Origin of the sequence: Geobacillus sp. 47C-IIb (genome assembly GCF_014679705.1) — a bacterium.
GTDB lineage: Bacteria > Bacillota > Bacilli > Bacillales > Anoxybacillaceae > Geobacillus > Geobacillus thermodenitrificans.
Window position 1 is genome coordinate 1,742,305 of sequence record NZ_CP061473.1, and the last position, 114,385, is coordinate 1,856,689.

Below are 114,385 nucleotides of genomic sequence, written 5' to 3' on the forward strand. Positions count from 1 at the left end.
TTCTGCCCAATCGCTATGGTCAGCGCCATCGATCACATCCACGATTCCGACCGCCAACGTTCCTACAGCTACCGTTTTGGCAATATTGGTCAATCCGTTTTTGATCTTTTTCTCATCGTCATCGCGCAGCCCTTCATAGACCTCTTTTCCGTTTTGGTATGTATGTTTGGCCGTCTGGTATACTCCTTTGGCCGTGCGCGAAATCGATTCACCGATGTTTCCAAGGCCCTTTTCGATCTTCGCTTCATCTTTTTGAATGATGCCAGACGCCGTATTCCATACGCCGTCTACCGCTTGGCCAAACGTATCGCCGGCAAACTCAGACGCTTTTTTCACGCCATCGCCTACCTCTTTGATCCATTGGCTGCCTGTTATTTCACCGACAACATTCACCGCGCCACCTATCACCGCTCCCGTTGCTTTCCCTGCCAATCTGCCTAGTTCCCGAAAAAAACTCAATTTGATCTCCTCCATATTCTTGATATTGACACCTATCTTTTTATTTCGACACTTTTCCTCTTAATCCTTTTCCTTCCAGAAAATTTTTATGAAAATATACCCACGATTTATGTACTACTCCCCCCTTGACAGCTATGCATAGTTTGACTAATCTGTTACATACAGAATATTCAGTCATATATGGTCATAAATAAATAAGCCGCCCTTAACAAGGCCGGCTTAATCATTTGGATCCTTTCCGCTGATGCCATTTCCACACACTTTCTATGATTTGTTCCAACGAATATTCCGCTTTTCAGCCAAGTTATTCGTAAATGCGGGGATGCAACAAGACGCGCCGGGGCGCCCGGACGGCGTTCGGTGTATTCAATGAAGGATTTGTGGCCGGTCACGAGTGTTGATTATCCAAAATTAGACATACGCCTTCCATAAATTTGGGCATACTCAAACAAAGCAGCGGCCATCCCGGATTTCCAATCGAGAGGAAGCTGCCCAGAGAAAAAACGGCGAACGAACGAAATGAAGGAAAGAGAGACGTTCGTCTGTTTTTTGGTTTGATCATACAGCCATCGCAGCAACACATACGCGATGAACGCCGCAAACAGTTGGTTGTATACCGCATTTTCCGTCGTGCCAAACAAGGTCGGGACATTCAGATATTGCTTCACCCAACGGAAAAAGACCTCAACAGTCCAACGTTGTTGGTACATGTCGGCAATGGTTTCCGCAGACGCATGGAAGAGGTTCGTCACGACCCGAATGTCGCGGCCATTCGCATCTCGAAAGATCACCACCCGGTGACGCTTGGTGGAGCGGCATTGTTTCGTCCCCAACTGGCACGTGAAGTCGGCTTGAACCGATGAGGATGTGCTGGAAAGGCGTTTCAAGCTTTTTTTCTGATGAAGTTCGATGTTGTCCTTCATCCGAATGACAAAGAGCTGATGCTGCTCCACAAATCGATCGAGGCGTTCGATTTTGAAATACGCCCGGTCTTCCACCAGCACTTGTTGAGCGTTCGTCAACTGTTCTCCCACCGGGCCATCATGACGCAGTCCGATGGTTTCCACCACGTCTGCCGGCAACGAGGATTCCGGCGAATACGCGACGTGCAGCTTCACTCCGGCGCGTTCGCCGTGATACGGCGCCCATGGCAGGCGGTTTTTCCCGACCGTGACGGTCGTCGAATCCACCACCCGAAGCGGTTTGGGAAACCGAAGCGAGCGGCGGGTTTGGCGGTTGCACTTGGAAATGATCAACGCCAACAAGCGTTTCATGATGTCATAGGGAACTTCTTTCGCTTTCTTGGATACAGTTGAATAATGGAATCGCGGCAATCCATACAGAGGCCCCACATCGGCTCCGTGGCGAAAGCTTTTCCATTGATGCATGGCGGCCAGCAGGAAGAAGTGAATCAACTCGCGCAACGTAAAGGTTCGAGACGAATCACGATACCCAACCGCTTCGGCAATCAGTTGAATCTCTTCATCCGAAACAAGTTTTTGCATCAAATTCGGGAGTGTGGTATGCTTGTTCATAGAGAGCACCTCCTGGGTTTGTTTGTGTCGCTACTCACATTCTACAGGAAAGGTGCTCTTTTTTCTATACCCTTTGGATTTTATTGGATAATCAACACGCCTGACATCATTTAATATTTTCTCCATAAATTGAATAAGGTCTTCTCTTAATTCATCGTGCTGCAACGCAAACTCAATCGTCGTTTTGATAAATCCGAGCTTCTCACCGACGTCGTAGCGCTTGCCCTCAAATTCGTAAGCAAACACACGCTGGATTTCGTTCAATTTTTGAATCGCGTCGGTGAGCTGGATTTCGCCTCCGGCGCCGGCTTCTTGTTTTTCAAGGAATAAGAAGATTTCCGGTGTAAGTATGTATCTTCCCATAATTGCTAAGTTGGATGGCGCGGTGCCTGGTGCTGGTTTTTCGACGAATTGGCGGACTTGGTAACGGCGTCCGTGTTGTTCAATTGGATCGATGATGCCGTAACGGTGCGTTTCGTTATCAGGCACTCTTTTGACACCAATAACGGAACTGAGAGTTTGTTCATATTGGTCAATTAATTGTTTTAAGCATGGTGTTTCCGCTTGGACGATGTCGTCACCAAGCAGAACGGCAAATGGTTCGTCGCCGATAAAGTTGCGTGCACACCAGACGGCGTGGCCGAGCCCTTTCGGTTCTTTTTGACGAATGTAGTGAATGTCGACTTTCGATGGCTCTTTTACTTTTTCGAGTAAGTCATATTTGCCTTTTTCAATTAAGTTTTGTTCAAGTTCAAAAGCGTTGTCGAAATGGTCTTCGATTGCACGTTTTCCTTTTCCTGTGACGATGATAATATCTTCAATCCCTGATGCGATTGCTTCTTCAACGATGTATTGAATCGTTGGCTTGTCAACAATCGGCAGCATTTCTTTCGGCATCGCTTTCGTTGCCGGCAAAAAGCGCGTGCCGAGCCCCGCTGCTGGAATGATCGCTTTGCGCACTTTTTTCATGTGGTACGTAACCCCCTATGTATAGTTGGCCCCTATGCCCCCGCGCATCGGTGCAACCGTAGCTGCACCGATGCGCCGATGCATATGGGCATAAAAAACAGCCCCTTTTCGGGACTTAGTTTGGCATTTTTGATTTCAGATTCAAGATTTCTTTTTCATGATCGATCAGTTTGTCAAACATCACATCGGATCGGCGCTGCAAGTGCGAGACGGTGACATCGACGGATTTCCTTATATTCGTTACATCGTTCAAAATGAGGGCTTGATTGTGTTTGGAAATGCGCAGCTCTTCGAGGATTCGCTCTTGCATCTGCTTCATGCCGGCCATCTCGTGTTCTACTATTTGTTGGCCTTCTTGCAACTGGATAATGTCTTTTTGAATTTGGGAAACCGTCGTTTCCAATGTCCGTTGGCCTTCTTGCAGTTGGGCGACATCACGCTGCAACGCATTCTGGCCTTCTTGGAGCTGGGCAACGTCCTTTTGAATTTGGGAAACCGTGGTTTCTAATGTCCGTTGACCTTCTTGCAGTTGGGTGACTTCCTTCTGAAGCTGGGATACATCTTGCTGCAGCTGCGATACGTCTTGACGAATGTGCCCGACTGCGCCTTCCAACCGTTCGAGCCTGTCGTGGACTGGTTTCAGTTCTTCTTGCAAGACGGAACGAAGCAATTCTTTCAGCTCTTGGCTCATGGCTTCACCTCCTTGACGCCATTATAGCATGGCGCGGCAGGGAAACGTTACAACGTGTATTCTCCTTGTCCGGAGTCATTCAGTGGAATGCGTTGATGAGGAACTTCATGCCCCAAAATGACAAGGCTTGGATCATCCCAGTCCGCATACGGCGGCTTCTTCACAGGTTTGCCCACCGGCTGCCGAAACAAAGCTGGATCTGGCGAGTTTTTCGATAAATGGTCATCCTGGTAGGCCGTGTATACACATATTTTTGAAAAAGGCGGAAGATCCAAAAGCCCTCGTAACATATAGGCATGAAGCATGCCTCCTTCAAACTGCTGTTTCGCCTTTTCCCAACTCTTCACTCTTACTGTTTTTTTACATTCAAAAATGTGCAGTTCCCAACATTGCTTCTCTCTTCTGACAAAGACGATGCCATCGGGTGTGTTTTTGGTTCGAAGATAAGGGAATCCGTTGTTAGGCTTGATCGAAAACACTACGGCTTCGTTGGAACAGTGGAGCGTTACTTGTGCTTCTCCCGATTTTTCCTGCTCGATCACATATAACGTTCCGCCTGTTTCCCCCGTTTTCTCATAAAAGCTTCGCTCAAGGTATTCGAGGTTATTCATCCTCTCCATCCTCTTCCCCGATCTGGAATGCATACGTCTCTTCATTCAACTGCCAAATGACTTCATTGAACGTTTCCGCCGGAAAGCCGTTTTCGGTCGGAATGAGCGGCGTGATGATCGTGTCTTGGCCTTGCATGCGGAACTGGTACGCCCTCACCTTTTTCGGATCAATCGCGTCCTCATCGACATAGCCATACGTTTTCATCAACTGTTCTCTCTTTGGATGCTGGTGAAGTTTGATCAAATTGTTCACCTGTTGGAACAAAATATCGCTATGGGTGGTCAACCACACCGGCATGCCTCGGTTGGCCAACTTGACAAGCGCTGTCGCTAATATGCGCTGGACGCGTGGATGCAGATGCGCTTCTGCCTCTTCAAAAAAGAGTGAACGGTACGTTGCTTTTGATTTTAAAAACAAAATGAGCGGCGACAGTTCAGTTACAAGCGACGATGTGACGTATAACGGCAAGCGCTCTTGTTTGCCTTGTGGGCAATAGTAGAACGATGGAATCGGTCCTTTTTCTTGGTCCATGGTTCCGTTGGCAATCTCGGTTTCAATAAATCGTCCGATGTCCGCATATTTCGACTGTCCGCTTTCCTCCAAACGCAACAACGCTTGCAAGAATCGATAGACAGGCAACGTGAAGTCAAGGGATGGTTCCTCATGTTCTTCGTTGATCATCCGTTCCATCATCTCTTGCACCAGCGCCTTGTAAGACAACATGAACCCTGTTCTCGAAGCGGGCAAATACAGCGCTTCGCCAATGGCCCGCCCTTGGATGCCGCCTTGTCTGGATGGTGGGTAAAACGGCGATGTAAGTCCATCCATCAGCAAATTCCACGTAATGTATTGAGCCATGCGATACCGCTCTGTCGCTTGTCCCTTGCTTCGATCCGTATACGGGATGCGAATATAGTGTTTCCCCGTCGAAAAACGAGCGCCTTGGAGCGAATCTTTCTTTTCAAAGATGATTCGCAGCGGTTCAGAACGGCGGTACCGCTCGATGCTTAACGAACCGATCGGGATTTTGCGCCGAAAAATCGTTCTAACCAACTCGCTTTTTTTGTTTCTGAGAACATCATTAAACCATTGGACAAACAGTTGCGCTTCACGGTCTTGGATGAGGCAGTCATCGCCGATAGACGATTCAAGAAAGCGATCGATTTCCTTGTACGTGGACGTGTTCGGAGGGTCTTTTGGAAACAGCTTGCGCCCCTCGGACAACACCCCCCAAAGAAGCGACATCAGATAGCTTTTCCCACTGTTGTTGTCGCCGACAAACAACATCAACGGGGCAATATCGATTTCCCCCTGTTTGATCTTTCCAAATCGCTCAACCTTTAACGCCCAAGTTTGTTCCATGCGCGTATCGCCTCTTTTCACAGATTACGGATCCTCTATCTTTCTATTATAAACGATACGCCTGACTCATAATCACTGAATTAGATAAAAACGAGTGAAAAATCGGGCATCTAACCCGCCCTCACGCCACACCCTCGACGACGGGCGTCTAAGGTGATAGGACCGTCATCGTCCCCACCCACGGCATGGCCGAGTGCCTCCATTGATAATGGTAAGGAGACATCACCGAAAAGCAAAAGAAGGCCGTTTCCATTTTGCCGATCAAAATGGAAAACAGACCAACAAAGGAATAAAATGATTGACCTAAGCTTTCAACTCAGGTATATTTTTCTAAAAAAGACCTAGAAACTTTTTCTTTTTGATTCGCACCGGCTCGTCACAGTATACGGTTTGTCCGTTAACGAGCAGTTCGGCGTTTTCTTGGAAGAAATAGACGGCATCGAGACCAAATTCTCGATTGATAACATCGTAGGCCGCTCGCATTTGGAAAGAGCGGCTCGTGAGATTATGAGCATCGGAGGCAATGAAGTGCACCCAGTTCGCTTCGATCAACTGCATTGAAAACTTCTGGATATTTTTTCCGAAGAAACCTGCCACGCTGGCGGCAGTCACTTGGGTAAGGACGCCTTTTTGGACGAGCTCGTACAGCCGATCCGGCTTTTCGATAATTTCGGCGTTCCGTTCCGGATGGGCAATGACCGGGGTAAGCCCTTTTAGCTGCAACTCAAACAGCAACTGGTTCGCGTAGCGAGGAACGTGGTCGGACGGAAACTCGATTAAAATGTAAGGCGTTTCCCCACCAAGCGGCAGTATGTCACCCCGTTCCCAGTTTTCTAGAAAATCGCCATGAATACGGATTTCTTGACCTGTGAGTACAGTTAGCGGAATGTGGTGGTGTTCGAGTTGTTCGTTCAGTTGGCGGACAGCAGCGGTGACGGTTGTTGATGGATTGTTGTATTTTCCGTTATGGTGATGGGGAGTGGCGATGATCGTTGTAATGCCTTCATCCACCGCCGCTTTCGCCATAGCGATGGCCTCATCCATCGTTTGCGCACCATCATCAATACCTGGTAAAATATGACTATGGATATCAATCATCGCCATCTCCTCCTTTTCCTTTGTTCTTCCAAATCTTTTAAGCACCAATAATCATAGCATAGTAGATTTGTCATATCAATCGTATTTTTTGCCGAATTGTGTCGAGAAGACCCTTTTATTGACGATATTTGTTTGTACTTGTGGGTTAAAATGGACATCATTCGCTAAAAATTGACAAGTTCACACATTATGCTAGTTGTTTCACCAAGGAAAACAAACTATAATCATAATGATGGATTTTACAATTGAAAGAAGGTTGAATATGAGAGCAAAACGACGTAAAAAACGAAAATGGCTGCGCTGGGTTGGGATCATCGTCGCATTGCTTATCATCGGCTCCGGAGTGTTCGCGTATTCTGTCTACCATAACCTCAAACAAACGGCGAACGAAATGCATGAAAAAGTGAACTGGAAGTCGGAAAAGCGCCAAGAAGAAGTATCGTTTGAGCGGAAAACACCGATTTCGATTTTGTTAATGGGTGTCGATGAGCGGAAAGGGGATAAAGGACGCGCCGATACGCTTATCGTCTTAACAGTCAATCCGAACAAGCAATCGATTGAGATGGTAAGCGTGCCGCGCGATACGAGAACGGAGATTATCGGTAAAGGGATGCAAGATAAAATCAACCACTCGTACGCTTTTGGTGGGGTTGAGATGACGATGGCGACAGTCGAGCACTTCTTGGACATCCCGATCGATTATTACATTAAAGTCAATATGGAAAGCTTCCGCGATATCGTTGATGCCGTCGGTGGGGTGACCGTGAACAATCCGTTTGCCTTTACGTATGGTGGAACGCACTTCCCGAAAGGGGAAATTACGCTAAACGGGGAAGAGGCGTTGAAATATTCGCGCATGCGTTATGATGACCCGCGTGGCGATTTCGGGCGTCAAGACCGCCAAAAACAAATCATTCAAGCCATTATTGAGAAAGGCGCTAGCTTCTCGTCGCTTACGAACTATAGTGATGTACTCGCCGCGGTCGGGAAGAACATCAAGACGAACTTGACGTTTGAGGACATGAAAGAGATTCAGGCAAATTACAAAGACGCCCGCAAACAAATTAAGCAGCTGCACATTAACGGCCAAGGGACGAAAATTAACGGTATCTATTATTTACTCGTACCAGATAGCGAGCGGACGGCGATTTCGAATGAGTTAAAAGAACATTTAGAGCTATCAGCGACAGCATCACGATAAACAAGACGCGCACCCGATAATTGGGGTGCGCGTCTTTTATTGGGCAATGAAGTATTCAGCCAGCGCCTCCGCCCATCGTTTAGCGCCTTCCGTAGTCGGGAGGTCGCTTTCTGGATCGACGTATTGATCGATTTCCTTGCTTTTGTAGTCGGGCCACGCCGACCAATGGTCGAAGTAAGCATAACGGTTTTCTTTAGCGAATGCTTTGAGCTCTTCGACTTGTTTTGGATAGTATGTAGCGTTGTAAATCGGGTTGGGCGGCTGCAAGATCACGACCGCATCGGGGACGTCGGATTTGAGTTGACTGATGATTGACTCAATATGATCGAGCGTATCATCGATGACAATGACGCCGTTATCATTTAACAAAAACGGTTCAAACAAGACGAGATCGGGTTTGTCATTCGCCCAGTCAGCGGCGATGCGCTGCTTGTCGGCGTCGGCGGTTGTCAACCCTTCATATTCATGGACGGTAATTTGGAACGTCCCTTCCCCGTATGCTTTGTCGAGCGTCTGTTTCAATAAATCGGGCCAGCCGCCTTTCTCCGGCGTCGATTCCGAACCGGCAATGACGAGGCGGATCGGGCGATTTTCTGCGACAGCTCGTTTGATGGCGTTCTGTGCCGCGGCAGGCAACTGTTTGGTGCGGGCGAGGATTGCTTTTGTTTGATCGGCTTTTTCTTCTTGTTGGCCGGATGTTTCCATTTTCGCCCGTGCCGCTTGTACTGTAGCGTCGATCGTTTGTTTCCAGTACAAGTGTCCAACAATGGTAAAGGATAGGCAAGCGGCAGTGATCAAAAGGATAAAGACGAAGTTTCTCAACGGTCTCTCCCCTCTTTCTCTCTCACATGAACGGCTTCCCGCCATTGGGGAAGCCGTTTGTTGTTACTTATATTGATAGTAGTAGTAATAGCCGCCGTCACGGTGTTTCCGTTTGTTCAATACAACGCCAAGCAACTTGGCGTTCGCTGCTTCGAGCAGTTCTTTTGCCTTGATGGCCGCTTCGATTTCCGTGCCACCGCTTTCGATGACCAGCACCGTTCCATCACATTGGTTGGCTAAAATTTGCGCGTCTGTCACGGCCAAGACAGGCGGGGTATCGAAGATGACGAGGTCAAACGTCTCGTACAACTGTTCGAGACTCTGAGCCATCGCTTTCGAGCTGAGCAGCTCGGCTGGGTTGGGCGGGATCGGACCAGATGATAAGACGAATAAGTTGTCGATATGCGTCTCTTGACACGTCGGCAAGAGCGGCGCCGAACCCGTTAAAACGTTGGTGAGCCCCGTGTAGTTGTTGAGGCGGAACGTGTAATGAGCCGTTGGCTTACGCAAGTCGGCGTCAATGAGCAACGTCTTTTTCCCTTGTTGGGCGAAGACGACCGCCAAGTTGGCCGCAGTCGTTGACTTTCCCTCACCAGGACCGGTCGATGTCACAATCAAGGAGCGGAGTGGTGTATCAATGACCGAAAACTGAATATTTGTTCGGATCGTCCGATATTGTTCAGAGATCGACGATTTGGGGTTGTCAGCAGCGATCAGTCTCCGCTCCGCTTTGCGGATCTGTTTTTTACGAGCCAATGGTTTCACCTCTTGTTTGCGGAAGAGCCGATTCATGTTTCTTCTTTTGATCGCCCTCAGCAGTGATCAAACTGACGGCGCCGAGTACCGGCAGGCCGAGATGGCGTTCGACGTCCTCTTCCGTTTTGATCGTGTTGTCCAAATATTCAAGCAAGAAAGCAAGTCCCACGCCTGCCATAAGACCGACGACAAAGGCGATGGCCATATTGAGAAGCGGCTTCGGTTTCACTGGGGTTTGATGCTCTTTCACTTCTGCTTTGGAGAGAATGGTGACGTTGTCGATGTTCATAATGTTGACGATTTCATTTTTGAACACTTCGGCCGTTTTATTGGCGATTTTAGCCGCCATAGCAGGATCCGGATCTTGAACGGTAACAGCAAACACTTGCGAGTCTTTTTCGCTCGAGACTTGAATTTGTCCGTTCAGCTCGTCCAACGTCTGGTCAAGCTGCAACTCACCTTTCACTTTCTCCAAAATCGTCGGGCTTTTAATGATGACACTGTATGTGTTAATGAGCTGCACGTTCGTTTGGATTTCGCCAACGTTGTACATCTGCTGCTCAGATTTGGCTTGGTTGACGAGAATTTGGGTTGACGCTTGGTAAATTGGCGTCAATAGAAAATAACTGACCACACCGCTTACCACCGTCGCAAGCGCCGTGATCAAGACGATTAGCCAAAGCCGTTTGCGTAATGTCTCAAACAATTCGCGCAGGCTAATAGTTTCCTCCATTGTTTACCCCCTAATTCCCTTCTAAGTTGTGATCCATTTACACACATAAACCATTATATCGAAGATAGGCAAACATATCTAGAAGTAATTAGGTAATTTACACTAGAAAAAAAGGCCGCCTTATCGGCAGCCTTTTTGTGTTATTGATCTTTGTTATTGCGGTCGTTGACGTCTTGCGGGTCTTCAATTGGGTCTTCGCGGTCCGGAACGGCGTCGCGTTCGTCATCGCCCGGTCCGTTATTTGTGTCAACGCCTGGAGGCAATTGGTCATTTTGATTGTCGTTCAAATCGGCATCGCGGTTGTCCGGGATACCGTCATTGTCTCTGTCGTTGTCGACATTATCGTTTTGGTTGATGTCATCGGCTGGGTTCATGTCCATGTCATTGCGATCACCGTTATTGATATCATTCTGTTCGTTGTTTGGCGGTGGCGGATTGTCGTTGTCACGGTCCACATTGCATCCCGCCGCTAAAAAGAGGGCGACGACAGCGCTGAACAGTTTGAACAGCACCACTTTGTTTTTCATTGCACCTTCCCCTTTCTGCGTGTTGTTGTGACCTTATGTAAGACCGATCCTTGTTTATCTTTCCCAGAAAGGCACATTTCATGCATGCTGGCAATTGGGAGGGATTTTTCAGAGGGAGAAACGAAGAACACGCGCCCTTTACGGGGCGCGTGCAGCTTGTCGACAAAGTCGACAAGCTGTTTTATTATGAAGGTAAGACGAGGGAGAAATGGAGGAAAGGAACGATGCTTCGGCCACACCAAGAAGATGGGCGCTATACCGAAACCACGGTGAAACTGGATGATCTGGTTCCAGAGGATCACTTGGTAAGAAAGCTGGATGCGGCCATTGATTTTTCTTTTATCTATGATGTGGTGAAAGATCTCTACTCTCCTGATCATGGACGTCCGAGCATTGATCCAGTGATGTTGTTTAAAATGTATTTGATTCAGTATGTATTTGGGATTCGCTCCATGCGTGAAACCGTCGAACAAATCCGAACCAACGTCGCCTACCGTTGGTTTTTAGGACTTAGTCTTCATGATCCCGTTCCTCATCACTCGACGCCAAGTAAAAACTATGCGCGTCGTTTCGCTGGAACGGATGTATTCCATCAAATTTTTTCACGGATTTTAAAAGAAGCCTTTGAACACGGATTGGTAGATTCGAGTGTCTTGTACGTAGACTCCACTCATGTCAAAGCAAGCGCCAATAAAAAGAAGTTTACAACGGAAATGGCAGAAGTCGAAGCCAAAGCCTACCAACAGGAACTCGAAAAAGAAATCGAACGGGATCGGATCGCTCATGGAAAATCGCCGTTGCCATCTGAGAAAAAAAAAACGGGAAGTAAAAGTAAGCAAAACGGATCCGGAGAGCGGACTGTTGGTGAAAAATGAACGGGAGCGAGTGTTTGCCTATTCGTATCATACAGCTTGTGATCGCAACGGATGGATTCTACAGACCTACGTGACGGCAGCCAACGTCCATGACAGTCAAGCGTTTTTTGTGCTGTTCGAACGAGTGAAACGGGAAATCCAATCATGTCCGGAAGCCGTGTGTGTAGACGCAGGATATAAAACTCCTGCCATTGCCAAGTATTTACTCGAACAAGGGGTAAAGCCGATTTGGCCGTACACTCGCCCGAAAACAAAAGATGGATTCTTTCGGAAATCAGATTTTGTGTATGACGAATATTTTGATTGTTATCTATGCCCCAATGATCAAGTTCTATCTTACTCTACTACGAATCGGGAAGGGTACCGGGAATACAAATCGGACCCGGCGGTGTGCCGAAGCTGTCCGTATCTTCATCAGTGCACGCAAAGCAAGAGCTACACCAAAGTAGTCACTCGCCACGTATGGCAGGACTACTATGAAGAAGCAGAGCATTTGCGGTATGTTCCGGAATACCGGGAACTCTATGCCCTCCGAAAAGAGACGATTGAACGGGATTTCGCCGATATGAAAGAGAAGCATGGTCTGCGCTGGACGCATTACCGGGGATTGGAAAAAAATGAGGCGCAGGCGATGCTTGTTTGTGCTGCCATGAATTTAAAAAAACTGGCGAATTACCTATGGAAGGCGAAGCACCGCCCTTTCTTTTCCTTTGCATGGCTTCCCATCCTACCCACTTTTTTTGAAAACATAGTCTATTTATGGAACAAAATGGGTTTCAGACATTCGTCTGAAACCCATTTTGTCAACAGTCTGCACGCGCCCTTTACGGGGCGCGTGTTGGTTAGTTGGCTGGTTTATCGCCTAGGGCGAACATGAGCTCCGTTTCGCAGACAAGTTCGCCGTTGACGGTGGCGACGCCTTTGCCTTTACCGATGGAGCCACGAGCGCGGAGAATTTCGACTTCGAGGCGGAGTTGGTCGCCTGGTTGGACTTGCTTTTTAAAGCGGCAGTTGTCGATGCCGGCGAAAAAGGCGAGGCGGCCGCGGTTTTCTTCACTTTGCAGGAGGACGACGGCGCCAACTTGGGCGAGCGCCTCGACGATGAGAACACCGGGCATCACTGGGTATTCCGGGAAATGGCCGGCGAAAAACGATTCGTTGGCGCTCACGTTTTTGATGCCGACCGCACGTTTGCCTTCTTCGATTTCAAGAATACGGTCGACAAGCAAAAACGGATAGCGGTGCGGGATGATCGCTTGAATTTGTTGGATGTCGAGCATAGCGACACTCCTTTCCATTAGAGTCAAGAATGTTGATGTTCTGCGGCAAGCCGCTCAGTTTCTATGTTCCTTTTTCCACAACGTCAAGGATGTGTTGCCACGTTGACAGGCGGAACACGTCGAGCCATTCTCCATCGCCAAGGGCGCTGTAGCCGACGACCGCTCCCGTCGCGAGGCAAATGGCCATGAGAACGATGACGATCACGAGCCGAAGCCAGATCGAAATGAGCCGTGCGCGCACGAAGCGGCGTTTTCCCTCTGTCGGTTCGGCTTCGGATGGCGGTTCGTTCACTTCCGTTGGCTGTTCTTCATGCAAGGAAGCGGCTGCGTCGTCGAGTGCGCTTTTGGCGGAACGTTGTTGTTCTCGCTCCTTTCGCCGCGCGACGCGGGAGAGCGGTTCGTTTTTCGTTTCATTGCTCATGTCGATCTCTCCTTATGAGGAGCGCAAGTTGTTAATGAGCCCGAGCATTTGTTCAGAAATGGAAATGGCGCGGGCGTTCAGCTGATAGGCGCGGGTTGTCGCCATCAAACCGATCAGTTCTTCACCAAGGTCCACATTGGACTGTTCGAGCGCCCCTTGTTTCATCGCGATTTGGCTGCGCAAGTTGCCGTTCAGCTCCTGTGTGGCACCTGGGGCAGTGGGAAGCGTGAAGACATTGTCCCCCAATGCTTCAAGGAGCTGCGGGCGGCGGATGACAGTGACGCCTAGGTTGACGCGGGCGACAACCGCGCCGTTGGCATCGGTGGCCGTCAACGTCCCGGTCGGGGACAGTTGAAAGTCGGTCGCATGAGCCGGCAGCTCGATGGGCGCGTTCGTTTCATCAAGCACTGGGCGACCATCGCTTGTCACGAGAGCGAGCCGACCGCCTATGGGCGTCAATGAAAAGTTGCCAGCGCGAGTGTAACCGATCGTTGCGACGCCTTTGGCATCGGTGACTCGAACGCGAAACCATTGGTTGGCAGCGGTGAAAGCGAAATCGAGCGCACGACCGGTCTCGGTGAGCGGCCCTTGAGCGGTGACAAGCATCGTCGAAGCAAGGCCCGCCCCGTTGCCATAGCGCACGCCAGCTGGTGTTTGGCGGGGCGCTTCGTCATCCGGCAGGCGGTCGACTTGCTGGGTCAACAGCTCAGCAAAACTCGCTTCGCGCCGTTTAAATCCGGTGGTGTTGCTGTTGGCGATGTTATGGCTTAGTGTATCGAGCCGCTGTTGCAGCGCGTTCATCGTGTTGGCGGCGGTGTGCATCGAGCGGAGCATGAGCTTGTCCCCCTTTTATCATTTCAAGCGGCCGACTTCATTGACGGCCTTGTCTAAGCTGCGGTCGTACGCTTGGATGATTTTTTGGTTCGCTTCAAAGGCGCGGTAGGCGGCGAGCAAGTCGGTCATCGTCCGTTCGATGTCGACGTTGGATCGCTCGATGAAGCGCTGTTTGACCATATACGTCACATTGCCTGGCGCCTGCGGCAACGGACCTTCAGTGCTGCGGAATAAGCCGTTTCCTTCCTTCACTACCGTTTTCGGGTTGGCGGCGAATACGACGCCTAAGCGGGCGATCGTTCTGTTTTCCGCCGTAATCGTCCCGTCATCGCGAACGGTGAACGATTCGCTCGGGATAGCGATGCGTTCGCCGTCGTCATCTAGCACATACCAGCCGTCTTGCGTCGTTAAGTAGCCGTCCGGGCTCAGTGTGAAATGGCCGTTTCTCGTGTAGCGAGTCTCCCCTTGGTCGTTTTCGACAGCAAAAAAGAGCGTACCGCGCTCCCCAGTTGTCGGGTCGACCGGGACTTGTCCATCCACTAAGGCGACATCGGTGGAGAGCCCTGTTTCTTTGATATCCCCTTGTCGAAAGTTCGGGATGAGCTCTTGTGTATATACGCCTGTGTTGAGCAGCCCGATCGCGGTTTGCGTGGGGACGGCGCGCGGTGGAGCGGATGGAATCGACTCGTCCTCGAGCCGGTTCATCAACAGTTCCGGAAATGCTCTCATCGCTCCTGCGTCGGCTTTATACCCTGGCGTTTCGGCGTTTGCCAGATTGTTTGTGAGCCAATCGACCCGCCGTTGTTGCGCCAGCATGCCGCTCGCAGCTGTATACAGTCCCCTCAACATGACGATCACCTCGCTTGTCCCATCGTTGGCCATTGCCATAGAATCATGACCTGTCATGATGAACGATCCACCTTCATTCAGGCGATCGCATTTCCATTCCTCTCCGTGCTTAAAGGCACGATTTTTTCCAAAAACCGCTGCTGGCTCGAGGCAGCGGCGGTTTCTGTCTCTTCCTACATTATAGGCGGGCAGAAGCGGCCACCGCATCCCCCGCCTTTCCTTTTTTCACATAGACTTTTCGGTCGCCGCTGGCGGCAAACGGTCAAACGAACTGTGTTTTCGGCGCGCGGTCGATGTTCTCAAGCATCAGTCCGGTGCCAATGGCGACGCAGTCCATCGGATTTTCAGCGATAAACACCGGCAGCTTCAGCTCTTCGGCCAACAGCAGATCGATGCCATGAAGCAGCGCGCCGCCGCCCGTTAAAATGACACCACGGTCGATGATATCCGCCGACAGTTCTGGCGGTGTGCGCTCAAGCACGCTCTTAGCGGCTTGTACAATTAAAGACACCGGCTCGCGAAGCGCCCGTTCGATTTCTTCTGAACGAACGGTGATCGTGCGCGGCAACCCGGTGACGAGATCGCGGCCGCGGACGTCGATTTCTTCGGTCCGTGCGCCTGGGAATACCGTTGCGACTTTGATTTTAATTTCCTCGGCCGTTCGTTCCCCGATGAGCAGCTTATATTCGCGCTTAATGTAATTTAAAATCTCCATGTCGAACTTGTCCCCGGCCATCTTAATGGAAGAGGCGGTGACAATGTCCCCCATCGAGAGAACCGCGACATCGGTGGTGCCACCGCCAATATCGACGACCATGTTTCCGCACGGCTGGAAAATGTCCATTCCGGCGCCAATGGCTGCGACTTTTGGCTCTTCCTCTAAGTACACTTTTTTGCCGCCGCTTTTTTCCGCTGCCTCTTTGATCGCTTTTCGTTCCACAGATGTCGTGTTCGTCGGGCAACAAATTAAAATGCGCGGCTTGGCGAAAAAGCCTTTTAGGTCGAGCTTGCTTAAAAAGTGCTTCAGCATCGCTTCTGTAATATCAAAATCGGCAATGACGCCGTCTTTGAGCGGCCGAATGGCAACAATATTCCCAGGGGTACGTCCGACCATTCGTCGTGCTTCTTCGCCGACTGCCAGCACTTTGTTCGTGTTTTTATCGATCGCCACGACGGACGGCTCATTGAGCACAATGCCTTTGCCTTTGACGAAAATAAGGACGTTCGCCGTGCCTAGGTCAATGCCTATATCTCGTGAAAACATTACATTGCTCCTCCTTGCCTCTGCCCTGAAATCATTCCTAATTGGTTATTTTACCATATTTCATCGCCGGAATGATACTGTCAATGGCAGATGGCAAGGAAAATGTTAATTGTTTTTTACCGCTTGCTTTTTGTACTTTTTCTTCGTCGCTTCGCCGCCGCGCAAATGGCGGATCGATTTATGGTAATCGAGAATTTGTTTTACTTCTTGGGCCAGCTCCGGATTGATTTCCGGCAGCCGCTCAGTCAAGTCTTTATGCACAGTGCTTTTCGACACGCCAAACTCTTTCGCGATCACGCGAACGGTTTTCCTCGTCTCCACGATATACTTGCCAATCTTGATCGTACGCTCTTTGATGTAATCGTGCACACCACTCGCCCTCCCTAAGTTGGATGTGAGAAGTGAGAAGTGTGAAATGAGACTCGTCTTGCCAAAGATGAGCGCCGCTTTCGTTGGATGTCTCGGAAGCGTCTTCGTCGCGTCGCTTGCCAGTTGTGAACGATCCCCACCTCAACCACTCTCATTGCTGTTCAATTTGTAACATTTTATTAGACAAATCGGGCATATATACCAGAAATATCAAGGCGGACAACGGTTTTTTCACAATTTTTTGCGGTTTGTAACGAGAGAGAAACGGGAAACGACTATAATATAAAGAGACAAAAGGAGGGGCAATATGGGCAAAGGAAAAGTGATCGGCATTGCCGCAGTGCTAGCCGGGGTGGCAGCGACAAGCGCGTTGTTTATGTATACAAACGGCGAAGAGCACTCGCAGGCTAAGGATGATCTGCTTGGCCCTGCGCCGGCGGGCAAACCGGCTCAAGCAGGCGGAAAAGGGATCAGCGCCGGAACGTTGGCGCCGTCATTGACGTATCAAAAAGAAAACGGCGCCTACGTGTTTACATTTACGGTCCAAAACCAAACCGAACGCACGCAGACGGTAACGTTCACCAGCTCGAAAAAGTATGACTACATTTTGTATCGTGATGGGGAAAAGGTGAAGCAGTTTAGCGAAGGGAAGATGTTTGCGCAAATTTACGAAGAGCGGACGGTCAAGCAAGGCGAAGAGCTGTCCTTTCAGGAGACGTTCCGTGACTTAGCGCCGGGGACGTACACGCTTGAATGGTGGCTCGCCGACAAAAACTGGCCGAACGCTCGGGCGAAAGTGACGTTTACCGTGGAATAGACAACGTGCCATGGATGAATCGGCACGTTTTTTCTTTGCGTCGACACACAGCAGCCGTCCGATGGCACACGCTCAGTCGTTTTTCGTCTTTTTGAAAACAAGTGATTGAATCTCCATCATATAAGCAACAGGACAACCTTCTTTGTATGCATGCTCAATGATGTCGTTAGACGCTATGTTGTATCCTTCTTGAGGTCATCCTTGTCATCATACGGCTTCTCAAACTGAAAAACCATGTGAACGCGATGTCTCTCTTGATTCAAGGGCGATCGATGGAAGGAAATATGGCTGTTTTTCAGAGACGTCCCTGCTAAACAACAAAGAGGCTTCGCACACATGAAGCCTCTTTTCGTTATGGCGGTTCATGCTCTAGGACAAGAAGACAGCTCCGTACACAAGCGCCAAGGCGATGACGTACGCCGGGTGGACGCGCCATTTACCAAACAGCAAAAAGGCGCTGGCAGCGGCGAGAAACACCGTTTGGCCGAGTCCGGCCTCTTCGTACGATTCCCGGAAAAAGTCGATCGCCATGATCCCAAGCATGACGGCAATCGCCGGACGGATATAGGCGGTAAGCCGCTTCACTTGCGGAGCGTCTTTCCATTTGTACAACAGCCGCAAGAGTGCCAGCAACAAAATGAGCGACGGGGCGACGCTCGCAAACACGGCGACGGCGGCGCCAAGGATACCGGCTTGTTCGTAGCCGATATAGCCGGCCATTTTTGTCGCGATCGGACCGGGCAGGGAGTTGCCAATCGCCAGCACTTCACTGAATTCATTGACCGTCATCCATTGGTAGCGGTCGACCACTTCGTGCTCAACAAGCGGAATCGAGGCTGGGCCGCCGCCATAGCCGAGAATGCCGGGCCAAAAAAAGGCGAGAAACAAATGCCAGTAAATCATGGCGACACCTTCCTTTCACCGCGGTCGTTTCCGTTCGCCGCTTCCGTTTTTCCCCGCCTGACAAACGCTGCTACAAGCAAAATGGCGACCACCAGCGCCGGATGAAGCCCGAGCCGCCACAAGGCGAGAAAGCAAGCGACAAGAAGCAAGGCCGCCGGCCAGATGCCGAGGGCGGCGCACGCTTGCTTGGCGAACTGCCATGTCATCTCGGCAAGCATGACAGCGACAACGGGGACAACCGCTTTGGTCATCCCGGCGACCCATGGCGTGTCTTTCAACGATGACAGCACTGCTAGCAGCACGATCATCAGCCCAATCGTCGGGGCGGTCGTCGCGACGACGGCGTTGATGAGTCCAAGCGCACCGCCAACTCGATAGCCGATATAGCCGGCAAGCTTCGTCGCGATCGGACCAGGCAAGGCGTTAGCGATGGCTAAAATCTCGGCGAATTCTTCATCTGTCATCCAGCGGTATTTTGTCACCACTTCGGCGCGCACGAGTGGGATCGAGGACGGACCGCCTCCGTACCCGAGCATGCCGACGCGAAAAAACGCGAGAAACAAATGCCATTGATTCATCGTTGTCATTCCTTTATCGCTAGTTTCACCAAGCGGCGACCGCTCCATCCGTGCGCGGCTCCGTCCCAGCGGCAAGCACGCCGGTATCAGGATCGCGCCAAATGATTTGTCCGCGGCCGAACGGGCCGCCGTCCAACGCCACGCGGATGTCGTGTCCTTTGCGGGCGAGCGCTTCAGCGATATGACGTGGGAAGTGCGGCTCAACGAGCACTGTTTTCCCTTCCATCCACTGCCAACGAGGCGCATCGAGCGCTGCTTGTGGATTCAAAGCAAAATCGACCGTGTTCATGATCACTTGCATATGTCCTTGTGGCTGCATAAACCCGCCCATGACACCAAACGGGCCGATCGGTTTGCCTCCCTTTGTTAAAAATCCGGGGATGATCGTATGGTACGGCTTTTTCCGCGGTGCGAGCCCATTTGGATGGTTCTCATCAAAGACAAAGTTATGACCGCGGTTGTGCAAGGCAATCCCCGTGCCCGGCACAACGAGGCCAGAACCGAAGCCCATATAGTTGCTTTGGATGAACGATACCATATTGCCCTCGCCGTCAGCGGCAGCCAAATAGACCGTCCCGCCTTTTGGCGGCGTCCCCGGCTCCGGCGTAAGCGCTTCGGTGCCGATTTGCGCCCGGCGCATCGCAGCAAACGATTCAGATAACAGCTCGTCTACGCGATAGTTCATATAGCGACGGTCGGCGATATACGCTTTCCCGTCGGCAAAAGCGAGCTTCATCGCCTCAATTTGTCGGTGGTATGTCTCTACATCCGGAACATTCGGTACGTCAAACCCGTTCATGGTGTTTAACGCCATTAAGGCGACAAGTCCCTGGCCGTTCGGCGGGATTTCCCATACGTCGTAGCCGCGGTAAGAAATGGAAATCGGTTCGACCCATTCCGGTTCATACTCGGCAAGATCTTCAAGCGTCAAAAAGCCGTTGTATTGCTTCGAGAAGGCGACGATTTTTTCCGCCAACTCGCCGCGATAGAAGCTTTCCGCTTCGGTCTCCGCAATCGAACGAAGCGTCGCCGCATGATCGGGTGAAGCCCACACTTCACCGATGTTCGGGGCGCGACCGTCCGGCGCAAACGTCTCAAACCACGAGCCGAACTCCGGCCCATGGAGCGCTTCTTTGTACACCCGGTAGGCGTTCGCCCAGTACTTTCCGAGCACAGGCGATACCGGATAGCCGTTTTCGGCATAGGCGATGGCCGGTGCAAGCGTTTCGGCAAGCGACAGACGTCCAAAGCGCTTCGACAGCGCCGCCCACGCCGCCGGCGCTCCCGGGACCGTCACCGGGGCGAACCCGTATTTCGGCATTTCCGTATAGCCGCGCTCTTTTAACACGTCGAGCGAAATGGCAGCTGGCGCATAGCCGCTGGCGTTTAACCCGTACAACTTCCCGTTCGTCCAGACGAGCGCGAACGCATCGCCGCCGATGCCGTTAGACGTCGGCTCAACGACCGTCAGGCAAGCCGCGGTGGCAATCGCCGCATCGATGGCATTGCCGCCTTTTTTCAGCACTTCAAGCCCGGCCTGAGCAGCGAGCGGTTGCGATGTGGCAACAATACCGTTTTTGGCGAACACTGTCATCCGCTGTGATGTATATGGGTGGTATAAGTAGTCCATAGAAACTCCTCCTCACTTCACTTCATGACAAGCAACAAAATGACCTGGAGCTGCTTCTTTCCACTTCGGCCGTTCTTGTTTGCATCGTTCGGTCGCCACCGGGCAACGCGTATGAAACGGGCAGCCTTTCGGCGGATTGGCCGGATTCGGCAAGTCGCCTTCAAGGCGAATACGCTCCCGCTTGACGCCCGGCTTCAGCCTTGGAATGGCGGACAATAACGCTTTTGTATACGGATGCAGTGGATTGGTGTACAATTCCTGCGACAGCGCGAGTTCGACAGCATGACCTAAATACATGACGAGCACCCGGTTACAAAAATGGCGAACAACCCCTAAATCGTGGGAGATGAATAAATACGTCAACTCATGTTTTTCTTGAATGTCCTTTAATAGTTTAATGATTTGCGCTTGGACGGATACGTCCAGCGCGGAAACGGCCTCATCGCAAATGACAAGCGATGGATTGAGAGCAATCGCCCGGGCGATGCCAATCCGTTGCCGTTGCCCGCCGCTGAATTCGTGCGGATAGCGGTCGTAATGTTCCGGACGAAGCCCGACTTCTTGAAGTAACTGCAGCACGCGCTCCTCGCGCTCGGCCTTTGTCATGTTCGTATGAATGACAAACACCTCCTCAAGCGCGTGGCCAATGCGTTGACGAGGGTTCAGCGAGGCGTACGGGTCTTGGAATACCATCTGCATCTCTTTTTTCCATCGTTTGCGCTGCCGTTCCGGCAAACGGCTAATTTCCTCGCCTCGAAAAAAAATCGATCCGTCCGTTGCTTCTTCTAAACCAAGAATCGTCCGACCAAGGGTCGATTTTCCACAGCCCGACTCGCCGACAATGCCGATACTCTCCCCGGCAAACACGTCAAGGGAAACATTCTCCACTGCTTTTACATAGCCTTGGACGCGCTGCAACAATCCTCCCTTGATCGGGTAATACTTTTTCACGTTTTCCAACTTAAGAAGTGGCTGCTTTGACTCGCTCATCGTTGTGAACCCCCTCTTCTAACCAACAGCGGACGGAATGACTGACGCTGATCGTTTTCTCCGGCGGCGATGCAGTCCGGCATTGATCGGTCGCAAACGGACAGCGTGGGTGAAACCGACAACCGTCAATTTGTTCGTTTAGACTCGGTAGCGTGCCTGGAATCGGTTCAAGCGAATACTCTTCGTCATCCACGCTTGGCACGGATTGCAGCAGCCCTTTTGTATACGGGTGGCGTGGATTGGAAAAAATGCTTTCGACATCGCCTTCTTCCACTTTCTCCCCAGCGTACATGACCATCACCCGGTCGGCCATTTCGGCGACAACCCCCATGTCATGGGTGATTAAAATAACGGCCATGTTCAATTTTTGTTTTAGATCGTTTATCAAGTCGAGAATTTGCGCCTGAATCGTCACGTCAAGAGCCGTTGTCGGCTCGTCGGCAATGAGCAAACTCGGATGGCAGGCGAGTGCCATAGCAATCATGACGCGTTGTCTCATTCCGCCGCTTAACTCATGCGGATATTGTTTCATCCGCTTTTCCGGAAACGGAATGCCGACTTGCTTGAGCAGCTCAATGCCCCGCTCGTGGGCCTCCTGTTTCGACAATTTTTGATGGAGCATGAGCGGTTCGCGAAGCTGATAACCGATCGTAAAGACCGGGTTAAGCGCCGTCATCGGCTCTTGAAAAATCATCGAAATTTCGTTTCCACGAATGCGACGCAACTCCTCTTTCGACAGTTTCGTTAAGTCGCGGCCAGCAAACTCAATCGAACCGCTCTCTATCGCACCGTTTTTTCTGTTGTTTGTATAAAAGAGAATTTTATATACATTTGTTAAGAAAAATTGAATGATTATTTAACAAAGTTAATTTCTATTTCGTTTTTTATGATTATATAGGAATTTGAACCATTTTTCTACACAATTGTCTAAAAAAAATGAATTTTTTATTTAAATAAAAAAACACCCTTAAAAAGGTGTTTTTGTGACGCTTCGCCGTTCCGCTTCAGTCAATCTCTACAATTTCAACCCCGTCCGACTTTTGAAACGACGCAGCAAAATATGGCTTTCCACTCTCGTAATACCTTCTAGTGCATATAACTCGTTGTTGATGAATTTCTCGAGGGCGTTGAAGTCTTCGACAAGTACGTGCATATGCAGCGTGCTCGGACCGGTCATTTGATAGCAACTCGCCACATTCGGATTCTCCGCCAGCTTTTGCGCGACTTCGACTAAATACGCCGGCTCGCAGTCAACTTCGAAAAACGCTGACACTTGTTTGCCGAACTTCTCCGAATTAATGACAACAGTGAATTTTTCGATAATTCCACGTTTGACGAGCTGGTTCACCCGTTCGCGGACAGCAACACGGGAGAGATTCAGTTTTTTCCCAATATCGACATACGACATGCGGCCATCTTCAATCAACATTTCAAGAATTTTGCGGTCGATATCGTCTAGTTTCACGATAAAGTCACCCCGACTCACACCTGTTTTCTATCATTATATCGGTTCAAACGGCGCGTTGGAAACCACTTTCTTTTTTATCTCCCGCTTCTACCTATGCTTACACTTAGCGGTGGGAGACTCTTAGGAACATCCGCCTCAAGGCAGGCTGGCAATCCCCCTTCCCCATCGGTTGGTGAAGGACTTACGTTCACGTGTGGAAGCGGAAGTCTTCTCCGGTTCGGGATGAGAAAACGGAAAAAGACCCGCTGTTCGCTTTGGCAAACAGACGGGCCTTTCTTTGTCATTCGTTCCCTCCATGAAATCGTTACGCTCTTGCCATACCGATCGAAGCGTCTGGCATTTTGTTGGAAGATGTGTCATTATTTTGATCTTGTTTGTTGTCGTTTGGCGTCGTTGTGTCGTCGTCAGCCGGCGTTTGTTCTGATTCATTTGCCGGATTGTCTTGAGTCGGCGCTGTTTCGTCGCTTGGCGTCGTTTCTTTCTCCTCGCTTACGTTGGTGTTATTGGTTCCGGCGTTGTCCTCCGATTTGTCGGTCAATGCGGTCAACGGTTTGTCGAAATAGTCGATCGGGTTCACCGGTTTTCCGTCTTTGCGAATTTCAAAGTGGACGTGGATGCCGGCTTCTTTATTAAATTCGCTTTGCCCTGCCTTACCGATCACTTCGCCTTGTTTCACCGTATCGCCTGCTTCTACTTTCACATCAGCAAGCGATTGATAGACGGTCGTGACCCCTTGTTCATGGTTGATTTCCACAACGTAGCCTAAAATCGGGTCTTTTTCCGCTTTCGTCACCGTGCCGCTTAACGAAGCGGTGACGTCAAATGTTTTACCGTCTTGGCGCACAAGGTCGATGCCTTGGTTCGGATGGTACGTATGATCATAAAAGACGAGGGCTGCTTCCTGCTCTTGTTCTGATGCGTTTTCGTCATAGAACGGAGTTTTCACTTGTACTGCGTTCGGATCAACCACAGGCATTGCAATGTTTTCGACCGTTTCATTGACCGGAATGGCCGGGTCTTCTTGCTGGGCGGTTCCGTTTTTTGCTACGTTGTTTTCGTCTGTGCTCTCTTGCTTGCCCGCTTGGAACCAAAGTGCACCGGCGACAATCAACGCCGCGCAAGATAGATAAATAGCCGGAAATACCCAACGTTTGCGGAAGAAACGCTTCAGCGACGGTTGTCTTTGTTCCTCTCTCATGTTCATCACCTCAGCAACCATTTTGAACAGAAAGAGGAAAAGATATACACGCCGCAAACAATTTTTTGTTTATTTTTTGACATTCGGCCTCGTTTTATGCAAAAAAATCGGAGCAGACGCTCCGTTATTTTTTCGCGGTCAACTTATTCAAAAAGGCGGTCGCTGAGGAGATGCGGACGCCGCGGTAATAATGTTTGACGATATCGGCGTATGTTTTTCCTTCTTTCGCCATGAAGTTGGCTCCATACTGGCTCATGCCGACGCCATGGCCGTAACCTTTTGTCGTGATGATGATTTCATCGCCTTTGCGTGCCCATGTAAAGTCAGTGGATGGCAGGCCGAGCCGTTCACGCACCTCGCGACCAGTGAATGTCTTGCCACCAATTTTCACCTCACCAACGCGGCGGCCAGGTGTACGCGAGACAATGACGCCGACCGAACCGTCAGAGGACAGCGTCACGCCAAGGCGCCGTTCAAATTCCGAGACCGCCATCGTTTTTCGTTGGTAAAACTTCGGCGATTGTTCGTCCCATGGGCTGGCGACGCTTTTTAAATACGGAAAATCGTTTTGCCAGTATGCCTCTGAATTTTCGGTATAACCGTTGCTTGTTGAAAAAAAGAGCGCTTCGATCGGTTCGTTGTTATACGTTAAAATTTGTCCGCGCGTATCGAGAACCGCTTTCGTTATTTTTTTGATTTTCCAGTCATAGTCGCTTCCCCATAACTTCCGCAATTCAGCATCGCTGTAATACACTTGGTGCGTCACCGTGTCCGTCACGTTCGCGCCTTCCGGTAGACGAAACGGCTGATTGGCGAGCAACTGCTTGACGATGTATGTTCTTGCCGTCAACGCTTGTGCCTTTAACGCCTCGAGTTCAAATTCAGCCGGCATTTCCGCCGCCACCACGCCAATGACATATTGCTCGAGGGGAATTTTTTCTACGCGTTGCTCTCTGCTTCGGTAGACGGCCACGTCAACGGACGGCCCTTCGGCTGCCTGTGAACGTTGGATTTGTTCTTGCTTGTGCAGTTGTTCCGTCAATTTTGCCACCTTCCCGTCGTAAAATGGTAGAACGAGCGCCGCCGGAATGACGAGGATGGCGACAAACAGGCATAGTGCGAGTACGATGACTGGTTTCAGTCTTTTTACCATAGCCGAGCCCCCAATATGCATTTTTCAAGCACAAGCGGACATCATGAATCAATGCCTGCATTGGCTTCGGTTCGTTACTATAGTTATGGGCTCGGACAAGTATATATGACAGTTTTCTTTCGCGTTTCGTCTTATCTTTAAAGGAGCTCGCCTCCCTACAAGTTGAAAGCGGGGGTCTTCATTCTCTCTTCGACAAAGCAGGGGGGACGTTCGCTAGTAAGCGGGGAAGGTGCGGACAGAAAGAATAAAAACGACCATTCCCTACCCAAGGTAGTTCACGGTCGTTTTTTCGCCATTATCCGTTCCATTCGATTGCTTCGACTTGGTCGAGTTGTTTCGTTTCTTCGCGGACGCGTTCAATGTCGGCCCCAAGCGCAGCCAACTTTTCATGGAAGCGGACATAACCGCGGTCGAGATGACGCAGCTCGGTTACGCGCGTATAGCCATCGGCTGCGAGACCAGCCAAAATTAAAGCAGCAGCGGCGCGCAAATCGGTAGCCGCCACTTCAGCGCCTTGCAGTTGACACGGGCCGTTAATAATGACAGAGCGTCCTTCAATTTTAATATCCGCGTTCATCCGGCGGAATTCTTCCACATGCATAAAGCGGTTTTCGAATACCGTCTCGGTGATCATGCTTGTGCCTTCCGCTTTTAACAAGAGAGCCATCATTTGCGACTGCATGTCGGTTGGAAACCCAGGATATGGCATCGTCTTAATATCGACTGCTTTCAACGTTTCCGGCCCGATGACACGCACGCCGGTTTCCTCTTCGATAACCGTTACGCCCATTTCTTCCAACTTCGCAATGAGTGAGCTTAAATGTTCGGGAACGGCTCCTTGCACGAGGACATTGCCACCAGTGATGGCGGCTGCGACCATAAACGTGCCAGCTTCGATGCGGTCCGGGATGACCGTATGCGCCGTACCGACAAGCTCGTCGACCCCTTCGATGCGGATCGTTCCGGTGCCGGCACCGCGTATTTTGGCACCCATCGCATTCAAAAAGTTCGCCAAATCAACGATTTCCGGCTCTTTGGCACAGTTCTCAATCACGGTCGTGCCTTCGGCGAGCACGGCCGCCATCATAATATTTTCTGTCGCTCCGACGCTCGGGAAGTCCAAATACACTTTCGCGCCGCGGAGACGACCATTGATTTCTGCATCAATAAAGCCGTTGCCGACTTTCACGGAGGCCCCCATCGCTTCAAAGCCTTTTAAATGTTGATCAATCGGGCGCGAACCAATGGCACAACCACCTGGCAACGCAACGCGGGCCCGACCATTGCGAGCCAACAGCGGTCCCATCACGAGCACGGAAGCACGCATTTTCCGAACATACTCAAACGGCGCTTCCACCGTTAACGGACCGGTGGCATCGACCATTACAGCATTGCCGGCGATGCGCACATCAGCGCCTAAATAGCGGAGCACTTCGCTGATCGTATATACATCGGAAAGAGCAGGCACATCATGAATCGTACTTGTTCCTTTACTGGCTAATAAGGTGGCAGCGATGACGGGCAAAACGGCATTTTTTGCGCCTTCCACTTTGACGGTGCCGCTCAACCGGTTTCCGCCACGGACGATGATCTTTTCCAAGATATTCCCCTCCGCGTCCAATTTCTCTATATTAATATTCAATGGTAATGATTGGGGTTCCAACAACGACACGCGTCTTGCCGCCCAATCTTTCTCTCAAAGCAATTTGTACATTGATGTCTTGGTGATTGGCCGCCGGGAGAACGTTCTTCCACTGCCCAGTATATGCAGACAGGGAGACGAATGACTCTTCCCGCAGCCACTCAACAGGCGTCGCTTGAAAGTCTCGTAGCAATTGGGAAGCCTGTTCGAGTAAACCACCTTTCATATTATCACTGAATTCGCCTTCAATACAAGCATAAAATGTGGGGTTGTTCACAAATAATCCATTCGTCTTTGTTTGAATGTGTTGTGCTGCTTCTTTCCACCTAGTTTGGCTCCATGTTGGGCCTGTTGCTTCATAGAGGATATACGTTTGCGGTGTCCCATTTGCGACGGTCATTACCAGCTGAATTTGTTCTTGGAAGAAGGGGGATTCGTTTGTGCCGATCGCTTTTTTCCCATGGCTCGTTTTTTCAAACGACCAATGAAACGAACGATACGTTTGTTTCAGCTCGTCCATTTTTTTGAAAAAGTCCGCATCATTTTGAATATCGTGGGCATACTCTCTTGTGTAAATGATCCATCGACCAAGCGAAGCACCGTGTTTCGTTAATGTGTGCGCCATCGTTTCCATCGGTACCGACCATTCGTCTCCCCGCACGCCTTCCGTCCGATACTGCCACGCGGCTAAAAACAAGCTCGTGAGCACGAGCGCCATTAACCATTTCATCCGTTTTTTTCTCATCTTCGTTCCCTTCCTCTCCTTACTTGTTATTGTTGCCACCAGACAAGGGAACATACGTCAAAAAAATCGACAACGGACCATCTTTGAAATCGTTTTCTTACATAAAAAAAGAGCGAGCAGGCAAAGCTGCTCACTAAGGCAGAAGGCGCCACGGCTAGGTGTACGGTGGACACGAAAAAGCGAACGAGGGCGCATCGACGCTCGAAATGCGTCGATCACTTGCATATGTTTCGGATCGCCAGCGGGGCAGCGAACGGGACAAAACCATTGCCAGCCAAGAGGTGAGGCAGCACGATGAAGCATACCCCTGCTTCCGTGCTCGTTCGCCCCCATTTTCCTCAATCGCGGAACAAATACGGCAAATCGGTCGACCACGCCAAATAGTCAAGGAAAAAATTCGCGACGGTCGAGCCGATGGCGATCGTGAGCAAAATGTATAAAAGCCGCCCTTGGACGACCCGGTTCGGTTTCAGCAACACATCAATCCGCACTGCCTGCAGCGTCCACCATGTCACGGCGATAAACGCCAAATGGACGATAATCGAAATTAACGCTTGTTGGCCGATAACAGGCATCATCATCCATTCACCCCCTTGCTTTCGAGGAGATGGACTCCCATTCGAAATAAAAAAGAGGAGAGGTGTTCCCCTCCCCTTATTGTACCGTTACGGCAAAAAATCGCCAAAATGTCCGAACTGGGCAAGCACATCGTACGCAAGATCTGGCACCCAACCGATCGCCAGTGTCCCGAGCGCGCAAAGAACTACGGCAGTTGACAACCCGGCCGGCAAACGACGCAACGGCGCGAGAGAAGCCGGACGGAAAAAGAGCTGGACGAGCAAGTTGAAATAGTAGACGTACGAGACGACAGTCGTTACCGCCATCACCGTAGCGAGCACGTAATGACCCGGTTCGGTGACGACAAGGCCGATGAACAAATAGAGCTTGGCAATGAATCCGGCCGTCCCCGGAATGCCGGCGAGCGAGAGCAAAAACAGCCCGAGCGCCGCGGCCAAAAGCGGACGGTGTCGGTATAAGCCAGCGAGCCCAGCTAAATCATCAGAGCCGGTTTCGTTAACGATATGCGCCACGATGGCAAATGCCCCGATATTCATAAACACATAAGCAAGCAAGTAAATCCAAAGCGAATCGATCATCGCCCACGACATCGCGGCAAACCCGGCGAGCAAATAACCGGCATGGGCGATACTCGAGTAGGCAAGCAACCGTTTTAAGCTCCGCTGCCGGAGCGCCACAACGTTGCCGATAATCATCGTCAGCCCCGCCAACACGGTGATCACTGGCTGCATCGATAACAAGAGCGACGATGGATCCCGGCCTTCCGCCGGCGCAGCGGCAAAGATCGTCACAAACAGGCGAAGAAGAAGAACAAAACCAGCCGTTTTCGACACGACGCTGAAAAACGCCGTCGCCGGAACGGGTGCCCCTTCGTACACGTCCGGCGCCCACATATGGAACGGGACGGTCGCTAACTTAAACGAAACGCCAATCAGTAAAAGAAGGAAGGCCAAAGCAAGCATATACGGCTCGTTCGTCTCTTGCAGCTCACGTGCGATATCACCGAGATTCGTCGTCCCGGTCAAGCCGAACACATAACTCATGCCAAACAGCATGATGGCGGTGGCGATGCCGCCGTTAATGACGTATTTCAGCGCGGCCTCATTCGACGCTGTTGCGGTTTTGCGCAAGCCGGCCAAAACATACGACGATACCGTCAAAAGTTCAATGCTGACGAACAAGGTAAGCAAATCGCCGCTTGACGCTGTCATCATCGCTCCAAGCAAAGCAAACAGCATCATATAGGCAAATTCCCCGCGGTAATGACTCCCCTCTTTCGGCTCCCACTCGGCAACAAGAAGAAGCGCGAGGGCCCCGCCGGCTAATAGGATGAGCTTGAACGCTTTCGCAAAGCCATCGAGCCGGAACGTATCGTGCAAAATCGAAACCGGATCAGCCGGAATCATGGCCGCCGTCGCAATGAGCGCGAGCACCGCTCCAGCGGCAGCGCCCCAAGCGAGCGGACGGCGGCTTCGTTCCTTCGGCATGACCAAATCAATCAATAGCAGCACGAGCGCTGCCGCGAGGACGATCCATTCGGGTGTCATCATGCTCCAATTTGCTTGCCACACATCGTTCATGTCGATCAACCCCCTAACCCGTTCATCATCGTCTCCAGCACGGTGGCAAGCGGCTCAGCCAATAGCTGCGGGTACACGCCGACCGCCACGATCAAGGCGACGAGGACGAACGCCGGTACGGCTTCTTTTGCTTGCAAATCGATGACACGTGGCTCACTTACACTCGCCGCAGACTCTTTCGACCCACGCAGGCCCAACGTCGATTCATATCGCTCGCGGGTGTGGCCAAACGTGATATCAAGAATGGCCCGCAGCGAATAAACGGCGGCGAAAATCAACCCGAGTGCCCCAGCCGCCGCAAGGGCCGGCTTTGTTTCAAAAAGTCCAAGAAAAGCAGTCAATTCGCCGACAAATCCGGCGAGCCCCGGCAACCCGAGCAAGGCAAGCGCCGCCGTTAACAAATACCCGGAAAAAATCGGCATTGCTTTTGCTAGCCCGCCAAGGCGGTGAATATCGGTCGTTCCGATCCGGTTGGCGAGAACACCGACGAGTAAAAACGACAAGGCGGCAATGAGCCCGTGGGCAACCGATTGAAACACTGCTCCTTGAATGCCGGCCTCATTGAGCGCACCAAGGCCGACAAGCACGACCCCCATGTGTGATACGCTCGAATAAGCAAGCACATGTTTTAACTCGCGCTGCCGAAGCGCCAACAACGCACCGTATAGGATGTTGATGACCCCCAACACGGCAATGGCACCGGCGAAGGCGCGAAACTCGTCCGGAAACAGGCCGATCCCGAAACGAATCATCCCGTATGTTGCAATTTTCAGCAATACCCCGGCGTGAAGCATAACAACCGGTGGTGGTGCTTCGACGTGAACGCGGACGAGCCAACGGTGAAGCGGAACAGCTGGTAGCTTGACGGCAAACGCCAACAGCAACCCACCAAGCAGCCAATACCGCGCTTCTGCTGTCAATGGGGCGATCAGCTGCCCTTCGGCGACCGGATTATGTAACGTTTCATGAAGCAAGGCGAAATTCGCCGTTCCGGTGCGAGCGACAAGCACTGCGATCACGACAAGCAACAGCGCCGAGCCAAGTCCGTTGTACAGCAAGTAACCGTATGCTGCCCGTTCTCGTTCGAAGCCACCCCATTTGCCGACGAGCAAAAACATAGCGACAAGCGTCACCTCTAAGAAGAGGAAAAACCAGATGAAATTGGCGGCGACAAACACGCCAAGCATGCCGATCTCCAACGCGAGCAGCCACATAAAATACCCTTTTTTCTCCACTTTGATAAGCAAAGAAGCGACAGCGGCCAATGTCCCGAGCACGGCGGTCAAGACGATAAAGAGAAGCGACAGTCCATCGATGCCGAGCTCATAGCGGATCACATACGCCGCGTCCGTGAAAAACGGGAGGTTGGCAAGTCGCACCCAATCGTACGATTCATCGAGCTGCTCGAGGCGAAAACCGCTCCCCGACCGAATGAAAGCAAACAACGCCAGCAATAACGGTGGCACGGTGGCAGCCGTCCCGAGCCATTGAATCGTTTTCGTATCCGTTCGGCGGACAAACGCCAGCAAAATGATACCTAACAATGGCGAAAAGACGAGCAGCGACAAAAAGCTCATAGCCAGTACCCCCCTGTCAACGCGAAGATGACGACCAAAATGGCCAAGCCAGCCACCGTCACCGCCCCGTACGTCTGCGCTTGCCCGTTTTGCCCGCGCGATCCGGCGGAAGCAGCGGCACTGACCGTGCCGGTGACAAGCCGAACGATCCCTTCCACAAGGTAACGGTCGACATATGCCAACAGGCGGCTAATGAATGACACAAGCGCCACAACGGTCCACCGGTAAAAGTCATCAACGTAATAGTGACGGCGCAACAATTCGTACCCGTGCGGTGCACGCGCGGATAACCAGTCGCGCGGCACAGTCCGCTTCCCGTACATCAGCCAGGCAAGGAGAATCCCCGCAAGCGACACAATCGTCGCCACAACAGCGATCCATCCCGGCGCTGCTTCATGATGGTACGCCCCATCGGTCAGCCACTCACCGAGAAACGATCCAAACCAAGGGGTTTGAATGTATCCCGAAGCGACTGATAATACGCCGAGAACGACCATTGGTCCGACCATCGACATCGGCGCTTCATGAGCATCTCCATCATGGCGCGCCTCACCAGTAAAGACGAGGAAAAAGAGCCGGAACATATAAAATGATGTCAACAGCGCCGCCGCTACCGCCAGCCAAAAGAGCTCAACCGATCCGTTCAACCAAGCGGCCGCTAAAATTTCATCCTTGCTGAAAAAGCCGGCAAACAGCGGCACTCCACTAATCGATAGCGCCCCGACAAGAAAGAGCGGTGCAGTCCACGGCAGCCGGCGCCAAAGCCCGCCCATTTCTTCAATGTTTTGCGTATGGACGGCGTGAATGACGCTGCCGGCGGCCAAAAAGAGCAACGCTTTGAAAAAGGCGTGCGTCGTCAAATGGAAGATGGCGGCGACATAACTGCCCGAGCCGAGCGCAAGCATCATATAGCCGAGCTGACTAATCGTCGAGTAAGCGAGGACACGTTTAATGTCCGTCTGCACCAAACCGATCGTCGCCGCAAAAATCGCTGTCACCCCACCGATGACCGCCACGGTCATCATGGCAGCCTCGCTTGCCTCATAGAGCGGGAACAACGCCGCCACAAGGTACACCCCGGCCGCCACCATCGTCGCGGCGTGGATGAGCGCCGACACGGGCGTCGGCCCTTCCATCGCATCCGGGAGCCACGTATGAAGCGGGAACTGCCCAGACTTGCCGATGGCGCCGATGAAAATGAGGATAGCCGTCAGTGTCGTCATGCCCGGCGACAGCGTGCCGTCGCCGACGGCGCGGAAAATGTCGTCGTAGTCAAAGCTTTTCGTCTGCCAAAACAACAGCAACATACCGATAAAAAAGCCGACGTCACCGATGCGCGTCATAATAAACGCTTTTTTCGCGGCCGCTTTTGCTTCTTCTTTGTAGAAATAAAAGCCGATCAGCAAAAACGACCCGAGCCCGACGAGCTCCCAAAAGATGTATGCCTGTAGCAAGTTCGGCGACAGCACAAGTCCAAGCATGGCAAACGTAAACAAGCCTAAATACGCATAAAACGTCGAAAACCGCTCATCCCCGGCCATATAGCCTTGCGAATAAATATGGACGAGCCAGCTGACAAAAGCGACGACAACGAGCATCCATGCGTTTAACGCTGTAACGGAAAACCCGGCCGTCAACGTCACGTCACCGATCTGCATCCATGTCCAGTTCGCTTCATATGTCGTTCCGCCGAGGCGTCCGGCCAGTACGCCGAGCGCCGCAAGCAACGACAGAAGCGTGGCAACAATGCCAACATAGGCGCTCGCTTTCTTCCATTTCCGTCCGAACAACAGCAACAAAGCAAATGAACAAAGCGGGAACAGCGGTACAACCCAAGCTAGGTTCATCATCTTTCCCCATCCCCTTTTCTAATGTTTCAATGAATTGGCTTCATCGACTTGAACCGTTTTGCGGTTGCGGTAAAAGGCGATGAGCGCTGCCAATCCGACAGCCGCCTCCGCCGCCGCTATGGCGATCGCAAACAATGCGAACACGTGCCCGTGAACGCCGGGATGGGCGCCGTATTTGGCAAAAGCGACGAAATTGATGTTGACCGCATTTAACATCAGTTCGATACAAATGAGGACAATGACCGTATTTCGTTTCGTGAGCGCCCCATACAGCCCAATGCAAAACAAGATGAGCGCTAACGCTAAATAAGCTGATAATGTCATTTATCTTCCGCTCCCTTGCCGTCTTTTTTCGCCAGCACGATCGCCCCGATCAAGGCGACGAGCAAAATGACGGACACGATTTCAAACGGAATCGTATAATACGAATACAGCCATTTGCCGATTTCGCGCGCGTTATCAGTCGCCAACGCGCTGCCATCAGCGCCGAAATCGAGACGGCGGATGCCAAAATAAACGGCAAGACCAAAGGCGAGAACAGAGATGGCGGCAACCGCTCTATGCCAAACGCCGCCCGTCGTTTGACGCTCCTTGTCGTCGGCGTGATGACGCGTCAGCATGATGGCAAATAGCATAATGATCGTAATGGCTCCAGAATAAATGAGCACTTGCACGACGGCGACGAACTCAGCAGAAAGCAGAACGTACAGCCCAGCGATGCCCAAAAACGTCATGACGAGGGCGATCACCATATGGACGACGTTCGTCAGTTGAAGCATCGTCACCCCGCCAGCAATGGCTGCAAGGGCAAGCAGGAAAAAGGCAATGTCGGTTCCGCTCACGGCTTATTCTCCCTTCTTACGTTCGTGTCGTTTTCATCGAGCCAAGTCAAATCTTTATACAGGGCATCACGGCTGTATTCAGCGAGTTCGAAGTTGTTCGTCATGACAATCGCTTCCGTCGGACAAACTTCCGTGCATAAGTCGCATAAAATGCAAATTTCAAAGTTAATGTTGTACGTCTCGATCACTTTCCCTTTTTTCGTCGGATCGGGATGTTTTTTCCCGGTCAGCTGAATGCATTGCGTCGGACAAATGTTCATGCACTGATTGCAGACGATGCATTTTTCCGGATAAAATTTTTGGATGCCGCGAAACCGGTCCGGGAGCGGGAGCGGCTCATGCGGGTACTTGTACGTTACTTTTTCGCGCGTCAATTCTTTTAACGTATACGCTAATCCTTTTACTAACCCGATCATCCGTCCAACCCCTCTCATGGGAAAAATGGCGTTCCGGCACGGCCTCTTGCCTTGAAAGAAGCCGTGCCTATGGATAGCGGCCGCCTCTCTCACAAGGCAGGCGCCTCATTTTTTAGAAGAATAACGATTTAATCACAGCCGTCAACACGATGTTGACGAGCGAAAGCGGAAGCAGCACTTTCCAGGCAAACTCCATCAGCTGGTCGGCGCGCACGCGCGGGAACGTCGCGCGAAACCAGATCAAGACATAGACGATGGCACAAAACTTAAGCGCAAACCAGACAGAGCCAGGAATCCAGCCGAGAAACGCAACTGGGTGCCAACCGCCTAAAAACAAAATCGTAATCAAAGCGGCCATCGCAAACAAATAGACATACTCAGCAAGCATAAAGAACGCCCAACGGAATCCGGAATATTCGACGTGAAATCCGGAAACAAGCTCAGATTCCGCCTCCGGTAAGTCAAACGGCACCCGATTCAACTCAGCCACTGCAGCAATAAAGAAGATCAAGAAGGCGAGCGGTTGGGCAAAAATAAACCAAACGTTGTCTTGCGCTGTGACAATGTCGACCAAATTCATGCTTCCAGCCAAGAGCACGACGCCAAGCGCCGACATGACGAGCGGAATTTCGTATGAAATCATTTGCGCTGCCGCGCGCATGCCGCCAAGCAAGGCGTATTTGTTGTTGGATGCCCAGCCGCCGGTGACAACGCCGATCGTGGTTAATCCAGAAACAGCAATATAGTACAATAGGCCAACGCCGATATCGGCAAATCGGAACGCATCGGTAAACGGCAGCGCCGCCAACACCATAAATGACGGCGTAAAGGCGATGATCGGCGCCAACACGTACAGCGGGCGGTCAGCCGCTTTCGGAATTGTATCTTCCTTTAACAGCAGCTTTAATACGTCAGCGACCGTTTGCAACAGCCCTAGACGGCCGCCAACTTGGTTCGGGCCGATGCGCCCTTGCATAAATCCCATCACTTTCCGTTCCGCCAAAATGGCGTATGTGACGAACCCGAGCACGACTAGCAGCAAAAGCGCCCCAAGCCCGAAGAAGACGGCGACATTCGTCCAGCCTGGCGCCGATTCGAGCCATTGTTCCATTATCCGTCGACCTCCCCGAGCACAATGTCAATCGATCCGAGAATGGCGATGACGTTGGCCAAATTTTCTCCTTTAAGCAGCTTCGGGAGTATTTGCAAGTTGTAAAACGACGGGCGCCGGAATTTGAGACGGTACGGCTCTTTTTTGCCGTCGCTCGCAATATAGCAACCGATCTCGCCGCGCGGCGCTTCGATGCGGACAAACGTCTCACCCGGCGGCGCCTTAATGATGCGCGGCACTTTGCCCATAATCGGCCCGTCGGCCGGAAACTGCTCACATGCCTGTTCAATAATACGAAGCGACTGTTCAATTTCTGCCATCCGGCATTCATAGCGGGCAAGGCAGTCGCCGCCCTCGCGCACCGGAACATCAAAATCAAACCGGTCATAGACTGAATATGGCTCATCTTTGCGCAAGTCCCATTTGACGCCGGTCGACCGCAAGTTGACCCCGCTTAATGAATAACTGATCGCTTCTTCTTTCGTATACCTCCCGACGCCGGTGACGCGTTCACGGAAAATCTCGTTGCCGGTGACAAGGTCATGGTAGCCGGCTAGTTTTTCCCGCATGTATGGAACAAACTGTTTCACTTTGTCGATCCAGCCGTCCGGCGCGTCCCATTTGACGCCGCCAATGCGCATATAGTTAAACGTCAACCGCGCCCCGGACAGCTCATTTAATAGATTAATAATCATTTCGCGCTCGCGGAATGCATACAAAAACGGGCTCGTCGCGCCGAGGTCAAGCAAATACGTCCCCCACCAGACGAGATGGCTGGCAATTCGCCCAAGCTCCATCGCGAGAACGCGCAAATACTCGGCCCGCTCCGGCACTTCAATGCCCATCATGGTTTCAACCGCATGGCAAAGCACATAGTTGTTCGTCATCGCCGACAAATAGTCCATCCGGTCGGTATACGGGATGATTTGTGTATATTGCAGCCCTTCAGCGATTTTCTCCGTCCCGCGGTGCAAGTAGCCGATGACCGGCGTCGCTTCTTGGATGATTTCACCGTCAATTTTTAAAATGAGGCGAAATACCCCGTGCGTACTTGGGTGCTGGGGGCCGACGTTTAAGATCATTTCTTCTGTGCGCAGCATCGTTCACACCTCCGCATCATACGGCTCGTAATCTTTGCGCAGCGGATGCCCGACCCATTGCTCCCCTAGGAAGATGCGGATTAAGTTCGGGTGGCCGCGGAATCGGATGCCAAGCAAATCGTACGCTTCGCATTCCGGCCAGTTCGCCCCTGGCCAAAGCGGGACGAGCGAATCGATTTCCGGGTTGTCGCGGTCGATTTTCACTTTGAGCGCCACCGGTTGCCGTTTCGGATAGGAATACAAGTGGACGTACACTTCCATATGTGTCTGAAAATCGGTGCCGTGCAACTCGGACAAATAATCAAACCGGAGTTGCTCATTGTATTTTAAAAACTCAGCCACTTTGTAATACGCTTCTTTATTGACAACAAGCGTCGGCACGTCTTTCGCCAACCGGTTGATATAGGCGTCTTCGAGCACATCCGGCCCAAGATGTTCCTCAATAACGCGGACATACTTTTGCAGCAGCGGATCGTTCGGCGACGGGGAAGACGGCTGTTCCGTTCCGCCTCTAGCGCCAGCGGCTTTGGCCTTGGCGCGGGCGGCGGCTGCTGCTTTTGCCTTCGCAGCGGCGGCTGCCTTTTGTTTCGCCGTATCATCATCGCCAGCACCGTCGCCTTGCTGTTTTGCCATAGCGGCAGCCCGCGCTTTCGCCGCGGCAGCAGCTTTCGCCTTCGCTGCAGCCGCAGCTTTTTTCTTCGCCAGCTCGTCATCGCTTCCCGCCGCGGCCGCCTTTTGTTTGGCTAGCGCTGCTGCCTTCGCTTTGGCAGCCGCTGCCGCCTTTTTCTTCGCTAACTCGAGATCTTCTTCCGTCGTGCCTCCGGCCGCAGCGGCCTCACGCTGTCGCCGCAGTTCCGCTGCTTTCGCTCGCGCTTCTTCTGCCGCTTTTTTCTTCGCCGCAGCCAGGTCTTCTTCCGTCGTGCCTCCGGTCGCAGCCGCCTCACGCTGTCGCCGCAGTTCCGCCGCTTTCGCTCGGGCCTCTTCTGCCGCTTTTTTCTTCGCCGCAGCCAGGTCTTCTTCCGTCGCGCCCCCGGTCGCGGCCACCTCACGCTGTCGTCGCAGTTCCGCCGCTTTCGCTCGGGCCTCTTCTGCCGCTTTTCTCTTCGCCGCGGCAAGGTCTTCTTCCGTCGCGCCTCCGGTCGCGGCCGCCTCACGCTGTCGCCGCAGTTCCGCTGCTTTCGCTCGAGCTTCTTCTGCCGCTTTTTTCTTCGCCGCAGCCAGGTCTTCTTCCGTCGTGCCTCCGGCCGCAGCGGCCTCACGCTGTCGCCGCAGTTCCGCCGCTTTCGCTCGCGCTTCTTCTGCCGCTTTTTTCTTCGCCGCAGCCAGGTCTTCTTCCGTCGTGCCTCCGGCCGCAGCGGCCTCACGCTGTCGCCGCAGTTCCGCCGCTTTCGCTCGCGCTTCTTCTGCCGCTTTTTTCTTCGCCGCAGCCAGGTCTTCTTCCGTCGCGCCCCCGGTCGCGGCCGCCTCACGCTGTCGTCGCAGTTCCGCCGCTTTCGCTCGCGCTTCTTCTGCGGCCCGCTTTTTTGCTGCAGCGAGCTCTTCCGCTGATGACGGCTGCGCCGCATCCGACCCTTCAGTTACCGAATCGGTGGACAAGTCAGAAGGCGTTTTCAATTCTCCGGTTGACGTGTCGCCGTGATCAGCGGCTGACTTGGCCTGTTCGGCTGCTTGCTTGGCGGCCAGCCGTTCGCGCGCTATCTGTCTCGCCCGCTCGGCTGCTTCTTTTTTGCGCTGGGCCAAATCTTTTTCCTCATCCATCGGTTACAACACCTTCTTCCCCGTTTTGGCTTCCAAGCGGATTTTTTCTTTTAATTTATGAATGCCATAAATCAGTGCCGCAGGGTTCGGCGGACAGCCAGGTATGTACACGTCGACTGGGACAATTTGGTCAACCCCTTTCACGACGCTGTACGATTTGACGTACGGTCCTCCCGCCGTCGCACACGACCCCATGGCGATCACCCATTTTGGCTCCGGCATTTGATCATACAACCGACGCAAAAGTGGTGCCATTTTTTTCGTCACGGTTCCGGAAACGATCATGACATCTGATTGCCGCGGCGAGGCGCGGAAAAATGAACCAAACCGATCAAGGTCATAATGGGCGCCACCGACTGCCATCATCTCAATCGCACAACAGGCAAGACCGAACGTCAGCGGCCAGAGCGAGTTGCTTCGCGCCCATCCTTTTAACTGCTCCAGCGTCGTAAAAAACACGTTGCGCTTTACTTCTTCCATTTCATCGAAGGTCATACCATCCCATTTTACATCCATCGTAACACCTTCTTTTTCCAAGCATAAATGAGGCCAATGGCAAGCAAAACGATGAAAATGATCATCTCCACTAAAGCAAATAGGCCGAGTTGATCATAGACAACGGCCCATGGGTATAAAAACACTGTCTCGACGTCAAAAATGACAAATAACAAAGCAAATAAGTAATAACGAACTTGAAACTGGATGCGCGAGTCATGAAACGGGATGTTACCGCTTTCATACGTCGTTGCCTTTGCCTCATCCGGCACGTTTGGCCGCAGCCATCGTCCGATTGTAAGCGCCCCGATCGGAAGCAACACCCCAAGGCAAAGAAAGACAAAGACAATCAAATAACTATTGGCATAAATGTTGCTCAACCAGCTCGCCCCCTTCCCGGTTTATTACATACGTATGATGTTAATGATAAAATTTTTAAATAATTTCATCGATTTCATTATAACATTTATATCCAGTCGTGTCAGCAAAACTTCGGGTTATCACTGCCAACACTGTAGGAAATCGCGAAAAACCGCCAAGTCATAGTGAGTCGACAGATCGGACAAGCCATAAAAAAAGCAGAGAAGCATTCGCTTCTCTGCTTATTTCATTCCAGCAACGTTCAAGCGGTTCATGGCGCGTTTTAACGCCAGTTCGGCCCGCTTGAAGTCGATATCATCCTGCTGGCTTTGCAGACGGCGTTCCGCCCGCTCTTTTGCTGCTTTGGCACGAAGGACATCGATGTCTTCCGCGCGTTCAGCTGCTTGGGCCAAAATCGTCACTTTGTCCGGGCGGACTTCTAAAAAGCCGCCGCTGACCGCAACATAGCTTGTTTTGCCGTCCTTTTTCAGACGGGCCGCGCTAATCTCGAGCGGGGCGACAAGCGGGATGTGTCCCGGCAAAATGCCAAGTTCTCCGCTTTTCGCCTTCACGCTTACCATTTCCACATCGCCTTCGTATACCGGGCCATCAGGAGTGACGACGCTCACACGGATCGTTTTCATTGTCCAATCCCCCTATCCCGGGTCACACTTCGACACCCATAGCTTTCGCTTTTTCGACAACTTCTTCAATGCGGCCGACTAAGCGGAACGCATCTTCCGGAAGGTGGTCATATTTTCCATCCAGAATTTCTTTAAAGCCACGCACCGTTTCCTTAACCGGTACGTACGAACCCGGTTGGCCCGTGAACTGTTCCGCCACGTGGAAGTTTTGCGACAAGAAAAATTGAATGCGGCGGGCACGGTGGACGACGAGCTTGTCTTCGTCTGACAGTTCGTCCATCCCTAAGATGGCGATAATGTCTTGCAGTTCTTTATAGCGTTGCAACGTTTGTTGTACGCGACGAGCAACTTGGTAATGCTCTTCGCCAACAATTTCCGGTGCCAATGCACGCGATGTCGAAGCAAGCGGGTCAACGGCCGGATAAATCCCCATCTCGGCGAGCTTCCGCTCAAGGTTCGTCGTCGCATCCAAGTGCGAGAACGTCGTCGCCGGAGCCGGGTCAGTGTAGTCGTCGGCCGGAACGTAAATCGCCTGGATCGAGGTGATCGAGCCTTTCGACGTTGACGTGATCCGCTCTTGCAATTGACCCATCTCCGTCGCCAATGTCGGCTGATAACCAACGGCAGACGGCATGCGGCCTAACAACGCTGATACTTCCGAACCAGCCTGTGTGAAGCGGAAAATGTTGTCAATAAAGAGCAACACGTCTTGACCTTGCTCATCACGGAAATATTCGGCCATCGTCAAGCCGGTCAACGCAACACGCATCCGTGCTCCCGGCGGCTCGTTCATTTGTCCGAACACCATGGCCGTTTTGCTAATAACGCCGGAATCTTTCATTTCATGGTACAAGTCGTTTCCTTCACGCGTCCGTTCACCGACGCCAGCGAAGACGGAAATCCCGCCGTGCTCTTGGGCGATGTTATGGATCAACTCTTGGATCAAGACCGTTTTCCCTACGCCGGCACCGCCGAACAAGCCGATCTTACCACCTTTAATATACGGGGCAAGCAAGTCGACGACTTTAATCCCGGTTTCCAAAATTTCGACTTCCGTCGCCAATTCCTCGAATTTTGGCGCCGGACGGTGAATCGGGTCGCGACGGGCTTCAGCCGGAATGTCATCTTGCAAGTCGATCGGCTCACCTAAGACGTTAAAGACGCGGCCGAGCGTGACATCGCCAACCGGCACCGAGATCGGCGCACCAGTGTCTACGACTTCCATGCCGCGGATCAAACCGTCAGTGGACGCCATCGCGATCGTCCGTACTGTATCATCGCCAAGGTGCAAGGCGACTTCCAATGTCAAGTCGATGTCGACTTCGTTTTCGTTGCGCGCTTGATGTTGAATTTTCAGGGCGTTGTAGATGGCCGGCAAGTGACCGTTTTCGAACTTGACGTCTACAACCGGACCCATGACTTGAATAACGCGTCCTCTTGTCATCGTTTTCCCTCCTAACTTGCTAGTCCGCTATTGCAAGGCGTTTGCCCCGGCGACAATTTCCGTAATTTCTTGCGTGATTGAAGCTTGGCGAGCGCGGTTGTAGGAAAGCGTCAACGTGCGAATGAGTTCATGCGCGTTGTCGGTCGCGTTCTTCATCGCTGTCATCCGGGCGGCGTGTTCGCTCGCTTTTGCATCGAGCAACGCGCCGTAAATGAGGCTCTCCGCATATTGCGGCAACAAGACGTCCAAAATTTCTTCTTGCGACGGTTCAAATTCGTACATCGTGCGCTGCTGGTTGTCAGCCAAATCGGTGAGCGGAAGCAGCTTCCGTTCCGTCACATCTTGCTGGATCGCGCTCACGTAATGGTTATAGTACATATACAGTTCATCAAACGTGCCGTCGGCAAACAATCCGACCGCTTTGTTAGCAATCTCTTTAATATCGGCAAACGACGGCTGATCCGGCAAGCGGGTAATGTCGAGAATAACCGGCATGTTCCGTTTGCGGAAAAAGTTTAATCCGACGCGGCCGATGACGATGATGGCGTACTCGTCCGGAGAAGAGTGGCGCGCTTGAATCGTCTGATAAACAGTGCGCAACACGTTGCTGTTGTATGCTCCGGCCAAGCCGCGGTCCGATGTAATAACCAAATACCCCGTCTTTTTCACCGGGCGCGAGATGAGCATCGGATGGGAAGCGCCACCGGCGCCAAGCGCGACGTTGGCTACGACTTCCTGCATTTTTTCCATGTACGGAACGAACGATTTCGCGTTTTGCTCCGCGCGGTTTAATTTCGACGTCGAGACCATTTCCATCGCTTTCGTAATCTGGCTCGTTTTTTTCGTCGAATTGATGCGCGTTTTAATGTCGCGTAACGATGCCAAAGGTTTCACCACCTTTTTGCTGCACGAGATCTAACAGGCGCGGGGGGCCAAAACGCCCCCGTCAGCCTTATTGAGAAACGACAAACGTTTTCTTGAACGCTTCGATCGCTTTATTGAAATCTTCCTCATTCGGAAGATCTTTCGTCGTACGGATGTGTTCAAGCAAGTGCTGCCCGTTTTGGTCGAGCCACAAGAAAAATTCTTTTTCAAAACGGCGCACGTCTTCGACCGGAATGTCATCCAAGAAGCCGCGCGTCAGAGCGTAAATGATAGCGACTTGTTTTTCGACTGGAATCGGTTGGTGCAAGTCTTGTTTCAGTACCTCAACCGTGCGCGCTCCGCGAGCGAGCTTCGCTTGCGTCGCTTTATCAAGGTCGGAACCGAATTGGGCGAACGCTTCTAATTCACGGTACGCCGCCAAGTCCAAACGGAGCGTCCCCGATACTTTTTTCATCGCTTTAATTTGCGCAGCACCACCGACGCGCGAAACAGACAACCCTGCGTTGATCGCCGGGCGGACGCCTGAGAAGAATAAGTCCGATTGCAAGAAGATTTGTCCGTCCGTGATCGAGATGACGTTCGTCGGAATGTAGGCGGAGATGTCGCCCGCTTGCGTTTCGACGAACGGAAGCGCAGTCAAGGAGCCAGCCCCTTTGGCATCGCTCAATTTCGCTGCGCGCTCGAGCAGGCGGGAATGCAAGTAGAAGACATCCCCCGGGTATGCTTCACGGCCTGGCGGACGACGAAGCAACAGCGAAAGTTCGCGGTACGCAGCGGCTTGCTTCGACAAGTCGTCGTAGACAACTAAGACGTGTTTCCCTTTATACATGAAATACTCGCCCATCGATACACCGGCATACGGCGCCAAGAACAAGAGCGGAGCCGGTTGCGATGCCGAAGCGGTGACGACGATTGTATAGTCGAGCGCACCGTGTTTACGGAGCGTTTCAACAACCGTACGAACCGTCGATTCTTTTTGCCCGATGGCGACGTAAATACAAATCATGTCTTGGCCTTTTTGATTCAAGATCGTGTCAATGGCTACAGCCGTTTTCCCTGTTTGGCGGTCACCGATAATAAGCTCGCGCTGCCCGCGCCCAATTGGCACGAGAGCGTCGATCGCTTTAATCCCGGTTTGCAGCGGCTCGTGAACCGATTTCCGATCCATAACGCCCGGCGCTGGGCTTTCAATCGGGCGCGTTTCCGTCGTTTCCACTGGGCCTAAGCCGTCAACTGGCTGACCGAGCGGGTTGACGACGCGACCGATGAGCGCTTCCCCGACCGGCACTTCCATAATCCGACCGGTACGGCGTACTTCGTCTCCCTCTTTAATGCCTGTGTATGGTCCTAAAATAACGATACCGACGTTGTTTTCTTCCAAGTTAAGCGCCATGCCCATAACGCCGTTGGCAAATTCAACGAGCTCGCCGGACATGACGTTATCAAGTCCGTGAACGCGGGCGATCCCGTCGCCGATTTGGATGACGGTACCGACGTCGCTCACTTGGATTTGCGATTCGTAGTTTTCAATCTGCTGCTTAATGAGCGCGCTAATTTCTTCCGCTCTAATGCTCATGCCTTTCACCCCTGTCTCCTAATGTTAACTAATGAGCTGCCGCTGAATCCGTTCTAGCTGTCCGCTGACGCTGCCGTCATAAATGCGGTTGCCGATGCGCAACTTCACGCCGCCAATCAGTTCCGGGTCGACGATATTTTCAATGCGGAGCGTTTCTTTGCCAACTTTTTTGGCAAATACGTCAGAAAGCGCCTGCAGTTCTTCATCCGTCAACGGCCGTGCCGAATAGGCGACCGCCTCAGCGATACCGCGTGCGTCGTTAGCGAGGGCGATAAACTGCTCGGCCAGTTCAGGCACAATGCCGAAGCGATGGCGCTCAAGAAGAAGCAAAAGCGTATGTTGCACCGGAGCGGAAACGCCGGCAAACGCTTCGCGAACGAGCGCTTTTTTCTTGTCTAAGGAAAGTTTCGGATTGGAAAGAAGCGATAAAAACTCGCCGTTTTCCGCCAACGCTTGGCGCACGGCGCGAATGTCTTCTTCGATTTGGTCCAGCTGCTGTTGTTCAAGCGCGATTTGAAACAGAGCGGATGCATACCGTTTAGCGATCACTTCTTGGTTCATCGCGCTCCTCCTACCTCTTGAATGTCCTTAATGTATGCTTCGATCAGCTTGCGCTGGTCTTGTTCGGTCAATTCTCTTTCAATCACTTTCGAGGCGATGAGGACAGACAACGAAGCCACTTGTTCGCGGAGCGCAGCCATCGCCTGTTCTTTTTCACGCTCGATTTCTTGCTTCGCCGCTTCTTTCACCCGCTCTGCTTCAGCACGGGCCGAGGCGACGATTTGTTCCTTCTGCTCTTCGGCGAGCTTGCGAGCATTTTCAAGGATTGTTTGCGCTTCTTGGCGCGATTGCTTCAGCAGCTCACGTTGCTCCTCAAGCAGCTTTTCTGCCTCTTGGCGGCGTTTTTCCGCTTGGTCGATTTCATTGGCAATATGCTCTTCACGTTGCTTCATGACGCCCATGAGCGGTCCCCAGGCAAATATGCGAAGCAAAAGCATCAACAAAATAAACGCGACAAGCTGAAAAATGATGTCCCCGCTGTTGACCGCGCCGTGCCCAGCCGCTGCGCCGAGCGCCGCTGTTTGTAATGCTGCTAACATGTTTTCGTTCACTCCTTTCGGCCGTTGCGTCTTGACCGGACATTGCTTGATCGGTCGTTCCTCTATGTCAAGGCTATACATAAAGCAATGGCGAAGGTTCTTACCGAATGATCTTCGCCATCATGACTTTGACCTTTCTTTTTGTTGAAGGCGCTTGTTAACATTTCGTTAACAAGCGCTCCCCATTCGTTATCTTCCTTGTACCATAAATGCGATAACGACCGCGATGATCGGAATCGCCTCAACAAGCGCAACCCCGATAAACATCGTTGTTTGCAACATACCACGCGCTTCAGGCTGGCGTGCGATTCCTTCTACTGTACGAGAAACGATTAAACCGTTACCGATACCCGCACCAAGTGCGGCAAGACCAATAGCAATTGCTGCAGCTAATACACCCATTGAGATATCCTCCTTGTTAACTTAAAAAGTTGATTTATTTTAAAAATGATAGTAAACAAACATGTATTAAGATGAAGATTAATGATCATGGCTGACTTTATGCGCCATGTATACCATTGTTAGCATGGTGAAAATGAATGCTTGAATGGCCCCGACGAAAATACTGAATGCTTGCCATACCATTGTCGGAATGATTGCGGCAATCGTTCCTCCGACACCGGTGGCCAGCCCCCCGACAAGCAATGCAAGCAAAATTTCGCCGGCAAAAATGTTTCCGTAAAGACGGAGACCAAGTGTCAATGTATTGGCGAATTCTTCAATGATTTTGAGAGGAAACATAAACCACATTGGGCTTGTAAAACCTTTTAAATATTCAGAAGCACCGCGCAATTTAATGCCGTAATAGTGGGAAAGGGCTACAACCATCACAGCCAACGTCAACGTAATGGCCGGATCAGCTGTCGGTGATTTCCACCATAATTCATCATGGACAACCACGGAGAACGGAAGACCTAACATATTAGCGACAAAGACATACATAATGAGCGTCAAACCGAGTAAATGAAAACGCCCCCCTGTCTCCCAGTCCATGTTGCTTTTAATGATTCCTTTCACAAAATCGACAACCCATTCCATAAAGTTTTGCAACCCTGTCGGCCTCATCGAAAGATTGCGCGTTGCCGCAATAGCGATGGCCAATACAATGATACAAGTGATGGTCACCATCAATACATTGGCCAAGTTAAATGTGAGACCAAACAATTCATAAAGTGGCGCCTTATGATCCATCATCGTTCACCTCACTTTCTATGTAACTGATTGATCATTATGTAAAAAATGATTTACTACCAACAAAATGTATGGGGTGGACAGGCCGATGACAACCGGCACCATCGACAAATGTTGGGGGTAACGGGACACAAGCAGCGCGACTGCAATAGCCAATGCAAACCGAACCATTGTCCCTAGTGATGGCGGACGCCGCCCATCAGCGATCGCTTCTCCGACTTTGATTACACGCCGGGCTAACAGCCGTATGCTGTACAACCCTGCCGCCGTGCCGACGAGCAGACTAAAAAACCATGCTTCATACTTTGTCCATATCGACCCTAACGCGTAACAAGCCATCAATATAAACAGTTGTTTTTGCATTCGTTTCACGATCATGTCAAGCATGGCTTCTTATTCCTCAAAAAAGCGTCGGACTGTTTTTAGCGTGGCAAAAACTCCCGCTGCCAAACCGAGCAACAGGCCAATAACTAAAAAAAGCGGTTCACTGTCTAATTGTCGATCGGCCCATCTTCCGCCGAACAAACCGACTAACGTACAGCCGACAAGCTGTGATGTAATTGCCGACATTAACCCAATAGCCCGAAACGGGTGGCGGTCATTTTTTTTCATAGGCCATATACCTCTCTAACCGATAGGAAAGGGGGATTTCAGACAGTGAAAACCCTCACAATATGTCCCCTGTAAAGCATACAATACCACTAGGTTAATGTCAATGTGTTTCCACATAAAACCACATTCACACAGGGCAAATATTAATAATTTGTGACAATTTCTCATTTTCTTTTCACAAATATCACGTATAATGATATATTTTATTTTTATCTACTCTTTCTGCCTGACCTAGTTCTTGAAGCTCCCTGCATGGTAGGCGAAGCTGATAGTCGTCATAACCAAGAATGTTTCCATATGTAAAAAGGGTGTCCCGACCATTGCGGGCACCCTATTCTTCGTCGTATGCGTGGCGTCCTGTCTCATCGACTGTCATTTCGTTCCAAACAGTCGGTCACCAGCATCGCCAAGACCGGGGACGATATAGCCGTGGTCGTTCAGCCGCTCATCGAGGGCAGCGATGTAAATATCGACGTCCGGATGCGCCGTTTCAACCGCTTTGACCCCTTCCGGTGCCGCGATGAGGCACATGAACTTAATGCTTTTAGCCCCCCGCTTTTTCAATGCTTCGATCGCCGCCACCGCCGAGCCACCGGTCGCGAGCATCGGATCGACGATGATAAAATCACGTTCTTCGACATCGCTTGGCAATTTGACGTAATATTCTACTGGCTGGAGCGTTTCCGGATCGCGGTACAGGCCGACGTGGCCGACTTTTGCCGCCGGGATAAGCTTCAAGATGCCGTCAACCATGCCGATACCGGCGCGCAGAATCGGGATGACGCCAAGCTTTTTGCCGGCGATGACTTTCGCTTTCGCCCGGCTGACAGGAGTTTCGATCTCCACTTCCTCAAGCGGAAGGTCGCGCGTAATTTCAAACGCCATCAACGTCGCCACTTCTTCAACGAGTTCGCGAAACTCTTTTGTACCTGTATGCTTGTCGCGAATGTACGTCAGTTTATGCTGGATGAGCGGATGGTCAAATACATACACTTTTGCCATAGGTCATCTCCTCTTCCGTATGTATGCAGTACACTTCTATACATTCTACTGGAAAACGGGCGCCCGTTCAACCGTTGAAGCAAAGGAAAAGGCACACTGCCCAACCGATCATTGGCAGTGTGCCTTTATCATCGCGTGAGCGTAGGTAAGGGAGCGTTCGATTGTCCGGAACGCTCCCTTCGTTCCCTTAGTCTTGATAGAGCGGGAATTTTTCCGTTAAGGCAACGACGCGTTGGCGTGCTTCCTCGAGCGCCTGCTCGTTGTCGATGTTTTTCAGCACAAGACCGATAAGGGAAGCAATTTCATCCATTTCTTCCAAACCAAAACCGCGCGTCGTAACCGCGGCTGTACCGATGCGGATGCCGCTCGTGACAAACGGGCTTTCTGGATCATACGGAATTGTGTTTTTATTGACGGTAATGCCGACTTCATCCAACACTTTCTCCGCTGTTTTCCCTGTCAGCTGTTGCGGGCGCAAGTCAACAAGCAGCAAATGGTTGTCCGTGCCGCCGGAAACAAGAGTGAACCCTTCTTTTTGCAAGGCGGCTGCAAGGCGTTGAGCGTTGTCGATGATGCGCTTTGCGTATACTTTAAAGTCATCTTGCAGCGCCTCACCAAGTGCGACTGCTTTCGCGGCAATGACATGCATAAGCGGGCCGCCTTGAATGCCAGGGAAAATGGATTTGTCGATTTGTTTCGCAAACTGCTCTTGGCATAAAATCATTCCGCCGCGCGGGCCGCGCAATGTTTTATGCGTCGTCGTCGTGACAAAATGGGCATACGGCACTGGATTCGGATGAAGACCTGCCGCAACAAGACCGGCAATATGGGCCATATCAACCATTAAATAGGCGCCGACTTCATCAGCGATTTCCCGGAACTTGGCAAAATCGATGACGCGCGGATAGGCACTTGCGCCGGCGACAATCAGCTTCGGCCGATGAAGGCGCGCTTTCTCGCGCACATCATCATAGTCAATGACATGCGTTTCCGGATCGACGCCGTATTCGACAAAGTTGTACTGAACCCCGCTGAAGTTGACCGGGCTGCCGTGCGTCAAATGCCCGCCGTGCGACAAGTTCATGCCAAGCACAGTATCGCCGGGCTTGAGGACGGTGAAATAGACAGCCATGTTCGCCTGTGCTCCGGAATGCGGTTGGACGTTCGCATGCTCTGCTCCGAACAATTGCTTCGCCCGTTCACGCGCCAAATCTTCGACTACGTCAACGTATTCGCAACCACCGTAATAGCGGCGACCTGGGTAGCCTTCCGCATACTTGTTCGTCATCACCGACCCTTGCGCTTCCATCACGGCGCGGCTGACAAAGTTTTCTGAGGCGATTAGCTCAATTTTTGCATGCTGCCGTTTCCGCTCTTGTTCGATGGCGGCGAACACTTGCGGATCTTGTTGTGGCAAGTAGTTCATCAATAGCTCCCCCTTACGCAAAATTCAGTGAATATTCGTTTTTATTTTATCAGCTTTCATCGGACAAATCCAAAGAAAAAGTGAATAAACTAACTAGAAAGTACAGGAATCATTCGGATTTTCCAATGAATAGACGGCACGGGCACCACCGATCAGCTTCGGTCGTGTTTTCGCCAACGTCACACACGCCGATCCGACATGCTTCACCGGAACGCGTACAGGGACGGCAACCGGCTTCAAATGCATGCCGATGAGCGTATGGCCGATGTCAATCCCCGCGTCAGCACGAATCACCTCGACGACGACCGGATCCATAAGATGTCGATAGGCGTAGGCGGCCATTGCTCCCCCCGCTTTCGGCACCGGAACGACGGAAACGACCTCGAGCCCGTGAGCGCGTGCTGTCTCCCGCTCAACGACAAGCGCCCGGTTTAAATGTTCACAGCATTGGAACGCCAGCTCAATGCCAACTTCTCGCCGCCACGCCTCAAGCTCGGCAAAAAGCATGGCAGCAACGTCCATCGATCCGGCCGTGCCGATCCGCTCGCCAAGCACTTCGCTCGTACTGCAGCCGATGACAACGATGTGACCGCGACCAAGCTGCGCCTGTTCTTGAAACGCGTGCAAGATGGTTTGCCATTGCTGCCTCCATTCGGTCAATAGTGCGTCCATGGCCCTCCCCCTCATTAATACGCCGCGATTTTTATGAAACGATGCGTCTTTTACAAATGTTCGTTTTCGTAATCGGCAATTTTGCCGATCCGCCGCGCATGGCGGCCACCTTCGAATTCCGTCTCCAACCACGCTTTCGCGATTTCACGCGCCAAGCCAGGGCCGATCACGCGCTCGCCCATCGCGAGGATGTTGCTGTCGTTATGCATGCGTGTCAGTTTCGCGCTGTAAACATCATGACAAAGGGCGCAGCGCACCCCTTTTACTTTATTCGCTGCGATCGTCATGCCAATGCCGGTGCCACAAATTAAAATGCCGCGATCAAACTCGCCGCGCGCCACTTTTTCAGCGACCGGGAGCGCGTAATCCGGGTAATCGACCGACGTTTCACAGTCGCAGCCAAAGTCTGTATATTCGATGCCCATTTCATCAAGAAGTGCTTTAATTTCTTCACGAATGCGAATTCCACCGTGGTCGGAAGCAATTGCTACTTTCAAGTTCGTTCGTCTCCTTTCTGCTCGCCTCGCTCCCCGCTTTTTGGAGCGAGCGCTTCATCGATACAGTTACCTTATTATGCTAGATCGTGTGCGGTTCGTTTGTTTCCGCCAGTGAAGTCGACAGCGTTTCTGAATGCACCGGTCATTTTAGTCGGCGCGAAAACGGGCGACTGCCGCCTGTAGCTGTTCCGCCTGTTCGACAAGCTCGTTCGCCAGTTTGTGCACATTGCTGACTGCTTCTGTCTGTGCTTCGGTCGCCGCCGCGACTTCGAGCGCACCAGCGGATGTCTGCTCAGCGATCGCCGCCACTTCTTGCGTCTGTGCCGCCACCCGCTCCATGTGCCTCATTTGGCTTTTCGCCAGCTCAGCGATATCATGGACGGCGCGAATCACTTCACCCGCTGAAGATACCATAGCGGCAATGGCCTCATTCGTCTGCTTGCCTCTGACCGCCTCAGCGTTGGCGGTGGCGGCCTGCTTATCCATTTGCATGGCCACCCGGGCAACCTCGTTTTGAATATTGTTGACCAATTCCGCAATTTGTTTCACTGCCGTAGCGCTTTCATCAGCTAGTTTGCGCACTTCTTCGGCCACGACCGCAAAGCCCCGGCCATGTTCACCGGCGCGGGCGGCTTCAATCGAAGCATTGAGTGCTAGCAAGTTCGTTTGCTCAGCCATATCGGCAACAAGCAATGTAATGTTTCCGATTTGATGGGCATGTCTCTCAAGCTGTTTGACAGCGGCTCTTGACAGTTCTTGATCGTCGGCCAGCTGCCCGATGCCATTGATGAGCGAATGAGTGATATCTTGGCTTGTCTTGAGCGTTTCTGCCATCTCATGTACGGACTGTTCCGCACGTTCCGCCGTTTCTTGTACCCGTATGGCAATGGCGAGCACATCTTCAGCGGCCTCAGCCGCTTCTTGAATCGCTTCCGCTGAAGCGGTTGCCCCTTTCGAAATATCATCAATCGTCGCCGCAATATCGCGAGCGCGGTTTGCCGCTGTTTCAGATGCTTGGCTCATTTCCGATGTCTTCTCATTTGTACGTGCTGTATTTTCTTCAATGTTAGTGATCACGATGCGCAGATGATGAAGCATGTGGTTAAAAGCGACAGCAAGCGAACGAATTTCATCATTGGATGAAGGAAGCGGAACGTCTTCTTCAATATGCCCGCTAGCCGCCTTAGTGGCCGCTTCCTCGAGATGTTGCAGCGGCTTCGTAATCCAGCCAGCGGCGACATAGGCGAGCACTCCTGACCAAAAAATGCCGAGCAGCAACACAACAATCGTGAAGACGCTTTTGTTGAATGATGCAAACCACCAATCATACAACACGTACAAGTACAAGGCGCTCGTCGAATATGTAATAATTGCTAGCACTGTTGTAAAGACGACAAGCTTCAGACGCAAGCCAAACGAACGGCGTTTTCCCCCCATTGTTTTCCCCCTCATTAACCACGTGATATTATTGTTTCTCTTGCAATTTTTCCGCCAGGCGGTCAATAAGCGCCGCTAACTCATCGCGAGCTGCCCGGTACACCTCAACCGAGCCACCGAACGGGTCGGCGATGTCACCGTCTGTTCCTGAAGCGAACTGTTTTAACGTAAATGTTTTATCTTTCGCCTCCGGAAAACGTCCGACGATCATCTCTTTATGTCCAGACGTCATCGCCAGCACGTGCGTTGCCCAGTCAATATGTTCTTTTTTTAACAGCGAAGAACGGTGGGACGCGTCAATCCCCTTTTCTTTCAATACCGTTTTCGCATGGTTGGACGCTTCGCTTCCTTCCGCAGCGAATACACCGGCCGATTTCACCTCGACACCGGGCAGCTGCTTGCTCTCAAGAAGCGCGGCAGCCATCGGGCTCCGGCACGTATTGCCGGTGCAGACGAACAAAATGCGGTACGGCATGACAACCACCTCTTCAACAATGGCTTACCATAACAATGGCTTATCAACAATATACCATAGGGAAAAGAACAAAAAAAAGCGGGCAGTCCACTTTTTCCCACTGAAGTGAAAAGGTTGGCACCACCTGCCATGATTCTTTACGAAAAAAGCAGCTTCAGCCCGAACACAAGCAAAATGCTGCCGCCAAGCGCCTCACTGTACGAACCGAGCCATTGCCGAAAATGTCGGCCCACCAGCAGCCCGATCCAAGTCAAGACCGTGCTGAACAAACCGAACAGGAGGATCGTCGCCATCGTCCGTGCCCCGAAAATGCCAAGGCTTAGCCCGACCGAAAAGCTGTCGAGGCTGACGCTGAATGCAAAAAAAAGCAGCCCCGCCCCGTGCGGCAAGAATGAAGTCCCTTCCTCCTGCTGAAAGGATGTAACGATCATTTGCCCGCCAAGCCATAATAGCAACACCCCGCCCGCATATGTAGCGATGCTACCGAACTCGCGCGACAAAAAGCGGCCGACTGCCATACCGACAAGCGGCATGAAAATATGAAATAAGCCGATCGTAAGCCCAATATAAAAAATTTGCCGAAGCCGAAGACGCAACAATCCCATTCCTAAGGCAACCGAAAATGCGTCCATGCCTAGCGCAAGCGCCATCAGCGACAGCGCGATCATTTCGCCGATTAACGCGCCCATTCCCTTCCCTCCCGGACTAGCCTTACTGCTAACATATGCACGTCCAGCATCGTTTAGAAGCAAACGAGTGATAGAGGAGAAGCGAGGCGATTTCATATGCAAGAGTGAAAAAAGAGGGTGTCTCCAAACCAATGAGACACCCTCGCTTATCTTTCACATCGAACGGACTCGTCACTCTATACAGTTAGCTCCTTCACTTTTTTGGGGGGCTGCGTTCCGCTTTTGTTTCGCTATTCGCTAATGACGCGCCCACCGGCCGCTTTACGCAACCGATTCATGATCGCAGCGCCGATCCCCTCCTCCGGAAACGCCTCGCTGTAAATGAGGTTAACGCCTGTCTCATCAAACTGACGCAGCACATCGTACAGGCGTTGGGCCACCGTTTCCAAATCGCGACGCGCTCCACATGCCAACACGACATCGGCGACATAACGGTTTTTGTTTTCTTCAGTCGTCAGCACGCCGACAGTTTTTCCTTCCGCCCGGCTTTCATCAACAAGCCGCTGCAAAAACGACGGTGGGCCAGCGGCGATCCAAAGCGGTGCTTTCGGCGCATAATGCGTATATTTCATTCCTGGCGCTTTCGGCGCTGTCTGTTCATCTCCGGCAGCCTCTTCAACGCGGCCGATCACTTCACTGAGCGCCTCTTTCGTCACCCCGCCCGGGCGCAAAATCGTCGGCACCTCTCCGCTGCAATCGAGCACAGTCGATTCAACGCCGACACCCGTTGGCCCGCCATCAATCACTCCGGCAATGCGCCCGTTCAAATCAGCGAGCACGTGCGCGGCCGTCGTCGGGCTTGGCCTTCCTGACCGATTGGCGCTCGGGGCGGCAAGCGCCAAGCCGCTCGCTTCGATCAAGGCAAGCGCCAGTGGATGATCCGGCATGCGCACCGCCACGGTCGAAAGACCAGCTGTCACCCGTTCAGACACCGCTCCGTCCCGTTTCGGCAACACTAAGGTGAGCGGGCCCGGCCAAAACCGTTCCATTAACGTTTTCGCGACCGGCGGGATCGATGCAGCGATCGATTCAACTTGCGCGAGGCTGGCGACGTGGACGATGAGCGGATTGTCGCTCGGCCGTCCTTTGGCGGCAAAAATTTTTTCCACCGCTGTCGTATTAGCCGCATCTGCTCCCAATCCGTACACCGTTTCCGTTGGAAATGCGATCACTTCTCCGGTCCGCAACCATTCGGCAGCCTCTTGTATTTGTGGATAAATTTGCTGTTTATCAACAATATTATCCACAACCCAAACATGCGTTTTCAATCGTTTCACCTTCTCTATCGCCTTGGAGATGGCGGATTTGCTCAGAAGTACCGAACTAGCTCTCGTCGGTTACCCACATTTATACACAAATTGTGAATAAATCTGTTGTTTTTGTGGATAACATTGTGGATATGAGCCTATGGAATAAGGTGGGCAAGCAACTCTTTGAAGAAGAATTTCACTTCGATCCGCTGCTCCGACTCAGCCATGACGACGGGGGAAGCATTTCCGCTATCCATTTGTTTCTCTTCACTCGCGTCTTCGCCGATGTCAATCGCAGCAAGGCTCGTGTCATCCACAGCTCGATTTCCATCACTCACGCTCGTGCTCACACTATCCTCATTGATTTCCTCAGCCACTGTGTGACGTTCAGTCTCCTCACCTATGGCTATCGCGATGCTCTCATCTTCTTGTCCGTCCGGCTGTGCCGCTTCTTTTTTACTCCGCTTTTCTTTCATAGACGCATTGGTCTCGGTTGGTGCAGGTTTGTCTGCCTCGTTTGTCGGCATCTCTTTCTCTCTCATCATCACAGCGTCACCGTTGGAAAAATCGAGAAAACAAAGCGGCGGAAACAAGACACACCACCAGTTTGCCCCTTTTCCTGCCCCGAGCGTAATAAGAACCGCATCGTACGTGCCGGCTGGATAAACGTAATTACCGTACACTTTCGTCGGAAAGCGAACCGAACCGAACTCCACCTTGTACGACTGATTGCTTTGCTCATCACGGAGCACACGAGCGACCGTCTGCTCGATGTCCGGCAAGTGGGAGCGAATGACACGCTTCGCTTCTTCGAACGACGTCAGTTCGGCCACCCAGTCGTTAATTTGCGCGTTCACCGCATCGCGCACTTTTCGCTTCAATTCTTGGTCAGCAACGTTATCGCTGTTCGCCAAAATGCGCAGGCGAATCGCCTCGTTAGGAACCATGACCGTCGCGTTTGCCCCCGCATCCGTCTGCTGACCGTATAGATGAACGAGGACGCCTGTTATTAATAGAATGATATATAAACATACAGCGATGGAATTTCCCCTGATCACCATTATCGGCACCGTCCTTTCAACATTCATTGTGGACGGCGCCGCCTCATTTTAAACCTATGAATCTCATTTTTTTCTTGTCATATAGACCATTCGGTCTTTGCCATTCAAGTCAAAAGCCACTTCGATCTCAGCCTCAGGAAACGCCGCCGCTAAGAGTGAGGCGACCGCTTCTCCTTGTCCGGCGCCGACTTCAAACGCGGCAAGCGCTGGGGTACCGAGCACAAGCGGCAAGTCGCGAGCGAAGCGGCGGTAAAAGTCAAGCCCGTCACGGCCGCCAAAAAGCGCCGTGTGCGGCTCATAGTCTTTCACGACCGGAGAGAGTGTAGCGGCATCGGTTTCAGGAATGTACGGCGGATTTGAAACGACAACATCGACTGTCTGCCCTTGCTCAATGAGCGGCTGCAATAAGTCACCGCGCAAAAACGAAATGCGAGCCCCAAGCCGCGCGGCATTTTCCCGGGCGACTGTGAGCGCTTCTTCGGAAATATCAGTAGCGGTCACTGAAAGCGTGCGATTCTCAAGCGCCAACGTCACGGCAATCGCCCCGCTGCCAGTGCCTACATCGACGACATCAATTCGTTCCCGCCCTTCAAACAGACGAGGAAGACGCTCTAAGACACCAAGCACAAGCTCTTCTGTCTCCGGTCGCGGGATTAACACATGGCGGTTTACAAGGAACGGTCGGCCGTAAAACCATTCATGGCCGATCAAATATTGAATCGGCACATGGTCTACGGCATGGCGGCGCACATCGGCCGCGAACCGTTCATACACCGTTTCCTCAACTGGCTCACGCCAACGGGCGAACAACCCGGCTCTGTCAGTGCCCAAATGGTGACACAATAGCCACTCGGCCGCCCGCTCTTCCTTTCCATGAGCATGCAAAAAAGAAGAAGCCCAGGTGAGGACCTCATGTACGTTACGACGCATCGTTCGCTTGCTCCAGTTTTTTCGACTGGTCGTCTAAAATGAGCGCCTCGATAATTTCATCGAGCTGCCCGTCTAACACGAGGTCAAGCTTTTGAATCGTCAACCCGATACGGTGGTCAGTGACGCGGTTTTGCGGGAAGTTGTACGTGCGGATGCGCTCTGAGCGATCGCCGGTGCCGACTGCTTGCTTACGCGTTTGGTCATACTCGGCGCGCGCTTCTTGCTGGTATTTGTCGTAAATGCGGGCGCGCAACACTTTCATCGCTTTTTCTTTGTTTTTAATTTGCGATTTTTCGTCTTGGCAAGTAACGACAATGCCGGTCGGAATATGGGTGAGGCGTACGGCTGACATCGTCGTGTTCACGCTTTGTCCCCCTGGCCCGCTCGAGGCGTACGTATCGACGCGAATGTCTTTTTCATGAATTTCGACTTCGACTTCTTCCATTTCCGGCAAGCAGGCGACCGTTGCCGTCGATGTATGGATGCGTCCGCCTGATTCCGTTTCCGGGACGCGTTGGACGCGATGAGCGCCGTTTTCAAACTTCAGCTTCGAATACGCCCCTTTCCCATTGACCATAAAGATGATTTCTTTATAGCCGCCAAGACCTGTTGGGCTTGCTTCGATCACTTCCGTTTTCCACCCTTGCGACTCCGCATAGCGCGTATACATCCGGTACAAGTCGCCGGCAAACAGCGCGGCTTCCTCGCCACCGGCGGCGGCACGAATTTCCATAATGACGTTTTTCTCATCATTCGGATCTTTCGGCAAAAGCAACACTTTCAACTTCTCAACGAGCGCTTCTTCCCGTTCTTCGAGCTCATCAATTTCCTCTTTCACCATCTCGCGCAGCTCTGGCTCAAGTTTTTCTTCCAGCATAGCCTTCGCTTCCGCGAGCTGACTGCGAACGGACTTGTATTCACGGTACGTTTGCACCGTTTCAGTCAAATCAGCCTGCTCTTTCGAATAATCGCGCAACTTTTTCGGGTCGTTGATAACGGCTGGATCCATCAAAAGCTCGTTTAATTTTTCATATCGTTGTTCAACAGCTTCTAACCGATCAAACACAGCATTCACCTCTGTTTTTCAGCACAGTCTAATTTTAAATTATATCATGAAACAAAACCAAACAAAAACCCCCGCTTTTCGTAAGCGGGAGCGTTTAATTCAAGCGTACGATGATTTCGTACGTCGGAATCGCTTTTGTCAGCAGTTCATCGATGCGGCTCGCCTCACGCTGCCGCTCTTTGGCAGACAACGTGTCAGGCACGTTGACTGTCACATACATATTGTCGCCGTGAAACCAAATGGAGTTGACGCGGTAATCGGTATACCGCTCAATGAGTTGCACTGCTTTACGCGTATTAACGCGCTGGTTTTCACTTCCTTCGGCCAAACTAATGAAGTTCGGGTTTTGCCGCGTTTTTTCCGGGTCGTCAAAGTTGTTGTACAAGTCGCGATCCGCATCCGTTTTCGGCCGGCCATCCGTCATGAGCTGCGTACCATTTTTATCTTCGCTTTGCTGGCGGTAAGACGATTGATCTGGATTTAACGAGCAGGCAGAAAGCAACAAGGCAAATCCTAACAACCAAATGCGTTTCATTGTTTTCGCCTCCCTGCTGTTAGGATGCCCGTGACAAGTCATAATATTTATCCTCTCCGAACGAGAGAACCCCACGTTCAAATGAAGCGAACGTGGGGTAAGACCAATCCATCGTTTACGAGCAGCTGTGTCGTTTGTTCATAATATCCAGCAGAGTGGCGATGGAAACAGCCGGAGTGCGCCGTGTCATCGCTACTGATTGACGCATTCGGTGAACAAACAGCTTGAGATGTTTGGCATATCGTCATCTTTTTCCATTACTTATCAGCACTTTTGGCCAGCCATGAAGGCTTCGAGCACATGCTGGTGCAGCGCGTTAATTTCCTGTATTTCCAACCGAATCCCTTCACTCACTGGCGCGTTCAGCAAACGGATGATCATGCTGCTTTTTTGGTTTGCCCGGCACCTCGTGGTGATGGCGGCAACGCGGTTCGTACGCTTCACTCGCGCCGACAAGAATGATCGGATCGTCATAAGAGGCGGGTGCACCGTTAATGAGCCGTTGCGTCCGGCTAGCCGGGGAGCCGCAAACGGTGCAGACTGCTTGCAGTTTCGTCACCGATTCGGCGAGGGCCATGAGCGCTGGTACCGGTCCGAACGGTTCGCCGCGGAAGTCTTGATCCAACCCGGCGGCGATGACGCGATAGCCACGATCCGCGAGCGTTTGCACGACATCAATAATGTCATCAGAAAAAAACTGTACTTCATCAATGGCAACAACATCGGTGGTAGCGGAAATATAACGAAACAGTTCTGCCGGCGTTGCGACCGGGATGGCGATCACTGAATTCCCGTTGTGCGACACGACCGCATCTTCACTGTAGCGGTTGTCAATCGTCGGTTTGAACACTTTCACTTCCTGTTTGGCAAACTGGGCGCGGCGGATGCGGCGGATCAGTTCTTCCGATTTGCCGGAAAACATGCTGCCGCAAATGACTTCCAGCCAACCGGACTGCGTCATCACATACATCGGGGGCCTCTCCTTTCGCTCAACACTGTCGTCGAAAAACGGGCCAATCCTGCCGACTGGGACTGAAGCGGCCAGCAGGATAGCCCCTATGAGCGGCAGTTCGTCCATCTGCCCTCACGAAAAAGCAGGCAAGCGGTGCGCGCTTGCCTGCTTTCGTTCTCTTTTTACTTAAGGCCGTATTTTTTATTGAATTTATCGACGCGGCCCGCTGCCGAAACGAATTTTTGTTTGCCCGTAAAGAACGGATGGCATTCCGAGCAAATCTCGACGCGCAGCTCGTCTTTGACCGAACCGCTTTCGAACTCGTTTCCGCATGCGCAGCGGACGATCACTTTTTTGTACGCTGGATGGATCCCTTGTTTCATCGTTTTCATCTCCTTCCGCCCTGTATCTCATCGAAACAGAGTTATTCGTTCGTGCGGGCTCGATGCCCAAGGCACTTCCGCCTCTATGGCGAAGCACCATGCATGGAACGACCGAGGCCTCATGAGAACAGCCCGGCCGGTACAGACGGTTCATCGTGTGAACACATAAGCGTTATCTAAAACACACATGTTAAGATTATAACAGCTTTTCCGCTGATTTGCAACGGGCGATTTACGGCAAGTTCCACCAGCCGTTTAGATACGGATCGGACCGCCGCTTCTCCATTCTTGGTCGAGCAAAGCGAAAAATTCTTCATTCGACTTCGTGCGGCGCAGCTTGTTTAAAAACCGTTCGATAAAGTCCGGGGAATCAGCCATAGTTTTCCGGATCGCCCACAGTTTGTCCAAATGTTCTTTCGGAATGAGGAGCTCCTCTTTACGCGTGCCAGAACGACGAATGTCGATCGCTGGGAAGATGCGGCGCTCAGCAAGCGACCGGTCGAGATGGAGTTCCATATTGCCAGTGCCTTTAAATTCTTCGTAAATGACATCGTCCATACGCGAGCCGGTATCCACTAAGGCGGTCGCCAAAATCGTTAAGCTGCCGCCTTCTTCGATGTTGCGGGCCGCGCCAAAAAACCGTTTCGGACGATGAAACGCAGCTGGGTCGATCCCGCCGGAGAGCGTGCGGCCGCTCGGTGGAATGACTAAGTTGTACGCCCGGGCCAAACGGGTGATGCTGTCCATTAAAATGACGACATCGCGCTTATGCTCGACCAAACGCATCGCCCGCTCCAAGACGAGTTCGGCCACTTTAATATGGTTTTCCGGCACTTCGTCAAACGTCGAGCTGACAACGTCCCCTTGCACAGACCGCTCGATATCGGTCACTTCTTCTGGCCGTTCGTCAATCAGGAGGACGATCAGCTCGACATCTGGATGGTTAGCAGTAATGCTGTTGGCGATTTCTTTGAGTAGCATTGTTTTCCCTGCTTTTGGCGGAGCGACGATCAGCCCGCGCTGGCCAAAGCCGACTGGAGCGATGAGGTCGATGATGCGGGTCGACAGCTTGTCCGGCGTTGTCTCCAGCTTCATTTGCCGATTCGGATATAAAGGGGTTAACGCCGGAAAATGGACGCGCTCTTTAGCGATTTCTGGGTCTTCCCCGTTGACCGCTTCCACGTGGAGCAAGCCGAAATAACGCTCATTTTCTTTTGGCTTCCGCACTTTGCCGGATACTTTATCCCCGTTGCGCAAATCAAAACGGCGAATTTGGGAAGCGGAAATGTAAATGTCTTCCGAACTCGGGGAATAGTTGATCGGACGCAAAAAGCCAAATCCTTCCGACGGAATGATTTCGAGGACGCCTTCCATGAAAAAGAGGCCGTCTTGTTCGGCACGCGCTTTCAAAATAGCAAAAATAAGCTCTTTTTTTGTCAATTTGCTGTAATACGAAATTTTATATTGTCTAGCGAGCTCATACAGCTCTTTTAACTTCATGTTTTCTAAAGCTGCTAACGTTAATTCCATCTTGACACCACACTTTGCAAAGTTTCCTATTCTCCCATCGTTCTCGTTTGGACATATTTGTCATCAATTCGACAGGCGAAGGGATCATTCGTTTAGAAGATGATGAAGGCTGAAATAAGGAAGTAGAATGGCAGAGCTTATTTTTGCACAGGTAACATGACTATTTTACCCTTTTTGCTTATTTTTAATCAATCTTTTTTTGCTTTTCCGGACAGGGAGCGGCACCAGAGGGGGGGCGGTGCCGCCACCAGACCGGATAGGAGGATGTTACTTAATGACTAAGTTCGGTTTTTTCTTCAAGCTATGCCGTCCCTCGATGAAACGAACGGTGCCGGATTTGGCGCGCATGACGACCGAGTGGGTAAGACCGTACGCTCCTTTGAGCTGCACGCCGCGCAGCAGCTCGCCATCCGTAACACCGGTGGCGGCGAAAATGGCGTCGTCTCCTTTCACTAAGTCATCCATGCGTAACACTTTGTTCACGTCAATTCCCATTTGTTTGCACCGTTCGAGTTCGGCGTCATTTTGCGGCAGTAATTTCCCTTGCAGTTCGCCGCCAAGGCATTTTAAGGCGACCGCTGCGAGCACCCCTTCCGGCGCACCGCCTGAGCCGAACAAAATGTCAACGCCGGTATGGTCAAACGCTGTATTAATAGCGGCAGCCACATCGCCGTCATTAATGAGTTTTATGCGCGCACCAGCTTCTCGCAGCTCTTGGATGAGCCGTTCATGGCGCGGACGGTTTAAGACGATGGCGACCACATCTTCAATATCTTTGTTTTTCGCTTTCGCTACCGCTTTTAAATTGTCGATGATCGGCGCTTCAATATCAATCATGCCGACTGCTTCCGGACCAACCGCAATTTTTTCCATGTACATATCCGGAGCATGGAGCAAATGGCCGTGGTCGGCGACAGCGACGACAGCTAGGGCGTTCCAGCCCCCCGAAGCGACGATGTTCGTTCCCTCAAGCGGATCGACGGCGACATCGACGCGCGGGCCGTAGCCGTTGCCGAGCTTTTCTCCAATATACAGCATCGGCGCTTCATCCATTTCTCCTTCGCCGATGACGACCGTTCCTTTCATCGGCACCGTGTCAAACACATCGCGCATCGCCGATGTCGCTGCATCATCAGCTTCATTCTTTTTTCCGCGTCCCATCCAGCGAGCCGCCGCAAGCGCGGCCGCTTCAGTGACGCGCACGAGTTCCATTGACAAGCTTCGTTCCATTGCTGTTCTCCCCTTCCCCTTTGCACTTGACGTTACGCATTTTTTACTTGTTCAATTTCTTCATCGGTCATTTTTTCACGCCAAATGGTGGCGCCGATCTTAGACAGCTTTTCCACTAACCCACTGTAGCCACGATCGATATGCTCAACGCCAGTGATTTCGGTCACTCCTTCTGCCATGAGCCCGGCGATAACGAGCGCCGCCCCAGCGCGCAAGTCGCTCGCTTTTACTTTTGCGCCTTGCAAATTGACCGGACCAGTGATAATGGCCGAGCGACCTTCGACTTTCACGTTCGCGTTCATGCGCCGCAATTCATCGATATGTTTGAAGCGTGCGCTGTAAATCGTATCCGTGACGACACTCGTGCCGTCTGCTTTCGTCAACAAGGCGGTTAACGGCTGCTGCAAATCGGTCGGGAACCCCGGGTAGACGAGCGTTTTGACGTCAACCGCTTTCAAAACATCGGAGCCGCAGATCCAAATTTGATCCGCACCCGTCTCGACGTGCACGCCCATCTCGCGCAATTTCGCCGTCAGTGATTCGACGTGCTGCGGAATAACGTTGTCAATGACAACTTCGTTGCCGGTCGCTGCGGCGGCAATCATATACGTACCGGCTTCAATCCGATCTGGGATGATGGCATGGCGGCAGCCCGATAATTTTTCGACGCCGTCGATACGGATGACATCGGTGCCCGCGCCTTTAATTTTTGCGCCCATATTCGAAAGCAATGTTGCCACATCAATGATTTCCGGCTCTTTCGCGGCGTTTTCGATAATCGTCCGCCCTTTGGCGCGCACCGCCGCCAGCATAATGTTGATCGTCGCACCGACGCTGACGACGTCCAAAAAAATGCGGGCCCCGCGGAGCTCCTCAGCGCGCAAGTAAATGGCGCCCTGCTCGTTCGTTACCGTTGCACCGAGCGCCTCAAATCCTTTAATGTGCTGGTCGATCGGGCGCGGTCCGAGATGACAGCCGCCCGGCAGGCCGACGACCGCTTTTTTGAACCGGCCAAGCATCGCTCCCATCAAATAGTACGAAGCGCGCAGTTTTTTTACTTTTCCGTTTGGAAGCGGCATAGAAACCATGTTCGTCGGATCGATGATCGCCTTTTTGCCGTCAAACCAAAACGAACCGCCGATCTCTTCGATCAAGCTTCCCAAAATGCGCACGTCGGAAATGTCCGGCAACCCTTCGATCGTCACCGGCGAATCGGCTAAAATCGCCGCAGGAATCAAGGCGACAGCGCTGTTTTTCGCGCCGCTCACTTTAATCGTCCCCTGCAGCCGATCCCCGCCGATAATTTTTATTTTATCCATCGTCGTCTCCCTTCTTTGCTCGGAAGTTGGCTTCACCCCTAGGGACGAGAAAGTGGTCAGGCGGGCTGAATTCCCCAGCCCGAACGCGGCAAGGTCAGCCCGCTTAACCTAGAAGGCAAAGGCCTTATTCTCATTGTTGCCGATTCCAGTCAGCGAGAAACTTCTCAATTCCTTGGTCAGTGAGTGGGTGGTTAAATAATTGCATCAGCACTTTGTACGGTACGGTGGCAATATGCGCCCCACGCAAAGCTGCTTCTGTCACATGGTGTGGGTGGCGGATCGAAGCCGCAATGATTTCTGTTTCAATGCCATGAATGTTGAAAATGTCAGCGATTGTGGAAATGAGCTCTAAGCCGTTATGGCCGATATCATCGAGGCGGCCGAGGAACGGAGAGACGTATGTCGCGCCGGCGCGCGCAGCCAACAGCGCCTGGTTGGCGGTAAACACAAGCGTGACGTTCGTTTTGATGCCTTTTTCGCTGAACGCTTTTACCGCTTTTAACCCTTCCGGCGTCATCGGGACTTTAATCGTGATGTTCGGAGCAATTTTCGCCAGCTCTTCTCCTTCTTCAATCATGCCTGGCGCATCAGTTGAAATAACCTCGGCGCTTACCGAACCGGAAACGATCGACGTAATTTCGCGCAACCGATCGTGGAACGAGACGTTTTCTTTCGCCACTAAGCTTGGGTTAGTCGTTACACCGGCTAAAATACCGAGTTCGTGAGCGTGTTTAATCTCCTCTAAATTTGCCGTATCAATAAAAAATTTCATAAGTGACCCTCCTTGCCATGATTTGGGCGCAAGCAGGCAAGCCCGGGCGGCGGCTGAAAGCCGCCTGCTGAGCCGATCTTGCCGTTTTCGCGTTATTGTGCCGCTTTTCCGGACGAACCGAACTCGCGCATTTTGCCGATGACCGTCGCTTTGATCGCATCGCGGCCTGGGCCGATAATTTTGCGCGGGTCATAAACGTTTGCATCTTTCGCAAGCAACTCGCGAACGACTTTCGTAAAGGCGATTTGGTTTTCCGTATTGACGTTGATTTTCGATGTGCCAAGGGAAATCGCGCGCTGGATTTGCTCAGTTGGGATGCCGGTGCCGCCGTGAAGCACAAGCGGAATGCCGGTTAAGTCGCGGATTTGTTCCATTTCCGCAAATCCGAGTTTTGGCTCCCCTTTGTAAGGGCCATGCACCGAACCGAGCGCCGGAGCAAGGCAGTCGATGCCTGTCCGCTTGACAAGCTCTTCACATTCTTTCGGATCAGCGTAAATGACACCTTCACCGATGACATCGTCCTCTTGCCCGCCGACGATGCCAAGCTCGGCCTCAACAGAAACGCCGCGCGCATGGGCGTATTCAACGACTTGCGAGGTGATGCGGACGTTCTCTTCAAACGGGTGGTGGGAGGCGTCAATCATGACCGAGGTGAATCCGGCGTCGATTGCCGCTTTACATTTTTCAAAGCTCGAACCATGGTCAAGGTGAATGGCAACTGGAACCGTAATGTTCATGTCTTCCATTAAGCCTTTCACCATGTTGACGACCGTTTTAAAGCCACCCATATAGCGAGCTGCCCCTTCGGAAACGCCGAGAATAACCGGCGATTTTTCCTCTTCAGCCGCCGCTAAAATGGCTTGCGTCCACTCTAAGTTGTTAATGTTAAATTGGCCGACCGCGTATTTGCCGCGCAGCGCCTCGTTGAGCATCTCTTTCATCGATACTAACGGCATGGTTACATCCTCCTTAGCTGATCGTCGTCTTTGTCGCCATGGCGGAACGTAGGCCCACAGGCGCAAAATACATCTACGTTATAAGCATACCAACTTGTCAGCAAAACAGCAACATTTCCAGTCTTTATTCTGCTAAAGTTGTACCAGCAGCTAAAAACGCACTTCTACACAGAAATATGTTTTTTAACGGCAGCGCGCAAATCATCGATATCAAACGGCTTGGCAAAATGCATCAGCGCGCCGAGCTCTTTTGTTTCCTGAATCATATCAAGCTCTCCATACGCCGTCATGATGATCACTTTAATATCTGGGTCAATGTCTTTCAGCCGCTTTAAAATTTCAATACCGTCCATGCCGGGAATTTTCATATCGAGAAGCACAAGATCGGGATGGTGTTTGCGAACAATTTCAAGCGCCTGCATACCGTTGGCCGCCTGGTATGTCACATATCCTTCGCGTTGAAACACTTCGTTTAACAAAATGCGGATGCCATATTGGTCGTCGACTATCAAAATTTTGTTCCCCACGGTTATGCACCTCTATTCCTTTTTTCTCCCTATTAATGTTTCGCATTTTCCGAACGTATTTCCTGCTTGCTTTTCTTGCCATTTGTGCGTTTTGTATAATAACGTCGAAAGGAGGCCGAACGATGAAAATTTTGACGACACAAACGATCGGACTGTTGCAAAAAATCACCGCCGATGAAGAACTGGCGCTGGAGGACGGAGCGCGCTTGCTCGCCCAAGCAGCCATTGGCGACGGGCGCATTTGGCTATATGGGACAGGCGAGCTGGATGCGGTCGTCACTGCTGCCCTTCTCGGCCCGGATTCACTGCCAAAAGCAGCGCGCCTCGAACCGGAGGCGGCAGATGATTGGAACGAAACAGACCGGGCGCTTGTGTTCGCCCGTTTTTCCAACGATGAAGAGGCGATCCGCCTCGTTGAACAGCTGCAAGCACGCGGCGTTGATACGGTCGCTGTCGCAACGCTTGTCAAAGACGAACCTGGATTAGCGGATATCGCTGCTATCCATATTGACAGCAAACTCTCGCGTCCGCTCGTACCGACAGAAGATGGCCGCCGCATCGCCATGCCAACGGTGGTTACCGCTTCGTTCATCTACTACGGACTGCTTGTGCTACTTGATGAAATTTTGGAGGAGTATAAGTAACCACCGCTATGAAAACAGGTGCGTCCATCGAATGAAACCATCAAAAAACGGTGTCCGACAAACGGACACCGTTTCAGACTGTTGACAAAATGGGTTTCAGACGAATGTCTGAAACCCATTTTGTTCCATAAATAGACTATGTTTTCAAAAAAAGTGGGTAGGATGGGAAGCCATGCAAAGGAAAAGAAAGGGCGGTGCTTCGCCTTCCATAGGTAATTCGCCAGTTTTTTTAAATTCATGGCAGCACAAACAAGCATCGCCTGCGCCTCATTTTTTTCCAATCCCCGGTAATGCGTCCAGCGCAGACCATGCTTCTCTTTCATATCGGCGAAATCCCGTTCAATCGTCTCTTTTCGGAGGGCATAGAGTTCCCGGTATTCCGGAACATACCGCAAATGCTCTGCTTCTTCATAGTAGTCCTGCCATACGTGGCGAGTGACTACTTTGGTGTAGCTCTTGCTTTGCGTGCACTGATGAAGATACGGACAGCTTCGGCACACCGCCGGGTCCGATTTGTATTCCCGGTACCCTTCCCGATTCGTAGTAGAGTAAGATAGAACTTGATCATTGGGGCATAGATAACAATCAAAATATTCGTCATACACAAAATCTGATTTCCGAAAGAATCCATCTTTTGTTTTCGGGCGAGTGTACGGCCAAATCGGCTTTACCCCTTGTTCGAGTAAATACTTGGCAATGGCAGGAGTTTTATATCCTGCGTCTACACACACGGCTTCCGGACATGATTGGATTTCCCGTTTCACTCGTTCGAACAGCACAAAAAACGCTTGACTGTCATGGACGTTGGCTGCCGTCACGTAGGTCTGTAGAATCCATCCGTTGCGATCACAAGCTGTATGATACGAATAGGCAAACACTCGCTCCCGTTCATTTTTCACCAACAGTCCGCTCTCCGGATCCGTTTTGCTTACTTTTACTTCCCGTTTTTTTTTTTTCTCAGATGGCAACGGCGATTTTCCATGAGCGATCCGATCCCGTTCGATTTCTTTTTCGAGTTCCTGTTGGTAGGCTTTGGCTTCGACTTCTGCCATTTCCGTTGTAAACTTCTTTTTATTGGCGCTTGCTTTGACATGAGTGGAGTCTACGTACAAGACACTCGAATCTACCAATCCGTGTTCAAAGGCTTCTTTTAAAATCCGTGAAAAAATTTGATGGAATACATCCGTTCCAGCGAAACGACGCGCATAGTTTTTACTTGGCGTCGAGTGATGAGGAACGGGATCATGAAGACTAAGTCCTAAAAACCAACGGTAGGCGACGTTGGTTCGGATTTGTTCGACGGTTTCACGCATGGAGCGAATCCCAAATACATACTGAATCAAATACATTTTAAACAACATCACTGGATCAATGCTCGGACGTCCATGATCAGGAGAGTAGAGATCTTTCACCACATCATAGATAAAAGAAAAATCAATGGCCGCATCCAGCTTTCTTACCAAGTGATCCTCTGGAACCAGATCATCCAGTTTCACCGTGGTTTCGGTATAGCGCCCATCTTCTTGGTGTGGCCGAAGCATCGTTCCTTTCCTCCATTTCTCCCTCGTCTTACCTTCATAATAAAACAGCTTGTCGACTTTGTCGACAAGCTGAACGGTGTCCGACAAACGGACACCGTTTTTTCGTCACTGTTTTAGCGACGCTTTGACAAACTCGCGGAACAGCGGCTGCGGCCGCGTCGGACGCGAAGTGAACTCCGGATGGAACTGAGCAGCGACAAACCATGGATGGTCTTTCAGCTCAATGACTTCAACAAGCCGTCCGTCCGGGCTTGTGCCAGAGAAGACGAAGCCATGCTCTTCCATTAAGTTTCTGTATTGGTTGTTAAATTCGTACCGATGACGATGGCGTTCATAAATGACTTCATCGCCGTACGCAGCATGGGCAAGCGTCCCTTCTTGCAGCTTGCACGGGTACAAGCCGAGACGGAGCGTACCGCCTAAATCTTCGACATCTTTTTGTTCCGGAAGCAAGTCGATGATTGGATGCGGCGTATTCGGGTCAAATTCAGCCGAATGGGCGCCGGTGAGGCCGACGACATGACGAGCAAATTCGATCGAAGCGAGCTGCATCCCTAAGCAAATGCCTAAGAACGGCACACGCTGTTCACGGGCATAGCGAATCGCTTCAATTTTCCCTTCAACACCGCGGTCGCCGAACCCGCCCGGAACGAGAATGCCATCAGCATCTTTTAACAGCTCGGCCACATTGTCGCGCGTCACATGTTCCGCATTGACCCATTGGATGTCAATGTCCGTATCAAACGCATAGCCGGCATGACGGAGCGCTTCAACGACCGAGATGTAAGCGTCCGGCAGTTCGACGTATTTGCCGACGAGGGCGATTTTCGTCGTTTTCGATAAGTTGCGCACTTTCTCCACGAGCGCTTTCCATTCCGTCATATCCGCTTCGCGGCAGTTGAGGCGCAAATGTTCGCAGACGATTTGGTCAAGCTTTTGTTCTTGCAGCATGAGCGGAACAGCATATAGCGTATCCGCGTCGTACGATTCAATGACCGCTTTCGGGTCGATATCGCAAAATAGTGCAATTTTGTCTTTCATTTCTTGTGGCATCGGCATTTCCGTGCGCACGACAATGATGTTCGGTTGAATGCCGAGGCTGCGCAGTTCTTTCACGCTATGCTGCGTCGGCTTCGTTTTCATTTCTCCAGCCGCTTTAATGTACGGCACGAGCGTACAATGAATGTACATGACATTTTCGCGGCCAACATCGCTCTTGATTTGACGAATGGCCTCCAAAAACGGAAGCGACTCGATGTCACCGACTGTACCGCCAATCTCCGTAATCACGACATCGGCGTTCGTTTCCTTCCCGGCGCGGAAGACGCGCTCTTTGATTTCATTCGTAATGTGCGGGATGACTTGCACCGTACCACCTAAGTAGTCGCCGCGCCGCTCTTTACGGATAACGGCGGAATAAATTTTTCCGGTGGTGACGTTGCTGTATTTGTTCAAATTAATATCGATAAACCGCTCATAATGCCCTAAGTCTAAATCCGTTTCCGCGCCGTCATCGGTGACAAACACTTCACCGTGCTGGTACGGGCTCATGGTTCCTGGGTCAACGTTAATGTACGGGTCAAACTTTTGGATCGTCACGTTCAATCCACGGTTTTTCAATAGTCGCCCGAGCGACGCAGCCGTAATTCCTTTTCCTAGCGAAGAAACGACACCGCCCGTCACAAAAATGTACTTTGTCATCTTGTCTTCCCCCTTGCCGAAATTACAGTAACAGTTTCAGTGTTTGCGAAAGGCGCAAATAAAAAACGCTCCACTTACGATATGTAAGGGAGCGATTATTCCATTCGTCCGTTTTTTAAGAGCCCAACACACATTGTACCGAGTTCCCTCGGCAAAGTCAAGCGGTTATTCGTCTTCCTCTGTCTCCTCGAGATCGAGATCTTCGTCAAGCGGCTCTTCGTCCAGTTCAAACTCTTCGTCATCGAGCACGTCGTCTTCAAAATCGACATCTTCGTCAAGGTCGAACTCCTCATCTTCAAGCAGCTCTTCGTCGTCGACCTCAAGCTCTTCGTCATCGTATTCATCGAGATCGTCATAATCAAGATCTTCTTCGTCAAGCAACTCTTCGTAATCGTCGTATTCGTCATCAAGCACTTTTTTCTTCTTCTTCGGCTTGACAATCGTCACCGTTTCGTCTTCGGTCTGGTCAAACGGATACCATGCGCGCAGCCCCCAGACGTTTTCCCCGACGCAAATAAACCGTCCGTCGATGTTTAAATCAGTGTAATACTGGGCAAGCCGCGCGGCGATGTCGTCCTCCGTTGCGCCGGTCAATGCCGCTGCTTCACGGACGATTTGGTCAAACGGCAGCGCCTCCCGCTTATTAAGCAAAATGAGGTTCGCCAACTCGACGAACGACATCTCCTGCAATTCCTCTGGCGAGTATTGCTGCTGCAGGCTCAAATTCAGCACTCCCCTTCTATATAATGAAACAAATGAATGCAAGTGGAATACATACCATTCATTATAAACAAATTGGTGGCGTTTATGCTAGCTATTTAGCGAAAAAAGCAAAAAGAGGACCGCCTCGCAGCAAAGGCAGCCCTCTTTCCGACCTATCCGTCCAATGAGATACATTTTATTCCAATAACATTTCCCGTTTTGACTCTAGGAGAGCGAAGAATCATAAGCGGTTGTATAGTGCCGGTCAAAGGGCGGATCGCCGCCGCTGACGGAGGCCGACGAACACGCTTTCCTACATATTCCGTCGGTATTGCCCGCCGACTTCGTACAACGCGCGGGTAATTTGCCCGAGGCTGGCCACTTTGACGGTTTCCATCAATTCTTCGAAAATGTTACCGCCACTAATTGCCACTTGTTTTAAGCGCTCGAGCGCCGGGCCGACTTTGTCTTTGTTCCGCTCTTGGAATTCACGCAAATTGCGGATTTGCAGCTCTTTTTCTTCATACGTCGCCCGAGCGAGCTCAAGGTTGTTCAGTTCATCTTCCGACGGCGGGTTCGGATTGAGGAACGTATTCACGCCGATAATCGGCAGTTCCCCGCTATGTTTTTTCGTCTCGTAATAGAGCGATTCGTCTTGAATTTTACCGCGCTGATACTGCATTTCCATCGCTCCGAGCACGCCGCCGCGGTCGTTTAACCGCTCGAACTCTTGCAAGACCGCTTCTTCGACGAGGTCGGTGAGCTCCTCAATAATGAACGAGCCTTGGAGCGGATTTTCGTTTTTCGCTAGGCCAAACTCTTTTGTAATAATGAGCTGGATGGCCATCGCCCGGCGGACCGACTCCTCGGTCGGCGTCGTAATCGCTTCGTCATAAGCGTTCGTATGGAGCGAATTGCAGTTATCATAAATCGCCAGAAGCGCCTGCAAGGTCGTACGAATGTCGTTAAAATCGATTTCTTGGGCGTGAAGCGAACGGCCAGACGTTTGAATATGGTATTTCAGCTTTTGGCTTCGTTCATTGGCGCCGTATTTTTCGCGCATGACGACCGCCCAAATGCGGCGGGCGACACGGCCGATCACCGAATATTCCGGATCGAGGCCGTTGCTGAAGAAAAACGACAAGTTCGGCGCGAAATCATCGATATGCATGCCGCGGCTTAAATAATATTCGACGTACGTAAAGCCATTGGCGAGCGTAAACGCCAGCTGGGTAATCGGATTCGCCCCAGCCTCAGCGATATGGTAGCCGGAAATCGACACTGAATAATAGTTCCGGACACGATGCTTAATGAAATATTCTTGAATGTCGCCCATCATTTTTAAGGCAAAATCGGTCGAGAAAATGCACGTATTTTGTCCTTGGTCTTCTTTTAAAATGTCGGCTTGCACCGTGCCACGCACCGTTTGCAGCGTCGCGGCTTTCACTTGTTCGTACTCTTCCGGCGTAAGCGGACGACCAAGCTCTTGTTCCCGCTTTTCGACTTGTTGGTCGATGGCCGTATTCATAAACATTGCCAGCAAAATCGGAGCCGGACCGTTGATCGTCATCGACACCGATGTAAGCGGGTCGCACAAATCAAACCCTTTGTACAGTTTCTTCATGTCATCCAGCGTACAAATGCTGACGCCGCTTTCCCCAACTTTGCCAAAAATATCCGGTCGATAGTCCGGATCTTCGCCGTAGAGCGTGACCGAGTCAAATGCCGTGCTAAGCCGTTTCGCTTTGTCTTCTTTGCATAAGTAGTGGAAGCGACGGTTGGTGCGCTCCGGCGTCCCTTCGCCGGCAAACTGACGCTTCGGGTCTTCCCCTTGACGCTTGAACGGGAAGACGCCAGCCGTATACGGGAATGAGCCAGGGACGTTTTCTTTATACACCCAGCGCAAAATTTCCCCGTAGTCTTTAAATTTTGGCAAGATGACTTTCGGAATGTCCAAGCCGGACAACGTTTTTGTCGTCAGCTCAGTGACGATTTCTTTATCACGCACTTTTGTCACAAGTTGCTTGGCGGCATATTTCGCCTTCGTCTCTTCCCACGTCGCTAAAATACGTTTCGATTCCGGCGTCAGCTTCGCTTCATAATCGGCTTTGAGCGTCTCGAGCGCGCGGATGACATCGTCAGACTCGCCGCGCTCATTGGCCGCTTCAATCGCCCCTTCAATTTGGAACAAGCGGCGCGCAATCTCCACCTGCTGTTCGGCGCGGCGATGATACGAACGCACCGTCTCAGCGATTTCACGCAAATAATAGCGGCGCTCATTTGGAATGATGACGTTATGCTTTTCAACGTTGGCAACCGTATTTAAACTTGTCTTCCAGTTCGTCCCTGTTTTCCGGTTGATCGTATCGACGAGTGCGACAAAGAGCGTATTCGTGCCCGGATCGTTAAACTGGCTGGCGATCGTGCCGTATACCGGCATTTCCGATACGTCGCGATCAAACAGCTGGCGGCTGCGCTGATATTGTTTTTGCACTTGCCGTTTCGCATCTTCTGACCCTTTGCGCTCAAATTTGTTAATCGCGATCAAATCGGCGTAGTCGATCATATCGATTTTCTCGAGCTGCGTCGGCGCTCCGAACTCGCTCGTCATCACATACATCGAGACATCGCACACTTCAGTAATGGCGGCATCGCCTTGGCCGATCCCGCTCGTTTCGACAATGACGAGATCAAACCCGGCCGCCTTGACGACCGAAATGGCATCGCGAATCGCCGGCGACAGCTCGGAACGGGAATGGCGCGTCGCCAGGCTCCGCATATAGACACGCGGCGAATGAATGGCGTTCATCCGAATTCGGTCCCCTAACAGCGCGCCGCCTGTTTTTTGCTTCGTCGGGTCGACGGATAAAATAGCGATCTTGATCTCTGGGATTTCATTTAAAAAGCGACGGACGAGCTCATCAGTGAGCGAGCTTTTCCCCGCACCGCCCGTGCCGGTGATCCCGAGCACCGGTACGCGTTTTTCCATCGTCTTCACTTGCTCGATAGCAGCTTCAGCCGCAGCAGCTGCCTCTTGGCCTGCCTCAGTGCGATATTCACACAGCGTAATGAGCCGGGCGATGGCTTGCACATCGCCGGTTTGGAGCCGTTCGATTTCATCCGTCACGGCCGTCACGGTTGGAAAATCACATTCTTCAAGCATCACATTAATCATCCCTTGCAAACCAAGGCGACGGCCGTCTTCCGGCGAGAAAATGCGGGCAATTCCGTACTCATGCAATTCCTTGATTTCGCGCGGGATGATCACGCCGCCCCCGCCGCCGTAAATGCGGATATGAGGCGCCCCCCGCTCTTGCAGCAAATCATACATATATTTAAAAAATTCCATGTGGCCGCCTTGATAGGAGGAAACGGCAATGCCTTGCACATCCTCTTGGATGGCCGCATTGACGATTTCTTCAACGGAGCGGTTATGGCCTAAATGGATGACTTCGGCGCCGCTCGCTTGCAAAATGCGGCGCATAATGTTGATGGACGCGTCATGGCCGTCAAACAAGCTGGACGCTGTCACAAAGCGAACATGATGCTTCGGACGATAAATATGCGCCATCATCTCTCCCCCTTTGTTCAAGCTTTCTGTTTCTCCATAATCCCCTTTAATAAAAACTCCGTCTGACATTCAATATATTCTTCGAGCGTATACATTTTCCGCAGCGCCCAACGACGGAACGCCCACATTTGCCCAAGCACGATAATGTTGTGGGCAAAGAGGCGAATCTCACTTTCAGAAAGCTGCAGCGCACCGCTTTCGACGCATGTGCGCAAAATATGCTCGAAAATAGCCGTCATATCAAGCTCTTTATTGAGAACGTATGGGAGCGATTCTTTGCTTAACGCCTTCAACTCTTGGTACATGACGAGCACTTCGTCGTCGAGTTCATCAACGACACGAAAATAGTGAGCGATCGCACGCCGCAATCCTTCAATCGTGCCATGATGATCGCCAAGGTCTTGTTCGGTCCGCTCCCGCACCTCGTCGTAAATGCGGTCACACACTAAATACAAGACATCTTCTTTTTTGCGGATATACTCATATAGTGTGCCAATGCTAAATCCGGACGCTTTGGCGATTTCCCTCGTTGTCGTTTGGTAGAAACCTTTTTGTTTAAAAAGGGAAATCGCCCCTTTAATCATTTCGTTGCGGCGTTTTTTCACGAGCTTTTCATCTTTGACCGATGCGATCACTTCCCGTTTTTTCATTTACGTTCCTCTCCCCCATTCCCGTTTAGCAGCTAGGCGGCGCACCACCCGACTGCCCGTTGCGGCAGAACGAGACATGTCGTGCGGTACACCCCCGAACTCATTGCCATGACCCGCACGGCACGTCCCCGAAATCACGAAGATCCCCCTCGCAGCAGCACATAGAGCGCGCTCCTTGAAACGGCTGCTGCGATTCAAACGTTCAAGCGCTGCTATCATTAATCGCGCGTCAACATCCGCGAAATAACGAGGCGCTGAATTTCTTGTGTCCCTTCGTAAATTTGCGTAATTTTCGCATCGCGCATAAACCGTTCAACTGGATAGTCTTTCGTATAACCGTTGCCGCCAAAGATTTGCACCGCATCGACAGTCACTTTCATCGCCGTGTCGCCGGCAAACAGTTTTGCCATCGCCGATGCCTTGCCGTATGGCAAGCCGTTTGACTCGAGCCATGCCGCTTGGTATGTCAACAGCCGAGCCGCTTCAATGGCTGTCGCCATGTCGGCGAGCTTAAAGGAAACCCCTTGCTGTTCAGCGATCGGTTTACCGAATTGGACGCGCTGTTTCGCGTAGTCCACAGCGGCATCCAACGCTCCTTGAGCGATGCCGACCGCTTGGGCGGCGATGCCGTTGCGGCCGCCGTCTAACGTCATCATCGCGATCTTAAACCCTTCCCCTTCTTGACCGAGCAAGTTTTCTTTCGGGATGCGGCAATCTTCAAAAATGAGCTCAGTCGTCGGCGACGAACGGATGCCAAGTTTCTTTTCTTTTTTGCCGATTGAAAAGCCCGGCGTCCCTTTTTCGACGATAAAGGCGCTGATCCCTTTATGCCGCTTTTCCGGATCAGTGACGGCAAAGACGACGTAAATCTCTGCCTCGCCGCCGTTCGTGATCCATACTTTCGAACCGTTTAACACGTAATGGTCGCCGTCTTTGATGGCACGCGTTTTCATCGAGGCGACATCAGACCCTGCTCCCGGCTCGGACAGCCCGTATGCTCCGAGCTTTTCCCCGGTTGCCAAAGCGCGCAAATACTTCTGCTTTTGCTCTTCCGTGCCGAACTTATAAATCGGCCAGCTTGCAAGCGAAATATGGGCGGAGAGCGTCACCCCGGTCGAGGCACAGACGCGCGACAACTCTTCGACCGCAATGACATACGCCAAATAGTCGCTGCCGATGCCGCCATACTCTTCCGGCCACGGGATGCCCGTTAAGCCAAGTTCGGCCATTTTGTTGAAAATGCTGCGGTCAAACCGCTCTTCCTCATCACGCTCAGCGGCCGTAGGCGCCACTTCGTTTTCGGCAAATTCACGCACCATTTTCCGCAACATTTCATGTTCTTCGCTCAATTGAAAATTCATCGCTTCATTCCCCCGTTTTCTATAAAAAATCCTCTTCCCCTTGTTTTGATTACTGTTTGGTCAGTTGCTTGCTAATGACAATCCGCTGGATTTCGCTCGTCCCTTCGTAAATTTGCGTAATTTTCGCATCGCGGAACAGCCGCTCGACCGGATAATCTTTCGTATAACCGTTGCCGCCAAAAATTTGCACGGCTTCGATGGCATTATCCATCGCCGTTTGCGAGGCAAACAGTTTGGCCATCGACGCTTCTTTGCCGCACGGCAAGCCTTGAGCGCGCAACCAAGCGGCGCGGTAGACGAGCCATTTCGCCGCTTCCGCCGCCGTTGCCATATCAGCAAGCTTAAAGGCCACGCCTTGCTGCTCGGCAATTGGTTTGCCAAACTGCACCCGTTCTTTGGCATAGGCCACAGCATGTTCGACCGCTGCTTCCGCAATGCCAAGCGCTTGGGCAGCGATGCCGATCCGGCCGACATCAAGGTTGGCCATAGCAATTTTAAATCCTTCCCCTTCTTGGCCGAGCAAGTTTTCCGCTGGCACCTCAGCGTCGTCAAACGTGATTGTCACCGTCCGCGATCCGTGCAACCCCATTTTCTTTTCATCTTTGCCGATCTCCATACCCGGCGTCCCTTTTTCAACGATAAACGCGGAAATGCCGCGGCTGCCGGTTTCCTCCGGATTCGTGCGGGCAAACACGATGTACGTGTCCGCTTCTCCACCGTTGGTGATGAAAATTTTTGAGCCGTTCAACACATACGTATCGCCGCGACGCACCGCTTTTGTCTTCAAGCTTTTCGCATCCGAGCCAGCACTCGGTTCGGTGAGGCAAAACGCCCCTAAATACTCACCGCGAGCGAGTTTCGTCACATATTTTTGTTTCTGTTCTTCCGTGCCGAAATACAAAATCGGGTTCGTGCCGACGGACGTGTGCACCGATAAAATGACACCGACCGTCGGGCTCACTTTCGAAATTTCATGGATAGCGATAATGTACGAAAGAAAGTCCATGCCTGCGCCGCCGTACTGTTCCGGAACAGTGATCCCCATTAAGCCGAGCTCGGCCATTTTAGCTAAAATCGGGCGCGGAAATTCTCCTTGCTCCATGCGCTCAACAAACGGAGCGATTTCCGCTGCTGCAAATTCGCGCACCATTTGCCGCATCATTTCTTGTTCTTCCGTAAACCGAAATTGCACGGGACATCCCCCTTTTTCATGTTGTTTGTCAATGTTGCCTCTATCTACTTACTCGTACGTGTAAAATCCGCGCCCCGTCTTGCGACCAAGCCAACCAGCCTTGACGTATTTGCGCAACAGCGGGCACGGGCGGTACTTGTCGTCGCCGAACCCTTCATGAAGCGTTTCCATAATGTATAAGCACGTGTCCAATCCGATAAAGTCAGCGAGCGTGAGCGGCCCCATCGGATGGTTCATGCCAAGTTTCATCACTTCATCGATCGCCTCTTTTGTTGCTACTCCTTCGTACAAAGCGTAAATCGCTTCGTTAATCATCGGCATGAGTACACGATTGGAAATAAAGCCTGGAAAGTCGTTTACTTCAACCGGTACTTTGCCAAGCGTCCGGGTGACCGCTTCGATCGTCTCGTATACCTCATCAGCCGTCGCCAACCCGCGGATAATTTCCACTAGCTTCATGACCGGCACCGGGTTCATAAAGTGCATGCCGATTACTTTGTCTGGCCGCTTTGTCGCCGCTGCGATTTCCGTAATCGGAAGTGACGACGTATTGGAAGCTAAGATCGTCTCCGGGCGGGCGATTTTGTCCAACTCGGCAAACAGCTTCGTTTTCACATCCATGTTTTCGACAACGGCTTCGATGACAAGGTCAGCGTCGGTGGCATCATGCAAGTCGGTGGAACGGGAAAGCCGCGACAGCGCCGCGTCCTTGTCCGCTGCCGCCATTTTCCCTTTTTCCACTTGGCGAGCGAGCAGTTTTTCAATGTTCGCGATTCCTTTATCCAATTGCGCTTCGCTAATGTCATATAAAAGTACGTCATAGCCGGCGACAGCACATACTTGAGCAATACCTGATCCCATTTGACCGGCACCGACGACCATGATTGTTTTTACGTCCATGTTCTTATCCCCCATCTATGTGTATTTCTGAAAAATGAACGTGCAGGATATCCGTTAGTTTTCCGGCGGCCGATGCCGCCGTTTCAACCTCGATAGGTATAGCAGCGACACGCTGCATCCCGCCCTATAGCCGCAACATGAGGTACACTGCCGCACCGTGCGCTCTTAGCATTGCTCCGAAAATATGACTCCGTTTCATGACTTCGTCACTGAACGACAAGGCAGCGGCAGGCGGCCTCACCTACCGTCTCGGTCTCCTCACCAAAGGACAGAGGGGCGACAGGTTGTACCCCGCGTCGCGGCCGCATCACGAAGACGAGATCGCAACAGGCCGCTTCCTGTGTCTTGACGACATCCGGCGACAAGTCGTACCCGTTCCTTAGCGACAGCATGATGTCACGCAGGGACAGACGGCGACACCGCCGTCCCCGTGCCGCCATACGAGACGCGAGCTTGTCGCGCTCCCAACACCCCTTATACTTCGACTAAGATGGCGTCACCTTGGCCGCCGCCACTGCAAATCGCGGCGATGCCGAGGCCGCCGCCACGACGTTTCAGCTCATGAATGAGTGTTAAGATGATGCGCGCGCCGCTGGCGCCGATCGGATGACCAAGGGCAACGGCGCCTCCGTTGACATTCACTTTTTCCGGGTCAAGACCGGCGATTTGAATGGCCGCCAATGCGACAGCGGCGAACGCTTCATTCACTTCGAACAAGGCGATGTCATCGACCGTTTTCCCCGTTTTGCGGAGCAGCTCATTAATAACAAGCCCCGGCGTTTTCGGGAAGTCTTTCGCCTCGACAGCGATGGCCGTGTGAGCGACAACGGTTGCAAGCGGTTCGAGCCCTTCGCGGGCGGCGCGCTCTTCGCTCATTAAGACGAGTGCCGCAGCGCCGTCGTTGACGCCCGGGGCATTGCCGGCTGTGATCGTGCCTTGCGGATCGAACACCGGCGGCAGTTTCGCCAGTTTTTCAAGCGATGTGTCTTTTCGCGGCGCCTCGTCATGTTCAACGACAAGAGGGGCGCCTTTACGTTGCGGGATTGTCACCGGAACGATTTCTTCAGCGAGGCGGCCCGCTTCGATGGCGGCGATGGCGCGAATATGGCTGCGGTATGCCCACTCGTCTTGCGCCTCTCGGGTGATGCCAAGCTCACGCGCCGAGTTTCCGCCGTAAACGCCCATATGAACGCCGGTAAAGCTGCATGTGAGGCCATCATATACCATCAAATCTTTTACCGTGCTGTCACCCATCCGCAGCCCCCAGCGCGCTTTCGGCAACACGTACGGTGCGTTGCTCATCGACTCCATCCCGCCGGCGACGACGACCTCGGCGTCACCTAAACGAATGAGCTGGTCAGCGAGTGTTACCGCACGCATGCCGGATGCGCACACTTTATTCACCGTCTCAGTGCGGACGTGCCACGGAATACCGGCATGGCGCATCGCCTGCCGCGACGGAAGCTGCCCCTGTCCACCTTGTAGAACAGTGCCCAAAATGACATGATCAACTTGTTCTGTGCTTACGTTGGCGCGGGCGAGCGCCTCTTTCACAGCAATGCCACCAAGTTCAGCTGCTGATAACGCTTGCAAAGCACCGCCTAATTTTCCAAACGGGGTGCGCGCCCCGTTAACAATCACCGTTTTCCCCATCATTTCTCTCCCCCTTTTTCATATAAGAAAGCGATTACAAATTACAGACTGAACGTTCGCTCGATGGCGAGGCGAAAGAGAAGGCGTACGACCGTACACCATCTCTTTCACAAATAGAATATTGTACTTACTATTTTAAAAAATAGAAATTGTCTGTGCAACCATTTTATGATGCGGCTTCTTCTTTTTCCTCACCAAACACTGATTTCGCCAATAGTTCAGCGACATCGTACGTCGAGACGCGGTCTTCTACCTCTTTCGCCTTCGTACCGTCCGACAACATTGTCAAGCAGTACGGACACCCGGAACTGATGACCGTCGGATTGACAGCAAGCGCCTGTTCCGTACGAGCGACGTTGATCCGGTTGCCGGTTGTCTCCTCCATCCACATGAGACCTCCGCCGGCGCCGCAGCACATGCCGCGTTCACGGTTGCGCTCCATTTCGACGAGTTCAACACCCGGGATGGCGCGCAAAATTTGCCGTGGCGCGTCATAGACGTCATTGTAGCGTCCTAAATAACACGAATCATGGAACGTAATGCGTTCATGGACCGGATATTTCGGTACAAGCCGTCCTTCTTCGATGAGCTTGGCAAGCAGCTCGGTATGGTGGTACACTTCGACCTCGAGTCCAAAGTCCGGGTATTCGTTTTTAAACGCATTGTAAGCGTGCGGGTCGATCGTGACGATTTTGTTGACGCCCGCTTTTTCGAACTCAGCGATGTTGTTACTTGCTAATTCTTGGAACAAAAACTCGTTTCCTAACCGACGCGGAGTATCGCCCGAGTTTTTCTCTTTGTTACCTAAAATCGCAAACTTGACACCTGCTTCGTTCAGCAGCTTAGCAAAGGCGAGGGCAATTTTTTGGCTGCGGCTGTCGTATGAACCCATCGAACCAACCCAGAACAAGTACTCGATCTCTTCCCCGGCCTTCTTCGCTTCTTTTACCGTTGGGACGTGGACATCGTCACGCAACTCGCGCCAGTTTTCCCGCTCTTTCCGGTTTAACCCCCACGGGTTGCCTTGACGCTCGATATTCGTCATCGCCCGCTGTGCGTCTGGATTCATCCGCCCTTCAGTCAAAACGAGGTAGCGGCGCAAGTCAATAATTTTATCGACGTGTTCGTTCATGACCGGGCATTGGTCTTCACAGTTGCGACACGTCGTACAAGCCCAAATTTCTTCTTCAGTGATGACGTCACCGATCAAGCTTGGCATTTCAATCGTCGCTGCCTGCTCCGATGCCGCAGCGAATGCGAGCTGATTGCCTTTCGTATTTTTGAAGGCGAACGTCGGCACCCACGGGGCACGCGATGTGACGACCGCTCCTTTTTCCGTCAAGTGGTCGCGCAGCTTCAAAATCAAATCCATCGGCGACAACATTTTCCCTGTGCCGGTCGCTGGACACATGCTCGTACAGCGGCCACACTCGACACAAGCATACAAGTCAATCAACTGCTTTTGCGTAAAATCCTCAATTTTGCCAACGCCAAATGACTCTTGGCTTTCGTCTTCAAAGTTGATCGGCGTAAGCTTCGGCCGCGTCAGCCGGCTGAAAAAGACGTTGATTGGTGCAGCGATCAAGTGAGCGTGCTTCGATTGCGGCACGTACACGAGGAACGTCAGCAAAATCAATAAATGCACCCACCAAGCGACAAAAAACAGTACCGCGGCCCCGGTTTCCCCGATCCACGAAAACGCACCGGCAATAAGCGAAGCAACCGGTTCGCTCCATGCAGCTTCTTCGCCGTGCCAAATCCGGCTCATCCCGTTGCCGAATAAAACGGACAACATGAGTCCACCGATAAAAATGAGAACAAGTCCGGCTTTGAAATCACGCTTTAAGCGGACGAGCTTTTCAATGTAACGACGGTAAAAGGCGGCAAGCACCGCGATTAAAATGAGCAAGGTGACAATTTCTTGGAAAAACGTAAACCCTGGATACAACGGCCCGAGCGGCAAGTGCGCCCCTGGCACAAGACCTTTAATGATAAAATCGATCGCGCCAAATTGGACGAGAATAAAGCCGTAGAAAAAGATGACATGGATCAAGCCGCTTTTTTTGTCTTTGAGCAACTTTTTCTGGCCGAAGACGTTGACCCAAATGCTTCGCAGCCGCTCATTGACTTTTTCGTCAAACTCGACTTTTTTGCCGAGTTTAATGTACATTGCCCGCGTTTTTACGACATACGCAAACAAATAGATAGCGTAAGCGGTTACAAACAAAAACGCGAGCAAATTCACCGTTAATAAAACGTTCATCTTCTCTCCCCTTCCCCCGCTTTTCCAGCGAATTTGTTGCCGCAACAAAGAAAATTTTCATAATTTCCATTTATGTTTATTTTACAAATGAATGAGCATTCAGTCAACAACTTTTTTATCATTTCTGTCAGGAAGGATTCTCCTTTCACACAAAAGTGAAGAAGAAGGTCCATATATTTGTTGGCAAGACGACCGCTCCTGCTCGTGCTTCGTTTAGCCGCCAAAAGGATATCAAACACTAGGTCTTCACAAGAATCGGTTAGGCGCCTGTTCGGTAAGATGGGAGAGAATCGGCGGCTTCAGCTCTGCTATTTTTGTGCGCTGTAGGATACATTAATAAGTACTGAAGCGACGCACAGGAGGGGAAGGCATGGTCGTTATTGCTGTGATTGCCATTATATTCGTACTCATTTATCTCGATGACAAGCTTGGTCAGCTCTCCTTCCGGAACGGACGCAAAAAAGTCGTCTATCCAGAACGGAGAAGCGATATAGCGCTCTATGTCAATGGCAGGCATTTATTTGCCGACTATTTTGCCGAGCTGCACCGTGCTCGCGACCATATTCACATTCTGTTTTACATTATCAAAAGTGACGAAACGACCACGCCGTTTTTCCAAATTTTAAAAGAAAAAGCAGCCGAAGGAGTGAAAGTACGGGTGTTGGTCGACTGGGTGGGTAGCCTCGGGTTGCCGAAAGCGCTCATTCGTTCACTAAGGGCAAGCGGGGTGGAGTTCGCCTATACCCGCCCGCCGTGCTTTCCGTTTTTGATTTACCGCCTCAATCGCCGCAATCATCGAAAAATTACGGTCATCGATGGGCGGATCGGCTACATCGGCGGCTATAACATCGGCCGCGAATATAATGGGAAAGACGCCAATTTCGGGGAATGGCGGGACTATCACCTAAAAATCAGCGGCGAAGGAGTATATGACTTGCAAGAACAGTTTTTGCATGATTGGGAAGAAGCGACAAGCAAGACGGTGGCGGACAAACACCGGTATTTCCCGGAGCTTCCCGCTGGCGCCATTCGCCATCAATTGGTCGCTACCGATGGCTCCGCCCTTGAGGAACAATATATCCATGCCATCCGCCATGCCAAAAAAGAAATTATGATCGGTACCCCATACTTTATCCCGAGCCGGCCGCTGTTTAACGAACTGATGCGTGCACTCAAGCGCGGGGTGCGCGTCACCGTGCTTGTGCCGCTGAAAGCGGATCATTTATTTGTGAGAGAAGCCGCCTATCCGTATTTTTATCGCATGCTGAAAGCCGGGGCGCGCGTTTACCGCTTTTACCAAGGGTTTTACCATGCTAAAACCATTGTGATCGACGAAGAATGGTGTGATGTCGGCACAGCGAATTTTGACCGACGTAGTTTGTTCTTAAATGGTGAAATCAACTGCTACGTGTTTGATCGCGCATTTACACGGCTCGTCAAACAGGCGATCGAACGCGATTTGACGCGCTCGGAGCCGCTGACGCTCGATTTTTGGCGGAACCGTTCGCTCCTTGACCGCGGCAAAGAGTCGATTTCCCAGCTCATTTCCGCTTGGCTATAGCACGTATGTTTTCGGCAGGGAGCAGATGGAAGAAACACCAAAGCAAAGGAAGAAACAAAAAATCGGCCGGCGCCCATGGCGACCTCATATCGCCAAAACTGCACCAGCCGGGGACGATTGAACCATTTTGATCAGCTTGCCATTAAGCTGTCGTTCACTTCCATAACAACGACAGCCATTGAAACAGCCGCATGCCGAGATACACGCCAACGATGCCAGCAACGCCGGCCAACGCTGGGGGAGCGGGAATCGGCAAACGAAACAGCGTAAACAAAAAACCGACAACCATACCGGTGATAAGTGCGAGTACGACTTCTTTCACTTGTTGATCCTCCACCGTTGTTTTCCTTTAGCATGCCCAAACAAAAGAGGGAGCAATCGCTCCCTCATTCGTTTACATTTGTTCCGGCGCTGAGACGCCGATTAACGCTAGAGCGTTTTGCAGCGTGATTTGCACCGCCTTGACAAGCGCGAGACGAGCTTTCGTTTTTTCGATCTGGTCTAGGTCAAGCACTTTTTCCGCATTGTAAAAGCTGTGGAGCGCCGACGCCAAATCAAACGCATAGGCGGTGACGCGATGTGGCATCCGTTTCAAGGCCGCCTCAGCGACAACGTCCGGGAAGTCACCAAGCGCTTTGAGCAGCTCGATTTCTTTTTCTGTTTCCACGAGATGATGAAGATCGACGTCGCCTTCATACGACAGTTGATGCTCTTTTGCTTGACGGAGAATGCTTGAGACGCGGGCATGTGCATATTGGACATAGTAGACCGGGTTTTCATTCGACTGGGCAACAGCCAAGTCCATATCAAAATCGAGATGCGTATCGCCCGAACGCATAGCGAAGAAGTAGCGGACAGCATCGACGCCAACTTCTTCCATCAGCTCGCGCATCGTCACCGCTTTACCAGTACGTTTGCTCATTTTGACGCGCTCGCCGTTTTGGTATAAGTTCACCATTTGGATAATTTCGACCTCGAGCGCTTCTGGATCGTAGCCGAGCGCAGCGATCGCTGCTTTCATGCGCGGGATGTAGCCATGATGATCCGCTCCCCAGACGTTGATTAGCTTCGTGAACCCGCGCCGCAGCTTATCTTGATGGTAAGCGATGTCCGGAAGCAAATACGTATACGTTCCGTCTTGCTTGATTAACACACGGTCTTTGTCATCGCCAAACGCCGTCGAACGAAACCATGTGGCTCCGTCCTGTTCGTAAATGTAACCGCGCTCACGCAGCGTTGAGAGCGCCTCATCGATTTTGCCGCTCTCATAAAGCGATGTTTCCGAATACCAAACGTCAAACGGAACGCGGAAGGCAGCCAAATCGTTTTTAATTTTGTCGAGCTCATAACGGAGGCCGTATTCGCGGAAAAAGGCGAGCCGTTCTTCTTCGTCCACATGGACGAACCGATCGCCATATTCATCGGCGAGCTTTTTGCCGATTTCCACGATGTCGTCACCGTAATAGCCGTCTTCCGGCAGCGGCATATCGGTACCGAGCGCTTGGAAATAGCGGGCTTCGACTGATTTCGCCAAGTTATAAATTTGTTTGCCGGCATCATTAATGTAATATTCACGCGTCACATCGAATCCGGCTTTCGCCAAAATATTGCTAAGTGAATCGCCGACCGCCGCACCGCGAGCATGACCTAAGTGCAAGTTGCCGGTCGGGTTAGCCGAGACGAACTCGACTTGCACTTTTTCCCCTTTGCCGACATTCGACTCGCCATACGCTTGGCCCGCTTGCAAAATCGCCGGCACAACCGCTGTCAAATAGCGATTGTCCATGTAAAAGTTAATAAACCCTGGGCCGGCTACCTCGATGCGCGCCACCGAAACACGCTCGGCGTCAAACTTTTCAACGATGGCTTCGGCGATTGCCCGCGGTGGCTTTTTCGCGATGCGGGCGAGCTGCATGGCGATATTCGTCGAATAATCGCCATGAGCCTTTTCGCGCGGCACCTCAAGCAATACTTCTGGCAGCTCCTCAGCCGCCACCAGCCCGGCTTTTCCCACCGCCTGGCGAATTTCCTCTTTCAGCTGTTCTTTCATTTGTCCGACAATGTTCATCGGCTTATACCCCCTTAAATGTTAACGTCAACGTACGGCGCCCGCTCCGCTCATGCTCTAGCATCAGTTCATACGAGAGAAAGAGCTGTCCTTGTTTCCGTCTCTCGTCATACCGGAACTCGATCACATCCGTTTTGGTCGCTAGCGACCACCGCCCGAACATCGTTTTGTAATGGCCCGGCATTTCTTGCTGACATCGGAACGTTTGCCGCATCTCAACCGCCCCGGAGCGAAGAACGGTCACCTCATCAGGTGCGATTTTCACCACGTTGTTCACCCGCCCGAGTTCGTTTTCCTCGGCAAACCGCAAATACATCGTTTCTCCTTTTATGTAATAGATGCCGTCCAATTCAAGCGCGATCGTCTCTTCGTGCGCACCGTCGCGGATAACAGCCACTTGACGGAGCCGCACCGGAATGCCGTTTGTTTCGTTCATGTTTTACGAACACACCTTTGCGAACACAGTCATAACAATAAGTATAAAGAACTGTTCCGCCTGATTCAAGGGGTCGAGAAAAAGAGAAGGCCCAAAGCAAACGCTTTGAGCCTGGTTCTCTTAGGTTAACGATGAGACGCGAACATTTTGCAGCACAGCAATAGCGAAGGAAATGACACCAAGGGTGACAAGTACTCCGCCAATGGCTGTTGCTAGCACGAACGCTTCATAGCCGTACACGACAAAAATCACACCGACCATCATGAGCGGCAAGCCAATATTGTGCAGCCAAAAATGGAGTTTCGCCCATTTTGTCGCTGCTGCCTGCGGGAATAAATGGTAGATAATGCCCGCGAGCGTCAAAGCTGTCCAACCTAGCAAGTTAATATGGGCGTGAACCGGTGTGAGCACAAACGAATGGGTCATCGACATACCAAGCCCAATACAGACGCCGATGACGAAGTACACAACGGAAATTTTGATCAGTTTGACGCCCACTTCTGTCTCCTCCCCCTTTGAATGATAAATACATTGCATATTATTCCATAAGGTGTGTATATATTCCCGCAACCTTTCTCCTACTACATAAAAAAAGCGCCCTCGCACGTTCGCGATTTAGGCGCTTTTCCCTATGTTCACTTTGCCACCCAGCCAAGCAACATTTCGCGAACAAGCTTGCTCGCTGTGTTCGCGGTCTGTTCCGAATGGTCGTAAACCGGCGCGACTTCGACCAGATCGGCACCAACGACGCGGACATCGGAACGGGCGATTTCATGGATCGCCGCTAACAACTCTTTCGACGTAATGCCGCCGGCGTCGACCGTCCCCGTACCAGGGGCATGAGCCGGGTCAAGCACATCGATGTCAATCGTCACATACACTGGACGACCAGCGAGCTTCGGCAGCACGGAGCGAAGCGGCTCAAGTACGTCAAACTTGGCGATGTACATGCCGTTTTGTTTCGCCCATTCGAACTCTTCTTTCATGCCGGAACGGATGCCGAATGAAAAGACGTTTGTCGGGCCGATGAGATCGGCAACTTTGCGAATCGGCGTCGCATGCGACAACGGCTCACCTTCATAATGTTCGCGCAAGTCGGTATGGGCATCCATATGAATGACGGCCAAGTCTGGATAATATTCGTGCACCGCTTTAATGACCGGCCAAGAGACGAGATGTTCGCCGCCAAGGCCTAGCGGAAACTTACCGGCGTCCAGCACTTTTTTCACAAACTGTTCAATCAGCTCCAAGCTGCGAGCAGCGTTGCCGAACGGCAGCGGAATATCACCGGCGTCAAAATAACGAATGTCACCGAGCTCCCGATCTAAATACGGGCTATATTCTTCCAGCCCGATCGACACTTCACGGATGCGGGCCGGGCCGAATCGCGAACCGGGCCGGTAGCTAACCGTCCAATCCATCGGCATCCCGTAAATGACTGCCTCGCTTTCTTCAAAGTTCGGGTGGCTACCAATAAACACGTTGCCAGAATAGGCCTCATCAAACCGCATCAATTTGCCCCTCCCCTTATTTCACCAAGTCCGCGACAAATTTCGGCAATACGAAGCATGCTTTATGCAGTTCTTTTGTGTAATATTTTGTATCGATGTCGTGGAACCGGTCATCGCTTACCGCGAGCGGATCGTATTTTTTCGAGCCGAGCGTAAACGTCCACAGCCCGCTTGGGTAGGTTGGAATGTTCGCCGTATATAGGCGCGTGACCGGGAAAATTTCCTTCACATCACGGTAAACATTGCGAATCAGATCCGCTTTAAACCAAGGGTTGTCCGTTTGGGCGACGAAAATACCGTCTTCTTTCAACGCTTTCGCAATGCCGGCGTAAAACCCTTTTGTAAACAAGTTCACCGCCGGTCCGACCGGTTCGGTCGAGTCAACCATAATGACGTCATACTCGTTTTCACTTTGGGCGATATGCATAAACCCGTCATCGACTTTCACTTCGACGCGCGGATCGTCAAGTTGGCCAGCGATTTCCGGCAAATACTTTTTCGAGCACTCGATCACTTTGCCGTCAATTTCGACAAGCGTCGCTTTTTTGACGCTCGGGTGTTTCAACACTTCGCGGATTACGCCGCCGTCGCCACCGCCAACGACAAGCACGTTTTCCGGATTTGGATGGGTAAACAACGGCACATGAGCAACCATCTCATGGTAGACAAATTCATCTTTTTGCGTCGTCATCACCATGCCGTCTAAAATGAGCATATTACCGAACTCTGCCGTTTCGACCATATCAAGTTTTTGAAACGGCGTTTGTTCTGTATGTAAAGTGCGGATAATGCGTGCAGTGATGCCAAAATGTTCTGTCTGCTTTTCAGTAAACCATAGTTCCATGTCGGTAACATCCTTTCTCCGAGCGTTGCTTACTATCAAAGTTTCCCTCACCAACGAAAAACTAAACATGAAAAAGTATAGAGCAATCTAGCAAAAATGCAAGGGGAACAAGTTTAAAATAAAAAAATTTTTTTCATACTAGTAAGAAAGCAGAAATCGCCTGACTGAGATATGGGGACGGAGGCAACATAAGGCGATTTTGGGGCAGTCATCCGTCCTAATTACCGCTAAAACCATTGGGGGGATGCGCAATGGAACCGATCCCGGGCAGTCGTTTTCGCGGCACGTGGAAATATGTGCGCGCCGCCGTCTTTATTGGCTGTTTTCTCACAATCTTTGCTTTCGCTGCCCTCGGGAGTTTTATTTTGTTTGCGAAAATCGGAGGCGCCCCACCGGTCGCTGTGCCGCAAACGACGGTTTTTTATGCAGATGATGGCAGCAAAATCGGGGAAAGCAATTATGGACAGAAGCGCTACTGGGTTCGTCTTGATGACATTTCCCCGCACGTCATTGAAGCGACGATCGCCGTCGAAGACCGAAAGTTTTACGAACACCATGGATTTGATTTGAAACGAATTGCCGGCGCCGTCGTCGCCAATGTGCAGGCGATGGCCAAAGTCGAAGGAGCAAGCACGATCACCCAGCAATATGCGCGCAACTTATTTTTGACGCACGAGAAAACATGGTCGCGAAAAATTCAAGAGGCGCTCTATACCATCCGACTTGAAGCCAACTACAGCAAAGAACAAATTTTGGAAGGCTATTTAAACACGATTTACTATGGACATGGGGTTTACGGTATCGAGGCAGCGGCGCGCTATTATTTCGGCAAGCACGCCGATGAGCTGACGATCAGCGAAGCAGCGATGCTAGCCGGCATCCCAAAAGGACCGCACTATTATTCGCCGCTCATCAACGAAGAGCGGGCGAAAACGCGGCAAAAAATCGTCCTCCTCTCGATGGTGGAAGCGGGCTACATCAGCCGCCAGGAGGCGGAACAGGCGTACCGCGACAAGCTCGTCTACGTGCAGCACCGCGAGAAAGAGCGGCCTATCGCTCCATATTTTCAAGACGTCGTCAAACAGCAGTTGCGCACGAAACTCGGCCTTGACGAGCGCACGATCGAGCTCGGCGGACTGCGCGTCTACACGACGCTCGACCGGCGCATGCAGCAAATCGCCGAAGAGCAACTTGAACAGGTGATCCGTCCCTCTTCCGCCATCCAAGCAGCGTTATTGGCCATGGATCCACGCACCGGGGAAGTAAAAGCGCTCATCGGCGGGCGCGACTACAACGAGAGCCCATTCAATCGCGCCGTACAGGCGGAACGCCAGCCAGGCTCGACGTTCAAACCTTTTTTGTACTACGCGGCCATCGAACATGGATTCACCCCGTCGACCCCATTGCGCAGCGAACTGACGACGTTTACGTTTGACGACGGCCGGGCGACGTATACGCCTCATAACTACAATGATTACTACGCAAACGGCCCGATTACGCTCGCCCAAGCGCTTGCCGTATCGGACAACGTCTTTGCGGTAAAAACACTGAAGTTTATCGGCGCCGACAAACTGATCGAAACGGCGAAAACGCTCGGCATTACAAGCAAATTAAAAGCCGTGCCATCGCTAGCCCTCGGCACATCGCCAGTGAAAATGATCGATATGGTCGCGGCGTACAGCACGATCGCCAACTACGGCAAAAAAACGGAGCCGGTGTTTATTAAAAAAGTCATCGATGCGAACGGAAACGTGTTATACGAGCATCAGCCGTCAACCCAACAAGTGATCGACCGCGATGCCGCGTTTGTGACGGCGCATTTAATGACCGGGATGTTCGACCCGAAGCTGAACGGCTATACGACCGTCACTGGACAATCAATCATCGATGAAATAACGCGTCCTTATGCCGGAAAATCCGGAACGACGAAAACAGACAGCTGGATGATTGGCTTTACCCCGCAGTTGGTTGCTGGCGTCTGGACCGGTTACGACCGTGGGGAAACGATCAGCCGTTTTGATGAAAAACAGTATGCGAAGCAAATATGGGTCCGCTTTATGGAACAAAGTCTCGCTGACAAGCCGAAAAAATCGTTTAAACCGACAAAAGGTGTCATCGGCGTCTACATCGATCCGCAAAACGGAAAGCTGGCCACCGATGCTTGTCCGGTGAAACGAAAAACGTATTATCTCATTGGCACAGAACCGACCGACTATTGCACGGATCATTTGGAGAAGAAAACGAAGAAAAAAGAGGACGAAAAAAGCTGGTTTGAGAAATGGTTCCCATGGTTTTAAAGAAAATCCCCCGCACATATGTGCGGGGGATTTTCTTGTCCTAGTTTTCCTGTGTTATACATGTAGGTTTAGTTTATCCCTTTTTCTAGGCAATAACAAGTCCTTCCGCTAACATGTTCACAAAACCGTCACAATTCGCCTTCGAGCCCTTTTTTCAGTTCATCACTCGAACGGTTCCACATGTCGATGTCATGCCCTTTCAAAAAGTCAGCGAGCACTTGCTTCGATTTGTCGTCCATATGGTCGACGATGATGTGCCGCTTTAGTGATTTATCCAAACGGTTGACATGCTCGGGCAACAACTTATAGCCGCGGCGCGCCTCACGGTCGACCGTCATTTCACACGCCGTTACCCCGGCATAATACGGGCCGTCCTCGCCACGCTCAACCGTTACCCAAACGATCCAGTACGGCTTGCCGTTCGGCACGGCGGAACGGTCGGGCAAAAATTTAATGCCCCGCTCGACAGCGCTGCGTGCGTGCATCGCTCCCATATCAACGAATGCTTCACCCGCTTCGACATCAATGATGACGGGCGAGACGTTTTCCAAGCTGATCGCGCCGGCACCAAAACCGCGATGTCCATCGGTCGGATCGTCTTTAATAATGTTAAAGCCGATATTTTTCTTCTTTTTTTGCTCCATTCGCTTCTTCCTCCTTCCTACATAAACAAGTTGGCAGCAAACGCCTGCAAATGTTCAAGCACGAACGGCAACGCCACTTGAAACACCGGCTCAATCGTGTACCGATCAAGCGGTGTCAGCACGAGAATGAGAAAAATGAGCGCCCCGTAGTTTTCCCATTGCGTCATTTTCGCTCGCAGCCCATCCGGAGCGATGTCTTCAATGATACGATACCCATCAAGCGGCGGAAACGGCAATAAATTAAACACAAACAAGACGGTGTTCAAGCCGATAAAAATTTGGAAAAACATATCAAACCCGGCCGCAAACCAATTAGGCAGCGCCCTCATAATGCCGAAATCGATCATCGCATACCAAACGATAAACCCAAGTCCAGCAAGCAAAAGGTTGCTTAGCGGCCCGGCGACCGACACGAGAATGCCAGCTAGACGCGGGTTTTTAAAATGGAAACGGTTGACCGGCACCGGCCGCGCCCAGCCGAAACCGGCTAAGAAAATAAGCAGCGTGCCAAATAAATCCAAATGAGCAAACGGCGATAATGTCAACCGCCCTTGATTTTTGGCGGTCGGATCGCCGAACTTGTAGGCGACGTACGCATGGGCAAACTCATGCACGGAAAACGCTAGCGCCAGCGTTAACAATACGTACGGAATTTCACTTAACGAATACGGCAAAATACGTTCCACTTGATTAACTCCTTTTCCCCTGTATTCACTATCCTTAGTATACATGATTTACCGCTAAAAGTGGATTGAACTTTACTGTTCCATGGTATAATAAGCGCGACAGCACTCGACAATGAAATGGGGGAATCACGATGCCGTATGTAACGATCAAAATGCTCGCCGGCCGCACAGACGAGCAAAAGAAAGCGCTCGTTGAAAAAGTGACTGACGCGGTTGTGGAAACAACAGGGGCGAAAAAAGAGAACGTCGTCGTTTTCATTGAAGAAATGACGAAAGATCATTACGCCGTCGCCGGAAAACGGCTGAGCGACGCGGAGTAAAGGAGAGACGGGGGCGCTTAGGGCGCTCCCGTTGCTTTTTGAAGAAAAAACGAATATTATTATATTTGTTTGTAATATTGTTCGTTTTTAGGAGGTTGCCAATGATTCGTTTTCCGAACAACACTACCGATCGTAAAACGGAATTTTTCGCTGGTTTGACGACGTTTTTAACGATGGTATACATCATTGTGGTCAATCCGGTTATCTTGTCGGACGCCGGTGTCCCGTTTGAACAGGCGTTCACTGCGACCGTCATCGCCACCGTGGTTGGCACGCTTTGGATGGCCATTTTTGCCAACTATCCGATCGCTATCGCTCCCGGCATGGGACTCAACGCCTATTTCGCCTATTCGGTCGTCGGTTCGCACGGCAACATTTCGTACGAAACCGCGTTTTCCGCTGTGTTTGTCGCGGGGTTACTGTTTTTGCTGCTGTCACTCACCCCATTGCGCAGCAAGCTAATCGAAGTGATCCCTGACAGCTTAAAACATGGCATCACCGCCGGCATTGGCCTGTTTATCGCCTTTATCGGCTTGCGGCTAACTGGGATCATCCAATCCCACCCACAAAACTTAGTAGCGCTCGGCGACTTGCATGCTCCATCAGCTATGTTGACGCTGATTGGCCTCGCCGTAACGCTCGTTCTTATGATACGTCGCGTCAACGGCGCGCTCTTTTACGGCATGATTATCACCGGGGTGATTGCCTACGCGACCGGTCAATTGAAATTTGACGAAGGAATCATGTCGTTGCCGTCGTTGCCGGATGGGGTTGTCGTTGCCAATCCGTTTGCGGCCGTTGGTGACGTCATCAGCCATCATTTGTATGCCGTCGTCTTTTCCTTTTTGCTTGTCACGCTGTTTGACACGACTGGCACAATGATCGGCGTCGCCCAACAAGCAGGACTGATGAAAGGGAACACGCTGCCGCGCGCCCGCGAAGCGCTCTTAGCTGACTCAGTCGCGACTACGGTCGGAGCCATGTTTGGGACAAGCCCAACATCAGCGTACATCGAGTCGTCCACCGGTGTCGCTGCCGGCGGACGGACCGGATGGACAGCGCTCACTGTCGCCGTACTGTTTATCATCGCCGCCTTTTTCAGCCCGCTAGTGGGCGCGGTCGCTGGGTTATCCGCCATCACTGCTCCGGCGCTCATTATCGTCGGCAGCTTGATGATCAGCAACATCGCCCATATTTCATGGCATGAACTCGACGAGGCGTTCCCGGCATTTCTCATCATCTTAAGCATGCCGCTCACTTCCAGCATCGCGACCGGCATCGCGCTCGGCTTCATTTCGTACCCGCTCTTAAAAATTGCCCGCGGCCGCTGGCGCGACGTGCCTCCGCTGTTGTATGTGCTTGCCGTGCTGTTCTTTTTGCAGCTGGCGTTTTTGCCACACTGATGGGAGGTCACACGACCATTGGCCACATCGGTTTTCAACCGTAAAAAAGCCCGCTTATACGCGGGCTCAGACTGTTGACAAAATGGGTTTCAGACGAATGTCTGAAACCCATTTTGTTCCATAAATAGACTATGTTTTCAAAAAAAGTGGGTAGGATGGGAAGCCATGCAAAGGAAAAGAAAGGGCGGTGCTTCGCCTTCCATAGGTAATTCGCCAGTTTTTTTAAATTCATGGCAGCACAAACAAGCATCGCCTGCGCCTCATTTTTTTCCAATCCCCGGTAATGCGTCCAGCGCAGACCATGCTTCTCTTTCATATCGGCGAAATCCCGTTCAATCGTCTCTTTTCGGAGGGCATAGAGTTCCCGGTATTCCGGAACATACCGCAAATGCTCTGCTTCTTCATAGTAGTCCTGCCATACGTGGCGAGTGACTACTTTGGTGTAGCTCTTGCTTTGCGTGCACTGATGAAGATACGGACAGCTTCGGCACACCGCCGGGTCCGATTTGTATTCCCGGTACCCTTCCCGATTCGTAGTAGAGTAAGATAGAACTTGATCATTGGGGCATAGATAACAATCAAAATATTCGTCATACACAAAATCTGATTTCCGAAAGAATCCATCTTTTGTTTTCGGGCGAGTGTACGGCCAAATCGGCTTTACCCCTTGTTCGAGTAAATACTTGGCAATGGCAGGAGTTTTATATCCTGCGTCTACACACACGGCTTCCGGACATGATTGGATTTCCCGTTTCACTCGTTCGAACAGCACAAAAAACGCTTGACTGTCATGGACGTTGGCTGCCGTCACGTAGGTCTGTAGAATCCATCCGTTGCGATCACAAGCTGTATGATACGAATAGGCAAACACTCGCTCCCGTTCATTTTTCACCAACAGTCCGCTCTCCGGATCCGTTTTGCTTACTTTTACTTCCCGTTTTTTTTTTTTCTCAGATGGCAACGGCGATTTTCCATGAGCGATCCGATCCCGTTCGATTTCTTTTTCGAGTTCCTGTTGGTAGGCTTTGGCTTCGACTTCTGCCATTTCCGTTGTAAACTTCTTTTTTATTGGCGCTTGCTTTGACATGAGTGGAGTCTACGTACAAGACACTCGAATCTACCAATCCGTGTTCAAAGGCTTCTTTTAAAATCCGTGAAAAAATTTGATGGAATACATCCGTTCCAGCGAAACGACGCGCATAGTTTTTACTTGGCGTCGAGTGATGAGGAACGGGATCATGAAGACTAAGTCCTAAAAACCAACGGTAGGCGACGTTGGTTCGGATTTGTTCGACGGTTTCACGCATGGAGCGAATCCCAAATACATACTGAATCAAATACATTTTAAACAACATCACTGGATCAATGCTCGGACGTCCATGATCAGGAGAGTAGAGATCTTTCACCACATCATAGATAAAAGAAAAATCAATGGCCGCATCCAGCTTTCTTACCAAGTGATCCTCTGGAACCAGATCATCCAGTTTCACCGTGGTTTCGGTATAGCGCCCATCTTCTTGGTGTGGCCGAAGCATCGTTCCTTTCCTCCATTTCTCCCTCGTCTTACCTTCATAATAAAACAGCTTGTCGACTTTGTCGACAAGCTGAGCCCGCTTATACGCGGGCTTTTTTATTGCATTGGCTGCGGAGCATCTCAATGTATTCGTACGCTTCCTCAATTTCCTCATCCGTATAGCGCTGTTTGCTTTTTAACAGAGCGATTTTTTCTTTCACTTCGTCTTTTGGTAAATGTTCAAAATAGAGCACCGTGGCGACAAGCTCCAAAAAGCGCGCGTTTTGTTCATTCATCACTTGCATGCATTCGTCAAGGCCCGGCATGCCCCAGTCGTAATGGCGCAAAAACTGCTCACCCGCTTCGGTGAGCGTATAGCGATATTGCACATAGCCGCTTTTTTTCTCTTTTGTCTCATGCAAAAAACCGAGCGCGCATAACTCCTCGACGCGGCATGTCAATTCTTCAGAATACGGGCCGTAAAAATGGAAGTCGAACTTCTCGTAAAACGGAAAGTCGAGCTTTTTTGCGATGTAAATCATTTTTTGCAGCTTTTTACGACCGGTAATTTCCCCGGCGGCCGCCAATGCCTTCATCACTTTCGCATGCTCCGTGAGCACTCTCCGTCATCTCCTAACCCTTTAAAATTTCCATAATCTTTTTCTTCACTGTCCGCTTCGTTGATAAGTCATAGAGAAAGTCAGCCGGAAAATATAACTTATGGTCGGTGCGCCGCTTGCCGGAAATGGCGTCGACCAACACCGATTCGCGCGACAGCTCGCGCAATTCCCCATTTGGCATCAACAAATAAATCGGCAGGCGCTCGCCTTCCTCACCCGGCCGGTAAAAATCGTACGGCAAGTCGGACGATGAATCGACGACTAAATAATAGTCCGGGTCGATGCCTGCTTTTTTAAATAAGTTAGTCAGCTCGATCAGCTTTGTCATCTGCTCGTTCGTTGGATGAAATTCGGTATATTTAAACAGACGTCGGTGGACAAATCGTTGACATAAATCGCTTAAAATCGGGTCCTGTTCGTGCTGCCATTGCTGGAAGTAAAACAATATGACCGCCTCATCGAGCGCCAAGTAATCGTCAAGCGTTACGTTCCCCTCAAAAAACGACAAAAAATGAACGGGTTTCGTTTGAAACGAGTAGCCGTCTTCGTACAGCTTTTTCGCCCGATGCAAAATTTTTGTTAAAATGACTTCAGCGCTGCGTGTCACCGGATGGAAATACACTTGCCAATACATTTGATAGCGGCTCATAATGTAATCCTCAACCGCGTGCATGCCGCTCCGCTTAATGACGACTTGGTCTTCACGCGGGCGCATAACACGCAAAATGCGCTCCATGTCAAAATAGCCGTAGCTGACGCCGGTGTAGTATGCGTCGCGCAATAAATAGTCCATCCGATCGGCGTCAATTTGACTCGAAATCAAGCTGACAACGAGTTTATTTGGATATGTTTTGGCGATCACTTCGGCTACCTTTTGCGGAAAATCGCTATCGATGGCACGTAAGGCAGCGTTCACTTCCGTATCGCCTACAATAATAGCTCGAGTGAAATCTTCATGGTCTAAATGAAACACTTTTTCAAACGAATGGGAAAACGGGCCGTGCCCTAAATCGTGCAAGAGCGCCGCACATAGACAAAGGAGGCGTTCGCTATGATCCCAATGCTCGCGGCCGACAAAGACGTCATCAAGAATGCGGCGGATGATTTCATAAACGCCGAGCGAGTGGTTGAATCGGCTATGTTCGGCGCCGTGAAACGTCAAATAGGTCGTGCCGAGCTGTTTAATGCGGCGCAGGCGCTGAAACTCTTTTGTGCCGATTAAATCCCAAATCACCTTGTCACGAACGTGTATGTATCGATGCACCGGATCTTTAAACACTTTTTCTTCATGAAGCTGCCCGCCGGGATACATAGTGCCCTCCTCTTCCGTTTCCAACATACATCTATTATACGCCGTTTCGAGATGCAAAGAAATAGTTGACTTTTTTCTCCGTCTATCTCCATTATTGACGGAAAAAACAAAAAATCACCTTCTTTCGGCAAAGAAGGTGATCAATTAGCGGCTTTTCAGTCTTTCGGCAATTTTATCGATCAGTTCGTCTTCCGTCAGCGCCGCTACTGGGCGATTATTGACGAAGGCGAACGTTTTTTTCCGCCCCGGACCGCAATATGACTGGCAACCGATTTTAATGACCGCATCCGGATCGAGCTTTTTCAGGCGCGGAAGCAACGTCTTTAAGTTCGGTGCCTTGCAGTCGTCGCAAACGCGAAACTCATTTGCCATCACTTGTCATCCCTTTCCACAGCGTTTGCTTTGTGTATTCTACCGCTTTCGCAGGAAAATTGCAAGCGGGCGGCTTTCATTCTTGCAATTTGCCAATCCTGTAAACTTGCAACGTATAAATTTGTTTCTTTTTGCCCATCCTTTTACTAGAAACGAAAAAGGAGTGGGGAATGATGAAGCAACGACAAGATGCTTGGACGGAAGAAGACGATTTGTTGTTAGCGGAAACCGTGCTTCGCCACGTACGCGAAGGAAGCACCCAGCTGAACGCATTTGAAGAAGTTGGTGACAAATTAAATCGGACGTCGGCCGCCTGCGGGTTCCGTTGGAACGCGGTCGTCCGCCATCGGTATGAAGAAGCACTCCAGCTAGCGAAAAAGCAACGAAAAGAACGACAGCGTCTGCTTGCCAAACAAGGCGGTGCTAGAAAGCGCCGTCTGTATGAACCACCGATGCCGTCATTAGAGGAGCTCGGCGACATCATGCAGTTGCCGGCCGTCATTCCAGCACCGCAGCCTCAATCAGTCACACTTGATCAAGTAATCGCCTTTTTGAAAACGTTCCAATCGCACGAACAGAAACGGGAAACGCTGATCAAAGAAAATGAACGGCTGCGCCGCGAAATTGAAGAATTAAAGCAAAAAAATAAGGAACTAGAGGAACAGGTTGCGAAATTAGAAGAAAACTCGTCGACTGTCCAAGAAGATTTTGAGACACTTGTCAAAATCATTAATCGAGCACGCAAAATGGTGTTAAAAGAGGAAGAGGAGCGAGGTCTGACCTTCCGCATGGACCCCAATGGAAACTTAGAGAAAATCGCCGAGTAATGAAACAGGATGCCGATGGAGAACTGCGGCATCCTTTTCTTTCGTCGGAAAACGGCGATCTTCTCGATAGCTGGCAAGGCGGCCTCATTCATCCGAAGCGAAATGAATGTTACCGTTTGATGCCTTCGCTCGGTTCTGTGATGGATACGTTGGCGTTCCGTTCGACGATGCGTGCCCAATATTGTTCATACCATTCCCATTCCTCACCATCGAGGGCGGACGAATACAAAGCACCGCCAAACGATTGAAGCGTGCGCCAAAGGGCAACCAACAGCTCGTCAACCGACAACTCGCGGCCGATGAGTTCAGAAAGCGATGCCATCACTCCTGGGACGACATCAGGATAGGTAAATTTCGTTTCTTTCCCTTGCCGACCGAGCTCGTAAAAGCAGCGGATGAGCTCAGCTCGTTCAGCTCCGCTGCCGGTGACGCAAAGATAAATTTGTACCGCGACTCCACCGCGCACGCGCCGCTGTGAAATGCCAGCGAATTTTTTCCCGCCGATGCTTAAGTCATAGCTGCCTGGGCAGTACGAGCCAACAACTTCTCCCGCTTCGATGTTGGCGCCGTAGGGGGCAAGCATGGCTGCAATGAGCGCGTACATCGCTTCATATCCCTGTTCGATGGCAATCGTGTGTTTTTTCGTTTCTGGAAAAATAAGTGATATGTTCAGCACCCCGCTGTCAAGAACGACAGCCAATCCACCGGAATTACGCACGACGACACGGTACCCTCGCTGGCGCAAAAACGCAACGGCCTCATCAATATACGGAAGTTTTGTATCCGCGGCGCCTAAAACGACGGTATTCTCATGCACCCATGTGCGGACGACGGCATCAGACCGCCCGGTACCGACCGCGGTGCATAGCGTATCATCAGTCGCAAACGACTGTTTTGCGTCAAATAACGAGCCGAAATGCGATTGATCAATCACTCGCCATTTTCGTTGCTGCAACAATTCGTTCATCATTAGCTGCTAGCTCCTTATTCTTCATCCGTTTTTTGATTATGATTATAACATAACCAAAGCGGATGCCTCTTATCTCGTCCCCATTCACTGCGGCATAACGAAAAATGATGGAGTAAAAATGACTGGGAATGGAACGCACAATGCGAGAAAACGTGGAGAATACTTCACCGCCGAACATCGAAAAAGGTGTCCCGCGTTGTTGGGACACCTTTTTGGCTTGCTTTTCTCGCATGCGTGAAACCGTGCGCTCCATTAACCACTGCTTTTAAAGGGCTGGACACACCGATGCATAGCCGTTCACGAAAGCATCGTCCTATAATGATTGAGCTGCCGTAATCAAGGCGAGCTTATAGGCATCTTCTGCGCTGCAGCCGCGTGATAAGTCGTTTACCGGCTTGTTCAGCCCTTGCAAAATCGGGCCGACCGCTTCAAAGCCGCCGAGGCGTTGGGCGATTTTGTAGCCGATGTTGCCTGCCTCGAGGCTCGGGAAAATAAAGACGTTTGCATCGCCTTGAATGACCGAATCCGGCGCTTTCTTTTTCGCTACTTCTGGCACGAACGCCGCGTCAAATTGAAACTCGCCGTCAAGAACGAGGTCAGGAGCCATTTCCTTCGCCAATCGCACAGCCTCTGCGACTTTTTCCGTTTCCGGCGACGAAGCCGAGCCTTTCGTCGAAAAGCTAAGCATGGCCACGCGCGGATGGAGGCCGAACATAGCAGCCGTCCGGGCGCTCTCGATCGCAATTTCGGCCAAATCTTGGCTGTCAGGGGCAATGTTGATGGCGCAGTCGGCAAACACATACTTCTCCTCGCCGCGCACCATAATGAAAACGCCGGACGTTTTGCGGACTCCCGGTTTCGTCTTAATAATTTGCAAAGCCGGGCGCACCGTATCGGCTGTCGAGTGAGCCGCCCCGCTTACGAGACCGTCCGCTGCGCCTGTATAGACAAGCATCGTACCGAAATAGTTTTCATCCAACAACAGTTTGCGTGCTGCTTCTTCCGTCACTTTCCCTTTACGGCGCTCAACGAAAGCGGAAACGAGCTGATCAAACTCCTCATAGTCGCGTGGATTGATGATGTCCACTCCGTCAAAAGGTAAGCCAAGCTCCGCTGCTCTCGCTTTGATCGCTTGTTCATCGCCAAGAACGATCGGCAGAAGCACTTGTTCTGCCGCCAATCGGCTTGCCGCCGTCAAAATGCGGTCATCCGTTCCTTCCGGAAATACAATTTTCCGTCCGGTGCCAACCACTTTCTCCTTTAATGCTGTAAATAAATCGTTTGCCACGATTCATGCCTCCTTTATGATCGGTTGACGTTTTCCCTGCGGGACACACCAACCTTCCTCTACCATTAAGCATACCTCTTTATATGCGAAACGCAATCATAGTAAGCCCTTCCAACAAATAATTCACCTTTTGGCACAATTCAGTCTACTTTTGCCCTGTGCACCGATGTCCGCTTTTTTGGGCAAACTATGGTATAGTAATACTGTACTATTGACCGATAAGGAGTGACGATGATGAGTGAAGCGGCCCAAACGTTAGACGGTTGGTATTGTTTGCATGATTTCCGTACGATCGACTGGAGCGCGTGGAAAATGTTGCCAAACGAAGAACGTCAAGCAGCGATTGACGAGTTTTTGGCGCTCGTCGACAAATGGGAAACGACCGAAAGCGAACAGCAAGGCAGCCATGCGATTTACACGATCGTCGGGCAGAAAGCGGACATTTTGTTTATGATTTTGCGCCCGACGCTCGATGAGCTTCATGAGATTGAAACGGCGCTCAATAAAACGAAACTTGCCGAGTATTTGCTGCCGGCGTATTCGTACGTCTCGGTCGTCGAATTGAGCAACTATCTAGCGTCCGGCAACGAAGATCCGTATCAAATTCCGGAAGTGCGCCGCCGCTTGTACCCGATTTTGCCGAAAACGAACTACATTTGCTTCTACCCGATGGATAAGCGGCGCCAAGGCGATGACAACTGGTACATGTTGTCGATGGAACAGCGGCGCGAGCTCATGCGCGCTCACGGCATGACCGGTCGAAAATACGCCGGCAAAGTGACGCAAATCATTACCGGCTCTGTCGGTTTGGACGATTTTGAATGGGGTGTCACCTTGTTTTCCGATGATGCCCTCCAGTTCAAAAAACTTGTTTATGAAATGCGCTTCGATGAAGTGAGCGCTCGCTTTGGCGAGTTTGGTTCGTTTTTCGTCGGCAACCGCCTAGCGGCTGAAAACGTACCGACCTTCTTCCATATTTAACAGCAATGAGGGTGTCTCAAAAGCATGAGACACCTTTTTATTACCACATCCAACGGATTCTTCGCTCTATATCTTGTACACACAACGAAGGATCGACGGCTTTTTCCGTCAGTCCCTGCCTTGCTTCCCCGCTGTTTTGGACAACCATATGGTTTTCTGTCATATGAGGCTTGGTTTCCCCATACATATAAAATCAGAAATTCCCTTTGGAAACAGTCTGTCCGTCTGTCACCATTTTCTTTCTCCATCAATAGCCTATTACTGTCGAAATTGATAACGACCGAGGTGACGATATGGCTGTTGTAGCCCATACAGAAGAAGACGTGAAGCTGTTAGCCCGGCTGATGCGGGCCGAGGCGGAAGGAGACGGGCGGCTTGGGATGCTGATGGTCGGCAATGTCGGCATTAACCGCGTTATTGCCGATTGTCTCGATTTCCGCGGTCTCCGTTCAATCCGGCAAATGGTATTTCAGAGCCCAGGCGGTTTTGAAGCGGTACAAAAGGGATATTTTTACCAACGGGCACGCGAAGTAGATATCGGCTTGGCCCGTCAAGTCATCCGCGGTTGGCGCTACCATCCGGCGACAAATTCACTTTGGTTTTTTAGACCACCTGAAGGCCAATCGTGCCCGCCACAATGGTTTAACCAATGGAACTCCGGCCGCTACAAATCGCACTGCTTTTTTGCACCGAGCCAATCCGACTGCCCACGTGTTTATTAACATTTTTATAGAGGAGGTTTTTTTATGTCTAACCATACAGAAAACAACTTCTATCCGCTTGACGAGGAGCAACAACCGTTTTATTATGCGCCGTTCGATCAAGAACGGCAACAACCGTATGCATCCTATCCTTACGGTTACCCGTACTCACAGCCGTATTATCCTACAACGTATCCGTATTATTATCCACAAGCGGCCGCTCCAACGATGATGCCGATGACTACTGCACCAACGTCAATGCCGACACCGACAACCGCCGCCGCCCCTGCCACCGCAGGCCCCTCGATTCCGGGGATGTTGCCGATTGAAGAGTCGTACATTGAAAACATTTTGCGGCTAAACAGAGGAAAAACCGCCACGGTTTATGCGACGTTCGAAAACAACCGCGAATGGAATGCGAAAGTGTTCCGCGGCGTCATTGAGGCGGCTGGGCGTGACCATGTCATTTTAAGCGACCAGCAAACGGGCACGCGCTATTTAATTCCGATGATTTATGTCGACTACGTCACGTTTGAAGGAGAAATCGCCTACGAATATCCATTCGCGGGAAGTACAGCCGCGACCACAACGCCGCTTGCTACGTATTCTCCACGCTAAATTGAAAAACAGTCTTTTGACAAGAAGGTTGCTAAAGGCAACCTTCTTTATTTTGGCTGACGTGATGGCCATCACAAGTTGTCGCCACCTAGCTGTATATAATGGTGGTAAACAACACAAAAAGAGGGGTCTGTTTATGGCTTGGACGTCGCGTGATTTTCTGCTCGGGGTACATCTTGTCGCGGCGATCATGTGGGTAGGAGGCGTGGCATTCATCGGCTGGGCGGTGTATCCCGCCTCCCGATTCATGCGGCCGCTTCAGCGCCAGCAATTTTTCCGATCGCTTATGCAGTGGTCGCACCGGCCGCTCGCCGCAGCAGGCGCCGTCGTCATCACCACCGGCATATGGCTTGGCACAGCTGCTGGGCCGATTCACAGTTGGGCGGATGTATGGCTGACCGCCTATGGCCGTGTATGGCTGACCGCCCTCCTCACAGGAACCGCCACGCTCGCTTGGGGGATGTTTGTCGGTTACCGCAAAGCGATGACCGTGTTTGCCGATGAAGAACTTTGGCAACAAGCCGAACATGGCAATGACGCACCGTTAAAAAACGCGATGACTTCGATCATTGCCATTCAGTCGGTCGAAGCGGCCGGGTTTGTCGTACTCATCCTATGCATGCTTTTACTTTCCTGATGGAAACGAGGGGTTGGCATTGCGATATGAACATTGCGAAGAAGATCAGCGTTGGTTTTATCGTTTTTCATGGTTTCACTTAATGCGTCCGTTGACATGGAGCGGGACGATCAGCCCTGTGCTGGCCGCTACCGCGCTGGCGGCAAAAAAAGGAGCTGTTCGGATCGACGTGTTGTTGGCAATGCTGGCCGCCTCTGTGCTGATCCAGTCGGCAGTCAACATGCTGAATGACTATTTCGATCGATTGCGTGGCCAAGACGTTGATAAATGGACAAACAAGCATGACGACGGTCCCGCCCATCGCTCGATCCCTGCCGTTGCGAGCGCCATGCTGACCGCCGCGGTTGCGTTAGGCGCGTACTTGGCATGGCAAAGCTATGCAGCTATCGCGTGGATCGGCACCGTAGCGATCATATGCGGGATTGCGTATTCAGCCGAGCCACGCCCGCTCGCCTCGCTCGGCTTAGGCGAGTTGACTGCCGCTACTTGTATGGGGCCGGTAGTGACCGTACTCGCTTATGCCGTACAAAGACATGCGCCAAACGCCGCTCCGTTTGCCTTGTCCATCCCGTTCGCCTTGCTCATTGCCTCGATGATTTTGACGAACAACATCCGCGACATCGAAAAAGACCGACCGTTTCGCCGCACGTTAGCCATTCGGCTTGGACGGAAAAACGCAGCACGGCTTCTCGCTGTTTTGCTCGCTTCCACCTACTTGTCGATCGCCGTCTTAATTTTTTGGCATGTCGTCCCTTTGCTTGCTGCGATCACAGTGCTCGCACTGCCGCTTGCTATCCGGCTTTGTCTTTGTTTCCGTCCCAGCGCTAGCCGAGCTGAGGAAATCAGCGGCATGAAATGGGCCGCTCGGCATCATTGGGCGGTTGGTCTGCTACTGACGTTAAGTCTATGGCTTTCACCATAAGATGAATATAGACGCCAGCCAAAAAAACGGAGCGCTCGGCTCCTGCGCTCCGTTTACAACCATTTTAACGCCGCATAACCAATCATCACCCAGGCGATTAAAAAAGCGACACCGCCAAACGGGGTGATGGCACCAAGCGGCTTGATTTGCGTGACACTTAATATGTATAAACTGCCGGAAAACAGCACAATCCCCGCCAACATCACCCAGCCGGCCACACCGATCAACCCAGCATTCGGTGCTTTGCCAAGCAACAGACCGACCACAAGCAATCCGGTCGTATGAAACATTTGGTATTGCACTGCCGTTTTCCAAGTTTCTAAATAACGGTCCGGAATTTTCCCCTCGAGGCCGTGCGCACCAAATGCTCCCAATGCGACGGCCAAAAACGCGTTCAACGCGCCAAGAAAGATGAATGTTTTCATCGTGACACCGCCTCTTTCTAATCTAAGATTCCTTCTTTATTTATAAAATAGTGACATGCTACAACAACACGCATCCCCAATCAGAATCAACAAGGAGCCGCCTTCTTTTTATTTTATCAGGATAAGACCATGTTTGTTAGAACCATTCTTGACGCATACGTTTTAAAAAGCTGCGGGCAATCGGAAAGCCGGAGCCTTCGCCGATAACAGAATCAATTCCACAGTACGGGCAAAGTGCTGTATCTCCCTGATCAACCCACTCTGTAATCTCCCCCGGGCTAAAAATGGCCAAACAATGAAAACAGCCGCATAGCGCATCGTTTTGTAGATATTTTCGATTGTGAGCGCTGAAACGATGTGCAGCTCTGACATCTTGCTGCATCCATGTGCCCCCTTGTTTCTACGTTTTTTGACGACTCATCCCACCCGGCTTTTTTATAACGAAACGAGCCGCTTCGGAGCATGGCTGGTTGGACTCATGCCCAAGCCGGAGAGCCGCTCGTTATTCTCCGGCGCAAACAAAAGTAGACAGCCTAATAGAGGAAAAACCTTTCACTCTAGTAGCGAAAAACCTGCGGAAAAGAGCAAATGACAAACTTTCTTTGCGGCTGTTGCAAGTATGTCATCAAAAATCCAACAACGACTCCCCGTTCGCATCATCATCAATGTCAGGAGATTTCCCGCCAGTAGACATGCCGCCAACCGAAAAACCAACCGCAGCGGGGAACGATCCGCCGGCGACAAGCGGCTCTGTCGAGACAGACGGAACGGACGGCTGCGGCTGATCTGTCGTTTCCAGCATTAAGTCGCATAAAGCACGAACAGCGGCGATGTGTTCGCGCATCCGCTGCGGGTCGTTCGTAACTTTCGCTTTCCGAAGCTCGTCTTCCATTTTGGCGACAACAGCAGCAAAAGAAATGGACATGGTGTTTCCTCCTTGTTCATTCGGCGCGGGCGCCGATGTTTTCGATTTGCCAGTCGATCGGTTCGCGTCCGCACTTTGTCAAAAATGCGTTCGTCCGCGAAAACGGGCGGTGACCGAAAAAGCCGCGCGCGGCAGAAAACGGGCTCGGGTGCGGCGCCTCGATGATATGATGACGCGGGTTCGTGATGCGTTCTTTTTTCTCTTGCGCGTTCCGCCCCCAAAGCAAAAAGACGACTGGATCGTCTTTTTCGTTGACGAGCTCAATGACGCGGTCGGTGAAATGTTCCCACCCTTTGCCGCGGTGGGAATTTGCCTGGCCGCGCCGAACCGTCAGCACGGTGTTTAGCAACAGCACCCCTTGCTTTGCCCATTTCACGAGGTAGCCGTTATCCGGTATGTAACAGCCAAGGTCATCATGCAGTTCTTTAAAAATGTTGACCAAAGACGGCGGCACCGGAACGCCCGGCTTAACGGAGAAACTCAACCCGTGCGCCTGCCCTGGGCCGTGGTACGGATCTTGCCCGAGCAACACGACTTTGACGTTCGCGTACGGCGTATAATGAAGGGCGTTGAAAATATCGTACATATCAGGATAAATCGTTCGCGTCCGGTACTCTTCTTTTAAAAACTCGCGCAGCTTTAAGTAATATGGCTTTTGAAACTCCTCTTCTAGAAGCGGAGCCCAATCGTTTTTTAAAATCGGCATTGCAGCCACTCCTTTGGCATTGGCTTTTTTCTTTTCTGTTTCAAATAGTATAAAATATGGGTATATCCATTGTAAACGTCTTAGGGGTGGACAACCTTATTATACGATGACGAAGCCAAACCATCGAGTATTTGGGGTGAACCAACATGGACAGGAAACGATTTCATATCGTTCATGACGAACAGCCAGATCGGCACATGGTATACATAAAAGGAGAGCTTGATTTAGCGGCGGCCGAACAGTTTCAGCGCGCTGTCGAACCGCTTGCCAATGACACAACGAAACTGCTTGTCATCCATTTAGACGAATTGACGTACATTGACAGCACCGGCATTGGCATGCTGGTCGCACTGTTGAAAACGAGAAAAAAGCAAGGAGCGCGGTTTGCCATTGAAAACGTGCCGCCCAAGGTGCAGCGTTTGTTTGATTTAACGGGAGTATCTTACTTTTTTTCCGAAGCGAACGATACGACAGAAAGGATCGGAGGCCAATCATGAAAGAGCATGAAACCGTCGTACAACTATCGATTCCAGCTGATGCGCAGTTTATCGATATCGCGCGTTTGACGTTGTACGGGCTGGCCGCTAAGATGGGATTTTCGTATGAAGAGATTGAGGATATGAAAGTCGCTGTTTCAGAAGCATGCAATAACGCCGTTTTGCATGCGTACAACGGAAGAAGGGGAATGATTCATCTCCGCTTTGAAATGAGCGCCGATGCCTTAGCGATTGTTATTAAAGATGAAGGCAAAGGATTTGATTACAAACAAGTAGCGAAACAGGCAGCACCACTGTCCGCTAAGCCGATTGAGGACGTCAAAATCGGCGGTCTCGGCCTCTTTTTAATGGAAGCGCTCATGGACGATGTAAGTGTCACAACAGCGGACGGAACAGAAGTCCGCCTCACGAAATTCCGCCATCGCGGCGAAGGAGAGCATGCCCATGAATGTATATCCCCCTCCTCTGTCCAAGAGCAAGCTTGACGCCCTCATTTCCGCCTATCAACAAACAAAGACGGAAGAAGCGGCGACAGCACTGCTCGTTCGCTTCGAGCCGCTCATTGCGGCCGCAGCAAAAAAAATGGCGCGCAGCCGTCCTGATTTTTATGAGGACTTATTTCAAGTCGGACGGTTATCGTTTTTGCGCCTCCTTGAGCATTACGACCCGAACCAAGGAACAAGCTTTGAATCGTATGCAATGAAAAGCTTGATCGGCTATATGAAAAACTATTTGCGCGACAAAGCGTGGTATATTCAAGTACCGCGCAGAGTGAAAGAAAACGGAAGCAAAGTGCAGAAGGCGATCGATGAGCTGACTGTCACACTTGAGCGATCACCGAACATCGAGGAAATAGCCAACCATTTAGGTTTATCGGTCGAAGAAACGATTGAAATTTTGGCTGGCCGCGACCATTATCAGGCGATTTCCATCGATGCCCCCGTGCAAGACGGGGAAAAGGACGCAACGACCATCGGCGAATTTCTTGCCGATGACACGAATGAGGTCGAGGCGCTGATCGAGCGGCTTGACTTGCAAGAAGCCATCGGCAAGCTGAGCGAGCAGGAGCGGATCGTCATCGAGGCGGTGTTTCGCCGCGGAGAAACACAGCGCTCGCTCGCTAAACGGCTCGGCGTCTCCCAAATGACGATCAGCCGCATCCAAAAGCGGGCGATTGAAAAACTGAAGCGGCAGCTTGCCGCCTATTCGTCATAATGGCAGAAGAAAGCGCCGCCTTCACCATCAAGCAGTATAAACGCTGATGTCAACGGCGGCGCAATAGCAACAACGTCTGATCGTCTTTTTGCTCGTATTGGTGATACGCTTTCACCTGCTCGTACAAATCGTGAACAACTTGTGAGGCAGGCTGGTCGAGGTTGGTGCGGGTGACCATTGAGGCGAGGACAGAAAAGCCATCAGCCACTTCTTCCCCGCGCTTTTCCGTCACTCCGTCCGTGTACAACAACACAAAATCTCCTGGTTCTAGTGCAACCGATTTGGTCTCAAACGAAAATTGCGGGAACAAGCCGAGCGCGCATCCTTTGGCGTGAAGGGGCACGCATTGTTTCGTTTTCGCCCGGTATAGAAGCGCCGGCTCATGCCCGGCGCACGCATACGAAAATACGTGCGTTTTTTCATTGTAATTGCCGACAAACATCGTTACAAACATCGACGGTTCGGTGTAGTCATAGGCGAACCGATTCAACAAGTCAAGATACACATGCGGCTGCGTCCCATAATGGACCGTGCGGTCTAAAATAAATTTCATTAGTGTCATGAGCATTGCGGCTGGAATGCCTTTTCCCGACACATCAGCAATGCCGACAGACACGGATGTTTGGTGAACAGAAAAGCGGTAAAAATCGCCGCTTAATACCCGAGCGGGAACGCTGAGGACACCGATGTCGACATAGGATGGCAAATTCGCTTCGGAAGACGTCTGCAAGAGCGCACGCTGCATATTCGCTGCAAGCGACAATTCAAAATCAAGCTGTTCACGCTCTCGTTCAAGCCGCTCTTTCTCTTTTTTCTCCGTCATGTCGCGCAACACAGCGACAAGCCCCGTCAGCGCACCGTTTTCGATTACTGGCGCCAGCGTGTAGCTCACCGGCAAACAAACACCGTCGTATCGGCAAAATGACTCTTCCTCAACGCGGATCACTTCGCCGCTTTTCAACCGTTTGACGACGTAGCGCAGCTGCTTCCAATCCCATGCGTCACCGTTCGGCCCAGCAAGCGAAACAAAAGAAAATAACGGCTTTCCTTTCGCTTCGTCAGGGACGACACCGAGCAGTCGACCGGCTTCTGGGTTCATCCAAACGATTTGCCCGTCTCGGTCTAACATCATCAGTCCTTCGCCAAGGGCGTTCGCCATCATTTCCAGCTGCTGTTCGTGTTGCTTGAGTTCTACATACGGCTTTTCAATCGTCTCCACATACATAGCCCGCAAGACATACAAAAATCCGGCCACTTCGTACAGCTGCCCCCATAGCACATGCCCAGGGCCCAACATCAGCAACACTTGGCCAAAAGCGAACAACAGTAAAGCCATCAACCAGTACAAGGGGGAAGGAGAGCCGCCTTGCCGATAGCGACGCCATACGATCGCGGCGGCTGCTGCATCAAGCAATCCAACCGCCCCTTCTCCCGCCTGCCACCAAAGCGGCCAGCGGCTCGTCCCATCTCCCAGCCAAAGCGACGCTGTAAAATGGAGCAATAGACCGATAGCAGCTGTATAAACCAAGGCCATCAAAAACGCCTGCCAACGCTGTCCGCTGTGCCGTTCCATCACCTCGTCCGGACGTGAAAATAAAAAGAGCAACCCCCAAGCGATCGTAAAGCGAGCAGCAAGCGAAAACAGCGACGCTTCACCCGCGTCCGCGAATGAAAGGAGAAAATGAAAGGAAAACAGCGATCCTGAGGAAAAAAATAACGCCCCCATCACGAGCCGCTCCATCGACAGCGTATGGGGAAACACCGCCCATCCTTGCATGGCGACAAGCCAGCAGACGACAACGGCGGCAAGCCCTAAAGCAAGATGAATAGAATGATAGAAACTAGGGGGAAAAGAGAGCCGCCCTGCAGTGAACAAAAGCACGCCAAATAACGTGGTTGCCAACACTGCCGCTATGCTGTGCAGGCGCATTCGCCGATTTTGTCTATGTTCGTTCACAAATGGTGAACCCCCACTCTTTGTTTATATGGTTTATTATACCATACGTCATCTAACTGACGTATAGGAACGTCAAAGCGCTTTTCTGTTTTCTTTGGCTCCCACAACAAAAAAGAGGCTCTCCAAACAGAGAACCTCCCCAGATGAATAGTTGGCCATTTCCCGCGCAATATTTACTATCATAACAGAATCGAGAAACACAGCCTGCCTGTCTCGATCAAAATGTATGAGCCAATTCTTTTGCCCGAGCAATGGCGTTCGCTTTAATTTCTTCCGCTTTTTCCGGCACGGCCGCATGTCCCTCGACAAACAGGCCTTCAAATGATGGTACGCCAAAAAATTGCATGATAATTTCTAAATAACGGTGTCCCATTTCCATTTGTGCTGCTGGGCCTTCCGAATAAAAGCCACCACGCGCCTGAATGTGGAGCGCTTTTTTATCGGTGAGCAACCCGATCGGTCCTTGTGCCGTGTATTTGAACGTTTTTCCAGCTACAGCCACTGCATCAATGTATGCTTTCAATACCGGTGGGAAGGAAAAGTTCCACATCGGCGTGACGAACACGTATTTATCAGCGGTGATGAATTGATCGCACAGCTCATTCATCCGTCCAACTTTCGTTTTTTCTTCGTCGGACAGCTGTTCAAACGACTGACCGGAGCGAAGCTTGCCCCAACCGCTGAACACATCGACATCGATTTCCGGAATATACTCTTTATATAAGTCAAGATGAATGACCTCATGGTCCGGATGCACTTGTTTATATGTCTCAATAAATGCCTTCCCGACCGCCATGCTGTATGATTGTGTATCGTCGTGAGGATGGGCGGTGATGTACAATACTTTCGCCATGATGCATACTCCCTTTCTTAATGGTCTCATCATTTTAGTGTTTACTGTTGTTGAACACAGCATACACTTATCTCTAAATCAAATATCTCGAATACAAGGTAATTATATAAGGATGGTGGAAGCTTGGCAAGTCATTTGCTCAAAAAAAAATTGCCCTTGAGGCAATTTACATACGGATCGGCTATTCACCTTGTTCAACAGCAAATGGGTTGCCGCTAATTTGTTTTCGTATTTCGTCCGTGAGCGTAAACGGTTCGTTGTTCACCATATTTTCATCCGCGTCACCAGGATAATGACCACTACCATCGTAATAGATCGGTTTCCCTTCCATAGTGGTTCCCCCCTCGATTCATGCAGGATACAGGAACTATTATGCATTTCTATTTTACCATTTATTCGATAAAATTTCGATGTTATTTTGAAATTTTTTCTATGAAATCAATTCCGTTTCCACACATCTTCCGATCACCCGCCTACTGGTTGGGCCAAAAAAAGAGGGCATCTCAAAAACAATGAGATACCCTTTCTCCATGACTGTATATGCGCATTGACAGATTCACCATTCTATAATCTTTTGAGTCAACCCCGCCCATTTCATTAAAAGGCAATTTTTTTATCCAAAAAGGCTTTGAGCTCCCCAATCGGCAACCGCACTTGTTCCATCGTGTCACGGTCACGAACGGTTACTTGGCCATCTTGCTCGGACTCAAAGTCGTACGTGATACAAAACGGCGTGCCGATTTCATCTTGACGACGATACCGCTTGCCAATCGAACCTGTTTCATCGTAGTCGACCATGAAATGCTTCGCGAGCTCTTCATAAATTCGGCGCGCTCCGTCACCCAGCTTTTTCGATAACGGCAAGACAGCTGCTTTGTACGGCGCAAGCGCTGGATGCAAATGCATAACTGTCCGGGTCGTGCCGTCTTCGAGCTCTTCCTCGTCATAGGCGTCAATCATAAACGCGAGCGTGACACGGTCGGCACCGAGCGACGGCTCAATGCAGTACGGGATGTAGCGCTCATTCGTTTCTTGGTCAAGATAATGGAAATCCTCACCGGAGTGTTCCATATGCTGTTTTAAGTCGTAATCGGTGCGCGACGCAATGCCCCAGAGCTCGCCCCAGCCGAACGGGAACTGATACTCGATATCAGTCGTCGCATTACTATAGTGGGATAATTCTTCTTTCGTATGGTCGCGCAGGCGGATATGTTCTTCGTTCATGCCGAGCGACAACAGCCATTCCTTGCAAAATTGTTTCCAGTAGTCGAACCATTTCAGCTCTTCGCCCGGTTTGCAGAAAAACTCAAGCTCCATTTGTTCAAATTCACGTGTGCGGAACGTAAAGTTCCCTGGCGTAATTTCGTTGCGGAAACTTTTTCCGATTTGCGCGATGCCAAACGGTAATTTTTTGCGCATCGTGCGCTGGACGTTTTTAAAATTGACAAAAATACCTTGGGCCGTCTCCGGGCGCAAATAAATTTCGTTAGCGCTTGATTCGGTGACACCTTGGTATGTTTTGAACATTAAATTAAACTGACGCACGTTCGTAAAGTCACGACTGCCGCATTCTGGACAAGCGATGTCGTATTCACGGATAAGCTCTTCCATCTTGGCAAGCGGCAAACCGTCAACGACCATCTCAATTCCTTTTTCTTCAAGTGCCTGCTCAATCAGCTTGTCGGCGCGATGACGCGCTTTACACTGTTTGCAGTCGACCATCGGATCGTTGAAGTTGCCTAAATGGCCGGATGCTTCCCACGTTTTTGGGTTCATTAAAATGGCAGCGTCCAAACCGACATTGTGTGGCGATTCTTGGACGAACTTTTTCCACCACGCCCGTTTAATGTTATTTTTCAGCTCGACACCGAGCGGACCGTAATCCCATGTGTTCGCCAGCCCACCGTAAATTTCCGACCCCGGAAACACGAAGCCGCGATGCTTGGCGTGGGCAACGATTTCTTCCATTGTTGCAGCCATGTCATCATCCTCCTCCATATTCGATTTCCAACAATCAAAAACGCCCTCGCCCCTAGGCTTACTGCCTAGGGACGAGAGCGTAGCTCCCGCGGTTCCACCCTAGTTGATGCGCCAATGGCACATCCACTTTTCCATGTTTCCGCTCCGGACTGCCGTTTCATTAACCGTCTTCACCGGGCTTCCACCGCCCCCGGCTCGCTTTAGAAGAGAGGGTTAACTACTATTGATCCGTCATCGCGATTCGTTATACGATTTTGTTCACTATCATAGCAAACCCAAAAAACTCCTGTCAATAGTTGCCCTCTTTTTTTGCGTCCAAAATCGCGACACCATCGGCTGACCGTCCCAGATGACTTCGCTTTCAGTTCGGCGACGCGCGACTTCCGGCTCGTCAAGCAACAGCCAAAAGTTTTTCACCGGCAAGTCGCCAAGCCCATGCTTCTCGCAAAGCCGCCGCAAGTAATGTCGCCGCTTGTCTCCCATTTGTCGCGACATATTGTCGCCGTCCGGGCTGAACGCATACAAAACAGTCGCCGCCGCGACACGAGTGACGCGACAAGCGGACGCGGCACGCAAAAAGAAGTCCCAATCCCAATAATGATGAACCGACACATCAAAGTAACCGATTTCGTCATGAAGCGCTTTCCGATACACACTTCCGGACGGGACGTACGTTGAGAACGTCCGCATCGCTTCCAAATCATACTCATAGGCAAATAAAAAGCGGGCCATCGGCAAGCGTTGGTCATTTTCTACCCGATATTGGACAATCTCCGCATCGGAATAAGCGAAATCCGCATGCTCGAGCGCCGGTACCATCCGCTCTAAGTGGCATGGTAAAAGCAAGTCATCGTCATCGCAAAGCATAATGTATTCACCGCGCGCCGCTTGGACGCCTACGTTGCGAGCCGTCACATGTCCTTCGTTGCAGCGGTCGATGAGTCGGATCTCAAGCTCTGGGTACAAAGCGACAACATCATGAACCGGGACGCCGCCATCATTGACCACAATCACTTCAAATGAACGATACGTCTGCCGGCTGAGTGACTCGAGCAACTCGGCTAACGGATAGGGACGATTGTACGTCGGGATGACGACCGATACGAACGAATCCACCGAAAATCCACCGCCTCTCTCCATGTTCCCAAACAAAAAGGGGCTTACCCTTAAGGTATCGCCCCTGTTTTTTGGTTGTCAACTTAGAAGGTTGGTCATGTGAATGGAGAACGTGATGCAAAACATGCATCTTCTTAAATAAAGAAATCTTGCAAACGTTAACCTTTTCCCTCATCCGAAGACCGCTGCACGATGGAAAAACCATCGTTTTTCTCCATCCTGTTAGACGAGTTCTTGCTGCTTCGTTTCTTTGCCAAGAACGGCGACCGCGAGGACAGCAACAAGGACCGACAGGCAGAACAACGTAAAAATCGCTGTCACTGACACGCCTTGAGTAACAAGGGAGCCGACCAACAGCGGCCCAAAAATGCCACCGATGCGGCCAAACGCCG

General features: G+C 51.4%; 120 protein-coding genes and 3 pseudogenes (2 of these 123 running past the window's edge). 18 read left to right on the forward strand and 105 right to left on the reverse strand.

What is annotated here, in order from left to right:
• The 7 genes from IC804_RS08820 to IC804_RS08850 form a co-directional block, all read right to left on the reverse strand.
• Positions 1 to 459, reverse strand: the 5' portion of a protein-coding gene (locus tag IC804_RS08820; RefSeq protein ID WP_081188977.1) for a hypothetical protein. 288 nt of this gene lie to the left of the window's left edge; the window shows 459 of its 747 coding nt (coding positions 1-459); the start codon lies at positions 457 to 459; the stop codon falls past the left edge of the window.
• 401 nt (positions 460 to 860) lie between these two features.
• Entirely contained in the window at positions 861 to 1,994 is a 1,134-nt protein-coding gene (locus IC804_RS08825) for an IS4-like element IS5377 family transposase (RefSeq protein ID WP_015374614.1), read from the reverse strand.
• 30 nt (positions 1,995 to 2,024) lie between these two features.
• Complete coding sequence (gene galU, locus IC804_RS08830; protein WP_099233099.1) at positions 2,025 to 2,963, reverse strand: UTP--glucose-1-phosphate uridylyltransferase GalU; 939 nt, start codon at positions 2,961 to 2,963, stop codon at positions 2,025 to 2,027.
• 115 nt (positions 2,964 to 3,078) lie between these two features.
• Complete coding sequence (locus IC804_RS08835) at positions 3,079 to 3,654, reverse strand: hypothetical protein (protein WP_081157599.1); 576 nt, start codon at positions 3,652 to 3,654, stop codon at positions 3,079 to 3,081.
• Between the two features lie 47 nt (positions 3,655 to 3,701).
• Positions 3,702 to 4,196 (reverse strand): hypothetical protein, encoded by a 495-nt coding sequence (locus IC804_RS08840; RefSeq protein WP_223812927.1) that lies wholly within the window; start codon positions 4,194 to 4,196, stop codon positions 3,702 to 3,704.
• Between the two features lie 61 nt (positions 4,197 to 4,257).
• Positions 4,258 to 5,628: an AAA family ATPase gene (locus IC804_RS08845; protein ID WP_020756702.1), complete on the reverse strand. Its 1,371-nt coding sequence runs from the start codon at positions 5,626 to 5,628 to the stop codon at positions 4,258 to 4,260.
• Between the two features lie 330 nt (positions 5,629 to 5,958).
• The gene (locus IC804_RS08850; protein WP_081157598.1) at positions 5,959 to 6,726 is read right to left on the reverse strand and encodes a tyrosine-protein phosphatase; all 768 of its coding nucleotides are present in this window, start codon (positions 6,724 to 6,726) and stop codon (positions 5,959 to 5,961) included.
• Between the two features lie 262 nt (positions 6,727 to 6,988).
• On the opposite strand from IC804_RS08850, the gene IC804_RS08855 reads away from it, so the two are divergent.
• Positions 6,989 to 7,927: a polyisoprenyl-teichoic acid--peptidoglycan teichoic acid transferase TagU gene (locus IC804_RS08855; protein WP_081157597.1), complete on the forward strand. Its 939-nt coding sequence runs from the start codon at positions 6,989 to 6,991 to the stop codon at positions 7,925 to 7,927.
• A 36-nt stretch (positions 7,928 to 7,963) separates the two neighbouring features.
• Here the strand turns inward: IC804_RS08855 and IC804_RS08860 are convergent, their stop codons facing one another.
• From IC804_RS08860 to IC804_RS08875, 4 genes are all read right to left on the reverse strand, one after another.
• Positions 7,964 to 8,749, reverse strand: coding sequence for an SGNH/GDSL hydrolase family protein (locus IC804_RS08860; RefSeq protein ID WP_081157596.1), 786 nt, complete (start codon positions 8,747 to 8,749; stop codon positions 7,964 to 7,966).
• Positions 8,750 to 8,812: 63 nt separating this feature from the next.
• Positions 8,813 to 9,541, reverse strand: coding sequence for a CpsD/CapB family tyrosine-protein kinase (locus IC804_RS08865; RefSeq protein WP_081157595.1), 729 nt, complete (start codon positions 9,539 to 9,541; stop codon positions 8,813 to 8,815).
• Positions 9,495 to 10,238 carry a YveK family protein gene (locus IC804_RS08870; RefSeq protein WP_081157594.1) on the reverse strand — a complete coding sequence of 248 codons (744 nt, stop codon included), beginning with the start codon at positions 10,236 to 10,238 and terminating at the stop codon, positions 9,495 to 9,497. The genes IC804_RS08865 and IC804_RS08870 overlap by 47 nt, the downstream gene beginning before the upstream one ends.
• A 140-nt stretch (positions 10,239 to 10,378) precedes the next feature.
• The gene (locus tag IC804_RS08875) at positions 10,379 to 10,765 is read right to left on the reverse strand and encodes a hypothetical protein (protein ID WP_081157593.1); all 387 of its coding nucleotides are present in this window, start codon (positions 10,763 to 10,765) and stop codon (positions 10,379 to 10,381) included.
• A 416-nt stretch (positions 10,766 to 11,181) separates the two neighbouring features.
• Here IC804_RS08875 and IC804_RS18860 point away from each other — a divergent pair.
• Positions 11,182 to 11,313 (forward strand): annotated as a pseudogene (locus IC804_RS18860) (transposase); the annotation flags it as partial.
• 124 nt (positions 11,314 to 11,437) lie between these two features.
• A complete protein-coding gene (locus IC804_RS08880; RefSeq protein ID WP_223812928.1) occupies positions 11,438 to 12,517 on the forward strand; it encodes an IS1182 family transposase in 1,080 nt (359 codons plus the stop codon).
• On the opposite strand, the gene fabZ is transcribed toward IC804_RS08880, so the two are convergent.
• The 6 genes from fabZ to spoIIID form a co-directional block, all read right to left on the reverse strand.
• Entirely contained in the window at positions 12,483 to 12,920 is a 438-nt protein-coding gene (gene fabZ, locus IC804_RS08885; RefSeq protein ID WP_011888374.1) for a 3-hydroxyacyl-ACP dehydratase FabZ, read from the reverse strand. The two genes, IC804_RS08880 and fabZ, sit on opposite strands and share 35 nt — an antisense overlap.
• 61 nt (positions 12,921 to 12,981) lie before the next feature.
• Positions 12,982 to 13,341: a DNA-directed RNA polymerase subunit beta gene (locus IC804_RS08890; RefSeq protein WP_081157418.1), complete on the reverse strand. Its 360-nt coding sequence runs from the start codon at positions 13,339 to 13,341 to the stop codon at positions 12,982 to 12,984.
• A 12-nt stretch (positions 13,342 to 13,353) separates the two neighbouring features.
• Entirely contained in the window at positions 13,354 to 14,175 is an 822-nt protein-coding gene (locus tag IC804_RS08895; RefSeq protein ID WP_081157419.1) for a flagellar hook-basal body protein, read from the reverse strand.
• A gap of 18 nt (positions 14,176 to 14,193) precedes the next feature.
• Positions 14,194 to 15,024, reverse strand: a complete 831-nt coding sequence (locus IC804_RS08900) for a flagellar hook-basal body protein (RefSeq protein ID WP_081157429.1) — start codon at positions 15,022 to 15,024, stop codon at positions 14,194 to 14,196.
• A 262-nt stretch (positions 15,025 to 15,286) separates the two neighbouring features.
• Complete coding sequence (locus IC804_RS08905) at positions 15,287 to 16,288, reverse strand: rod shape-determining protein (protein WP_008880664.1); 1,002 nt, start codon at positions 16,286 to 16,288, stop codon at positions 15,287 to 15,289.
• 105 nt (positions 16,289 to 16,393) lie between these two features.
• Positions 16,394 to 16,657, reverse strand: a complete 264-nt coding sequence (spoIIID, locus tag IC804_RS08910; protein WP_008880665.1) for a sporulation transcriptional regulator SpoIIID — start codon at positions 16,655 to 16,657, stop codon at positions 16,394 to 16,396.
• A gap of 307 nt (positions 16,658 to 16,964) precedes the next feature.
• Here spoIIID and IC804_RS08915 point away from each other — a divergent pair, with 307 nt between their 5' ends.
• Complete coding sequence (locus IC804_RS08915) at positions 16,965 to 17,474, forward strand: BsuPI-related putative proteinase inhibitor (RefSeq protein WP_081157420.1); 510 nt, start codon at positions 16,965 to 16,967, stop codon at positions 17,472 to 17,474.
• 369 nt (positions 17,475 to 17,843) lie between these two features.
• Here the strand turns inward: IC804_RS08915 and IC804_RS08920 are convergent, their stop codons facing one another.
• The 52 genes and pseudogenes from IC804_RS08920 to IC804_RS09175 all read right to left on the reverse strand — a co-directional run bounded on the left by IC804_RS08920 (position 17,844) and on the right by IC804_RS09175 (position 65,610).
• A complete protein-coding gene (locus IC804_RS08920) occupies positions 17,844 to 18,377 on the reverse strand; it encodes a chromate transporter (RefSeq protein WP_011888379.1) in 534 nt (177 codons plus the stop codon).
• Entirely contained in the window at positions 18,374 to 18,955 is a 582-nt protein-coding gene (locus IC804_RS08925) for a chromate transporter (protein ID WP_035499504.1), read from the reverse strand. Before IC804_RS08925 ends, IC804_RS08920 begins: the two co-directional genes overlap by 4 nt.
• 25 nt (positions 18,956 to 18,980) lie before the next feature.
• Positions 18,981 to 20,585: a gamma-glutamyltransferase family protein gene (locus IC804_RS08930; protein ID WP_081157421.1), complete on the reverse strand. Its 1,605-nt coding sequence runs from the start codon at positions 20,583 to 20,585 to the stop codon at positions 18,981 to 18,983.
• Between the two features lie 12 nt (positions 20,586 to 20,597).
• On the reverse strand, positions 20,598 to 21,575 hold the full coding sequence (locus IC804_RS08935; RefSeq protein ID WP_081157422.1) for an ABC transporter ATP-binding protein: 978 nt from the start codon (positions 21,573 to 21,575) through the stop codon (positions 20,598 to 20,600).
• Positions 21,547 to 22,368, reverse strand: a pseudogene (locus tag IC804_RS08940) (ABC transporter ATP-binding protein); the annotation flags it as partial. The gene IC804_RS08935 and the pseudogene IC804_RS08940, both read right to left, overlap by 29 nt.
• A 222-nt stretch (positions 22,369 to 22,590) precedes the next feature.
• The gene (locus IC804_RS08945) at positions 22,591 to 23,040 is read right to left on the reverse strand and encodes an Lrp/AsnC family transcriptional regulator (protein WP_011888387.1); all 450 of its coding nucleotides are present in this window, start codon (positions 23,038 to 23,040) and stop codon (positions 22,591 to 22,593) included.
• A gap of 307 nt (positions 23,041 to 23,347) precedes the next feature.
• Complete coding sequence (locus IC804_RS08950; protein WP_081157424.1) at positions 23,348 to 24,241, reverse strand: stage II sporulation protein SpoIIQ; 894 nt, start codon at positions 24,239 to 24,241, stop codon at positions 23,348 to 23,350.
• Between the two features lie 124 nt (positions 24,242 to 24,365).
• Positions 24,366 to 25,394 (reverse strand): stage II sporulation protein D, encoded by a 1,029-nt coding sequence (gene spoIID / locus IC804_RS08955; RefSeq protein WP_008880677.1) that lies wholly within the window; start codon positions 25,392 to 25,394, stop codon positions 24,366 to 24,368.
• A 295-nt stretch (positions 25,395 to 25,689) separates the two neighbouring features.
• Entirely contained in the window at positions 25,690 to 26,994 is a 1,305-nt protein-coding gene (gene murA / locus IC804_RS08960) for a UDP-N-acetylglucosamine 1-carboxyvinyltransferase (protein ID WP_011888388.1), read from the reverse strand.
• 31 nt (positions 26,995 to 27,025) lie between these two features.
• Positions 27,026 to 27,781, reverse strand: coding sequence for a YwmB family TATA-box binding protein (locus IC804_RS08965; protein WP_060476302.1), 756 nt, complete (start codon positions 27,779 to 27,781; stop codon positions 27,026 to 27,028).
• A 338-nt stretch (positions 27,782 to 28,119) separates the two neighbouring features.
• A complete protein-coding gene (locus IC804_RS08970; protein WP_011888389.1) occupies positions 28,120 to 28,359 on the reverse strand; it encodes a DUF1146 family protein in 240 nt (79 codons plus the stop codon).
• Between the two features lie 87 nt (positions 28,360 to 28,446).
• A complete protein-coding gene (nuoN, locus tag IC804_RS08975; protein WP_008880681.1) occupies positions 28,447 to 29,940 on the reverse strand; it encodes an NADH-quinone oxidoreductase subunit NuoN in 1,494 nt (497 codons plus the stop codon).
• Between the two features lie 5 nt (positions 29,941 to 29,945).
• A complete protein-coding gene (locus tag IC804_RS08980) occupies positions 29,946 to 31,517 on the reverse strand; it encodes an NADH-quinone oxidoreductase subunit M (protein WP_081157425.1) in 1,572 nt (523 codons plus the stop codon).
• A complete protein-coding gene (gene nuoL / locus IC804_RS08985; RefSeq protein ID WP_060476305.1) occupies positions 31,514 to 33,367 on the reverse strand; it encodes an NADH-quinone oxidoreductase subunit L in 1,854 nt (617 codons plus the stop codon). Before nuoL ends, IC804_RS08980 begins: the two co-directional genes overlap by 4 nt.
• An 18-nt stretch (positions 33,368 to 33,385) precedes the next feature.
• Positions 33,386 to 33,691 (reverse strand): NADH-quinone oxidoreductase subunit NuoK, encoded by a 306-nt coding sequence (gene nuoK / locus IC804_RS08990; RefSeq protein ID WP_008880684.1) that lies wholly within the window; start codon positions 33,689 to 33,691, stop codon positions 33,386 to 33,388.
• Positions 33,688 to 34,209, reverse strand: coding sequence for an NADH-quinone oxidoreductase subunit J (locus IC804_RS08995; RefSeq protein ID WP_008880685.1), 522 nt, complete (start codon positions 34,207 to 34,209; stop codon positions 33,688 to 33,690). Before IC804_RS08995 ends, nuoK begins: the two co-directional genes overlap by 4 nt.
• A complete protein-coding gene (nuoI, locus tag IC804_RS09000) occupies positions 34,206 to 34,625 on the reverse strand; it encodes an NADH-quinone oxidoreductase subunit NuoI (protein WP_008880686.1) in 420 nt (139 codons plus the stop codon). The genes IC804_RS08995 and nuoI overlap by 4 nt, the downstream gene beginning before the upstream one ends.
• Before the next feature lie 112 nt (positions 34,626 to 34,737).
• Positions 34,738 to 35,739: an NADH-quinone oxidoreductase subunit NuoH gene (nuoH, locus tag IC804_RS09005; protein ID WP_029761126.1), complete on the reverse strand. Its 1,002-nt coding sequence runs from the start codon at positions 35,737 to 35,739 to the stop codon at positions 34,738 to 34,740.
• Positions 35,736 to 36,836: an NADH-quinone oxidoreductase subunit D gene (locus IC804_RS09010; protein ID WP_008880688.1), complete on the reverse strand. Its 1,101-nt coding sequence runs from the start codon at positions 36,834 to 36,836 to the stop codon at positions 35,736 to 35,738. The genes nuoH and IC804_RS09010 overlap by 4 nt, the downstream gene beginning before the upstream one ends.
• Before the next feature lie 3 nt (positions 36,837 to 36,839).
• The gene (locus IC804_RS09015; protein ID WP_370543789.1) at positions 36,840 to 38,213 is read right to left on the reverse strand and encodes an NADH-quinone oxidoreductase subunit C; all 1,374 of its coding nucleotides are present in this window, start codon (positions 38,211 to 38,213) and stop codon (positions 36,840 to 36,842) included.
• Positions 38,214 to 38,597: 384 nt separating this feature from the next.
• Positions 38,598 to 39,110 carry a NuoB/complex I 20 kDa subunit family protein gene (locus tag IC804_RS09020; RefSeq protein WP_008880690.1) on the reverse strand — a complete coding sequence of 171 codons (513 nt, stop codon included), beginning with the start codon at positions 39,108 to 39,110 and terminating at the stop codon, positions 38,598 to 38,600.
• Positions 39,101 to 39,469, reverse strand: coding sequence for an NADH-quinone oxidoreductase subunit A (locus tag IC804_RS09025; protein ID WP_008880691.1), 369 nt, complete (start codon positions 39,467 to 39,469; stop codon positions 39,101 to 39,103). Before IC804_RS09025 ends, IC804_RS09020 begins: the two co-directional genes overlap by 10 nt.
• 222 nt (positions 39,470 to 39,691) lie before the next feature.
• The gene (locus tag IC804_RS09030; protein WP_008880692.1) at positions 39,692 to 40,093 is read right to left on the reverse strand and encodes a F0F1 ATP synthase subunit epsilon; all 402 of its coding nucleotides are present in this window, start codon (positions 40,091 to 40,093) and stop codon (positions 39,692 to 39,694) included.
• Positions 40,094 to 40,115: 22 nt separating this feature from the next.
• A complete protein-coding gene (gene atpD, locus IC804_RS09035) occupies positions 40,116 to 41,537 on the reverse strand; it encodes a F0F1 ATP synthase subunit beta (protein WP_008880693.1) in 1,422 nt (473 codons plus the stop codon).
• Between the two features lie 27 nt (positions 41,538 to 41,564).
• Positions 41,565 to 42,422, reverse strand: a complete 858-nt coding sequence (atpG, locus tag IC804_RS09040; RefSeq protein ID WP_008880694.1) for an ATP synthase F1 subunit gamma — start codon at positions 42,420 to 42,422, stop codon at positions 41,565 to 41,567.
• 67 nt (positions 42,423 to 42,489) lie between these two features.
• Entirely contained in the window at positions 42,490 to 43,998 is a 1,509-nt protein-coding gene (gene atpA, locus IC804_RS09045) for a F0F1 ATP synthase subunit alpha (protein WP_011888397.1), read from the reverse strand.
• A 24-nt stretch (positions 43,999 to 44,022) separates the two neighbouring features.
• Positions 44,023 to 44,559: a F0F1 ATP synthase subunit delta gene (locus tag IC804_RS09050; RefSeq protein WP_008880696.1), complete on the reverse strand. Its 537-nt coding sequence runs from the start codon at positions 44,557 to 44,559 to the stop codon at positions 44,023 to 44,025.
• On the reverse strand, positions 44,556 to 45,098 hold the full coding sequence (gene atpF / locus IC804_RS09055) for a F0F1 ATP synthase subunit B (RefSeq protein ID WP_008880697.1): 543 nt from the start codon (positions 45,096 to 45,098) through the stop codon (positions 44,556 to 44,558). Before atpF ends, IC804_RS09050 begins: the two co-directional genes overlap by 4 nt.
• 189 nt (positions 45,099 to 45,287) lie before the next feature.
• Positions 45,288 to 45,500: a F0F1 ATP synthase subunit C gene (gene atpE, locus IC804_RS09060; RefSeq protein ID WP_003253662.1), complete on the reverse strand. Its 213-nt coding sequence runs from the start codon at positions 45,498 to 45,500 to the stop codon at positions 45,288 to 45,290.
• A 78-nt stretch (positions 45,501 to 45,578) separates the two neighbouring features.
• On the reverse strand, positions 45,579 to 46,289 hold the full coding sequence (gene atpB / locus IC804_RS09065) for a F0F1 ATP synthase subunit A (RefSeq protein ID WP_011888399.1): 711 nt from the start codon (positions 46,287 to 46,289) through the stop codon (positions 45,579 to 45,581).
• An 18-nt stretch (positions 46,290 to 46,307) separates the two neighbouring features.
• Complete coding sequence (locus IC804_RS09070; protein WP_008880699.1) at positions 46,308 to 46,676, reverse strand: ATP synthase subunit I; 369 nt, start codon at positions 46,674 to 46,676, stop codon at positions 46,308 to 46,310.
• Positions 46,677 to 46,682: 6 nt separating this feature from the next.
• Positions 46,683 to 46,901 (reverse strand): AtpZ/AtpI family protein, encoded by a 219-nt coding sequence (locus tag IC804_RS09075; protein WP_008880700.1) that lies wholly within the window; start codon positions 46,899 to 46,901, stop codon positions 46,683 to 46,685.
• 372 nt (positions 46,902 to 47,273) lie between these two features.
• Positions 47,274 to 47,903 carry a uracil phosphoribosyltransferase gene (upp, locus tag IC804_RS09080; protein ID WP_029761121.1) on the reverse strand — a complete coding sequence of 210 codons (630 nt, stop codon included), beginning with the start codon at positions 47,901 to 47,903 and terminating at the stop codon, positions 47,274 to 47,276.
• A gap of 187 nt (positions 47,904 to 48,090) precedes the next feature.
• Positions 48,091 to 49,329 (reverse strand): serine hydroxymethyltransferase, encoded by a 1,239-nt coding sequence (glyA, locus tag IC804_RS09085; protein WP_008880703.1) that lies wholly within the window; start codon positions 49,327 to 49,329, stop codon positions 48,091 to 48,093.
• 93 nt (positions 49,330 to 49,422) lie between these two features.
• Positions 49,423 to 50,001 carry a TIGR01440 family protein gene (locus tag IC804_RS09090; protein WP_008880704.1) on the reverse strand — a complete coding sequence of 193 codons (579 nt, stop codon included), beginning with the start codon at positions 49,999 to 50,001 and terminating at the stop codon, positions 49,423 to 49,425.
• Positions 50,002 to 50,051: 50 nt separating this feature from the next.
• Positions 50,052 to 50,498 carry a ribose 5-phosphate isomerase B gene (gene rpiB, locus IC804_RS09095; RefSeq protein WP_008880705.1) on the reverse strand — a complete coding sequence of 149 codons (447 nt, stop codon included), beginning with the start codon at positions 50,496 to 50,498 and terminating at the stop codon, positions 50,052 to 50,054.
• Between the two features lie 147 nt (positions 50,499 to 50,645).
• Positions 50,646 to 51,935: a methyl-accepting chemotaxis protein gene (locus tag IC804_RS09100; RefSeq protein WP_008880706.1), complete on the reverse strand. Its 1,290-nt coding sequence runs from the start codon at positions 51,933 to 51,935 to the stop codon at positions 50,646 to 50,648.
• 28 nt (positions 51,936 to 51,963) lie between these two features.
• A complete protein-coding gene (locus IC804_RS09105; protein ID WP_060476307.1) occupies positions 51,964 to 52,410 on the reverse strand; it encodes a low molecular weight protein arginine phosphatase in 447 nt (148 codons plus the stop codon).
• A gap of 137 nt (positions 52,411 to 52,547) precedes the next feature.
• Complete coding sequence (locus IC804_RS09110) at positions 52,548 to 53,099, reverse strand: manganese efflux pump MntP (protein ID WP_008880708.1); 552 nt, start codon at positions 53,097 to 53,099, stop codon at positions 52,548 to 52,550.
• Positions 53,100 to 53,329: 230 nt separating this feature from the next.
• Entirely contained in the window at positions 53,330 to 54,367 is a 1,038-nt protein-coding gene (locus IC804_RS09115; RefSeq protein ID WP_011888406.1) for an L-threonylcarbamoyladenylate synthase, read from the reverse strand.
• A gap of 137 nt (positions 54,368 to 54,504) precedes the next feature.
• Positions 54,505 to 55,437: a stage II sporulation protein R gene (gene spoIIR / locus IC804_RS09120; RefSeq protein WP_081157427.1), complete on the reverse strand. Its 933-nt coding sequence runs from the start codon at positions 55,435 to 55,437 to the stop codon at positions 54,505 to 54,507.
• Positions 55,438 to 55,473: 36 nt separating this feature from the next.
• Entirely contained in the window at positions 55,474 to 56,340 is an 867-nt protein-coding gene (gene prmC / locus IC804_RS09125) for a peptide chain release factor N(5)-glutamine methyltransferase (RefSeq protein ID WP_081157428.1), read from the reverse strand.
• A complete protein-coding gene (gene prfA, locus IC804_RS09130) occupies positions 56,330 to 57,406 on the reverse strand; it encodes a peptide chain release factor 1 (RefSeq protein WP_008880712.1) in 1,077 nt (358 codons plus the stop codon). Before prfA ends, prmC begins: the two co-directional genes overlap by 11 nt.
• 94 nt (positions 57,407 to 57,500) lie before the next feature.
• Positions 57,501 to 57,941 carry a hypothetical protein gene (locus IC804_RS09135; RefSeq protein ID WP_008880713.1) on the reverse strand — a complete coding sequence of 147 codons (441 nt, stop codon included), beginning with the start codon at positions 57,939 to 57,941 and terminating at the stop codon, positions 57,501 to 57,503.
• Between the two features lie 346 nt (positions 57,942 to 58,287).
• Positions 58,288 to 58,911, reverse strand: a complete 624-nt coding sequence (locus tag IC804_RS09140; protein WP_008880714.1) for a thymidine kinase — start codon at positions 58,909 to 58,911, stop codon at positions 58,288 to 58,290.
• Positions 58,912 to 59,075: 164 nt separating this feature from the next.
• Positions 59,076 to 59,276 (reverse strand): 50S ribosomal protein L31, encoded by a 201-nt coding sequence (gene rpmE / locus IC804_RS09145; RefSeq protein ID WP_008880715.1) that lies wholly within the window; start codon positions 59,274 to 59,276, stop codon positions 59,076 to 59,078.
• Between the two features lie 255 nt (positions 59,277 to 59,531).
• Complete coding sequence (gene rho / locus IC804_RS09150) at positions 59,532 to 60,806, reverse strand: transcription termination factor Rho (protein WP_008880716.1); 1,275 nt, start codon at positions 60,804 to 60,806, stop codon at positions 59,532 to 59,534.
• A gap of 267 nt (positions 60,807 to 61,073) precedes the next feature.
• Positions 61,074 to 62,036, reverse strand: a complete 963-nt coding sequence (gene glpX, locus IC804_RS09155) for a class II fructose-bisphosphatase (protein ID WP_011888409.1) — start codon at positions 62,034 to 62,036, stop codon at positions 61,074 to 61,076.
• A 32-nt stretch (positions 62,037 to 62,068) separates the two neighbouring features.
• Positions 62,069 to 63,355: a UDP-N-acetylglucosamine 1-carboxyvinyltransferase gene (locus IC804_RS09160; protein WP_008880718.1), complete on the reverse strand. Its 1,287-nt coding sequence runs from the start codon at positions 63,353 to 63,355 to the stop codon at positions 62,069 to 62,071.
• A 130-nt stretch (positions 63,356 to 63,485) separates the two neighbouring features.
• Entirely contained in the window at positions 63,486 to 64,127 is a 642-nt protein-coding gene (gene fsa / locus IC804_RS09165) for a fructose-6-phosphate aldolase (protein ID WP_008880719.1), read from the reverse strand.
• Positions 64,128 to 64,219: 92 nt separating this feature from the next.
• Positions 64,220 to 65,083 carry a class II fructose-bisphosphate aldolase gene (locus IC804_RS09170; protein WP_008880720.1) on the reverse strand — a complete coding sequence of 288 codons (864 nt, stop codon included), beginning with the start codon at positions 65,081 to 65,083 and terminating at the stop codon, positions 64,220 to 64,222.
• Positions 65,084 to 65,247: 164 nt separating this feature from the next.
• Positions 65,248 to 65,610 (reverse strand): response regulator, encoded by a 363-nt coding sequence (locus IC804_RS09175; protein WP_008880721.1) that lies wholly within the window; start codon positions 65,608 to 65,610, stop codon positions 65,248 to 65,250.
• A 122-nt stretch (positions 65,611 to 65,732) separates the two neighbouring features.
• Here IC804_RS09175 and IC804_RS09180 point away from each other — a divergent pair, with 122 nt between their 5' ends.
• Positions 65,733 to 66,254 (forward strand): DUF2529 domain-containing protein, encoded by a 522-nt coding sequence (locus IC804_RS09180; protein ID WP_041264760.1) that lies wholly within the window; start codon positions 65,733 to 65,735, stop codon positions 66,252 to 66,254.
• Here IC804_RS09180 and IC804_RS09185 read toward each other — a convergent pair.
• From IC804_RS09185 to IC804_RS09235, 11 genes are all read right to left on the reverse strand, one after another.
• On the reverse strand, positions 66,206 to 67,795 hold the full coding sequence (locus IC804_RS09185) for an IS1182 family transposase (protein ID WP_223812930.1): 1,590 nt from the start codon (positions 67,793 to 67,795) through the stop codon (positions 66,206 to 66,208). The genes IC804_RS09180 and IC804_RS09185 overlap by 49 nt on opposite strands.
• 105 nt (positions 67,796 to 67,900) lie before the next feature.
• On the reverse strand, positions 67,901 to 69,496 hold the full coding sequence (locus IC804_RS09190; protein ID WP_008880723.1) for a CTP synthase: 1,596 nt from the start codon (positions 69,494 to 69,496) through the stop codon (positions 67,901 to 67,903).
• A 165-nt stretch (positions 69,497 to 69,661) separates the two neighbouring features.
• On the reverse strand, positions 69,662 to 70,219 hold the full coding sequence (gene rpoE / locus IC804_RS09195) for a DNA-directed RNA polymerase subunit delta (protein ID WP_011888412.1): 558 nt from the start codon (positions 70,217 to 70,219) through the stop codon (positions 69,662 to 69,664).
• 292 nt (positions 70,220 to 70,511) lie between these two features.
• The gene (icmF, locus tag IC804_RS09200; protein ID WP_060476312.1) at positions 70,512 to 73,769 is read right to left on the reverse strand and encodes a fused isobutyryl-CoA mutase/GTPase IcmF; all 3,258 of its coding nucleotides are present in this window, start codon (positions 73,767 to 73,769) and stop codon (positions 70,512 to 70,514) included.
• 17 nt (positions 73,770 to 73,786) lie between these two features.
• Positions 73,787 to 74,419: a TetR/AcrR family transcriptional regulator gene (locus IC804_RS09205; protein ID WP_008880726.1), complete on the reverse strand. Its 633-nt coding sequence runs from the start codon at positions 74,417 to 74,419 to the stop codon at positions 73,787 to 73,789.
• Complete coding sequence (locus IC804_RS09210) at positions 74,420 to 74,557, reverse strand: hypothetical protein (RefSeq protein WP_008880727.1); 138 nt, start codon at positions 74,555 to 74,557, stop codon at positions 74,420 to 74,422.
• Positions 74,558 to 74,637: 80 nt separating this feature from the next.
• Positions 74,638 to 75,780, reverse strand: a complete 1,143-nt coding sequence (locus IC804_RS09215) for an acyl-CoA dehydrogenase (protein WP_011888414.1) — start codon at positions 75,778 to 75,780, stop codon at positions 74,638 to 74,640.
• Between the two features lie 49 nt (positions 75,781 to 75,829).
• Complete coding sequence (locus IC804_RS09220; protein WP_008880729.1) at positions 75,830 to 76,972, reverse strand: acyl-CoA dehydrogenase; 1,143 nt, start codon at positions 76,970 to 76,972, stop codon at positions 75,830 to 75,832.
• Positions 76,973 to 77,020: 48 nt separating this feature from the next.
• The gene (locus tag IC804_RS09225) at positions 77,021 to 77,872 is read right to left on the reverse strand and encodes a 3-hydroxybutyryl-CoA dehydrogenase (RefSeq protein ID WP_011888415.1); all 852 of its coding nucleotides are present in this window, start codon (positions 77,870 to 77,872) and stop codon (positions 77,021 to 77,023) included.
• 474 nt (positions 77,873 to 78,346) lie between these two features.
• A complete protein-coding gene (locus tag IC804_RS09230; protein ID WP_029761114.1) occupies positions 78,347 to 79,525 on the reverse strand; it encodes an acetyl-CoA C-acetyltransferase in 1,179 nt (392 codons plus the stop codon).
• A gap of 166 nt (positions 79,526 to 79,691) precedes the next feature.
• Positions 79,692 to 81,788 carry a (Fe-S)-binding protein gene (locus IC804_RS09235; RefSeq protein WP_008880732.1) on the reverse strand — a complete coding sequence of 699 codons (2,097 nt, stop codon included), beginning with the start codon at positions 81,786 to 81,788 and terminating at the stop codon, positions 79,692 to 79,694.
• A gap of 370 nt (positions 81,789 to 82,158) precedes the next feature.
• On the opposite strand from IC804_RS09235, the gene cls reads away from it, so the two are divergent.
• The gene (gene cls / locus IC804_RS09240) at positions 82,159 to 83,349 is read left to right on the forward strand and encodes a cardiolipin synthase (RefSeq protein WP_060476314.1); all 1,191 of its coding nucleotides are present in this window, start codon (positions 82,159 to 82,161) and stop codon (positions 83,347 to 83,349) included.
• A gap of 154 nt (positions 83,350 to 83,503) precedes the next feature.
• On the opposite strand, the gene IC804_RS09245 is transcribed toward cls, so the two are convergent.
• The 6 genes from IC804_RS09245 to speE form a co-directional block, all read right to left on the reverse strand.
• A complete protein-coding gene (locus IC804_RS09245) occupies positions 83,504 to 83,671 on the reverse strand; it encodes a XapX domain-containing protein (RefSeq protein ID WP_008880734.1) in 168 nt (55 codons plus the stop codon).
• Between the two features lie 72 nt (positions 83,672 to 83,743).
• Entirely contained in the window at positions 83,744 to 85,417 is a 1,674-nt protein-coding gene (gene argS / locus IC804_RS09250) for an arginine--tRNA ligase (RefSeq protein WP_008880735.1), read from the reverse strand.
• A 4-nt stretch (positions 85,418 to 85,421) separates the two neighbouring features.
• On the reverse strand, positions 85,422 to 85,853 hold the full coding sequence (locus tag IC804_RS09255; RefSeq protein ID WP_008880736.1) for a YwiB family protein: 432 nt from the start codon (positions 85,851 to 85,853) through the stop codon (positions 85,422 to 85,424).
• A 120-nt stretch (positions 85,854 to 85,973) separates the two neighbouring features.
• Positions 85,974 to 86,351 (reverse strand): hypothetical protein, encoded by a 378-nt coding sequence (locus tag IC804_RS09260; RefSeq protein WP_008880737.1) that lies wholly within the window; start codon positions 86,349 to 86,351, stop codon positions 85,974 to 85,976.
• Positions 86,352 to 86,488: 137 nt separating this feature from the next.
• Complete coding sequence (gene speB, locus IC804_RS09265) at positions 86,489 to 87,364, reverse strand: agmatinase (RefSeq protein WP_008880738.1); 876 nt, start codon at positions 87,362 to 87,364, stop codon at positions 86,489 to 86,491.
• A 16-nt stretch (positions 87,365 to 87,380) separates the two neighbouring features.
• A complete protein-coding gene (gene speE / locus IC804_RS09270; RefSeq protein ID WP_008880739.1) occupies positions 87,381 to 88,208 on the reverse strand; it encodes a polyamine aminopropyltransferase in 828 nt (275 codons plus the stop codon).
• Positions 88,209 to 88,459: 251 nt separating this feature from the next.
• Between speE and IC804_RS09275 the strand changes: the two genes are divergently transcribed.
• Positions 88,460 to 90,505, forward strand: a complete 2,046-nt coding sequence (locus IC804_RS09275; RefSeq protein ID WP_008880740.1) for a transglycosylase domain-containing protein — start codon at positions 88,460 to 88,462, stop codon at positions 90,503 to 90,505.
• Positions 90,506 to 90,633: 128 nt separating this feature from the next.
• Here IC804_RS09275 and IC804_RS09280 read toward each other — a convergent pair whose 3' ends face one another.
• Positions 90,634 to 91,149, reverse strand: coding sequence for a YwhD family protein (locus tag IC804_RS09280; RefSeq protein ID WP_008880741.1), 516 nt, complete (start codon positions 91,147 to 91,149; stop codon positions 90,634 to 90,636).
• Positions 91,150 to 91,166: 17 nt separating this feature from the next.
• A complete protein-coding gene (locus IC804_RS09285; RefSeq protein ID WP_008880742.1) occupies positions 91,167 to 91,835 on the reverse strand; it encodes a site-2 protease family protein in 669 nt (222 codons plus the stop codon).
• A 131-nt stretch (positions 91,836 to 91,966) separates the two neighbouring features.
• Between IC804_RS09285 and IC804_RS09290 the strand changes: the two genes are divergently transcribed.
• Both IC804_RS09290 and IC804_RS09295 read left to right on the forward strand, forming a co-directional pair.
• Positions 91,967 to 92,155: a 2-hydroxymuconate tautomerase gene (locus tag IC804_RS09290; protein ID WP_011888418.1), complete on the forward strand. Its 189-nt coding sequence runs from the start codon at positions 91,967 to 91,969 to the stop codon at positions 92,153 to 92,155.
• 101 nt (positions 92,156 to 92,256) lie between these two features.
• Positions 92,257 to 93,558 carry an NCS2 family permease gene (locus IC804_RS09295; RefSeq protein WP_008880744.1) on the forward strand — a complete coding sequence of 434 codons (1,302 nt, stop codon included), beginning with the start codon at positions 92,257 to 92,259 and terminating at the stop codon, positions 93,556 to 93,558.
• A 34-nt stretch (positions 93,559 to 93,592) separates the two neighbouring features.
• Here the strand turns inward: IC804_RS09295 and IC804_RS09300 are convergent.
• From IC804_RS09300 to IC804_RS09315, 4 genes and pseudogenes are all read right to left on the reverse strand, one after another.
• Positions 93,593 to 95,093 (reverse strand): annotated as a pseudogene (locus tag IC804_RS09300) (IS1182 family transposase).
• Between the two features lie 79 nt (positions 95,094 to 95,172).
• On the reverse strand, positions 95,173 to 95,691 hold the full coding sequence (locus IC804_RS09305) for a YwgA family protein (protein ID WP_029761107.1): 519 nt from the start codon (positions 95,689 to 95,691) through the stop codon (positions 95,173 to 95,175).
• 13 nt (positions 95,692 to 95,704) lie between these two features.
• Complete coding sequence (locus tag IC804_RS09310; protein ID WP_081157465.1) at positions 95,705 to 97,003, reverse strand: HD domain-containing protein; 1,299 nt, start codon at positions 97,001 to 97,003, stop codon at positions 95,705 to 95,707.
• A 144-nt stretch (positions 97,004 to 97,147) separates the two neighbouring features.
• Positions 97,148 to 97,375, reverse strand: coding sequence for a YuzB family protein (locus IC804_RS09315; protein ID WP_008880747.1), 228 nt, complete (start codon positions 97,373 to 97,375; stop codon positions 97,148 to 97,150).
• A gap of 173 nt (positions 97,376 to 97,548) precedes the next feature.
• Here IC804_RS09315 and IC804_RS09320 point away from each other — a divergent pair, with 173 nt between their 5' ends.
• The gene (locus IC804_RS09320; RefSeq protein WP_029761105.1) at positions 97,549 to 98,202 is read left to right on the forward strand and encodes an RsfA family transcriptional regulator; all 654 of its coding nucleotides are present in this window, start codon (positions 97,549 to 97,551) and stop codon (positions 98,200 to 98,202) included.
• A gap of 109 nt (positions 98,203 to 98,311) precedes the next feature.
• Here IC804_RS09320 and IC804_RS09325 read toward each other — a convergent pair whose 3' ends face one another.
• Genes IC804_RS09325 through pta form a run of 3 tightly spaced genes read right to left on the reverse strand, consistent with a single transcriptional unit; the run spans position 98,312 to position 100,460 of the window.
• Positions 98,312 to 99,172, reverse strand: a complete 861-nt coding sequence (locus tag IC804_RS09325; RefSeq protein ID WP_081157464.1) for an octanoyl-[GcvH]:protein N-octanoyltransferase — start codon at positions 99,170 to 99,172, stop codon at positions 98,312 to 98,314.
• Entirely contained in the window at positions 99,129 to 99,425 is a 297-nt protein-coding gene (locus IC804_RS09330) for a hypothetical protein (protein WP_081157463.1), read from the reverse strand. The genes IC804_RS09325 and IC804_RS09330 overlap by 44 nt, the downstream gene beginning before the upstream one ends.
• 60 nt (positions 99,426 to 99,485) lie before the next feature.
• A complete protein-coding gene (gene pta, locus IC804_RS09335; RefSeq protein WP_081157462.1) occupies positions 99,486 to 100,460 on the reverse strand; it encodes a phosphate acetyltransferase in 975 nt (324 codons plus the stop codon).
• 234 nt (positions 100,461 to 100,694) lie between these two features.
• Between pta and hemQ the strand changes: the two genes are divergently transcribed.
• From hemQ to IC804_RS09360, 5 genes are all read left to right on the forward strand, one after another.
• Entirely contained in the window at positions 100,695 to 101,441 is a 747-nt protein-coding gene (hemQ, locus tag IC804_RS09340) for a hydrogen peroxide-dependent heme synthase (RefSeq protein WP_035499495.1), read from the forward strand.
• A gap of 293 nt (positions 101,442 to 101,734) precedes the next feature.
• On the forward strand, positions 101,735 to 102,163 hold the full coding sequence (locus tag IC804_RS09345; protein WP_008880752.1) for a cell wall hydrolase: 429 nt from the start codon (positions 101,735 to 101,737) through the stop codon (positions 102,161 to 102,163).
• A 24-nt stretch (positions 102,164 to 102,187) separates the two neighbouring features.
• Positions 102,188 to 102,760: a spore coat protein GerQ gene (gerQ, locus tag IC804_RS09350; protein ID WP_008880753.1), complete on the forward strand. Its 573-nt coding sequence runs from the start codon at positions 102,188 to 102,190 to the stop codon at positions 102,758 to 102,760.
• A 136-nt stretch (positions 102,761 to 102,896) separates the two neighbouring features.
• On the forward strand, positions 102,897 to 103,397 hold the full coding sequence (locus IC804_RS09355; RefSeq protein WP_008880754.1) for a hypothetical protein: 501 nt from the start codon (positions 102,897 to 102,899) through the stop codon (positions 103,395 to 103,397).
• 19 nt (positions 103,398 to 103,416) lie between these two features.
• The gene (locus tag IC804_RS09360; protein ID WP_081157461.1) at positions 103,417 to 104,319 is read left to right on the forward strand and encodes a prenyltransferase; all 903 of its coding nucleotides are present in this window, start codon (positions 103,417 to 103,419) and stop codon (positions 104,317 to 104,319) included.
• 53 nt (positions 104,320 to 104,372) lie between these two features.
• Here IC804_RS09360 and IC804_RS09365 read toward each other — a convergent pair whose 3' ends face one another.
• The 4 genes from IC804_RS09365 to IC804_RS09380 form a co-directional block, all read right to left on the reverse strand.
• Positions 104,373 to 104,744 (reverse strand): DUF423 domain-containing protein, encoded by a 372-nt coding sequence (locus IC804_RS09365; RefSeq protein WP_008880756.1) that lies wholly within the window; start codon positions 104,742 to 104,744, stop codon positions 104,373 to 104,375.
• 136 nt (positions 104,745 to 104,880) lie between these two features.
• Positions 104,881 to 105,126, reverse strand: a complete 246-nt coding sequence (locus IC804_RS09370; RefSeq protein ID WP_081157460.1) for a cytoplasmic protein — start codon at positions 105,124 to 105,126, stop codon at positions 104,881 to 104,883.
• 243 nt (positions 105,127 to 105,369) lie between these two features.
• Positions 105,370 to 105,669 (reverse strand): YwdI family protein, encoded by a 300-nt coding sequence (locus IC804_RS09375; protein WP_008880758.1) that lies wholly within the window; start codon positions 105,667 to 105,669, stop codon positions 105,370 to 105,372.
• A 16-nt stretch (positions 105,670 to 105,685) separates the two neighbouring features.
• Positions 105,686 to 106,375 carry a uracil-DNA glycosylase gene (locus IC804_RS09380; RefSeq protein WP_008880759.1) on the reverse strand — a complete coding sequence of 230 codons (690 nt, stop codon included), beginning with the start codon at positions 106,373 to 106,375 and terminating at the stop codon, positions 105,686 to 105,688.
• A 146-nt stretch (positions 106,376 to 106,521) separates the two neighbouring features.
• Between IC804_RS09380 and IC804_RS09385 the strand changes: the two genes are divergently transcribed.
• The 3 genes from IC804_RS09385 to IC804_RS09395 are packed head-to-tail and all read left to right on the forward strand — an operon-like array spanning position 106,522 to position 108,087.
• On the forward strand, positions 106,522 to 106,872 hold the full coding sequence (locus tag IC804_RS09385; RefSeq protein WP_081157459.1) for an STAS domain-containing protein: 351 nt from the start codon (positions 106,522 to 106,524) through the stop codon (positions 106,870 to 106,872).
• Complete coding sequence (gene rsbW / locus IC804_RS09390) at positions 106,869 to 107,357, forward strand: anti-sigma B factor RsbW (protein WP_008880761.1); 489 nt, start codon at positions 106,869 to 106,871, stop codon at positions 107,355 to 107,357. The genes IC804_RS09385 and rsbW overlap by 4 nt, the downstream gene beginning before the upstream one ends.
• Positions 107,317 to 108,087 carry a sigma-70 family RNA polymerase sigma factor gene (locus IC804_RS09395; RefSeq protein ID WP_008880762.1) on the forward strand — a complete coding sequence of 257 codons (771 nt, stop codon included), beginning with the start codon at positions 107,317 to 107,319 and terminating at the stop codon, positions 108,085 to 108,087. The genes rsbW and IC804_RS09395 overlap by 41 nt, the downstream gene beginning before the upstream one ends.
• 49 nt (positions 108,088 to 108,136) lie before the next feature.
• Here the strand turns inward: IC804_RS09395 and IC804_RS09400 are convergent, their stop codons facing one another.
• From IC804_RS09400 to IC804_RS09425, 6 genes are all read right to left on the reverse strand, one after another.
• Positions 108,137 to 110,017, reverse strand: a complete 1,881-nt coding sequence (locus IC804_RS09400) for a SpoIIE family protein phosphatase (RefSeq protein ID WP_216367104.1) — start codon at positions 110,015 to 110,017, stop codon at positions 108,137 to 108,139.
• Positions 110,018 to 110,261: 244 nt separating this feature from the next.
• Positions 110,262 to 110,897, reverse strand: a complete 636-nt coding sequence (locus IC804_RS09405) for an FMN-dependent NADH-azoreductase (RefSeq protein WP_008880764.1) — start codon at positions 110,895 to 110,897, stop codon at positions 110,262 to 110,264.
• A 181-nt stretch (positions 110,898 to 111,078) separates the two neighbouring features.
• The gene (locus IC804_RS09410; protein WP_008880765.1) at positions 111,079 to 111,228 is read right to left on the reverse strand and encodes a hypothetical protein; all 150 of its coding nucleotides are present in this window, start codon (positions 111,226 to 111,228) and stop codon (positions 111,079 to 111,081) included.
• A gap of 266 nt (positions 111,229 to 111,494) precedes the next feature.
• Positions 111,495 to 112,877: a glycine--tRNA ligase gene (locus tag IC804_RS09415; protein WP_029761097.1), complete on the reverse strand. Its 1,383-nt coding sequence runs from the start codon at positions 112,875 to 112,877 to the stop codon at positions 111,495 to 111,497.
• Positions 112,878 to 113,141: 264 nt separating this feature from the next.
• Positions 113,142 to 114,017 (reverse strand): glycosyltransferase family 2 protein, encoded by an 876-nt coding sequence (locus tag IC804_RS09420; protein ID WP_050772213.1) that lies wholly within the window; start codon positions 114,015 to 114,017, stop codon positions 113,142 to 113,144.
• 198 nt (positions 114,018 to 114,215) lie between these two features.
• Positions 114,216 to 114,385, reverse strand: the 3' portion of a protein-coding gene (locus tag IC804_RS09425; protein WP_008880768.1) for an MFS transporter. Its footprint extends 1,027 nt past the window's final position; the window shows 170 of its 1,197 coding nt (coding positions 1,028-1,197); the start codon falls outside the window, past its right edge — the gene reads right to left on this strand; the stop codon is at positions 114,216 to 114,218.

Bases quoted from the DNA above. Each gene is read 5' to 3' on its own strand.
- IC804_RS08825 (WP_015374614.1), bottom strand. From the start codon at position 1,994: ATGAACAAGCATACCACACTCCCGAATTTGATGCAAAAACTTGTTTCG.
- galU (WP_099233099.1), bottom strand. From the start codon at position 2,963: ATGAAAAAAGTGCGCAAAGCGATCATTCCAGCAGCGGGGCTCGGCACG.
- IC804_RS08835 (WP_081157599.1), bottom strand. From the start codon at position 3,654: ATGAGCCAAGAGCTGAAAGAATTGCTTCGTTCCGTCTTGCAAGAAGAA.
- IC804_RS08845 (WP_020756702.1), bottom strand. From the start codon at position 5,628: ATGGAACAAACTTGGGCGTTAAAGGTTGAGCGATTTGGAAAGATCAAA.
- IC804_RS08850 (WP_081157598.1), bottom strand. From the start codon at position 6,726: ATGATTGATATCCATAGTCATATTTTACCAGGTATTGATGATGGTGCG.
- IC804_RS08855 (WP_081157597.1), top strand. From the start codon at position 6,989: ATGAGAGCAAAACGACGTAAAAAACGAAAATGGCTGCGCTGGGTTGGG.
- IC804_RS08865 (WP_081157595.1), bottom strand. From the start codon at position 9,541: ATGAATCGGCTCTTCCGCAAACAAGAGGTGAAACCATTGGCTCGTAAA.
- IC804_RS08870 (WP_081157594.1), bottom strand. From the start codon at position 10,238: ATGGAGGAAACTATTAGCCTGCGCGAATTGTTTGAGACATTACGCAAA.
- IC804_RS08875 (WP_081157593.1), bottom strand. From the start codon at position 10,765: ATGAAAAACAAAGTGGTGCTGTTCAAACTGTTCAGCGCTGTCGTCGCC.
- IC804_RS08880 (WP_223812928.1), top strand. From the start codon at position 11,438: ATGTCAAAGCAAGCGCCAATAAAAAGAAGTTTACAACGGAAATGGCAG.
- fabZ (WP_011888374.1), bottom strand. From the start codon at position 12,920: ATGCTCGACATCCAACAAATTCAAGCGATCATCCCGCACCGCTATCCG.
- IC804_RS08890 (WP_081157418.1), bottom strand. From the start codon at position 13,341: ATGAGCAATGAAACGAAAAACGAACCGCTCTCCCGCGTCGCGCGGCGA.
- IC804_RS08895 (WP_081157419.1), bottom strand. From the start codon at position 14,175: ATGCTCCGCTCGATGCACACCGCCGCCAACACGATGAACGCGCTGCAA.
- IC804_RS08900 (WP_081157429.1), bottom strand. From the start codon at position 15,024: ATGTTGAGGGGACTGTATACAGCTGCGAGCGGCATGCTGGCGCAACAA.
- IC804_RS08905 (WP_008880664.1), bottom strand. From the start codon at position 16,288: ATGTTTTCACGAGATATAGGCATTGACCTAGGCACGGCGAACGTCCTT.
- IC804_RS08915 (WP_081157420.1), top strand. From the start codon at position 16,965: ATGGGCAAAGGAAAAGTGATCGGCATTGCCGCAGTGCTAGCCGGGGTG.
- IC804_RS08920 (WP_011888379.1), bottom strand. From the start codon at position 18,377: ATGATTTACTGGCATTTGTTTCTCGCCTTTTTTTGGCCCGGCATTCTC.
- IC804_RS08925 (WP_035499504.1), bottom strand. From the start codon at position 18,955: ATGAATCAATGGCATTTGTTTCTCGCGTTTTTTCGCGTCGGCATGCTC.
- IC804_RS08930 (WP_081157421.1), bottom strand. From the start codon at position 20,585: ATGGACTACTTATACCACCCATATACATCACAGCGGATGACAGTGTTC.
- IC804_RS08935 (WP_081157422.1), bottom strand. From the start codon at position 21,575: ATGAGCGAGTCAAAGCAGCCACTTCTTAAGTTGGAAAACGTGAAAAAG.
- IC804_RS08950 (WP_081157424.1), bottom strand. From the start codon at position 24,241: ATGAGAGAGGAACAAAGACAACCGTCGCTGAAGCGTTTCTTCCGCAAA.
- spoIID (WP_008880677.1), bottom strand. From the start codon at position 25,394: ATGGTAAAAAGACTGAAACCAGTCATCGTACTCGCACTATGCCTGTTT.
- IC804_RS08965 (WP_060476302.1), bottom strand. From the start codon at position 27,781: ATGAGAAAAAAACGGATGAAATGGTTAATGGCGCTCGTGCTCACGAGC.
- IC804_RS08970 (WP_011888389.1), bottom strand. From the start codon at position 28,359: ATGATGCCTGTTATCGGCCAACAAGCGTTAATTTCGATTATCGTCCAT.
- nuoN (WP_008880681.1), bottom strand. From the start codon at position 29,940: ATGAACGATGTGTGGCAAGCAAATTGGAGCATGATGACACCCGAATGG.
- IC804_RS08980 (WP_081157425.1), bottom strand. From the start codon at position 31,517: ATGAGCTTTTTGTCGCTGCTCGTCTTTTCGCCATTGTTAGGTATCATT.
- nuoL (WP_060476305.1), bottom strand. From the start codon at position 33,367: ATGATGAACCTAGCTTGGGTTGTACCGCTGTTCCCGCTTTGTTCATTT.
- nuoK (WP_008880684.1), bottom strand. From the start codon at position 33,691: ATGACATTATCAGCTTATTTAGCGTTAGCGCTCATCTTGTTTTGCATT.
- nuoI (WP_008880686.1), bottom strand. From the start codon at position 34,625: ATGATCGGGTTAGTAAAAGGATTAGCGTATACGTTAAAAGAATTGACG.
- IC804_RS09010 (WP_008880688.1), bottom strand. From the start codon at position 36,836: ATGCTGCGCACAGAAGAAATGATCTTAAACGTCGGCCCCCAGCACCCA.
- IC804_RS09020 (WP_008880690.1), bottom strand. From the start codon at position 39,110: ATGGATGTAAAATGGGATGGTATGACCTTCGATGAAATGGAAGAAGTA.
- IC804_RS09030 (WP_008880692.1), bottom strand. From the start codon at position 40,093: ATGAAAACGATCCGTGTGAGCGTCGTCACTCCTGATGGCCCGGTATAC.
- atpD (WP_008880693.1), bottom strand. From the start codon at position 41,537: ATGACAAGAGGACGCGTTATTCAAGTCATGGGTCCGGTTGTAGACGTC.
- atpA (WP_011888397.1), bottom strand. From the start codon at position 43,998: ATGAGCATTAGAGCGGAAGAAATTAGCGCGCTCATTAAGCAGCAGATT.
- IC804_RS09050 (WP_008880696.1), bottom strand. From the start codon at position 44,559: ATGAACCAAGAAGTGATCGCTAAACGGTATGCATCCGCTCTGTTTCAA.
- atpF (WP_008880697.1), bottom strand. From the start codon at position 45,098: ATGTTAGCAGCATTACAAACAGCGGCGCTCGGCGCAGCGGCTGGGCAC.
- atpE (WP_003253662.1), bottom strand. From the start codon at position 45,500: ATGGGTGTATTAGCTGCAGCAATTGCTATTGGTCTTGCCGCACTTGGT.
- atpB (WP_011888399.1), bottom strand. From the start codon at position 46,289: ATGGATCATAAGGCGCCACTTTATGAATTGTTTGGTCTCACATTTAAC.
- IC804_RS09070 (WP_008880699.1), bottom strand. From the start codon at position 46,676: ATGCTTGACATGATCGTGAAACGAATGCAAAAACAACTGTTTATATTG.
- IC804_RS09075 (WP_008880700.1), bottom strand. From the start codon at position 46,901: ATGAAAAAAAATGACCGCCACCCGTTTCGGGCTATTGGGTTAATGTCG.
- upp (WP_029761121.1), bottom strand. From the start codon at position 47,903: ATGGCAAAAGTGTATGTATTTGACCATCCGCTCATCCAGCATAAACTG.
- glyA (WP_008880703.1), bottom strand. From the start codon at position 49,329: ATGAACTACTTGCCACAACAAGATCCGCAAGTGTTCGCCGCCATCGAA.
- IC804_RS09090 (WP_008880704.1), bottom strand. From the start codon at position 50,001: ATGGACGCACTATTGACCGAATGGAGGCAGCAATGGCAAACCATCTTG.
- IC804_RS09100 (WP_008880706.1), bottom strand. From the start codon at position 51,935: ATGGGGGGAAAACGCCGTTCGTTTGGCTTGCGTCTGAAGCTTGTCGTC.
- IC804_RS09105 (WP_060476307.1), bottom strand. From the start codon at position 52,410: ATGCCGTACCGCATTTTGTTCGTCTGCACCGGCAATACGTGCCGGAGC.
- IC804_RS09110 (WP_008880708.1), bottom strand. From the start codon at position 53,099: ATGGGCGCGTTAATCGGCGAAATGATCGCGCTGTCGCTGATGGCGCTT.
- spoIIR (WP_081157427.1), bottom strand. From the start codon at position 55,437: ATGAATGTTGAAAGGACGGTGCCGATAATGGTGATCAGGGGAAATTCC.
- prmC (WP_081157428.1), bottom strand. From the start codon at position 56,340: ATGCGTCGTAACGTACATGAGGTCCTCACCTGGGCTTCTTCTTTTTTG.
- IC804_RS09135 (WP_008880713.1), bottom strand. From the start codon at position 57,941: ATGAAACGCATTTGGTTGTTAGGATTTGCCTTGTTGCTTTCTGCCTGC.
- IC804_RS09140 (WP_008880714.1), bottom strand. From the start codon at position 58,911: ATGTATGTGATGACGCAGTCCGGTTGGCTGGAAGTCATTTGCGGCAGC.
- rpmE (WP_008880715.1), bottom strand. From the start codon at position 59,276: ATGAAACAAGGGATCCATCCAGCGTACAAAAAAGTGATCGTCCGCTGC.
- rho (WP_008880716.1), bottom strand. From the start codon at position 60,806: ATGGAATTAACGTTAGCAGCTTTAGAAAACATGAAGTTAAAAGAGCTG.
- glpX (WP_011888409.1), bottom strand. From the start codon at position 62,036: ATGGAACGAAGCTTGTCAATGGAACTCGTGCGCGTCACTGAAGCGGCC.
- IC804_RS09160 (WP_008880718.1), bottom strand. From the start codon at position 63,355: ATGGATAAAATAAAAATTATCGGCGGGGATCGGCTGCAGGGGACGATT.
- fsa (WP_008880719.1), bottom strand. From the start codon at position 64,127: ATGAAATTTTTTATTGATACGGCAAATTTAGAGGAGATTAAACACGCT.
- IC804_RS09170 (WP_008880720.1), bottom strand. From the start codon at position 65,083: ATGCCGTTAGTATCGATGAAAGAGATGCTCAACGAGGCGCTGCGCGGC.
- IC804_RS09180 (WP_041264760.1), top strand. From the start codon at position 65,733: ATGAAAATTTTGACGACACAAACGATCGGACTGTTGCAAAAAATCACC.
- IC804_RS09185 (WP_223812930.1), bottom strand. From the start codon at position 67,795: ATGCTTCGGCCACACCAAGAAGATGGGCGCTATACCGAAACCACGGTG.
- IC804_RS09190 (WP_008880723.1), bottom strand. From the start codon at position 69,496: ATGACAAAGTACATTTTTGTGACGGGCGGTGTCGTTTCTTCGCTAGGA.
- icmF (WP_060476312.1), bottom strand. From the start codon at position 73,769: ATGGCGCATATTTATCGTCCGAAGCATCATGTTCGCTTTGTGACAGCG.
- IC804_RS09205 (WP_008880726.1), bottom strand. From the start codon at position 74,419: ATGAAAAAACGGGAAGTGATCGCATCGGTCAAAGATGAAAAGCTCGTG.
- IC804_RS09215 (WP_011888414.1), bottom strand. From the start codon at position 75,780: ATGAATTTTCAATTGAGCGAAGAACATGAAATGTTGCGGAAAATGGTG.
- IC804_RS09225 (WP_011888415.1), bottom strand. From the start codon at position 77,872: ATGGACGTAAAAACAATCATGGTCGTCGGTGCCGGTCAAATGGGATCA.
- IC804_RS09230 (WP_029761114.1), bottom strand. From the start codon at position 79,525: ATGGGGAAAACGGTGATTGTTAACGGGGCGCGCACCCCGTTTGGAAAA.
- IC804_RS09235 (WP_008880732.1), bottom strand. From the start codon at position 81,788: ATGAACGTTTTATTAACGGTGAATTTGCTCGCGTTTTTGTTTGTAACC.
- cls (WP_060476314.1), top strand. From the start codon at position 82,159: ATGGTCGTTATTGCTGTGATTGCCATTATATTCGTACTCATTTATCTC.
- argS (WP_008880735.1), bottom strand. From the start codon at position 85,417: ATGAACATTGTCGGACAAATGAAAGAACAGCTGAAAGAGGAAATTCGC.
- IC804_RS09255 (WP_008880736.1), bottom strand. From the start codon at position 85,853: ATGAACGAAACAAACGGCATTCCGGTGCGGCTCCGTCAAGTGGCTGTT.
- speB (WP_008880738.1), bottom strand. From the start codon at position 87,364: ATGCGGTTTGATGAGGCCTATTCTGGCAACGTGTTTATTGGTAGCCAC.
- speE (WP_008880739.1), bottom strand. From the start codon at position 88,208: ATGGAACTATGGTTTACTGAAAAGCAGACAGAACATTTTGGCATCACT.
- IC804_RS09275 (WP_008880740.1), top strand. From the start codon at position 88,460: ATGGAACCGATCCCGGGCAGTCGTTTTCGCGGCACGTGGAAATATGTG.
- IC804_RS09280 (WP_008880741.1), bottom strand. From the start codon at position 91,149: ATGGAGCAAAAAAAGAAGAAAAATATCGGCTTTAACATTATTAAAGAC.
- IC804_RS09290 (WP_011888418.1), top strand. From the start codon at position 91,967: ATGCCGTATGTAACGATCAAAATGCTCGCCGGCCGCACAGACGAGCAA.
- IC804_RS09295 (WP_008880744.1), top strand. From the start codon at position 92,257: ATGATTCGTTTTCCGAACAACACTACCGATCGTAAAACGGAATTTTTC.
- IC804_RS09310 (WP_081157465.1), bottom strand. From the start codon at position 97,003: ATGTATCCCGGCGGGCAGCTTCATGAAGAAAAAGTGTTTAAAGATCCG.
- IC804_RS09315 (WP_008880747.1), bottom strand. From the start codon at position 97,375: ATGGCAAATGAGTTTCGCGTTTGCGACGACTGCAAGGCACCGAACTTA.
- IC804_RS09320 (WP_029761105.1), top strand. From the start codon at position 97,549: ATGAAGCAACGACAAGATGCTTGGACGGAAGAAGACGATTTGTTGTTA.
- IC804_RS09325 (WP_081157464.1), bottom strand. From the start codon at position 99,172: ATGATGAACGAATTGTTGCAGCAACGAAAATGGCGAGTGATTGATCAA.
- IC804_RS09330 (WP_081157463.1), bottom strand. From the start codon at position 99,425: ATGGAGCGCACGGTTTCACGCATGCGAGAAAAGCAAGCCAAAAAGGTG.
- hemQ (WP_035499495.1), top strand. From the start codon at position 100,695: ATGAGTGAAGCGGCCCAAACGTTAGACGGTTGGTATTGTTTGCATGAT.
- IC804_RS09345 (WP_008880752.1), top strand. From the start codon at position 101,735: ATGGCTGTTGTAGCCCATACAGAAGAAGACGTGAAGCTGTTAGCCCGG.
- gerQ (WP_008880753.1), top strand. From the start codon at position 102,188: ATGTCTAACCATACAGAAAACAACTTCTATCCGCTTGACGAGGAGCAA.
- IC804_RS09355 (WP_008880754.1), top strand. From the start codon at position 102,897: ATGGCTTGGACGTCGCGTGATTTTCTGCTCGGGGTACATCTTGTCGCG.
- IC804_RS09365 (WP_008880756.1), bottom strand. From the start codon at position 104,744: ATGAAAACATTCATCTTTCTTGGCGCGTTGAACGCGTTTTTGGCCGTC.
- IC804_RS09370 (WP_081157460.1), bottom strand. From the start codon at position 105,126: ATGCAGCAAGATGTCAGAGCTGCACATCGTTTCAGCGCTCACAATCGA.
- IC804_RS09375 (WP_008880758.1), bottom strand. From the start codon at position 105,669: ATGTCCATTTCTTTTGCTGCTGTTGTCGCCAAAATGGAAGACGAGCTT.
- IC804_RS09380 (WP_008880759.1), bottom strand. From the start codon at position 106,375: ATGCCGATTTTAAAAAACGATTGGGCTCCGCTTCTAGAAGAGGAGTTT.
- IC804_RS09385 (WP_081157459.1), top strand. From the start codon at position 106,522: ATGGACAGGAAACGATTTCATATCGTTCATGACGAACAGCCAGATCGG.
- rsbW (WP_008880761.1), top strand. From the start codon at position 106,869: ATGAAAGAGCATGAAACCGTCGTACAACTATCGATTCCAGCTGATGCG.
- IC804_RS09395 (WP_008880762.1), top strand. From the start codon at position 107,317: ATGAATGTATATCCCCCTCCTCTGTCCAAGAGCAAGCTTGACGCCCTC.
- IC804_RS09400 (WP_216367104.1), bottom strand. From the start codon at position 110,017: ATGCGCCTGCACAGCATAGCGGCAGTGTTGGCAACCACGTTATTTGGC.
- IC804_RS09405 (WP_008880764.1), bottom strand. From the start codon at position 110,897: ATGGCGAAAGTATTGTACATCACCGCCCATCCTCACGACGATACACAA.
- IC804_RS09410 (WP_008880765.1), bottom strand. From the start codon at position 111,228: ATGGAAGGGAAACCGATCTATTACGATGGTAGTGGTCATTATCCTGGT.
- IC804_RS09415 (WP_029761097.1), bottom strand. From the start codon at position 112,877: ATGGCTGCAACAATGGAAGAAATCGTTGCCCACGCCAAGCATCGCGGC.
- IC804_RS09420 (WP_050772213.1), bottom strand. From the start codon at position 114,017: ATGGAGAGAGGCGGTGGATTTTCGGTGGATTCGTTCGTATCGGTCGTC.